Source organism: Microbacterium sp. NPDC076895, from assembly GCF_040687115.1.
Lineage (GTDB): Bacteria > Actinomycetota > Actinomycetes > Actinomycetales > Microbacteriaceae > Microbacterium.
The window spans coordinates 1-113,476 of sequence record NZ_JBFBMQ010000006.1 but is presented as its reverse complement, the minus strand read 5'-3'; the positions used below and the strand labels follow the sequence as shown (position 1 = coordinate 113,476).

Below are 113,476 nucleotides of genomic sequence, written 5' to 3'. Positions count from 1 at the left end.
TCGGAGGTTCGGCCTACGGCGAAGGCAACCCCGAGATATCGCACCTATCGGAGGTCATCGGCATCGTCGTCGCCCTGCTGGTGCTGTTCGTGACGTTCGGCTCATTCCTCGCGGCCGGGATGCCAATCCTCGCCGCCATCGCGGGGGTCGGCGCGACGATCAGCATCCTGGCTCTCGCGTCACACGTCGCGGACATCTCGACGGCGACCCCGTCGTTCTCGACGATGCTGGGGCTCGCGGTTGCGATCGACTACTCCCTGTTCATCCTGTCCAGGCATCGGCAAGAGCTGGCTGCCGGCCTCGAGCCGCGCGAGGCGATGTCGCGCGCGCTGGGGACCGCGGGCGGTGCCGTGGTGTTCGCGGGACTCACGGTGATCGTCTCGCTCCTGGGGCTCTCGGTGGTCGGGATCCCTGTGCTCACCGTTATGGCCTTCGGCGGATCGCTCGCGGTAGCAACAGCCGTGCTCGTCGCCCTGACGCTGCTACCGGCACTCGCGCTGCTCGCCGGCACTCGACTCACACCCCGCCCTCGGCGCGCTCGCCGGCGTTCGGCCTCCCCGGCACCGAGCGGGCGCACCGGGTTCTCGAGCCGATGGGTGCGGATCGTGACTCGGGTTCCCGCGCTGACCATCGTGCTCGTCGTTGTCGGCGTCGGCGCGCTTGCCCTGCCCGCGACGCAGATGGCGCTCGCGCTGCCGGATGCCAGCACCAAGCCGGTCGGTACGGACAGCCGCGATCACTTCGATGCTGTGGCCGAGACCTTCGGCCCCGGCTGGAACGCCCCCCTGCTCGTGACCGTCGACATCCTCGAGTCCACCAACCCCGTCGAGACGATGGATGATCTGTCAGCAGCGATCGCGCAGATCCCTGGGGTATCGGCGGTCCCGGTCGCATCGCCGAATGCCGGCGCCGACACGGGACTGCTGCGCGTCATTCCCGAGGGTGGGCAGAACGATCCGGCCACGACGGATCTGGTCCATGAGCTGCGCGAGCGAGCACCGGGCCTCGAGGAGCAGTACGGGGTCAGCGACATTCGGGTGACCGGAACCACCGCCATCAACATCGACACCTCCGAGCGTCTGGCCGCAGCCCTGCTGCCGTTCGCCCTCACCGTTGCGGGGCTGTCGATCGTGCTGCTGATGATCGTCTTCCGTTCGATCTGGGTGCCCATCAAGGCCACCGTCGGGTTCCTCCTGTCGGTCGGCGCAGCGTTCGGGGCGATCGTCGCGGTCTTCCAGTGGGGCTGGTTCCCCGCCATCCTCGGCGACTCTCTTCCGGGGCCGCTCGTGAGCTTCCTGCCGATCCTGGTGATGGGCGTCCTGTTCGGCCTCGCGATGGACTACGAGATGTTCCTCGTGAGCCGGATGCGCGAGGACTACAGCCACACACGTGATGCCCGCGGAGCCGTCATGAGCGGGTTCAGACACTCCGCCCCCGTGGTCACGGCAGCGGCGCTGATCATGATCGCGGTGTTCGTGGCGTTCATCCCTGCGGGAAGCGCGACGATCAAACCCATCGCGTTCGGCCTGGCGGTCGGCGTGTTCGTCGACGCCTTCCTGGTCCGGATGACGCTGGTACCCGCCGTCATGACGTTGCTCGGCGATCGCGCCTGGTGGCTGCCCGCCTGGCTGGAGCGCATCCTCCCCGCCGTCGACATCGAGGGGGACGCCCTCGCGCGTCAGGTGGCGCTGGATGAGAGCGGCCGCAGCGCACTGGCGATCAGCGCGCATGACCTCGTCGTCGATCCCGGCGCGGCTCCCCTCACCCTCGCGATCGGCACCGACGAGATAGCGAGAATCCCCGTTCCTGGCGGCGTCGATGAGATGACCCTCGCGCACGTCCTCGCCGGCAGAACCCGACCGGTCTCGGGAACACTCGCGGTGAACGGTCAGGTTCTTCCCGAGCGGGCGGAGACGGTTCGCCGCGCGACGGCTATCGTCACGGCCGATGACGTGAGCCCCCGCGATGGGACGGTTGCCGATTACATCGCCGCGACGCTCGACACCGTCGGGGGACGACGGCAAGACCGCGCTGCGCGCCTGGCGCGTGCCACGAACCTGGCGCCTGCCACAGACATCCCGATCGCGCAGCTCGAGTTGTCGGCTCGGCGAGAGCTCGCGGCCGCCGTCGCTCTGGCCTGCGGAGCGCAGATCGTCTTCCTTCCCGGATGCGATGACCGAGGCCTCGCCGAGAAGCTTCGCAGCGCCGGCGCCACGGTCGTCATGTTCACCGTCGCACCCGCAGCCCTGACAGCATCCGCCCCTCTCGCCTCGATCGGAGCCCCCGCATGAGCGCGTCACGCCCCCGCGCCCTCACCCTGTTTCTCATCGCCGCACTGGTCATTCCGCTCGGAGCTGCAGCGCTCCTGAGCTGGAGTGTCACCGACCGCGCGGGTCGCGTGGGAGATGTCCCGGTGGCGATCGTCAACGACGACGAGATCGTCACCGGTGACACCCCGATGGCCGCCGGGCGGGCCCTGTCCAGCGCGCTCGTCCACCCGGAGGATGACACGTTCGGACTCGGCTGGACGCTCACCAGCGCCGAGGATGCCGCCGACGGCCTTGCCGCGGGCGAGTACTACGCGGTCCTGACCATTCCCGAGGACTTCTCGCAGTCGGTCCTGTCGGTAGGCACCGACGCGCCGGTCAGCGCCGAGGTGACTCTCGAGACCAATCCGGCGGCATCGGCGGTCGGAGCGCTGGCGGCGCAAGCCGTCACGGAAGCCGCGACCCAGGCGCTGGGAGCACAGGTCACTGACGCCTTCGTCACCCAGACCATCACCGGGATGAACAGCGTCGCGCAGTCGCTGACCGATGCCGCAGACGGCGCCGAGCAACTCGCCTCCGGGGCGGGGCAGCTTGCCGACGGCACCGCGACCCTCGCCGATTCGAGCGCGCAACTGGCTGGCGGTCTCTCGCAGGCTGCCACGGGCACCCAGGGACTTGCCACCGGAACAGAGCAGATCGCCTCGGCATCCTCGACTCTCGCGTCCTCGGCCGGTCAACTGGCGGGTGGCGCGTCTCAGCTAGCGTCGGGCTCGAGCAGCGTCAGCGCAGCGGCATCGGGAGTCGCCGGGGGCACTCAGCAGCTCTCATCGAGCCTGACGACTCTTGCCGCGACCTGCCCAGCCGTGTCGAGCTCTGCGCAGTTCTGCGCGTCGCTGTCGGCGAGCGCGCAGGCAGCCGCGACCCTCGCGAGTTCTGCCGCGCAGACCGCGAGCGGGGCTGCGGGCACCGCGAGCGCGGCGGCATCCCTCGCGTCGGGAGCCTCGCAGCTTGGCACGGGAGCGACCCAGCTCGCCGATGGCGCAGCCCAGGTCGCGGACGGGGCGACCCAGGCGGCGGGCGGCGTCTCGTCCGCCGCGTCGGGAGCAACCCAGCTGGCCGCCGGGGCCGACGCTCTGGCGGGCGCCGCGACAGAGCTAGCAGGCGGCACCGAGAGCCTGGCCGATGGTCTCGCCGAGGGCGCAGCCCAGGTTCCGGTGACCTCCGACGAGGATGCCGACACCTTGGCCGAGGTCGTCACAACGCCCGTCGAGGTCACAACTGATGCAACCAGCTCGGCTGACGGATGGCTCCCTGCGACCGTTGCTGCGCTCGTGCTGTGGCTTGGGTCGCTTGCCACGCTCGTTGCCGGGCGCCGCGTGTACTCGCGCGCATCCCTGGACTCCCCGGCCTCCACCGGCCGCTTGTCGTGGCTGCTGCTTCGCCCCCGGCTGGCGATTGCAGGCGTCCAGGCTCTCGTGACCGTGGGCGTGATCGGCATGTTCGGGCTTCCGCTGAACGCCGCCGTGAGCTTCGTCGGCGTCGCGCTTCTGGCAGCGGTGTGCTTCACCCTGCTGCTGTCGGCGCTCGAAGCTGCCTGGGGGCGCTGGGGACTCGTCGGATTCGGCATCCTCACCGCCGCCCAGGCTGCGAGTTCAGCCGTGCTTCCGCTGCAGACGGCTCCCCCGGTGTTCAGCACGCTCAACCAGCTGCTTCCCGGCACCGCGTTCACGTCCCTGGCGGCAAGCCTCGCCGGCGATCCCGATGGGTCTTCTGCGCTCGGTGTCATCACGGTGCTGGTGGTGTGGAGCCTCATCGGTGTCGTCGGGGTGAGGTGGGGCATCCGTCGCCGACGTGCCCTGACGGGCGGACGTCGGAACGCCATCACGGTCGCCGGCGGGGCTGCCCTGGCGCAGCCCGTGGCAGGATGACGGCATGAGCGCCCGCATCCTCGTGGTCGATGACGACGACGAGATCCGCGCGATGTTGGACTCGACGCTGCGATTCAGTGGCTTCGAGGTCATTCAAGCGTCCTCCGGGGCTGATGCGATTGCGGCTCTCGCGGCGACACCACCCGATGTCGTCGTTCTGGATGTCATGATGCCGGGGGTCGACGGATTCGAAGTCGTGCAGCTGATCCGTCGCCGTGACGCCACGCTCCCTGTTCTCTTCCTCTCGGCTCGCGATGCCGTCGAGGACCGTGTCCGCGGGCTTCGGCTGGGCGGCGATGACTACGTCACCAAGCCTTTCAGCGCCGTCGAGGTCATCGCCCGCATTGAGACGCTCCTGCGCCGTTCCGCGCCCACAGAGGAACCCGGTGAGGACGCCGCCATCCGTGTCGCGGACCTCATGCTTGACGAGCAGCGTCACCTGGTCGAGCGTGGCGGGACACGCATCGACCTCTCGCCGACGGAGTTCCGGCTGCTGCAGATGCTCATGGCCAATCCCGACCAGGTCCTGTCCAAGAGCCAGATCCTGAGAGAAGTGTGGCTCTACGACTTCGGCGGCGAGGCTAACGTCGTCGAGCGCTTCATCTCGAGCCTGCGGCGCAAGCTCGACGCGCATGGAGATCCGCTGATCGAAACGGTGCGCGGCTTCGGTTACGTCCTACGCACGGATGCCGGTCGCTGACGTGCGATCGATCAGGGCACGGCTGACGGTGACCCTCGCTGTCGTGATGGTGGCTGTGGTGCTCGGCGGCGCGGTCATCGCCTCCTTCGCGATCTTTCCACTGCTGAGCCAACGCGACCTCACCCAGCTCGAGAACACGGCGCAGCGGATGACCGCGGGGCTGGATGCGACCGGGGGCGCGGTCATCTCGAGCGAGACCGTGCAGCGCATCGCGGCTGACTCGCTCGGCATCATCCTTCTGGGCGATGATGGCGTGCTGACGGCCGCCGGCATCCCAGAAGCCGACGTTCCCACGATCGTGGCTCGCGCGGCTCACGAGCCGACCGATATCGATGGCCGGTACCTCGCCGAGACGATCGACACGACGGGGCTCGCCCTCTCGTTCAGCGAGAACGCGAGCGACGTTCCGGTGACCTCGGCAGTCCTCGTCGTGCGCACGACCGATCGCGAGGCCAATGGCGTTCTCCTGATCTCGGCGCTCTCGGTGACAGCGGTCGTGACGACCATCATTCTGATCATCGCCGCAGCGATCGTCGTGGGTCGTGGTCTTCGCCCCCTCACGGCGATGGCCGAGCATGCCGAACGCATCGCGGAGGGCGACCGCACGCTGCGGCTTCCGGTCGAGACCAGCGGGGACCCGGCGATCGCGCGAATGGCGAGCACCGTGAACCTCGCCTTCGACGTGCAAGAGGATGCCGAGAACCGCATGCGCTCGTTCGTCGCCGACGCCTCGCACGAGTTGCGTACGCCGCTGACCACGGCGAGCGGCTGGGTCGAGCTGTACCTGCGCGGTGGCCTGACCGACCCCGATGCCCTCGCAGAGGCGATGGCGCGCGTGGAGCGACAACTGGGGCGCATGAGGCTCCTCACCGATGAACTGTCTCTGCTGGCGCGCACCGATTCCGGGCGTCCCCTCGAGAACACCCCGGTCGATCTCGCCGCGGTCGCGGCGGAGGTGGCCTCGGATGCCCGCGTGCTGCATCCTGAGCGCCGGCTCACTGTCGACACCGATCGTCCGGCGTGGGTCCTCGGCGACGAACCCCGCCTGACCCAGGTGGCGCGCAACCTTGTGGGTAATGCGCTGCAGCACACTCCCGCGGATGCCGAGGTCACCATCAGCACCCGCGTAACCGCCGATCGCGTCATCCTGCGCGTGCACGACACCGGGCCGGGGATCCCGGTCGAGCAACTCCCCCACGTGTTCGAGCGGTTCTGGCGGGGCGATTCCTCCCGCCACGCCGCGGGCTCGGGCCTTGGCCTTGCTATCGCCCATGCCCTCGTGAGCGCGCACGGCGGCATCCTGCGCGTGGCGAGTGCACCGGGCCAGGGCTCAACATTCGAAGCGAGCCTTCCGGCGCTCGACGTTCAGCCGGCCTGATCGGACTTCCGGGCACCGGCCTCCAGCACATCGCCGGTGGGGAGTTCGTGGTGGCCACCGAACTGCAGGCGCATCGCCGACAGCAGCTGGTTGGCGTAGTGATCCTCGTCACGAGACGCGAACCGCTCGAACAGCGCTGCCGAGAGCACCGGAGCGGGAACCCCGGTGTCGACGGCAGCCTTGACGGTCCAGCGGCCTTCACCGGAGTCGGAGACCCGGCCTGCAAGTCCATCGAGCGTGGGGTTCTCTTCGAGAGCCGCGGCGGTGAGATCCAGCAGCCACGACGAGATCACCGATCCGCGGCGCCACAGCTCGGCAACCTTCGGGGTATCGATCGTGAACTGGTAGAACTCGGGCTCTTCCAGCGGGGCGATCTCGGCCGAGTGCTCAGCTTCACGGACTCCCGCATCAGCATTCTTGAGAATGTTCATGCCCTCGGCGAGCGCGGCCATGATCCCGTACTCGATACCGTTGTGGACCATCTTCACGAAGTGGCCCGCACCCGAGGGACCGCAGTGCAAGTAGCCGAGCTCTTCGGGGGCATAGTCGCCGGTGCGCCCCGGTGTGCGCTCGATGTCGCCCTTACCGGGAGCGATGGTCTTGAGGATCGGCTCGATCCGATCGAACGCTTCGTCTGGGCCGCCGACCATGAGGCAGTACCCGCGCTCGAGACCGAACACGCCGCCGCTGGTGCCGGCATCCACGTAATGGATGCCCTTGGGCTTGAGCTTCGCAGCCCGGCGCACATCGTCGCGGTAGTTGGAGTTGCCGCCGTCAATGATGATGTCGCCCGGCTCGAGCACCTCGGCTACCTGGTCGACGACGTCGCCCGTGAGACCCGCGGGGATCATGAGCCAGATCGCGCGCGGCGCCTCAAGCTTGCTTGCCATGTCGGCAAACGACTCCGCGCCTGTCGCGCCCTCGCCCGCGAGCGCGGTAACGGCATCCGCTTTCACGTCGTAAACGACGCACTCGTGCCCATCATTCATGAGGCGGCGCACGATGTTCGCGCCCATTCGTCCGAGTCCGACCATTCCCAGTTGCATTGCGGTTCCTTACGTTGTCGATGTCGACTGGCGCGGCTACCCGATCCGGAAGCTCATTCGCAGTCTAGAGAGCCCGCTGGTGTAAATCGTCAGCGGATCGCGTACTCAGCTTCGGTCTGTACCCGCACCGTTACGCCCACGAACTCAGGAAGGCCATCGAGCGCTGCCGTGAGGTCGTCAGTGGCCGGGATCTCACCGTCATCCGTGACCACATCGATCGTTGCGTTCAGCCCGACCCAGTGGACATCCGAGATGGATGCCGTGGGATCGGCGCTGATCCACTCCTGGGAGGCATTGCGAATCGTGAGGCCCCACGACGTCAACAACAACGACGCGACGGTGTTCAGCGCCAGCGGGATGACGACGATGACTGCCGCGATTCCGACGATGGCGTAGGCCCGCCTCCGGCGAGCTGTCGGGAGCGAGCTGGGCTCGCGGGCATATCCGGCGAGCGTGAAGACGACGCTCCCCGCGATGATCAGCGCGACGACGTTCGAGAGGAACAGCCACAGGGCACCGACCGCAGCATCCCACTCCCCGACCCCCGCACAGACGCCTACGACGCCGAGCGGGGGCACGAGCGAGATGGCGATCGCGACGCCGGGCAGCACGGCGCTGAGGTCGCGTCGAGACATCGCGAAGGCTCCGGCAGTTCCTGTCGCAAGGGCGGCTGCCAAGTCGAGCAACCCCGGCGAGGTACGCCCGGTGATCTGCGAGTTGCTCTGCAGCTCCGAGGGGTCGGCGACGAACACAGCGAACATCGCGCCGATCGTGATTACGAGAACCACACCGAGCAGCACCCACAGCAGTGAACTGACAACAAGACGCAGCTGCCCGACGACGATCCCGAGCGCGATGCCGAGGATCGGAGTGGCAAGCGGCGCGATGATCATGGCGCCGATGACCGTAGCCGTCGAGTCGCCCAGCACTCCTGCCGCGGCGATGATCGCCGAGAGCACGAGCATGATGAGGAAGGCGGAGCGCTTGCGCCCGACCTCCCCCGCGCCGAGGTTCAGCGTTTCGTGCAGTTCATCGGCCGACAAACGTTGCGACGGCGGAATGAGCGCCTCGGTGATCCGGGACACGGTACCTCTAGCGGAAGAAGCTGTTGGCGCGGGATGTGAACAGCAGCAACAGGCCGATCAGCGGCAGCACCGCCGACCCCACAGCCGACCACAGCTGGGCAGGCTCGGTGATCATGAGATACACCGAGCCGGCGATGTTCAGCACGAAGACAGCGGCGGTGAGGATGCGGGCTCCATTGCTCCCGCCAAACAGCCCCAGGCTCACGAGAACCGTGACGAAGCCGATGAGCATCGCGACGATACCGAGCGTGATCTCGCCGCGGATCATCAGCAGCACTCCCGCGATGATCTGCAGTGCACCAGTGAGCCAGGCGATGATCGCCACCAGGGTGACTCCGAAAGGTCGCCTACCCGCCATGTTCCCCTCCCAGCGGGGCGCCCGCCCAGCGCGGCATCCGTCCCGTGGGCATCACTGTAGCGGGAGCGGCGCTACGCGAGGAGGGTCTCCCCGACGAACCCGCCCTCCGCGCACCCGGGCGGCACGGCGAACACCGCCGAGCCGATCGGGATCGTCCACTCGTTGAGCAGGTCCAGATCCGCGAGGCGCTGCTGCATCGGCACGAACTGCGCGTCGATGTCGGCCTGGAACGACGCGAAGATCAGCCCCGAGTCCGAGAGCGCACCCCCTGTCGGAGCATCGTCGTAGTTGTACGGACGGCGCAGGATGCGTTCCCGAGGATTGTCGCTGCGAGCGCGCCGCATGTGCGAGAACTCCGGGATCACGGGGAAGCCGAGCGCGTTGCGTGCCTCGAAGTCCGGATCGTCGGTTTCGGCGGTCCCGGTCAGCGGCGCCCCGGTGTCGAGGGTGCGACCGATGGACTGTTCTCGTCCCGACCGATCGAGCTTGTCCCACGTGTCGAGCGTCATCCGGATGCGGCGAACGACCATCCCGGTGCCGCCTGCCAGCCATCCGTCCGAGCTCCAGACGACTTCGTCGAAGTCCGCCGTCCCCGCCTCGGGGTTGACGGTGCCGTCCACCTGCCCGAAGAGATTCCGCATGCTGCGTTCGGGGTAGGCACCGGCCGAGCGCCGGAAGCCCTGCTGCACCCACCGCACGGTGGTGAACGAGCGCGAGTCCTTCAGCAGCATCCGCGTCGCGTGGGCAACGACGAGCGGATCATCGGCAGCGACCTGGATGAGCAGGTCTCCGCCCGTGTAGGCCGGCTCGAGCCTGTCGATCGAGAAGGCGGGGAGGGGCTTCAGCCACGACGGCCCGGAGCCTCCCGCCCGCGCGACGAACTCGGGGCCGAACCCGAACGTGACAGTCAGCCGGGCCCGCGCGATCGCCAGCTCGGGCTCCGAGTCGGCAAGAGCCGGCTCGCCCCGGGTCAGGCGCGCGGCGTCGTCGGTGAGCACCTTCATCATCCGGCGCTGTGCATCGCGCTGGACTTCGGGCAGCAGGTCGAGCGCCACGAAGGTGCCATAGGTCTGGGCAGCGGTGTCGATCCCCGCCTGGTGCGCACCGTAGAACGGAACGATGTCCGCTCCATCCTGCGGTGTGGACCCGGATGCCACAGGCGCAGCAGCCTTGCCTGACGTCAAGGCGAGGTCGATGCCGATCGCAGCCGCCGCGCCGACGCCGGCGACAGCTCCTCCTACGAGGAACTGTCGCCGGGTCGACCCGGTGCGATCGGAGCGATTCCGATCAGTGGTCATTACTGGTCGTCGCCGCCCATGTCCATGCCGGAGTGGTCGTCTCCCATGTCCATGTCGCCGCCGTTGTAGTTCTCGTTGGCGCCGGTGAAGTCCTTCACGGGCGCGACGAACTCCATCGTCGAGCCGTCTTCGAACGTGACGGTGAATGTCGCTTCCTCGCCCGCCACGAGCGGAGCAGTGAGGTCCATGAGCATGAAGTGGTAACCGCCGGGCTCGAGTGTCAGGCTGCCGCCGGCAGGAACGACGAAGCCGCCGTCCTTTTCTTGCATGACCATGCTGCCGCTGCCGTCATCGACGACCTCGTGCAGCTCCATCATCGAGGACGCGTCGGAGCTGACCGAGACGATCGTGGCGTCGGTTTCGCCGGAGTTCTCAAGGACTCCGAAGGCCGCCGACATGCCGCTGTCGGCAGCCTTGACCCAGGCATCCGTGATGGTGACGGAGTCGGCCTCGGTCGTAGCCGGGGTGCTGGTGCTGCCGGAAGCGCAGCCGGCGAGTCCTAGTGCTGCTGCGACCAGAAGGATGCCGAATCGAGCGGAAATACGGGTGTTCACAGGTTTCCCTTTCAGGGCTTCGGGGGCTCCTCATCGGAGCCCCGGCGGGCGCGCCTGGCGCGGCCGCGAAGGAAGAAGAGAACCAGCCCGAACAGGGCGAGCGCGGATGCCGCCCCGATCGCGCCGATCAGGACGACGCGCGGAATGCCGCCGTCCTCTGCCGCGGAGTCCAGCGGCACGGTGGTCGCGTCATCGGAAGGACCACCGGTGGCCTGATCTGCTGTCGGCGTGGGTGAACTCACGGGGGTCGGCGTAGCCGTCGGCGCCGGGGAGGCCGCCGCCGGGTCATCCACCGTGAAGGGGATGAGACCGGAAATCGGATGCCCGTCCGACGAGACGACCCGCCAGCGCACTTCATATGCCCCGTTCGGCATCCCCTCGTCGAGGGCCACCGTCAGGGTGTCGAAGTCGATCTGGATGTCGCCGGCGACCCAGTCGTTCTCCTGAGCATCCGCGACGATCACGGCTGCTCCCATCTGCATGATCTCGGCTGAGAACGTCAGTTCCACGCTGGTCGGGGCCACCGTGAGCTGCTCGCCCTGCTGAGGAGAACTCGCGACGAGTTCGTCGTGCGCCCAGGCTGGTGCGGCACCGAGAGACAGCGCGACGGTGGCCGCCACGACCGAAGCCGCGAAGGCCCCGGCGCGCGCGCGAAGAGACAACGACATAAGAAACGCCTTTCGTGAGTGAACGTCGATGCGCCTCCCCCGGCGCCGAGCCGGCAGCCGCGGGAGTCGAAACAGAGAGTCAGACCACGAAAGACAGAGGCGGACCGCGTCGGCGCACGAGCGAGACAACGCGCGCCGAACGCAGGGGCTCCGCAGTAAGGCGGACGAGCCCCGGCTTCTCGGCGACAACAGGAAGCACGATGTCGCCGGAGAGGATGCGGCGGCGGAGCCACGCGAGCAGCTCGCGTGCCAGATCGCCAAGACGGATCACGAGTCGCTCGCCGCGGTAGAGCGCTGCGACCGTGAGTACGGCGGCGGCCAGGTGAGCAAGCCACATCGACACGTCGGCGGTGACGACAGGGGACGCCGCCGCAAGGTCGAGGGTGGGGAGGCCATGAACGTGACCGGTGGCGGCCCCATCCGTCGCAGCTCCACTGTCGGCACCGAGAACGAAAAGCAGGTGGAACAGTAGTTGGCTGAGCACGACCGCGACGCTCAGCCGCGGCAGCGAGAGAGCGCGGCCAACCAACACCGTGCACACAGCCAGCGAAAGCACCCATGGCACGGCGATTCCGAGCCAGTGAGGCATCGTCCCACCGGCTGCCACGTGCGAGAACAGTGCGACGAAAGTCGCGATCGACGCGGCGACTGAGGCGCGGATGACGCGCGTCGCTCGCGATCGGGACATGAACCCATTGTCGCAAAGATCGACCCGGTTCCCGCCCACGGGACCTTATTCCCGGTTGGCCGGCCCGATTCCCGACCCATAATCCTGCTATGCCCCGCGTCACCTACAGTGCGATCTCCAGCTTCTCCCGCGTCCGCATCCTGTTCCTGCTGCAGGAGCGACCCGAACGGACCGTGACCGAACTCTGCGAAGCAACCGGCCTGCACGCCAACACCGTGCGCGAACACCTCCAGCGCCTCGTCGACGGCGGCTACGTGGTAGCCGAGACCGAGCACCGCACGACACGCGGCCGTCCCCGCGTGCTGTACTCAGCAGCGACGGGACAGGATCGCGACTCGACCAGCGCCGTCGCACGCCACAAGGCCCGGGCCGCCGCCCAACGCGGCGATCTCATGCGTCGGGTCATGCCGTGGACCGATGTCGATGACCTGCCGACGGATGCCGTCCATCAGCTCGACGCGCTGGTGGAAGATCTCGGGGATGCCGGTTTCGAGCCGATCGTCGACGAGTCGGCCCTCACCGTCGACCTCTCCCCATGCCCGCACGCCTCCGCGAGCGCGCGCGACCGGGAGACGCTGTGCGCGGTTCACCTGGGCCTGATGGACAGCGTGCTTTCCCAGGCAGGAGGCCCGCTGCGCGTCGACTGCATGACGGCGTCTGTGCACCCGGAGCGGTGCGTGGTGAGGCTTCTCGCCGCGCAGGCCTCGCGCCATGCGGAACTCGTCGCGAGCTGAGCGGACCAAGGTCCTCCTCTGCGCCACGACCATCGCGGTACCGTGATGACGTCAGACGCGGGCCGCGCTTTATTTACGGCCGTGACTTTCACCCCGACTGATGGAGCGGGGAGTAGCGTGACCACCAGTAGACAACCTCGATGTGGGGGGAAATGATCATGGATCTGCTCGATCCGCTGCTGCTAGCCCGATGGCAGTTCGGTCTCACGACGCTGTACCACTTCCTGTTCGTGCCGCTGACGCTGGGCATGTCGGTCACCGTCGCGATCTTCCAGACCGCGTGGTATCGCACCGGAAACCTGAAGTGGCTGCACCTGACCCGGTTCTTCGGGAAGATCTTCCTGATCAACTTCGCGATGGGCGTCGTGACCGGCATCGTGCAGGAATTCCAGTTCGGGATGAACTGGTCCTCCTACTCGCGATTCGTCGGTGACGTCTTCGGCGCACCGCTGGCCTTCGAAGGACTCATGGCCTTCTTCTTCGAGGCGACCTTCATCGGCCTGTGGATCTTCGGGTGGGACAAGCTCCCGAAGGGACTGCACCTGGCATCCATCTGGATCGCCTCGATCGGCGCGCTCCTGTCGGCGTACATCATCATCGCGGCCAACGCGTTCATGCAGAACCCGGTCGGCTACCAGATGGCCGAAGACGGCAGCCGCGCGGAGATGAACAACTTCCTCGAGGTCGTCTTCAACCCGATCGCTCTGGCGGCGTTCCCCCACACGATCTTCGCCGCGTTCATGTTCTCGTCGGGTGTCGTGATCGCCGCGGCCGCCTGGCACCTGGCTCGCGGTCGCAACATCGAGATGATGCGACCGGCACTGAAGTTCGGCCTGTGGGGCATGATCGTCGCCTTCGCGGGGACGTTCCTGGCCGGTGATCAGCTCGGACTCGTGATGGTCTCCACCCAGCCGATGAAGATGGCAGCCGCCGAAGCGCTTTTCAACTCGGCGTGCGGCGCTGACGCATCCTTCTCGATCTTCTCGATCGGAACGCCCGATGGGACTGGCGAGATCTGGTCCATCCGGGTGCCCTACCTGCTGTCGCTGCTGTCGACCCACACCCTCGACGGATGCGTCGAAGGCATCAACGATCTGAACGCGCAGTACGCCGCGCAGTGGCCGGACCTTGCCGCGCAGGTGGACGGCGTCTTCAACCCGGTCCTGTGGATCACGTACTGGTCGTTCCGCTGGATGATGGGCCTCGGCTTCCTCGCGACCTTCATCGCGATCGTGGGCCTGTGGCTGACCCGCAAGAACGCCAAGCGCGAGGTGCCCCGGTGGGCGTGGAGCGTCGCGATCTGGACGGCTCCCATCGCGCTGGTGGCCTCGCTCGTCGGCTGGGTCTTCACCGAAATGGGGCGTCAGCCGTGGATCGTGTTCAGCCTGATGCTGACCGAAGACGGCGTCTCACCGAGTGTCCCCGGCTGGTCGGTACTGATTTCGCTGGTCGCTTTCACCGCGATCTACGCATCGCTTGCGGTGGTCGAGTTCGGCCTGATCCTCAAGACGGTGCACAAGGGACCGGATCCGCTCCCCGAGCCGGGCAGCGCGGATGCCGAACCGACCTCCCGCGAAGATACCCCGACGACGGTCTACTAGGAGCTGATCATCATGGATCTCGCATACCTCTGGTTCTGGATCGTCGGAGTTCTATTCGTCGGCTACTTCGTGCTCGACGGCTTCGACTTCGGCGTGGGAATGTCGCTCCCCTTCCTCGGCAAGGACGAGGTCGGCAAGCGTCAGATCATCAACACGATCGGTCCCGTCTGGGACTTCAACGAAACCTGGCTCATCGTCGCCGGCGCCTGCCTGTTCGCGGCCTACCCCGAGTGGTACGCGTCGCTGTTCAGCGGGTTCTACCTGGCGCTGCTGTTGATCCTGCTCGCCCTCATCCTGCGCGGTGTCTCGTTCGAGTACCGGCACCAGCGCGAGGGCCTGCGGTGGAAGAAGGGCTTCGACACGATGATCGTCATCGGGTCGGTGCTCCCGGCGCTGCTGTGGGGGGTCGCTGTCGCCAACCTCGTGCAAGGTGTTCCGCTGGATGAGAACCACGAGTACACCGGGTCGCTGCTGACGCTCCTGAACCCGTACGGACTGCTCGGTGGGATCACCCTCGTGCTGGTGCTCTTCCTGCACGGCCTGTACTTCATCGGCCTCAAGACCGACGGTCAGGTGCACCAGGACGCCAAGCGCCTCGCGACCCGGGTCGGGTTCATCACCGTTGTGGTCGCTGCAGCGTTCCTCATCTGGACGATCTTCATCGCTGCAGCCCACGAAGCGCCGCTCCTGCCGCTTGTGATCGCAGCTGCGGCCCTGGCAGCAGTCGCCCTGCTGCTGTCGATGTTCTTCCACACGAAAGAGCGCGAAGGATGGGCGTTCACGGCGGGGATCTTCACCGTCGCGTTCGCCGTGCTGACACTGTGGATGTCGATGTTCCCGAACGTCATGCGTTCGTCGACGGATGTCGCGTTCAGCCTGACGATCGAGAACGCCTCGAGCACCGACTACACCCTCACGATCATGTCGTGGGCGGCGCTCATCTTCCTGCCCCTTGTCCTTGCCTACCAGGGCTGGACCTACTGGGTGTTCCGCAAGCGCGTGACGCGCTCGCGGATCGAGAAGGCCGAACTCGTCGACCACTGAGCCCGCCGAACACCGAGCCGGTCGAACACTGAGCTTGTCGAGGACCGCCTGGCGCTACGCCAGGCGGTCCTCGCTTTCAGTCCTCGTCGCCGATGCGCCCAGCGATGCGCACGTGGCGTGAGAGGGCCTGGGCAAACGGCGTCGCAGGATGCCGCAACACCTCCCGAACCGCCCCGTGCTGCGTCACCCTCCCCCGCTCGATCACGACGAGTCGATCGGCGATGGCCAGGGCATCGACCGGGTCATGGGTGATGACCACCGCCGTGCTGCGCAACTGGTCTGCCAGCAGCATCCGGATCTCTGACGCCGTTTGAATATCGAGCGAGGTGAGGGGCTCATCGAGCAGCACGAGCCGCGGTTCCACCGCAAGTGCGCGGGCCACAGCCACCCGCTGCTGCTGGCCGCCCGAGAGCTGGGCTGGCATCCGGTCGCCGAGACCGGCAAGACCGACGCAGCCCAGCCACTCATCGGCGGCGCGCCCAGCCTCGACGCGTGAGTGACCCCGGGCGAGAGGTCCGAACGCGACGTTCTGACGGGCGCTGAGGTGCGGGAAGAGGCGGGCGTCTTGACCGAGGAGCACGACCCCGCGATCCATCGGAGCGATGTGTATGCCGCGGCGAGCCGTGCTGCCGCGTACGGAAGCGTCGGCGATCACCTCCCCGTCGAGTTCGATGCGACCGGCATCCAGGCGGACGAAGCCGGCGAGCGCAGCCACCAACGTCGACTTGCCCGCGCCACTCGGGCCCATCACCGCAACCCGCTCGCCCGGTGCGAGCTCGAGTTCCAGGTCCAGCTCGAAGTTCGATGAACGGATGACCCGCATCCGCACCGAAACCGGTGCCGTCATCCGGGAACTCCCCGTCTCGGCGTCTCGCCCCGCCACCCGCGGACGAGCAAGAGCACGGCCAGCGCCGCCACCAGCAGGAGCAGCGAGAGCGCCACGGCAGTTCCTCGCGTGACACCGGCCCCGTTGAAAGCCGTATAGATCGCCAGCGGCATCGTCTGGGTCACCCCGGGCGCATTACCGGCGAACAGCGCCGTCGCACCGAACTCACCGATAGCACGCGCGAAGCTCAGCACCACGCCGGCGATCAGCCCGGGTGCTGCAAGGGGAAGAGTCACGCGGCGCAGGATCATCCACCGCCGAGCGCCGAGCCCGGCGGCAACCTGTTCGAGATCCGTTCCCGTGGCGCGAAGCGACCCTTCCACCGCCAGGACCAGGAACGGGAGCGCCACGAAGGTCTGGGCCATGACGACGGCTGTCGTAGTGAAGGGCAGCGCGATGCCGGCCTCGGCGAGCAGACCTCCCACCCAGCCGCGCCTTCCGTACAGAAAGAGCAGTGCCACTCCCCCGACCATCGGCGGAAGCACCAGGGGCACCGTTACGAGCGCTCGAAGCACCGCGGCGATGCGCGGCGAGGACCGCGCGATCAGCAGCGCCAGGGGAACGCCCAGCAGCACACACAGCCCCGTTGCGGCAAGGCCGGTTCCGAGAGAGAGCCCGAGCGCCTGGGCGGCTTCGGGCGAGGTGATGTCACCCCAGAAGGTCTCCCACTGCACCCGGGCGATGAGGGCAATGAGCGGCACGACCAGGAACGCGAGCCCGAGTAGCGCCGGAACGATCAGCGAGCGCGGCAGAAGCGTTCCGGTACCAGGCCTCACGGCGCGCCGAATCCGAACGAAGCAAGGACGCTCTGGCCGTCGGGACCGAGCACATAGGCGATGAACGCTGCGGCGGCGTCGGGCGAGGCAGCGGAATCGAGCGGCACGATGGGATAGAGGTTGACCACGGCCTCGGCGCCGTCCGGAACGATCGACTCGACATCGGTGCGACCAGAGACATCCGTTCGGTACACGAGGCCCGCATCAGCCTCGCCGGCAGCGACTTTCGTGAGAACGGCAGTGACGTTCTGCTCAAGGCTTGCGGGCGCCACTGCCACGTCGGCACCAGCAAGGAGCTTCTGCGACGCAGACCCGCACGGCACTTCCGGGGCACACAGCACGACTGACAGGGCCGGATCGGCGAGGTCGGCGAGCTCCGAGACGTCGGCCGGGTTACCCGCCGGGACGACGATCACGAGAGTGTTCGAGGCGAACAGCTCCGGAGACTCGGCAAGCCCGGCATCGACGACCGTCGCCATGGTCGATTCGTTTGCGGCCGCGAAGACGTCAGCGGGGGCACCCTCGACGATCTGTGTGGCCAAGGTCGACGAGCCATCGTAGGTGATCGGGCGGATGTCAACGTCGGGGTAGGCGGCTTCGAATCCCTCCGCGATCTCGTCGAAGGCCCCCTGGAGCGAAGCAGCGGCGAAGATCGTCACCTCGCCAGAAGCGCCGGGCGTCGAGGCCGTCGGTGACGGGTCGGGGGCTGCCGCCGAGCATCCGGCGAGGATGAGTACGGACGTGGCGACAAGGGCAGCACGGGGGATGACGCGGAAAGCCACTGATCAGTCCTTCGGGGTCTCGACGATGACGTTCGTCGCTTTCACGACCGCGGCGGCAAGGGATCCGACCTGCAGCTCGAGCTCACGGACGGCCTCTGCCGACATGAGAGAGACGACCCGGTGGGGGCCGGACTGGATGTCGACCTGCGCCATGACACCGTCGACCTGCACGCGCGTCACCAGACCCACGAACCGATTGCGTGCGCTCGAAAGCACGTCGGAACTGTCGGCTGCCTGCTGCGAACGCTCCATCGCACGCTGGGCGAGCGCATCACCGGGGATCTCTACCGGACTTGCTCCGGTCGTGGCGAGACTGCCTGCATCGATCCACCGCCGGACGGTGTCATCACTGACGCCCAGCAGCCGGGCAGCGTCGGCAATGCGATATGTGCGCATGGAGGCACCCTAGCATCCGCGCGTGCGGGCATTTGATCCCCTGCACTCCGATTCAGCGGATGATTGCCTGCGTTCTTACCGCTACTGCGACAGCGCCCGACTCCCCCCGAAGCGGGACCTTTGGCACGGTCGACCTGGGCGCCGGCCCGAGGAAATGAGGCAGACTCGATTCATGCCCGCCGAGCAGGACCGACCCACGCGTCGGGGACCTGTCGACCCGCGGCTCCTGCGCTACGCGCGGAGCTCCCGCGGCTTCTTCGCCCTGATCGCGGCTATCGGCCTGGCCCAGACCCTGACGATCGTCGCCTTCGCCTGGTTCCTCACGACGGCGATTGTCGACGCGATCGGCGGGGTACCGCTGACCGAGCTCGCGCCGACGCTAACACTGCTCGGCGCGACAATCGCGGTGCGCGCAGTCTTGATCTGGGCACGTGAAGCCGCCTCATCGCGAGCCGCTGCTCGCGTGGAGAGCGAACTGCGAGAACATCTCGTCGGCGCCGTCAGCACGCTCGGCCCGGAGTGGCTCGCGAACCGGAACACCGCGCAGCTGGCAGTGACCGCGGGCCGGGGCCTCGAAGCGCTGGATGCCTACTTCGGCCGCTACCTGCCGCAACTGGTGCTCACCGCGATCGCCACCCCGATCCTCCTGGGGGTCATGTGGTGGCAGGACTGGCTGAGCGGCCTGATCGTGCTGCTGACCCTCCCCCTCATTCCGATCTTCATGGTGCTGATCGGACTCGCCACCCGCGCCGTTCAGCAGCGCCAATGGCGAACCCTCGGCCAACTCGCCGCGCGCTTCAGCGACACCGTGCAGGGACTGTCGACCCTGAAGGTCTTCGGCCGTCAGCACCGGGCAGCCGACTCGATCGAGAGTGTCACAACGCGGTACCGGCGCGAGACGATGAAGGTCCTGCGGGTCTCGTTCCTGTCGGGCTTCATGCTCGAGTTTCTCGCCTCGATCGCCGTCGCGATCGTCGCCGTGACGATCGGCTTCCGCCTCCTCGACGGTTCGCTAGCTCTCACGGTCGGCCTGTTCGTGCTCCTGCTCGCACCCGAGGCCTATCTGCCCCTGCGCCAGGTCGGCGTTCAGTTCCATGCGGCGGCGGAGGGCGTTGCCGCAACCGACGACATCTTCGCGGTGCTGGATGCCGCGGCATCCGCGCCCGCGAGAGCGCACCTGGCCCCGGTATCACCGGGCATAGCGCCAACAGGTTCCGTCGGCGTACTCACAGTGACGGAGCTACGCGTGCGCCGCGGCGACCGTGTCTTGCAGCCGGTGTCCTTCGATATCGCGCCGGGGCGGGTCGTGCTCCTGGAAGGACCCAGCGGCGCGGGCAAGTCCAGCATCCTGGCGGCACTTCGCGGGGCCGCACTCTTCGACGGTTCGGCGACCATCGACGGCGCCGACGTGCGGGCTGTCGCATCGACCAACTGGCTGGCGTGGGCGGGACAGAGCGCGGGCCTCATCTCGGGAACGGTTGCCGACAACGTCGCTCTGGGCGATGAGACCCCGGATGCGGCACTCATCGACACCTCCCTCCACCTGGCGTGCGCCGACGAGATCTCTCCGAGCCGCGAGCTGGGAACGCAGGGAGCAGGACTCTCCGGCGGCCAGGCTCAGCGCGTCGCAGTAGCGCGGGCGTTCTATCGCCACCTTCGCGGAAAGGCAACGATCATCGCCCTCGACGAACCGAGCGCCGCGCTGGATGCCGAAACCGAAGCGCGGCTGTGGGCATCGGTGCGCCAGCTTGCCGACCGGGGCGCCGGCGTCATCCTGGTCTCCCATCGTGAGAGCGCCCGGCAGATCGCCGATGAGGTCATCGGTGTGCGAGCGAGCGAGGTGATGGCATGACCACGGCGCGTGACGTCCTGCGCGGCGCGATGCCACCCGTTCGCCGCTTCTGGCCGGGCGCGGCATCCGCGTTCATCTCCGAGGCATCAGCCGTCGGGCTGTTGGCGACCAGCGCCTGGCTGATCGTTCGCTCCAGCGAGATGGTGCCGGTGCTCTATATCTCCGTCGCGGTCGTCGGCGTGCGTTTCTTCGCGCTGACCCGGTCGGTCTTCCGGTATCTCGACCGGCTCGCCGGCCACGACGCTGCCCTGCGGCAGCTCGCCGCGACCCGCACCGATATGGTGCGCCGGCTCATCCCCCTCGCCCCCGACGGACTCACCCGGACGAAGCGGGGATCTGTCCTCGGCGCACTGGTGGACGACGTCGACGATCTGCAGAACCTGCCCCTGCGGGTGGTTCAGCCCCTCCTCGCATCCGCGACGGTCGCACTGGCTGCCGTCGTGCTCGTGACGATCATCTCGTGGCCCGCAGGACTGACCCTCCTCGCCTGCCTCACGGTGGCCGGACTCGTGGCAGTCGGTTGGGGATGGGCGGCCGGCGCGCGGGCGGAACGAGCGATCGCGCCGCTGCGTTCCCGTCTCGCGGATGCCCTGCTCGACCACCTCGGCGGTCTCGATGTGCTTCTCGCCTACGGCGCAGAGCAGGCCAGCCGCACCCGCATCCATGAGGCCGACCGCAAGCTTCGACGCGCCATCATTCGCCGCGCGGGGGCACAGGCGGGAGCCGCAGGGATCATCTCGCTGCTTGCCGGCGCAGCCTCGCTCGCCGCAATCCTGGTGGCGATGCCCGCCGTTGCAGCCGGAACCCTCACCGGCCCGGATCTCGCGGTGGCCGTCCTCGTGCCGATGGCGGTCTTCGAAGTCTTCGCCGCGGTCCCGCTCGCCGCCGCAGCGTGGCGCCAGGTGCACGCGTCTGCCGAACGCATCGCTGCCGCGATTCCGGCCGAGCCGCCCGCGGGGATCGTTCGCGACGAACCCGTCGCGAACGGAGTCGCCCCCGCGCTCGGCGACGGTGTTGTTCTGCGCAACCTCTCGGCGACCTGGCCGCACGCCGACGCCACGGCCCTGCACGGCGTCGACCTCGAGATCCGCCCCGGTCAGAGGCTGTTGGTCGTCGGGTCCTCCGGTGCGGGCAAGTCGACCCTCGCGCACGTGCTCGTGCGCTTCCTCGACAGCACCGGCGAGTATCGCATCGGCGACACCGACGCGCACGCGGTCGCCTCGGACGACCTGCGCAGGACCGTCGGGCTGTGCGAGCAAAATCCCATGCTGTTCGATGAAGACATCCGGCAGAACCTGCTCTTTGCGCGCGAGAACGCGACGGATGCCGACCTCGAGGCGGTTCTCGAGCGCGTCGGGCTCGGCCCGTGGCTGCGCGAGCGTGGTGGGCTCGATGCCCGGGTCGGCGAGCGGGGCCAGCTGGTTTCGGGGGGCCAGGCACAGCGGATCGCCCTAGCCCGCGCCCTCCTGCATGGATTCCCCGTCCTCGTTCTTGACGAGCCGACAGCGGGCGTCGATCCCGCGGCATCCGATGCCCTGCTCACCGACCTGCTTTCTGCCGTCGAGCCGCACCAGTGTGTCGTGCTGATCTCGCACGTCACCGTGCCGGAGGGTCTGGTCGATCGCGTGGTGCGCCTCGAGCGCGGCGCTCTGGTCTAGGCCTCGACAGCCTCGGGATCGCTCACGAACGTCTCGGCGGTCGCCGCGATCCGGTTGGCCATCCCACTGAAGATGAACCCGTGGAAGGGCAGCACGGCGAACCAGTACAGACGCCCGGCGAGGCCATGTGGGAAGAACACGGCGCGCTGCTCATAGCGCGACCCGGTATCGGTTGGGACCGCCCGCAGCTCGAGCCACGCCAAACCCGGAACCTTCATCTCGGCACGAAGCCGCAAAAAACTCCCGTGCTCGATAGCTTCGACGCGCCAGAAGTCCAGGGCATCACCAGCCGAAAGCCGGCCCTTGCTCCGGCGCCCGCGCTGCAATCCCACGCCGCCGACGAGTCGGTCCATCCATCCGCGCGCCGCCCACAGCAGCGGCGAGGAGTACCAGCCGTTCTGCCCACCGATGCCCTCGATCACCCGCCACAGCGCGGATGCCGGTGCGGGAGTCGTCGCGGAACGCTCATCGACGAACACGACCTGACCGGCCCAGTCTGGGTCACTCGGCAACGGGCTGGAGGGCACATCCAAGAGCTCCGCATCGGCCCAGCTCGTCTCGACGGTGTCCTCCTTCTCGCGGCTAAGAGCCAGAGCCACGGCATCCCGGTACCGCATGAGCCCGTCGCCTGGCCGAGGGATGAGATCATCGACAGCCCAGGAGCGCACGACACAGTCAACCTGCAGCGACTCGACCAGCGGGCGAGCGATAGCGGCGGGGATCGGCGTGACGAGGTTGACCCACAGCGAGGCGAGACGCGGGGTGAGCACGGGGAGTGCGGCAATCGCGCGCTGCGGGAGGCCCGCGACGACCGCGTACCCGTTCATCATCTGCCCGTACCGCAACACGTCGGGGCCGCCGATGTCGACGGCCGTGTTCACCTCAGCGGGAACGTGCGCCGCACCGAGCAGGTAGTGCAACACGTCGCGCACCGCGATCGGCTGGATGCGGTTGCGCACCCACTTGGGCGCTGGCATGTAGGGAAGAACATCGGTCAGGTGCCGCACCATCTCGAACGACGCCGACCCCGACCCGATGACGACACCCGCCTGCAGCACGAGCGTCGGCACTCCCGAGGCGAGCAGGATCTCGCCGACCTCGACGCGACTGCGCAAGTGAGGCGAGAGCGGCGCGTCGTCCGGGTGCAGCCCGCCGAGATAGATGATGCGGGCCACGGATGCCGCAGCTGCGGCATCCGCCACGGTGGTGGCAACGTCTCGGTCGGTCTGCTCGAATGAGCGACCCGACATCATGGAGTGGATGAGGTAGTAGAGAACGTCAACGTCGCGCACGGCGTCGGCAACGGCATCCGGGTCCTTCGCGTCGCCAGCCACGACCTCGACGCGATCCCCCCACGAGAAGGCGGCGACGCGCTCCGGATGGCGGGCAAGCACCCGCACGCGATATCCGGCGTTCAGAAGCCGCGGAACAAGTCGTCCGCCGAGATATCCGGTGGCACCGAGCACGAGCGCGCGCGGCTTCTCGCCGTCGGCACGGGCTGAAGCTGCGAGAGCAGGCTCGCGGCCGGTCGGGGCGGTGAGGTCTTCCACACCGGCAGGCTAACGCGGACCCGACCCCTCGGGGCCGCCCAGCGACATTCCAAACGCTTGAACTCCCTCGTGCGAGGCGAGCCTTGCGAACCCGAGACGGTCGTAGAAGGCGAGAGCTGACGTGTTGGCCGCATCGGCGACCAGGTGCACGCCCGAGACTCCGCGCTCACGGAGGGTCTCGATGAGCGCGTCGATCAACCGTCGCCCCCATCCCTGGCCCTGCGCCTGTGGCAGCAGGTCGATGTGCAGGTGAGCGGGATAGGTGTCCCCGTAGGGTTCTGCTCCCGCGCGTCTGTCGGCGGCATAGCGAAGGATGCCGGCGGTGCGCTCCGCGCACGGGCCACCGGCCTCGGCATCCGGAGCCCACCGCGCCCCGCGCTCAGGCCACCACGACACCCTGAACCAGTCCTCAAAAGACCTCGTATCGGGTGCGCAGACGAGATACCCGACGGCCTCGCCGTCATCGTCGACCACGAGCGCATGATCCGGATGGCGCGCAAGGTACGGGCGGAGGAACACCTCGGGCCAGATCTCGTCGTCGGTCAGGATGCCTCTCGCATCGGCTCCGGCATCCGCGGTCCGAATGCACACCGACGAGAGCGCCGCCTCGTCCTCGGGGCGAAACGGTCGAATGCTGGCCACGCCCCGATCGTACGCGGGTGTGGTACTGCCGCGACGAGGCTGTGAGGATGGCGGGATGAGGACGAACGCGTGGGTGTGAGCAGTGGTTCCCTGTCCGAGATCGCGCAGCGCATCGCCCGGCCACTGCGCCGCCTGCTGCGCTTGCTTCTGGCGCCTCTGACCAGAACCCGACTCTTCCGCGCCGCGGGTCCCCGCCTCCTCCCCCCGGTCGAGCGGGTCTTCGCCGCCCTCAGCGGCGGTCGAGTGCAGCTGAGTGCCGTGCTGGTTCCTTCGCTCGTTCTCCACACCACCGGGGCCAAGAGTGGTCTCACCCGGGATGTTCCGCTGATGTACACCCCCGACGGGCAGGGCCGGGCGATCGTCGCGGGAACCAACTTCGCCGGCGAACGCCACCCCGCATGGACGACGAATCTGCTGGTGAATCCGGATGCTGCCATCACCGTGCGCGGCCGGCGGATGCTCGTGCACGCCACCCTCATCCCGGACGAGGATCGGGATGCAGCCTGGGCGCGTATCGAGGGTCAGTGGCCCGGCTACCGCGCCTACGAGCGAGAATCTCACCGCACGGTGCGGCTATTCCGACTCCAGCCCGTGCTGACCCACGCCGCGGGCGCAGCCGCTACGGAGTGAGGGCCTGCACCGTTCGGGGCCGCACGATCGTCCACAGTGCGATGACCGCGATCGCACCGCATCCGACCATCACCGACGCCATCGTGGTGGCGGTGATGCCAGCGCTGGCGGAGAGCCAGCCGACGAGCGGCGAGATGGCGCCGGCAACGCCGAAGTTCACAGCGCCGAGGATGGATGCCGCGGTGCCTGCTGCCTTGCCGTGGCGGTCGAGGGCGAGCACCTGGACGCACGGGAAGCCGAACCCGACCGAGGTGATGAACAGGAACAGAGGCACCATCGTTCCCCAGAGGCCGAGCCCCAGGCTGTCGGCGAGGATGATCGCCGCACCGAACACCACAGTGCCCGCCGTCGAGTAGGCCAGCACCCACTGGGGGCCGAAGCGCGCTGCCAGACGCGAGGCCATCTGCACGCCGAAGACGATCCCCAGGGAGTTAACGGCGAACAGCAGACCATAGGCCTGCGGATCGAATCCATACCCCTCTTGGAACAGGAAGGGCGAGGCTGACAGGTACGAGAACAGGCCGCTGAAGTTCATCCCGCCGATGACGAGAACGCCAAGGAATACGCGGTCACTCAGAACCGACCGATAGCGCTGCCAGGTCGTGGTGCTGCCCTTATCGTGGCGGCGCGCGGGCGGCAGGGTCTCGGGGATGAGGAAGATCGTGCTGACGAGCATCACGACGCCGTACACCGCGAGAACGACGAAGATCCCCTGCCACGGCATGACGATCAGAAGCGCCGAGCCAATGAGGGGCGCAATGACCGGGGCCACACCGCTCACGAGCGCGAGCCGACTGAGCATCACGACCAAGCGTTTCCCGCCGAACAGGTCGCGCACGATCGCCATCGCCACGACGCCTCCCGCGGCGGCGCCGACTCCCATGAAGAACCGCGCTGCGCCGAGGGTGATGAGGGTCGGCGAGAGCGCCGCAGCCGCGCTGGCCAGTACGTGCAACACCGTCACAGCGATGAGCGGCATCCGTCGCCCGACCTTGTCACTGAGCGGGCCCACGACGAGCTGACCGACAGCGAATCCGATCATGGTGCCCGTGAGCGTCAGCTGAATCGCGGCTGACGTGGTCTGGAAATCGTCCTCCAGTACCGGAAAGGCCGGGAGGTACAGATCGATCGTGAAGGGACCGAGTGCTGTCAGCGCGCCGAGCAAGATGATGTACAGCACGCGGCGACGCGCGGGGATGGCATCGCCCGGGTGGAGCATGACCGGCGCCGTGGCTGGGTTGGCTCCGAGGGTGCGGATCGCGCCGGTGGCCGAGTGCAGCCGCACCGATCCCGTCGGGGTCACGTGCGACCGGTCAGCGGCAGGCTCGGCCGCTGGTGTCACGGGCGTGGAGGCAGTGTCGAGCACGGTTTCCGTTCAGAGGGTTTAGGCGACTGTCGGGGATCGGCGCCCCCGATCGGCATCGAATCGATTCGACTCCATGATAACGGATGCTCAACCAGACGGCATGCGCGAACGAAGGGGCGCCCCTCCCGGGACGCCCCTTCGCACTCGTGCTGGTGCGATCAGCCCTTCGTCGATCCTGCGAGCAGGCCCCGCACGAAGTACCGCTGAAGCGAGAAGAACACGATGAGCGGAACGATGATGGCCACGAAGGCACCGGCAGTCAGCAGCTGCCACTCGTTTCCACGCGTTCCCGTGATCTCGGCGAGCAGTTTCGTGATCGGCGCAACCTTCCCGTCGGCGAAGATCAACGCCACGAGCAGGTCGTTCCAGACCCAGAGGAACTGGAAGATCGCGAACGACGCGAGCGCCGGCATCGTCAGGGGCAGGATGATCCGGAAGAAGATCTGGCCGCGTGATGCCCCATCCACCCGTGCCGCCTCGATGATGTCGGCCGGGATCTGCGACATGAAGTTGTGCAGCAGGTAGATCGCCAACGGCAACGCGAACATCGAGTGCGCGATCCAGACCTGCGCATAGCCACCCGAGACTCCGAGGGGTCCGGTGATCTGCAAACCGAAGATGTTCAGGCCTCGCGAGAACGAGCTCAGCAGCGGGATCAGCGCCATCTGGATCGGCACGATCTGCAGCGCGAACACGAAGATGAACAGCCAGTCGCGACCCTTGAAGTCGATCCACGAGAACGCATAGGCCGCAAAGGCCGCGATCGTCAACGGCACGATGGTCGCTGGGATCGTGATGGCGATCGAGTTGATGAACGCCTCGGCCATCGTGAGCTGCGTGTTTCCAGCCTGCAGCACCTGGATGTAGTTCTCCAGGGTCACCTGCGGGTCGGCGAAGAACGTCCACCATCCGGTCGTTTTGATCTGCTGCTCGGGACGGAACGACGAGATGAACAGACCGAAGGTCGGGATCGTCCACGCCACCGCGATGATGATCGACGCGACGGTTGCCCACGGCTTGGACAGCACTTTGCGCGCACGTCGCGCGGGGCCCTCGGACCTCGCCATACCGCGGGTGAGCTCCTTCTCGGTCTCCTTGTCGATCGGGAGATCGATCGGCATGACCTCACTCACTGGATCCCCCCTTCGGGAGATCTACGGGCATGAGCTCACTCATCGGATCTCCTTCTGCTTGCGGATCTGCCGCGCGTTGTAGATCACGATCGGCAGCACCAGGAGGAACAGGACGACCGCGAACGCGGCGCTCCGCCCCGCCTCGAACTTCGTGAACTGGGTGTACATCTCGTTCGCGATCACCGAGGTACCGAAGTTGCCGCCCGTCATCGTGCGAACGATGTCGAAGACCTTCAGCGAAGCGATCGAGATCGTCGTGAGGACCACGATGATCGCGGGGCTGATCGCGGGAACCGTGACATTGATGAAACGCTGCCACGCGTTGGTTCCGTCCAATTGCGCCGCCTCGAGTTGTTCGGTCGGAACGCCCTTGATCGCCGCAGAGAGGATGACCATCGCGAAACCGGTCTGCACCCAGATCAGCACGACGATCAGGAACAGCGTGTTCCACGGCTCGTTCAGCAGCCACTGCACGGGGTCTCCCCCGAACCAGACCACGATCTGGTTGAGAAGACCGATCTGGGTGAACTCCGGGCCGCGGTAGGCGTACACGAAGTTCCAGATGATGCTCGCGCCGACGAACGAGATAGCCATCGGCATGAACACCAGAACCTTGTAGACCTTCTCACCGCGGGTCTTGTCAATGAACACCGCGTAGGCAAGTCCCACGATCGTGGACACGGTCGGGGCGATCAGCACCCAGACGATCGTGTTGACCACAGTCCTGATGCCCTCGGGCTGCGTGAAGATCCAGACGAAGTTGTCGATTCCGACGAACTTGTTGCCCGCCGCGTTCATGAACGATGCGACGAAGGTCTGGATCGACGGGAGGATCAGACCGATCAGCAGCAACAGCGCTGCCGGGGTCATGATAACTGCGGTTGGGAGCGCTCCTTTGGCCTATTGAGATAGGGATTGACGACACCACGTTCGAATGGAACCGTTTCCCTTTTTCGCCCTTCGTCGTTTAGCCTGTCCCTACAAGAGATCGACGATCGATCGCAGGTGCGGTGTCGGGAACCGCAGAGAACTGCCGGAAGGTACAACGACGTGAGCGGCATCGAGGACGTGGCCCGCGCTGCGGGAGTCTCGAAGGCAACGGCAAGTCGCGCTCTCACCGGACACGGATACGTCGCTGCTGCCACACGGGAGCGGGTGGCCCGAGTCGCCCACGAGATGGGCTATGTCCCCTCCTCGAGCGCTGCGAGCCTGGCGACGGGACGCACGCGCAACATCGGTGTCGTCATGCCGTACCTCAACCGATGGTTCTTTGCCGAGGTGCTCGAGGGCATCCAGGAGGTGCTTCTCGAATCTGGCTACGACCTCACCCTCTACGACGCCAAGCCGGGAACGGAGGGGCGCAGACGCGTCTTCGACGATTTCCTCGCCAGGAAGCGATTCGACGGGCTGATCGCGGTGGGCCTCGAGCCAGACGACCACGAGCTCGAAAGACTGGTCGCGATCGGCCGTCCCGTCGTGAGCGTGGTGGCAATCGGCGATAACGCGGGCGTCGTGCGACTGGATGACGAGTACGCGGCGCGGCGCGCCACAACGCACCTCATTGAACTCGGACACACGAAGATCACCTTCCTCGGCGGCGTCTCGGTGTCGAGCGGTCCGCACGTCGATCGCGCGCGCCTGTCCGGGTACCAGCGCACGATGACGGAGGCCGGTCTGACCGTGACGCACGTGCGGTCGGAAGTCAGCCTGCCCGGCGGATATGCTGCTGCCGTCGACCTGCTCGGAGACCCCGCACGACGTCCCACGGCGCTTCTAGCTACCTGCGATGAGGTTGCGATCGGCGCCATCATCGCTGCGCGTCGGCTCGGCATCCCGGTGCCATCAGCGCTGAGCGTCGTCGGTATCGACAATCACGAGTTCGCCGAGATGTTCTCTCTCACGACGCTCGAACAGTCGCCACGCAGTCAAGGCATGCATGCCACACAGATGCTGTTGGGACAGCTCGAGGATCCCACGCAGGTTCCGCAGGATGTCAGCATCCAAGCCCGCCTGATCGTGCGCAACTCGACGGCCCCGCCCCCGGGTACCGCCTCCGTGACTGTCGGCGTCGGCGTCACTTCCTGACACGCGCCCCCTTGGGCCAGACACCCCCGGCCCCCTGAGACACCCTGCGGCGCGCGGTGGCTCACCCGAATTGCGGGGTCTCGTGCGGCAGACGCCTGCCGCTACAGTGGTGCCGTGAACGACACGGTGGCCGAAGGCGGCACGGCTAACGCAACTCCGGATGCCGCGCGTCGCCCGGTGATCGTGTCGGTGGCAGTCGCTTTCGTCTACCTCACGGGACTGCTGAGCATCCTTCTCGGCATCCTGGTGCTGCTCAGCCGCTACGACCAGTCCAGCTCCGGAGACGTGCTCGGCGTGTCGCTCATCGGGGCCGCCATCATCCTCATCGGACTGTTGATCATCGGGATCGCGTCCGGCGTCGCGCGCGGCAGCCGGCTGTCGCGGATCACCCTCACCGTGTACCTGGCGATCCAAGTGCCGCTTCACGCCCTGGCCATCGCCGCCTCGGACTTCGACTGGATCGCCGTCGCGCAGCTGGTACTCGAGCTGTTCACTCTCGTGGTGTTGTGGCTTCCGCCGACGAACCGCTTCTTCCGCGCCGCCGCTGACGCCCGGCGCTGACAGTCTTCGCGCCCGCCGCCCTGGCAGCCGTGTCGCGCGCCACGAACCGGCGGTGAATGAACCGCACGATCTCGATTCCGCCGATCGTCGCCACGATCACTACCGTGAGCAGGTATGCGGCATCCTCCCCCGGGTCCGTGAGCTGGAAGAACTCGGTAGCGAGGGGATCGAGAAGATCAGCACCAGTCCGATGAACATCGCACCGATCACGAGCCCCTTGTAGCGGTTGATCGGCCGGGACAGCACGGTAAGGATCCAGATCCCGACGATGGCGAGCAGGATCGTCGCACCCGTTCGCATCTGCTGCTCGTCGACGCCGAGCGACTGCGCGCCGAGCGTGTAGAGGGTGAGGCCTGCCCCGACGACCACACCGGCGGGGATCGCGAAACTCAGCGACCGCCGCAGGAACCCGGGAATATAGCGCTGCCGGTTGGGCATGAGGGCCAAGAAGAATGCCGGGATACCGATGGTGAGCCCGTCGGTGATGGAGAGCTGCCTGGGCAGGAACGGGAATTGCAGCACCAGGATGCCGAACACGATCGACAGCACGAAGATGTAGGCGGTCTTGGTGAGGAACAGCATCGACACACGTTCGATGTTGGCGATCACCTGGCGCCCCTCCGCGACGACGTCGGGCAGGTGCGAGAACTGGCCATCAAGCAGCACGAGACGCGCCACCGCCTTCGTGGCAGCGGCGCCCGAGTTCATCGCGATGCCGATGTCGGCGGTCTTGATCGCGAGCGCGTCGTTGACGCCGTCGCCGGTCATCGCCACGGTGTGGCCACGCGACTGCAGGGCAGTGACCATGCGCTTCTTCTGCTCGGGGGTGACGCGACCGAACACGTGGTACGTCTCGAGCACGTCAGCGAGCGCCTCGTCGTCGTCGGGCAGCTGGCGGGCATCGAACCCCTCAGGCACGTCCACTCCGACCTCACGTGCGATGGCAGCGACAGTGCGAGGGTTGTCGCCGGAGATGACACGGATGCCGACCCCCTGCTCTCGGAAATACGACAGCGTTTGCGCGGCATCCGGCCTCACCTGTTCGCGGAAGGTGAGCACAACGATCGGGACGAGGTCCTCGGGGATGCGCTCGGCCTCGGCCTGCTCGTCAGAGATCGGATGCGGCGAGTGGCCGAGCACAAGGGTGCGCCGCCCCGTCGCGGCAAGCTCGGCAACCAGGGACCCGAGTTCGGTGCCGGCCCCGGTCTCCTCCGGAAAGACCATTTCGGGAGCGCCGAGCACCCATGCACCGGACGGACCGTCGCTGAACGACACGGCGCTCCATTTGCGTGCCGACGAGAACGGGATGACCGACCCTGCTGTGACGGGAGCCGAAACCGGGTAGGGGTCTCGCAGGCACCGCGCTGTCGCATTGGCAGCCGGGTCAGCCCCGTACCAAGCCAGTGCCTCATCCCATCCGGGCGCCGCGGCGCCGCCCACGGGATGAACCGCATCGAACTCGATCTCACCCGCGGTGAGCGTGCCGGTCTTGTCGAGACACACCACATCCACGCGCGCCAGCCCTTCGACGGCGGGGAGTTCGTTGACGAGCACCTGGCGGGAGGCGAGCTTTGCCGCACCGACAGCGAAGGCGATGCTGGTCATGAGCACGAGCCCGAGCGGGATCATCGCGGTGACCGCGGCGATGGTGTTCACAGCCGCCTGAACCCAGTCGCCGCTCTCCCAGGCGGCGACCCATCCGCCGAAAACCATCATCTGGGCGTTCAGGACCAGAAGCGCCATGGGCCCGATCGCCCAGCCCACGACGCGCAGCACGAGGTTGATCGAGGAGCGCAGCTCGCTCGAGACGAGCGAGAACCGCTTGGCTTCGGCAGCGAATCGGTTGGCGTAGGAATCGGCACCGACACGGATGACGCGCGCCATCCCCTCTCCCGCGACGACAATCGACCCCGAGAGCGCCTCGTCAGCGGGACGCTTGTCAACGGCATCCGACTCCCCCGTGAGCATCGACTCGTCGACCTGCAGACCGCGCGCGAGAATGACCTCCGCATCGGCGGCGATCTGATCGCCGGCGCGGAGCACCAGGATGTCGTCGATCACGACCGCGGTCGGGTGGATCTCGGCCTCGACGCCATCACGCAGCACACGCGCGGTCGGCGCATTGAGCAGGGCCAGGCGGTCGAGCGCTGCCTTCGCACGGAACTCCTGCCATACACCGATGATCGTGTTGGCCAGGGCGCTGAGCCCGAAGATCGCGTCCTGCCAACGCCCGAGGAGCAGGAGCACGGCGAAGCACGACCCGACGATCGCGTTGAAGATCGTGAAGACGTTGGCGCGGATGATGCTGCCGATGCTCCGGCTCGAGTCGGCCTGATAGGCGTTGGTTCGGCCGTCGGCCTCACGCTCGGCTACCTCGGCAGCCGTGAGTCCGGTGATCTCGTCATCCCCGGCCGGCTCGGGCCCTGGCTGCGTTGCCACGTCGGTACCGCTGGTCATGCGTTCACCCTAGCGGCCACGCCCGGCCCGGCAGCGTGCCGGTTCGGGTGCCGGAAATGCACGAAGGTCTCGGATGCCGAAGCATCCGAGACCTTCGCGAGAAAGTCGCGGGGACTTACTTGAGGGTGACCGTGGCGCCTGCCTCTTCGAGAGCAGCCTTCGCCTTGTCTGCGGTCTCCTTGTTGGCGCCCTCGAGGACAGCCTTGGGAGCACCGTCGACGACGGCCTTGGCCTCGCCGAGGCCGAGCGAGGTGAGCTCGCGGACGACCTTGATGACCTGGATCTTCTTGTCGCCAGCGGCCTCGAGGATGACGTCGAACGCGTCCTTCTCCTCGACCTCTTCGGCGGGGGCACCACCGGCGGGGGCGCCGGCAGCGGCAACCGCGACGGGTGCGGCGGCGGTGACGTCGAAGGTCTCCTCGAACGCCTTGACGAACTCGGAGAGCTCGATGAGGGTGAGCTCCTTGAACGCGTCGAGCAGCTCTTCAGTGCTGAGCTTTGCCATGATGATTCTCCTTGATGGGTGTGGTTATCGCCGGGGCCCGTCTCAGGCCGCGGACTCCTGCTTCTCACGCAGCGCGTCGACCGTGCGAACGGCCTTGGACGGCAGTGCGTTGAAGACGAATGCTGCCTTGGTCATCGAGGCCTTCATCGCGCCGGCGAGCTTCGCCAGCAGGACTTCACGGCTCTCGAGGTCGGCGAGCTTGCCTACCTCTTCCGCGCTCAGGGGGGAACCGTCGAAGTATCCGCCCTTGATCACGAGAAGAGGGTGTGCCTTGGCGAAGGCGCGCAGTCCCTTCGCGACGGCGACCGGGTCACCGTGCACGAACGCGATGGCCGAGGGACCCACGAGGTCCTCGTCCAGTGCCGTGATCCCCGCGTTGTTCGCGGCGATCTTGGACAGCGTGTTCTTCACCACGGCGTACTCGGCGTCCTGACGAATCGCGCTGCGGAGCTCCTTGAGCTCAGCAACCGTCAGACCGCGGTACTCGGTGAGCAGAACGGCGGTCGAGTCCTCGAAATGCTTCGTGAGCTCGGCAACCGTCGCTTCCTTCTGCGCCATGGCCACTCCTTGTGTCTTGTCCCCGTCTCGCGGTGGCGGGACGGGAGCCTCGAACCCCCGGAAAATAAGAAAAGCTCCGGCGCAAGCGCACGGAGCTTCGGCCCGGATGGGCGTTGATCGTGACACCTGCGCAGGCCCTTGGAGATTCCCCTGACGGGCAACTTCCAATGCTTCGATCGACGTTCGCTTACGCGCACGCCGATGACCGGCGGTCTTCGGCTCCGATAAGTGTACGCGGCATCCGGTCACCCCGACAAATCAGTGTCGAAGGCCTCCGCTTCCTCGCGTGTACGGGCCGCCGAGGTCGCCACCCGCACGTAGGGTCGAGGGGTGACTCCCGAACTCCAAGCGCGCATCGTCGCCGACTCACGAGACCGGGTCGCGTGGGTGCGGGCGCGCTCGCGCGGGATCACGGCGACGGATGTCGCGACGCTCACTTCCGAGCGGGCCATCGCGCGCGCGGCCGACGCCAAGCTCATGGGCTCGGGCTTTTCCGGCAACGCGTACACGAACCACGGTCGGCTACGGGAACCTGAAATCGCGCAGTGGGTGGCCGCAACGCACGGCATCCAACCCTCGTCGGCGCTCTTTCACGCCGAGGTCGAGAAGCGCCACCTCGCCACCCCCGACGGCGTCGTGGTCGACGCGCAGGGGCGCATCATCCTCGCTGAGATCAAGACCACCAACAAGGAGTGGCGCAGCATCCCCCGCTCTTACCTCCGCCAGGTCTGGTGGCAACAGCACGTCCTCGGCGCCGAGCGCACGCTCGTGGCCTGGGAGCAGCACGACGGTTTCGTCCCCGTCGGCGACGAGCCGCGGTGCGCATGGGTTGACCGCGACGAGACAGAGATCGCGCGGCTGGTCAGCCTGGCGACGGCTCTCATCGATGAGTTGTACATGCGCACCCAGCGCACCCGAACGCTGACGGTTGCCCCGGTCACGGCACGCGAGCCCTATCGCGCCCTCGCATTGTCCGACTGATCAGCCACACCCGGCCGCTCGCCTCGCCTCATCTGGAACCAGACGGCTCTGCCATGACGCGTGTCGACCAAGTAATTGACTCCTGTCAACCAAATACTCTATAGTTGACATTTGTCAATGACTGCGCGATGACGAACGCAGCCACCTCCTCGTCGTCCAGAAGGCAACCCATGGCATCCGCTTCTTCTCCAGCTCCCACCGTCACCGAATCCGGGATGACCCGCCGCCAGGTTCTCGAGGCTCTCTCGGGACTGCTCCTGGGCATGTTCGTCTCGATGCTCGCCTCGACAGTCGTCTCCACCTCGTTGCCGGTGATCATCCACGATCTCGGCGGCGATCAGGCCGCGTTCACGTGGGTCGTGACAGCAACGCTCCTGACGACGGCGATCTCGACGCCCGTCTGGGGCAAGCTCGCCGACCTGGTAAACCGCAAGCTCCTCTTCCAACTCGCGATCGGCGTCTTCGTGATCGCAACAGCCGCGGCGGGATTCGCTCCGAACACCGAGTGGCTGATCGCCATGCGTGCCGTGCAGGGCATCGGCGCCGGAGGCCTTGCGGCGCTCAGCCAGGTGATCATGGCCGACATCATCAGTCCCCGCGAGCGCGGCCGCTACATGGGTCTGTTCGGCGCCGTCATGGCACTTGCGACGATCGGCGGGCCTCTGGTGGGCGGTGTCATCACCGACGGGATCGGCTGGCGCTGGAACTTCTACGTCGCCCTCCCCTTCGCCGTAGCCGCCCTCATCATCGTGCAGCGCACCCTGCATCTGAAGCCGCTGGCAGCACGGAAGGTCTCGATCGACTACCTCGGCATTGTTCTGCTCTCGGCTGCCGTCTCGCTTCTGCTGATCTGGGTGACCCTCGCCGGCGACTCCTTCGACTGGTGGAGCGTTACGACCGTGCTCATGGTGGGCGGCGCCATCCTCGCGGCGATTCTGTTCATCCTGGTCGAGCTGCGCTCGCGCGAACCGCTCGTCCCGCTCTCGATGTTCCGGAGCCGCACGTTCACGCTCGCGGTGCTCGCCTCGATCGCCACCGGCATCGCGATGTTCGGAGCCTCGGTGTTCCTCAGCCAGTACATGCAGCTGGCCCGGGGTGCCACGCCGACCGAGGCCGGGCTGATGACGATTCCGATGATCGGCGGCCTGCTGGTGGCATCCGTCGGCGTCGGCCAGCTGATCACACGCTTCGGGCACTGGAAGCCCTACCTCATCGCCGGGAGCATCTCGCTGATCGCCGGGTCCGCCCTGCTGACGACGATCCACTACGACACGAACTTCGCTCTCGTCTCGCTGTACATGTTCCTCCTCGGCGCCGGCATCGGGATGACGATGCAGAACCTCGTGCTCGTCGTCCAGAACACGACCGAGCCCACAAAGATCGGCGTTGCAAGCTCCGGCGTCACCTTCTTCCGAAGCCTCGGTGGCAGCGTCGGCGTCGCCGTCATGGGCGCCGCCCTGGCCAGCAGCGTCACCGACCTGCTGGGAGGACGCAAGGATGACATCACCGCCGCGCTCGGGGCCCTCGGCGACCAAGCATCGACCTGGGCCTCTCAGCTGCAGTCGGGATCCCTCCCGCAGGTGTCTGCGATGCCCGAAGGTCTGCGGGTCATCTTCGAAGACGTCTATGCTCAAGGCATCTCACAGTCCTTCCTGATCCTGGTCCCGTTCGCGATCGTGAGCCTCATCGCCATCGCGTTCTTGCCGAACGTCCCCCTGACACGGATGACGAACCGCGAGCGGCTGGAAGCGAGCGAAGCCGACCTCGCCACCGTGTCGGTCGCGGAGGGCATGGAAACTCTCACCGCCACTGGGGACTTCCCGACGGATGCCAACGGTTCCCGCAGCGGCGAGACTGCTCGCGCGGCATCCAACTCGAGGTCGCCGCGATGAGCGAATCCGAAGCTCCCGATGAGCTCGACCCGGCGGCGCGCGAGCACCGCGCAGCAGTCGACCGACTCGAGGGGGCGATCTCCGAGCTCATCTCACGCATCCGAAAGTTCTACGCGCAGATCGCCGACGAGGTGAGCCCGGGAATGCTCCCCGGGACGTTCAAGCTCCTGGCCACGATCGGCCGCATCGGTCCCACAACATCGTCAACTCTCGCCCATCGCCTGACCGCCGACAAGGGAATGATCAGCCGGCAGATCAGTGAACTCGAAGGCCTCGGCTTCATCGAGCGGACCGCTGATCCGGATGACCGCCGGTCGCGGCTGATCTCCCTCACCGCGGAGGGAAGAAAGCGACTGGATGCCGCGCGTGCACCGTACGAGCGGATGCTTTCCCGCACCCTCGCGGAGTGGCCCACCGAGTCGATCGACGATCTCACCGATCTGCTCACCGCTTTTGCATCCGGCGACATCCCGAAACGCTGACTGACGCGTCTTATCGGCTCGGTGACACCGACGTAACACGAGCGAGACAATCGCGCGGTTGACTGAGATCACCTCGCGGAGGGCGGGGTTCCACTGGTCGTCCAGTGTCACGTCGGCGCCGATGTGCACGACCCTGAGACGACGTATTCGCGGAAGGAGCGACCGATGCGATTCCGGCCGCTACGCCAATCCCACGAAACCCAGGCATTCTCGACCGAACCCACAGAGGTGCCGGAGGTGATGCGGGCGGTCACTGTCGCCCAGTGGGGCGCTCCCCGCGTCCTGACCGAGGCCACCGTCCCCGTGCCACGCCCCGTTCTGAGCGAGGTGCTCGTGCGTGTGGTTGCTGCAGGCGTGAACCCGATCGATGCCAAGACCCGCGCGGGCAAGGGGCTCGCCCCTGCCGTCTCCGAGCTACCCGGCATCCTCGGGTTCGATTTCAGCGGCGTCGTCGTCGAGTCGCCGTTCGAGACGCATCCGTTCCCTGTCGGCACCGAGGTCTTCGGCATGGCAGGGTTTCCTCGCACGCCCGGAAGCTACGCGGAGTATGTCGTCGCACCGACGCTGTCGCTCGCGCGAAAGCCTGCCTCCCTCTCGCACGTCGAGGCAGCAGGAGTTCCGGTGGCGGCCCTCACGGCATGGGGCCTGGTGGTCGAGACCGCTCACGCCCACGAGGGTCAGCGCATCCTCATCCACGCGGGAAGCGGAGGCGTGGGGCATTTCGCCGTGCAGTTCGCTGCCTACTTCGGCGCTCATGTGACAGCCACGGCATCGGGCGCCAATGCCCCCTGGCTGCGCGACCTCGGCGCGTCAGTCGTCATCGACCACACCTCGACGCGCTTCGAGGAGGTCGTGCACGATATGGATGTCGTCATCGACCTCGTCGGCAACGTCACCGACTCGATCGGCACACGCTCCCTCTCGGTCCTGCGTCCCGGTGGGATCTACATTCTCGTGCCCACCGGATCATGGCCGGAGTATCGCGAAGCAGCGGCAACGGCAGGCGTCCGCGCAACCAGCTACAAGGTCATTCCGGAAGGTGCGACACTCGCGACCATCGCCCGCTTGCTGGACTCCCGGTCGATCCAGGTCTACATCGACCACGTCCTCGACCTCGCCGACGCGGCGAAGGCACACACCGACATCGAGGGCGGACACACGCGCGGCAAGATCGTGCTGCGCGTCAGCGACGATTGAGGCTGGGCGCAGGTCGAAGCACCCGTCGCCCCTCCTCGACGATCTCGGCGGCCACGGCATCCAGGAGCGGCGACCGCAGGTTCCACTGCTGCCAGTGCAGGGGAACGTCAATCGGCGGACCTCCCAAGCGCACGAGCGCGCCGCTCTCGAGCCCGGCATCGGACTGAAAGCCCGGGAGCAGCCCCCACCCGAATCCGAGCCCGACTGCCTGGGCAAAATCATGCGATGCCGGGACATAGTGCCTCGGAGCATCCGCACCCGAGATCCCCTGCTCCCGCATCCAGGAGTCTTGCAGGTCGTCGCGACGGTCGAACTGCACGAGCGGAGCTGCAGCCAGCGCACGGCTGTCGCTCCGTGAGGCGTCGAGGTAGCGCGCCACGAAATCGGGGGTGGCAACGGCCTCGTAGCGCATGACCCCCAACGCGGTCACGCGACACCCTGCTACCGGCTCGGCACGAGACGTCACGGCGCCCATCACAGTGCCGCCCTCGAGGAGTGCGGCGGTGAAGTCCTGATCGTCGCGGTGAAGATCGAACACGATCGGATGCCGCGCGCTCAGGCGTGCCAGCGGTGTGAGGAACCAGGTGGCGAGCGAGTCAGCATTGACCGCCAGCGGCACCGAAACTGGCCCCTCGTCGGCCCCGTCCTCTGCGCGGAGCCCACCGATGCCGGCGAGAGCATCGTGCTCGAGCACGCGCGCCTGACGAGCAAGCCGGATGACAGCATCTCCGGCATCCGTCGGGCGAACGGGCTTCGAGCGCACCAGCAACACCCGCCCGAGCTGATCTTCGATCGCCCGCAGGCGCTGGCTGACCGCGCTCGGCGTCATCCGCATCCGTCGCGCCGCAGCCTCGAGCGTTCCCTCCTCGGCGATGATCGCCACCGTCTCGGCCAGGTCGAAGTCGATCTTCATATGAAGCGATACTAATGCTTCGTGAGAATCTTTAGCTGGAGCTGATTCGGACTCGCCGTTAGCGTCGAGGGGTGCTCACTCCCCTCCTCGCCGGTCTCGGGCTCGGCCTGTCTCTGATCGTCGCCATCGGCGCCCAGAACCTCTTCGTGCTGCGCCAAGGCATCCGTCGGGAACACGTGCTCGCGGTGGTCGTCGTGTGCGCCGCATCTGATGCAATCCTCATCGTGCTGGGCGTCTCCGGTGTCGGACTCGCACTGGCGGCACTGCCGTGGCTGGTGACCGCTGTGCGATGGGCGGGCGCGGCCTTCCTCGTGGGGTACGGCCTCCTCGCCGCCAGGCGCGCGTGGCGCCCCTCCGGAGTACTCACTGTCGACCCGTCGACCGAAGCCGCCGGAGACTCTGCCGCCGAGCCGTCGTCGGCGATCCACGCGGTGACCACAGAGACGCGGCTGTCGACGACCGTGCTCACGGTCCTCGCGCTCACCTGGCTGAACCCGCACGTCTATCTCGACACGGTGTTTCTGCTCGGCAGCGTCGCCACCACCCACGGGGATGATCGCTGGGTCTTCGCGCTCGGCGCCGTGGCCGCGAGTGTCCTCTGGTTCAGCGCACTCGGGTTCGGAGCCCGGTATCTCGGGCGGTGGCTCGCCACGCCGCGTGCCTGGCGCATCCTCGATGCCATCATCGCCGTCGTCATGATCACCCTCGGCGTCAGTCTCGTCCTGGGCGGATAAATGACAACGGCCCCCGCCGCAGCGGAGGCCGTTGTCGTTTCAGAGCGTTGCTCAGGCGATGCTGTTGACATCCAGCGGGATGCCGGGGCCGAACGTGGTCGACACTGCACCCTTCTGGATGTAGCGGCCCTTCGAGCTCGAGGGCTTGAGGCGGACGATCTCGTCGAGCGCAGCCTTCAGGTTCTCATCGAGCTGCTCGGCCGAGAACGACGCCTTGCCGACAACGAAGTGCACGTTGGCGTGCTTGTCGACACGGAACTCGATCTTTCCGCCCTTGATCTCCTCGACCGCCTTGGCGGGGTTGGGGGTCACGGTGCCGGTCTTGGGGTTGGGCATGAGGCCTCGGGGACCGAGGACCTTACCCAGACGCCCGACCTGGCCCATCAGCTCCGGGGTCGACACTGCAGCGTCGAACGCGGTGTAGCCGCCGGCGACCTTTTCGATGAGCTCGGCGCCGCCGACCTCGTCAGCACCTGCAGCGATCGCCGCTTCGGCAGCCGGACCGGTTGCGAACACGATGACGCGCGCGGTCTTGCCGGTGCCGTGGGGCAGGATGACGGTGCCGCGCACCATCTGGTCTGCCTTACGCGGGTCGACCGAGAGCTTGAGGGCGACCTCGACGGTGGAGTCGAACTTCTTCGATCCCGTCTCCTTCGCCAGGTTCACTGCCTCGCTCGGCGAGTAGAACTTGCCTGCCTCGATCTTCGAAGCTGCTTCGTTGTAAGCCTTGGACTTGGTAGCCATTGTCGTTATCCCCCTCAGTCCTCGACCGTGATGCCCATGGAACGGGCGGTGCCGGCGATGATCAACGAGGCTGCCTCGATGTCGTTCGCGTTCAGGTCGGGCATCTTGGTCTCGGCGATCTGACGGACCTGCTCCTTGGTGAGCTTCGCGACCTTGACGGTGTGCGGGGTCTTGGAACCCTTCTGCACGCCCGCGGCCTTCTTGATCAGCTCGGCTGCCGGCGGGGTCTTGAGGATGAACGTGAAGCTGCGGTCCTCGTAGACGGTGATTTCCACGGGGATGACGTTGCCACGCTGCGACTCGGTCGCGGCGTTGTACGCCTTGCAGAACTCCATGATGTTGACGCCATGCTGACCGAGCGCGGGCCCGATCGGCGGCGCCGGGTTGGCTGCACCGGCGTTGATCTGAAGCTTGATCAGGCCGGTCACCTTCTTCTTCGGTGCCATTCTTCTTTCCTTTCATCGAGCGGATGCCTGCGGCATCCTCTCTCCCGCAGCCCGGCGGTTCCGGGAGCGGTGGTCTGTGTGGTGACTCTGGCTAGAGCTTGGTCGCTCTAGAGCTTGGTCACCTGGTCGAACGACAGCTCGACCGGAGTCTCGCGTTCGAACAGCGAAACGAGCACCGTGAGCTTGCCGCTTTCGGGCTTGATCTCGCTGATCGTGCCGGGAAGACCCGCGAACGAGCCTTCCTTGATCGTGATGGTCTCGCCGACCTCGAAGTCGACTTCCGCCGGAATCGCGCGAGCGACCGGCTGACCCTTCTTGGCGGCGCCACCCTTGGCCGGAGCGGTCTCCTTGACCTCGACGAGAGACTTCAGCATCGTGAAGGCCTCTTCGAAACGCAGCGGCGTCGGGTTGTGCGCGTTGCCGACGAATCCGGTGACACCGGGAGTGTGGCGAACGACCGACCAGGTGTCTTCGTTGAGCTCCATGCGCACCAGCACGTAGCCGGGGATGCGCACGCGGGTGACCATCTTGCGCTGGCCGTTCTTGATCTCGACAACATCTTCCATCGGAACTTCGATCTGGTAGATGTCTTCTTCGACCTCGAGCGTCGACTTACGCTGCTCGATGTTGGCCTTCACCTTGCGCTCGAAGCCGGCGTAGGAGTGGATGACGTACCACTTGCCCGGCAGCGACCGCAGTTCGGCACGGAACGCCTCGTACGGGTCTTCCTCGGTCTCGTCCTCGTCGGCGTCGTCGTCACCGAGCTCGGGGCCATCGTACGGTGTGACCTCTTCGGCGGCGTGTGCCGCGCGCTCGGCTTCTTCCTCGGCGAGGTCGTCGGCCAGGACCTCGGCAGCGGCTTCTGCCTCCGCCGCCTCGTCGATCTCGAGTGCATCGTTCACGATCGCATCAGCCTCCGGGTCGCTCACCTCGACGTCGTCGTCGTCCGAGTAGTCCACGTCGTCGTCCTCATCCTCGATGTGGATGGCGACGTGCTCGGCCGCATCGCTCTGGTGCTCTTCGCGCGCGAGCTCGTTGCCCTCCTGGGCCTCGTCCTCCTCAGAGGACTGCTCGGCCGAGGGCGCCCAGTCGGCGTCGTCGAGAAATCGTTCAGACACGTGTTTCGTTCACTTCCATTTGATCGGGCGCGACACAGCATCCTGCCCGCACCGTGAGGACGAGCAGATCAGGCGGGAACGCCGAAGACCTGTGTCGTCACCCAGAGGAACACGAAGTCCATTCCGTACACGAGCGCCATCATGATGACGACGAACCCGAGCACGACTGCCGTGTACTTCAGGAGCTCCTGGCGCGTCGGGGTGACGACCTTACGAAGCTCCGCAAAGACCTGACGGATGAACAGGGCGATCCGCGCGAAGACGTTCAGCTTCTTCTCGCGAGGAGCGCTGCCGCTGGCAACGATCTCGCCCTTGGCGTCATCCTGGACCATGTATCCCACCTGGTTGCTTCTGTTGTGCCAGCTTGCGCTGGCGCGCAGGGCGGACAGGAATCGAACCTGCAACCTGCGGTTTTGGAGACCGCTGCTCTGCCAATTGAGCTACCGCCCTAAAGACCCGAGGGCCTTAGGTACCTGCAGTCTTCTGCCGCGACGTGAAAGAAGGGGGTCGCCCGATCGCGGGCACGGCGAAAGAATGCAGATTTCTACTGCAGGTCCAGTGTACGGCATGCCCTCCCGACGGGCGAACTGCCCCCGAGTCTTACGGGGCGTCTAGGCACGGCGTGAAGACGGCGATCACCAGAATCGGTGAGTCGTAGCTGACGGTTGCGACGATGCCGCTCTCGTCGACCCACGCGCCATCCTTTCCCGCGATCCCGTCGGCGTCGATCGGCGTCCACTCCTCGGGATCGATCTCTTCCGTGACGGCATCGACGAGCGCATCCTCGGCCGCATAATCCGCGCCCACCGAAACGGAGCCGACCGCGGTGAAAACCCGTTGCACGCCGCGATCCTGCTCACCGCAGGGTTGTTCCTCGGGGCTCGCGACCTCGAGGGTTCGAAGGATTCCCTCTTCGGTCGCCCCCGCCACACCCACCAGGGCGTCGAAGGCGGATTCGGCATCCGACTCGAGCTCAGCGATATCCGGCCCAGCGCACGCCGCGAGCAGCACGGATGCCGACAGCAGACCGACCGCGAACGTCGCTGCTTGCCGTACCCGCGGCGCACGCTGACCCCCCGTCATGGGCGAACCACCGCTCTGACTTCAAACTCCTCGGGCGTCGGAGCGCTCGTTCGCACCCCGAGCCCGACGAGCTGATCGACGAACCAGCCGTCGTGCCAGTCGCCGATATCGCACGGCGACGATGAACCCTCGAAGGCGGATCGGTCGACGCCGTGCTCATACACCGCGCGGCAGCTCGCATCGGTCTCGAGCGCCCACTCATAGTCGTCGTGAGTGATTCCGGCACGCTCGGCCGCCAGCAGGTACGGAAAGTAGTTCTGGTACTGGTACCAGTGCATAGCCTCGTGCACGAAGATCGGCCAGGCCAGGTGCTCGACTCCCGGCTCCCACGCGACGAAGAGCCAGTCGGGGTAGCCGGTTTGATAGCAGCCGCCGACAACGAGATATCCCGGGCCGTCCTCCTGCCCGGCGTAACCGCAATTTTCCGGACCGGAATCGAAGATCACCGTGACGTCAGCAGCTCCGATCGCGTCCAGGAACGCACGGCCCTGCGGGTCGTCGCCCGGAAAGGCCTGCCCACCCGGGTTGGGGGCAGCGGGTTGCGGCGCCGCATCCTGTTCCAGCCACTGCGCGATCCACGCTGCGTCGGCCTCCCATGCTGCTGCAGCCTCGACGTACCGCCCGCGGGCGCCGCGGATGTCGGCGGCGAAGGCCCTGCTCTCGGCGAATACGTCAGCGATGGCATCCGCCTGAGATGCGGTGACCGTGGTGGGCCTGCGGTCGGCTGTCAGCCATTCCAGGCCGATGACCGCTGAGATTCCGAGCGCGACGGTGACGGTTCCGGCGAGCACCGGAATCCACAAGCGCGCGGGGTTCACCTCACCATGATCGGGCATGAAGCAGCCCGGATGCCGAGCGCCGGGCTCAATAGTCGGCGATGCCGTAGCGGTCTGGCTCGGGCCCGCGGCGGAAGCTGCGACCCGACATCGTCTCGGCACTCACGCGGACGTAGTGATACTTCAACGTCGGCAGCCAAGGTCGAAGCGCAAGCTCATCAGCAGCTTCGACCTCTTCCTCGGTCGCAAGGCGCTGCGCCCGACCGCGGATGATGACGCTCCACGCCGCGGCATCGGTGTAGTGATCGACTTCGAAGAGCACTTCATCGTTGACGGTGAGCTCGACGAGCTTGCTGCCCGCGGCGGTGCGGAACACGACAGTGTCCCGGTCGACGACGTAGTTGACGGGGAAGATGTCCAAGACATCTCCCACCCGGGTGACCAGGCGCCCCAGCTCTTCGCCTGCCAGAAGCTGCCAGCACTCGGCATCGCTGAGAGTGGCGACGACATCGTCCATCATCTCTTCCATGCCCTCATTGTGGGCGCGCGTTGCGGGCGCCGCTAGGGACCCTTGGCCCTGGCGGCGCCCGCAACGAAGGGTTCAGGCGACGCGGATGAGTTTCTTGTTGACGAACTCGTCTGCCGCGAGCAAGCCCATCTCACGCGAGGTACCAGAGCGCTTCACGCCACCGAAGGGAAGCTCGGGGCTGTCGGCGAGCACGATGTTGACATAGACCATGCCAGCCTCGATGGCGTCGGCCATCCGCTCAGCCTGCTCGGGGTCGGTCGTGAACACGTAGGAGCCGAGTCCGTAACTTGTCGCGTTCGCCACGGCGACCGCCTCGGCTTCGTCGGCGACGCGGTAGACCACTCCCGCTGGGCCGAACAGTTCCTCACGATAGATGTCGTTGTCGGCCGTGACGCCGGTGAGAACGGTCGCGGGGTAGAACGCCCCGTCCCGCTCCCCGCCGAGCTCGACCGTGGCGCCCTGCGCGACGGCGCGGTTCACCTGCTCTTCGAGCCGCTCGGCAGCAGCCAGCGACGAGAGCGGACCGATCACCGTGTCATCGGCGAAGGGGTCACCGAGGGGAGCCGCAGCCATGGCCGCCACGAACTTCTCGAGGAACGCGTCGTAGAGCTCGTCGATGATGATGAAACGCTTGGGGGCGTTGCAGGACTGGCCGTTGTTGTCGAGCCGCGCCTCGACCGCCATCTCCACCGTGGCGTCGAGATCGTCGGTCGAGAGCACGATGAACGGATCGGAGCCGCCGAGCTCGAGTGCAACCTTCTTCAGGTTGCGACCGGCGATCTCGGCGACGGCGGCACCCGCGCGCTCCGAACCGGTGACCGAGACACCCTGAACACGAGGATCAGCAATCACTGTCGCGGCCTGCTCGTTGGTCAGCCGCACATCGACGTAGGCACCCTCCGGGAACCCGGCATCCCGATAGATCGCCGCAATCGCCGCTGCCGACTCGGGGCACTGGGGTGCGTGCTTGAGCAGGATGGTGTTGCCGATGACCAGGTTCGGGGCGGCGAAACGTGCGACCTGGTAGTACGGGAAGTTCCACGGCATGATGCCCAGCAGCACGCCTAGCGGCGAACGGCGGATGACGGCAGTTCCCTCGGCGAGGATGTCGAGAGGGGTGTCACCGGTGATCTTCTCGTAGTTGTCGGCGTAGTACTCGGTGATGTCGGCAGCGAAGTCGACCTCACCGAGAGCCGCGGACAGCGGCTTACCCATCTCGCGCACGACGATCTGGGCCAGCTCCTCTCGCCTCTCGCGGTGCAGCTGCGCCGCGCGCCGCACGAGCTCAGCGCGCTCGGCAGGAGTCGAGGCGCGACCCCACGTGCGGTATGCATCATCGGCTGCCGCAATCGCAGCGACGGTCTCGGCATCCGTCATGGTCGGGTAGGTGGCAAGCGTCTCCCCGGTAGCGGGATTGACGACGGCGTAGGTACTCATGGGTCCTCCTCGGTCGGCAGCGAACGGTGGTCGGTTGGTCACGACGATGACAGGACGTGCGCCAACACGTCCAGAGCATCATCGAGCAGGTCATCACCAATGACCAGGGGTGGCAGGAAACGGATCACATTGCCGTAGGTCCCGCAGGTGAGCATGAGCACGCCCTCATCGAGTGCCGCACGCACCACGCGCGAGGTCAGTGCGGCATCCGGGTCGCCCGTGGCAGGGTCCACGAACTCGACCGCGATCATGGCCCCCTTCCCCCGGATATCACCCAGACGCGGGTCGGATGCCTGAATCTCTCGCAACCGGTGTTCGAGAACGTCACCGATGTGCCGGGCACGGGCCGACAGGTCCTCGGTCTCGTAGACCTCGATGGCCGCGAGGGCGGCGGCGCAGGCGACGGGGTTGCCGCCGTAGGTTCCGCCGAGGCCACCCGTGTGCGAGGCATCCATGATCTCGGCGCGTCCAGTGACGGCAGCAAGCGGCAGTCCACCGGCGATGCCCTTGGCCGTCGTGATGAGGTCGGGGACGATGCCGAACAGGTCGCTCGCGAACATCGCGCCGGTGCGGGCGAATCCGGTCTGGATCTCGTCGGCGATCAGGACGACCCCGTTGGCGTTCGCCCACTCCTGCAGAGCAGGAAGGAAACCGTCGGCGGGAACGATGAACCCGCCCTCACCCTGGATCGGCTCGATGATGATCGCCGCGACATCCGTCACTCCGACGTGCTTCTCGATGACACCGATCGCCCGCTTGGCCGCCGCGGCACCGTCGAGCCCATCTCGGTACGGGTACGACATCGGTGCACGGTAGATCTCCGGAGCGAACGGGCCGAATCCTGCCTTGTAGGGCATGTGCTTGGCGGTAAGGGCCATGGTGAGGTTGGTGCGGCCGTGGTAGCCGTGGTCGAAGGCGACGACAGCCTGCCGTCCCGTGTGCTTGCGGGCGATCTTGACCGCGTTCTCGACAGCCTCAGCACCCGAGTTGAACAGTGCGGTCTTCTTCTCGTGATCGCCAGGAGTGATGCGGTTGAGCGCCTCGGCGACCGCCACGTAAGGCTCGTAGGGCGCCACCATGAAACACGTGTGAGTGAACTGGGCGACCTGCTGCTGCACAGCCGCGACCACGGCGGGGTGCGCGTTACCGATGGAGGTGACGGCGATGCCGGAGCCGAGGTCCACGATCGAGTTCCCGTCGGCGTCCAGCAGGATGCCGCCGCCTGCCGCCACGATCGACAGCGGAGCCGTGTGCCCCACGCCCGCCGACACGGCAGCGGCCTTGCGGGCCATGAGTTCCTGCGAACGCGGTCCCGGGATGGGGGTTACGAGGCGTCGCTCCTGCGGGAGCGTGGGGCCGCCGAGCGGGACCGTGAGACTATCGAGTTGGCTCATGTCGTGAGGATAGCTGCACGATCGATCGCGCGCGACCCGTGCAACTCGAACGTCGGAATCCGTCGTCCATCATCACTTACGCGACGGCTCCCGTCGTGGGAGAATCATCGCGTGATCAATGGCGGCGTGTCGTGGTGGTGGCGAGACATCGGCGGCACTCCCGCCCCGCGCGCACCGCTTCCCGGTGACCTTGCGCTCGACGTCTGCATCGTCGGCGCCGGGTACACCGGACTATGGGCGGCGTACTACCTCAAGCGGGCGCAACCCGACCTGCGCGTGGGCGTGATCGAGCAGAGCTTCGCCGGCTTTGGAGCGTCGGGGCGCAACGGTGGCTGGCTGACGAACTCAGTCACGGGAGGGCGTGAGCAATACGTCGCCCGCCACGGACGGGATGCCGCGATCGCGCAGCAGCGAGCGCTCAACGACACCGTGCGTGAGGTGATCGAGGTCGCACGCAGCGAGGGCATTGACGCCGACATCGTCAGGGGCGGCGAACTCGAGATCGCCCGCACCCCCGCGCAGCTCGCCCGGCTTCGGAAAACGGCTGCCGAAGACCTGGCATGGCCGCACACTGATGTGCAAGAACTGGATGCCGCGGCCACGCGATCCCGTATCGACGTCGCCGGCGCGGTGGGAGGGATCTGGCATCCGCACTGCGCACGCATCCACCCCGCGAAGCTCGCGGCGGGCCTGGCTATGGCCGTGGAAAGGGCGGGCGTGAGCATCTTCGAGCAGACGACAGCTCGATCGATCGAACCCGGATGCGTCGACACGGATCGGGGCATGGTGCGCGCGGATGCCGTCATCCGAGCCACCGAAGGCTTCACCGCGAACCTCCGTCAGGAGCACCGCACGTGGCTGCCGATGAATTCGTCGATGATCATCACCGAGCCCCTGCCTGCCGGGGCGTGGGACGCGATCGGCTGGTCGGGGCGAGAGACCCTCGGCGATTTCGCCCACGTCTACATGTACGCGCAGCGAACTGCTGACGATCGCATCGCCTTCGGGGGTCGAGGCGTCCCATACCGGTACGGGTCTCGCGTCGACACGAACGGACGGACGCAGGAGCGCACGATCCGCTCCCTCACGGGCCTCCTGCACGACTTCTTCCCAGCCACCCGCGGTGTGCCCCTCGCTCATGCGTGGGCCGGTGTGCTCGGGGTGCCGCGCGACTGGTCGGCTACTGTCGGCTTCGACCTGCAGACGGGCATCGGCTGGGCAGGCGGCTACGTCGGAACGGGAGTGACCGCAACCAATCTCGCCGGACGCACCCTCGCCGATCTGGTGTTGCGTCGAGGCACCGATCTCACCCGCCTGCCCTGGGTGGATCATCGCGCGAAGCGGTGGGAGATCGAACCACTGCGGTGGACCGCCGTGAACGCGATCTACGCCGCCTACCGCGGCGCTGACCGGCTCGAAGCGCGCGGCGGGGCACGAACGTCGGCACTGGCGCGAGTCGCCGACCTCATCGCCGGGCGCTGAGGCTCGGCCAGCTCAGTCGGGTGCGTGAGCCTCGAGGAACTCGTAGACATCCGTCGTGTCCACCCCGGGGAAGGCCCCGGTTGGCAAAGTAGCGAGCAGCGTGCGCGGGGTCCGCACGTTCGGCCACGAGTGACCACGCCAGGATGACTCGAGTTCTGCCGGCGCACGGCGACAGCACACCTCCACCGAATGCCGCGAGACCCCGCGGTTGGTCGTCTCGCGCCCGATGAACCACTTGGTGTCGTCGAATCGCACTCCCACACTGATCGAATGGAGGCCCTCGGAGGAGGGCTCGACGCGGGCCGTGCACCAGTAGGTGCCGTTCCCGGTATCGGTGTACTGGAAGTACGGGTTGAAGCGGTCGGGGATGTCGAACACGACGCGGCTCGTCCACTTGCGGCAGCACATCTGCCCCTCGATGGAACCGAACCGGTCGGTCGGGAAGTTCACGTCATCGTTCTCGTAGGCCTTGGTGATCGTGCCCGACTCATGGACCTTCAGAAAGTGAACGGGTAGGTCAAGGTGGACCGTCGCGAGATTGGTGAAGCGGTGAGCGGCAGTCTCGTACGAGACCGAATACGCGTCCCGCAGGTCTTCGATAGAGAGGGCGCGGTGAGACTTTGCCTCCTGCAGGAAAGGCACGACGTCGGCCTCCGGCATCAGGAGCGCCCCCGTCAGATAGTTGATCTCCACGCGCTGGCGAAGGAAGTCACCGTAGCTCGCGGGCTCGTCGTGCCCCAGGATGCGGCTCGCCAGCGACTGCAGCACGGCGGTGCGGGCATCCCGCTTGCTCGCGATCGTGCTCGAGAGGTAGAGCCGCCCGTGCTTGAGATCCAGAACGCTGCGGGTAGTGAGGGGCACATCGGAGACGTAGTGAATCGTGAACCCGAGGTGGGCGGCAATGTCGGATGCCGTGCGCTGCGTGAGCGGGCCTCCGGTGTGCCCGACGGCGGCCAACAGGTCGCGCGCGTGAGCCTCGAGGTCGGCGAAGTAGTTCTGCTGACTGGTCATGAGCCGGCGCAGGGACAGGTTCGCGCGGCGCGCCACTTCCGGTGTGGCTGCCCGTTCGTCTCGCAGCCGCTCGATCTCGCCCTGCAACGCAAGCATCGCCGCGAGCACCTCATCGGGGAGTGAGCGACCGATGCGAAACGGGGAGATTCCGAGCGCCTGGAAGGTTGGCCCCCGCATCGCCCGCTCGAGGGAAACCTCCATCGTGGCGCGCTCATCCAGCGTCTCCGATTCCAGCAGCGCGTCCAGATTCGTCCCGAGAGCACGCGCGATGGTGCGCAGCAGTGTGAGCTTGGGTTCCCGCTTTCCGTTCTCGATCATCGACAGCTGGCTCGGGGCACGGTCGACCGCAGCCGCGAGGTCATCGAGGGTCATCCCCCGCTCGGTGCGCAACTGGCGGATGCGCCTGCCGATGGTGAGTGTGTCGATGACGTCGTCGTCATCCGTTGTGATCGTCGGGAGGGACTCTTCCGGCGCTGTGAGGCTCGTCATGCCGCCGATTCTGTCACAGAAACGGAATTTCGCGCGATCTTCACAACTGATCCGGCCAGGTTGGCAGCAAAACTTCACGGAGAGTAGGTGCACGACGACAAACCAGGCGTCGATCCACCGGATGACGAAGACGGCGGATGAGAGACCAGACAGGACGGATGCGCCATGACTGCAACCACGACCCCGATGCCCGCCCGGACGGCTCCCGTGCCGACCTCGAGCGCCGCGGCGGTGCTCGATGTCGTCGGGCCGATCCGCGATCGATACGACGAGATCCTCACGCCTGACGCGCTCGCGTTTCTGACCGAGCTGCACTCCCGATTCTCGGCTCGCCGTCACGACCGTCTGGCCGACCGGATGCGCCGCCGCTTCGAGATCGGCAACGGCCACGACCCGCAGTTCCGCGACGACACCGCGCACATCCGTCACGACGACGAGTGGCGGGTCGCCGGCGCAGGCCCCGGCCTCGAGGACCGTCGGGTCGAGATCACCGGCCCCACCGACCCGAAGATGACGATCAATGCCCTCAACTCCGGAGCGAAGGTGTGGCTCGCCGACCAGGAGGATGCCACCAGCCCCACCTGGAAGAACGTGATCGAGGGACAGCTGAGCCTGTACGACGCGATCCGCGGCCAGCTGTCGTTCACGAGCCCCGAAGGCAAGAGCTACGAGGTCACCGCCGAGCAGACCCCCACGATCGTGATGCGCCCGCGCGGCTGGCACCTGGTCGAGAAGCACCTGCGGTACACCGACCGAACCGGACGCGCAATGGATGCCTCGGGTTCGCTCGTGGACTTCGGCCTGTACTTCTTCCACAACGCGAAGCAGCTGATCGAGAACGGCGTCGGACCGTACTTCTACATCGCCAAGCTCGAGTCAGCAGAAGAAGCCAAGCTCTGGGACGACGTTTTCACGTTCAGTGAGCGCTACCTCGGCATCGAGCACGGCACGATCCGAGCCACCGTGCTGATCGAGACTCTGCCCGCCGCCTTCGAGATGGAGGAGATCCTCTTCGAGATGCGCGACCACGTCGCCGGCCTGAACGCCGGCCGCTGGGACTACATCTTCTCGATCATCAAGAACTACCGCGGTCGCGGCGCGCGGTTCGTCCTCCCGGACCGCAGCGAGGTGACCATGACGGTGCCCTTCATGCGCGCCTACACCGAGCTGCTCGTGAAGACCTGCCACAAGCGGGGAGCGTTCGCGATCGGAGGCATGAGCGCGTTCATCCCCAACCGCCGCGACCCGGAGGTCACCGAGCGTGCCTTCGAGAAGGTGGCCGCCGACAAGAAGCGCGAGGCCGGCGACGGGTTCGATGGCACGTGGGTGGCCCACCCCGACCTCATCCCCGTCGCGCGGGCCGAGTTCGACGCCGTGCTCGGCGACCGACCCAACCAGCTCGACCGGCAGCGCCCCGAGGTGTCGGTGCGTGCCGCTGACCTCATCGACGTGCACATCGGTCGCCCGATCACGGCATCCGGTGTCTACGGCAACGTGTCGGTGGCGATCCGATACATCGAGGCGTGGTTGCGGGGCCTCGGCGCCGTCGCGATCGACAACCTCATGGAGGACGCCGCGACAGCGGAGATCAGCCGCTCGCAGATCTGGCAGTGGATCCACCAGGACCGCACCACCGACGACGGCACGCCCATCACGCGCGAGTACGTCGAGGGCCTCATCACACAGGTGCTGGGTGAGGTGACTCGCTTCGAGGGCGACCGGTTCGACGACGCGGCAGCGATCTTCCGCGAGGTGGCACTCGGGAGCGACTTCCCCGCCTTCCTCACCCTCCCCGCCTATTCGCGCTACCTGGTCGAGACCGACTGACTGCGCACGAGACCGACGACGAAGGACACGACATGACCACCTACCAGGACGACATCGCCGCCATCCGGGAACTCAAGCACCAGCACGGTTCCAGCTGGGATGCCATCAACCCCGAGTCCGTGGCACGGATGCGGGCACAGAACCGGTTCCGCACGGGACTGGAGATCGCCCAGTACACCGCCGACATCATGCGCCGCGACATGGCCGAGTACGACGCCGACTCGTCGCTGTACACGCAGTCACTCGGCGTCTGGCACGGCTTCATCGGCCAGCAGAAGCTGATCTCGATCAAGAAGCACCTCAAGAGCACGAATAAGCGCTACCTCTACCTGTCGGGGTGGATGGTCGCGGCGCTCCGCTCCGAGTTCGGGCCGCTGCCTGACCAGTCGATGCACGAGAAGACCGCGGTCCCTGCGCTCATCGAAGAGCTCTACACGTTCCTCCGTCAGGCCGACGCTCGCGAGCTGGATCTGCTGTTCACGAAGCTGGATGCCGCACGCGCCGCCGGCGACGAGACGGCAGCGGAGTTCATCCAGAGCCAGATCGATAACTACGAGACCCACGTGGTGCCGATCATCGCTGACATCGACGCCGGCTTCGGAAACCCCGAGGCCACGTACCTGCTGGCCAAGAAGATGATCGAGGCTGGCGCTTGCGCCATCCAGATCGAGAACCAGGTCTCGGATGAGAAGCAGTGCGGTCACCAGGACGGCAAGGTGACGGTGCCCCACGAGGACTTCATCGCCAAGCTCACCGCGGTGCGCTATGCCTTCCTGGAGCTAGGCATCGACAACGGCATCATCGTGGCGCGCACCGACTCGCTCGGCGCGGGGCTCACACAGAAGCTCGCGGTCACCCACTCCCCCGGCGACCTCGGCGACCAGTACAACTCCTTCCTCGACGTCGAGGAGATCTCGGATGCCGAGCTCGGCAACGGGGATGTCGTCATCAAGCGGGGCGGCAAGCTCCTGCGTCCCAAGCGCCTGGCGAGCAACCTCTACCAGTTCCGCCCCGGGACGGGTGAGGCCCGCTGCGTGCTGGACTGCATCACGTCGCTGCGAAACGGCGCCGACCTGCTGTGGATCGAAACCGAGAAGCCGCACGTCGAGCAGATCGCGGGGATGGTGGATGCCATCCGCGAGGAGATCCCGAACGCGAAGCTGGTCTACAACAACAGCCCCTCGTTCAACTGGACGCTGAACTTCCGTCAGCAGGCCTACGACACCCTCGCCGCGGAAGGGAAGGATGTCTCGGCGTACGATCGGGCGGAGCTCATGAGCGTCGAGTACGACGACACCGAGCTCGGCCGGCTGGCCGACGAGAAGATCCGCACGTTCCAGCGCGATGGGTCGGCCCGGGCCGGAATCTTCCATCACCTCATCACCCTGCCGACCTACCACACGGCGGCCCTGTCGACCGACGACCTCTCGAAGGGATACTTCGGCGATGAGGGGATGCTCGCCTACGTGCGGGGCGTGCAGCGCCGCGAGATCCGCGAGGGCATCGCGACCGTCAAACACCAGAACATGGCGGGAAGCGACATCGGCGACAACCACAAGGAGTACTTCGCCGGCGACGCTGCCCTCAAGGCTGGCGGGCAGCACAACACGATGAACCAGTTCAGCTGATCATCGAGAAGACACGGATGCCTCGGACGACGCCGTCCGAGGCATCCGTCGTTCGCGGGGCGCGGTCCCGGTCAGGAGGCGCCGCGAGCGCAGTCAGCGCAGGTGCCCACGAGCGAGCTCTGCGCGGGCTCGAGCGCGAAGCCGTTCGCGCTCCGGGCCGATCGGGCGGCCGAGGCAAGCAGATCGGCTGGCAGCGCGACGACGACCCCGCACGAGCGGCAGACCCCGTGAAGGTGCGCGTGCCGGTCTTCCCCCGTGGCGAGGTGATAGCCGGTCGACCCCTGCCCGACGGGACGCGTCGTGACCACCCCGAGGCCGTCGAGCATCTCGAGCGTGCGGTAGACGGTAGCCCGATGGATGCCGAGGTCAGCGACAGCACCCGCGATCTGCTCCGCCGTGCGGTGCTCATGCTCCGCCGCGAGCACCCCGATGACGGCGCGACGCGCTGCCGTGATGCGCTCGCCACGCTCGGAAAGCTGCGCCAGCGCAGAGTCGGCAAGGCTCACGGGGGCCTCCGCGTGGAGGTGCTCGTGGTCGTGTGGCGCACCCATGCGGCAATCGTGGCACACGCCCCTCCGAAAGGCGGCACGGCGGCGATTTCGACTCTTGTGTGATGCGACTGAGTCGCAATAGTGTGAGCGCAATCCCAGACCGCATGGTCACCCGAGGAGGACCGATGCACGTACCCGACGGATTCCTCAGCGTGCCGGTCTCGATTGCTACGGGGGTCGTGGCGGCCGGAGCTATCGGCCTCGCGATCAAGAACTCGCGTGCCGAGATGGCAGATGACCGCAAGGCCCCGATGGTGGGAATCGTCGCCACGGTGATCTTCGCCACGCAGATGATCAATTTCCCCGTCGGCGCGGGAACCAGCGGCCACCTGCTGGGCGGTGCACTCGCGGCTGTGCTGCTGGGTCCGTGGACAGCGGTGCTCGCTGTGAGCGCCGTTTTCATCGTCCAGGCCCTGCTGTTCGCCGACGGCGGGCTGACGGCCCTCGGTACCAACATCACGCTGATGGGTCTGGTGACGATCGGCGTCGGTTGGTGGGTGTTCCGGGGCCTCGTCCGCGTGCTTCCCGCACGCCGATGGGCCATCGCGGTAGCCGCGGGCATCGGTGGCCTGCTTTCGGTGCCCGCAGCTGCGATCGCGTTCGTCGGGTTGTTCGCCATCGGTGGCCAGGTGGCAGTTCCGATCGACGCAGTCTTTGTTGCGATGGTCGGCTGGCATACTCTCATCGGGATCGGCGAGGCGATCATCACCGGACTCATCGTCGCCGCCGTACTCACCGCCCGTCCGGACCTTGTCTACGGAGCGCGCTTCCAGCGATCCGGAGCCATCGAGACCCGAGAGGCGGCATTGGCATGAGTGCCACGCCCACCCCCGCGGCGCGCCGGATCTCCACGCGCGCCTTCACTTTCTGGGCCCTGGGCATCGCACTGGTGATCGCGACTGTCGTCAGCGTGTGGGCCTCTTCGAACCCCGACGGGCTGGAGTTCGTCGCGGAGGCCGTTGGCTTCGGCGCCGCCGCGCAAGACAGCGCAACGGCAGGCTCACCCTTGGCCGACTACACGGTGGCAGGACTCGACGGGAATTGGCTGTCGATCCTCATCGTCGGTGTCGTCGGATGCGGCATCACCTTCGCTCTGGCGTGGCTTCTCGGGCGTCTGGCACGGCGCGGCTGACGCCGTGCGTCGGATAAGGGCGATGCGGTGAGCACGCTGGACTGGGGTCATCGAGAGGGAACTTCCCTCCTGCACCGCGCCCCCGCACGGACGAAGCTGATCGCGACGGTGGCCTTCGCCACTGTCGTGGTCGCCACTCCCCGCGAGTGGTTCCCCGCCTTCGCGGTCTATGCGCTGGTGGTGGTCTCAGCGCTGGTCATCGCGCGCGTGCCACCCCGGGTCGTGGCACGGCGGATGACGATCGAGTTGCCCTTCGTCGTGTTCGCGCTCCTGCTCCCCCTCATCGCGACAGGGCCGACGATCGAAGTTGGTCCGTTCGCGCTCGCTGTTGAGGGGCTCTGGGGCGCATGGGCGCTCGTGGCCAAGGCGACCCTCGCTGTGGGCGCCGCGACCGTGCTCATCTCGACCACCGAGCCGCGGCGGATGGTGCAGGCGCTGGGTCAGCTCCGCCTCCCCGCGGTTCTGACCTCGATCATCGGCTTCATGATCCGTTATCTGGATCTCATCGTGGAGGAGACCCGGCGGATGCGCATCGCTCGCGAATCGCGGGGGTTCCGCGCTCGGGGCCTCGCCTCCTGGCGGATCATCGCGCAGGCTGCTGGTGCAGTCATCGTGCGCTCCCATGCCCGCGGCGAGCGCGTCCACCTCGCGGTGCTTTCGCGGGGCGGAGCCGGATGAGTTCGGCATCCGTAGCGGTGCGGGGGGTCGGTTTCGCCTACCCTTCCGGCACCGCCGTGCTGCACGGCGTCGACCTCGAGATCGCCGCCGGCGAGCGAGTCGCGGTGCTCGGGCCGAACGGAGCGGGCAAGACGACGCTCATGCTCCATCTGAACGGCATCCACCTTCCCGACCGCGGAGTCGTGGAGATCGGCGGCACGCCGGTGAGCCGAGGGGCGCTGCCCGAGATCCGCCGCCGGGTGGGCGTCGTCTTCCAAGACCCCGACGACCAGCTCTTCCTCCCGACGATCGGGGAGGATGTCGCATTCGGCCCCGGAAACTACGGCGTGCGCGGGCCGGAGCTGGAGTCGCGGGTGACCGAGGCGCTGACACGTGTCGGGCTCGGGCAGCATCGGGACACGGCACCGGGCAGGCTCTCGCTCGGTCAACGACGCCGCGCGGCTATTGCGACGATCCTGTCGATGGATGTCGAGGTCATCGTGCTCGACGAGCCGACCTCCAACCTCGACCCCGCCGCCCGTCGAGATTTGTCCGCGACCCTCGGTGCACTCGACGCCACGATCATCGTGGTCACCCACGACCTCCCCTACGCCCTCGAACTCTGCCCTCGGTCGGTGATCCTCGACGAGGGCCGAATCGTCGCCGACGGCTCGACAGTCGACATCCTCTCCGACGCCGACCTGCTGAGCGCGCATGGCCTCGAGCTGCCGTGGGGGTTCGATCCGCGAGCGCCCCGTCCACCCCGTACCGGCGCGACCGGCCACGGCTCGGCGCCAGATCAGGTCAGGATGCCGCGAGCCGAGCGTTGACCCGCGCGAGCTGGGCACTCACGCGAGCCTCGAGTCCCCCGGCGGTCTCGCCGTCGAGGACCTCGGCTACCGCGCCCCAATGGATGGCAACCTTCTCGCCGGCCGTCGCGGTGTCGCCGAAGGGGACTGTGACGTCCCGCTCGGCGTTCGCATCGTCGGAGTCATCGAGCGCGAGAATGCCCTCGCGGTAGACCAGTCGCAGTCCGCGCACGCGCCAGTGCGTGGCATCCGCGTGGACCACCGTGGCAGGCAGGATCGCGCAGGACTCCAACACCTCGACGGGCTCGGGCCGACCGGTGCTGAGCAACCGCGTCCAGGGGTACACCCCGAAGACGTGAAAGGCGTGATGGGGAGCCGCTTCGGCGGCCAGAGACTCGTCAAGGTATGCCCAGTACGACCCGGCGCGCGGACCGATGATCGCCAGCAACTCACGCCAGAAGACGGCGGGATCGATGGCGTCGCCCTCGACAGAACCTGTCCAGTACGCCCGCACCGCCCGCTCATCGAGCGGATCGCACGCGAGAAGGCGCCCGATGACCGTCAGATACGGCCACGCGCCCGAGAAGCGGGTAGCCGCCCCCCGGACGTCCACCCCAGCGCCCTCACCGCGCGCCACCTCCGCGAGCAGGGGTGCGCCATCGGGGCCGCAGTAGCCCTTCTCGTTCGGGTGGTACGCGTACCGCGCGAACAGTCGCTCCCCGTGCGGTCTCGAGTCGGCGCTCACACGCGGGCCACGGCCTGGGCCGCCTCCCGGTGGAGCCGACCGAAGTTGTAGTACGCGGCGCATGCGCCTTCGGGCGAGACCATGCACGTGCCGATCGGGGTCTCGGGGGTGCACGCGGTGCCGAACACCTTGCACTCCCACGGCTTGATCACACCCCGCAGCACACTGCCGCACTCGCACGCCGGCGGGTCCTCGACCCGAACACCTGGGAGGGCGAACTTCTTCTCGGCGTCGAATCGTTCGTAGTCGGGGTGGATTCCGTACCCAGACCGTGGGATGTAGCCGAGGCCCCGCCACTCGAACGTGTCGCGCACCGCGAAGACCTGCTGCATGAGCGCCAGCGCGGCAGGGTTCCCTTCGCGCCGCACCACCCGCGCGTACTGGTTCTCCACCTCGCAGCGGCCGTCCTCGAATTGCGCCAGCAGCATCTCGACAGACTGCAGGATGTCGAGCGGCTCGAACCCGGTCACCACGATGGGAAGTCCATACTCGGCGGGGATGAAGTCGTAGACCGTCGTCCCGACCACCGTCGAGACGTGTCCGGGACCGATGAAACCGTCGAGGTCGAGGTCGTCGGCATCCAGGATCGCGCGCAGCGGCGGTTCGATCAGGACGTGATTGCAGAAGATCGAGAAGTTCTTGATCTCGAGCGCTGCAGCACGAGCGATCGTCACCGCCGTCGACGGTGCGGTTGTCTCGAAACCGACCGCGAAGAACACGACTTCCTTGTCGGGGTTGTCGATGGCGATCTTCAGGGCATCCAGCGGCGAGTAGACGAAGCGGACGTCCGCACCCGCTGCCTGCGCCTGCAGGAGGCTGCCCTCGGTGCCGGGAACGCGCATCATGTCGCCGAAGGTCGTGAAGATCACTCCGGGCCGATGCGCGAGCCACACCGCGTCGTCGACGCGTCCCATCGGGATGACGCACACCGGGCATCCGGGACCGTGCACGAGTTGCACGGCCTCGGGAAGAAGGTGCTCGAGCCCGTGCCGATAGATCGTATGGGTGTGACCGCCGCACACCTCCATGAACGACAGCGTGCGACCGAGGCGCTGCGTCTGCGCCTCGATGACACCGAGCAGCGAGCGGGCCGCAGCGGGGTCGCGGAACTCATCGACGAAACGCATCAGACGATCTCCGTTTCCATGAAGGCCTCGAGTTCTTCGTCGTATGTTCGCCCGAGCTTTCGGATCTGGTCGAGGGTGACATCCGCCTCGCGCTCGTCGATCTTGCTCATCGCGAAACCGACGTGAACTAGCACCCAGTCCCCGACTCCGACATGCTCGTCGGCAAGCAACCGCGTGGAGATGACGCGGCGAACACCACTGACCTCGACCGACGCGAGGTGTTCGTCGGCATCGACGACCTCGACGATCTCACCGGGGATTCCGAGACACATGACTGACCTCTCTTTCAGCAGATCCGGGGAAGGGGGTCGCCCACGAGCATGTCGACGATGCGGGTGCCACCGAAGGCGTTGCGCACCGCCACGATGTCGGAGGGACTCGCGACAACTTCGCCGATGATCGCGGCACTTTCGCCCCCGGGCAGGGTCCGCAAGGCAGCGAGCCCGGCATCCGCGACCTCAGCGGAAACCACCGCGGCGAACATCCCCTCGTTGGCGACGTAGAGGGGATCGATCCCGAGCATGTCGCACGCGCCGCGAACCACCGGCGCCACCGGCACCGCTTCGTCGTCGACGATCACTCCGCACCCGGATGCCTGTACGAGCTCGTTGAGCACGGTGCCAAGGCCCCCACGGGTGGCGTCTCTCATCCAACGGGTCTGCGGCGCGGCATCCAGCAGAGCCTCGACGAGTCCATTTACCGCACGGGAATCGGACGCGATTTCGGCGTCGATCGCGAGGTCGCCCCGCGCGAGCATGACGGCCATTCCGTGGGCGCCGATGGCACCTGACACGAGGATGCGATCGCCCGGTTCGACGAGGTCGGCTCCGAGTCGGCGACCTTCGGGGAGCACCCCCACCCCGGCCGTCGTGATGAAGAGCTTGTCGGCAGCGCCCCGGGGGACGACCTTGGTGTCGCCCGCGACGATCGCCACGCCCGCCGCGTCGGCTGCAGCCCGCATGTCGGCGGCGATCTCGCGGAGTGTCTGGACGGAAAGCCCCTCTTCGATGACGAAAGCCGCGGTGAGTGCGGTGGGCACCGCACCGCTGACGGCGAGGTCGTTGACGGTGCCGTTGACGGCAAGGTCGCCGATGCTCCCGCCGGGGAAGCGGATCGGGTTGACGACGTAGGAGTCGGTGGTCATCGCGATGCGTCCCGCCGGCCGGTCCAGGACCGCAGCGTCGCCCGGGTCGCCCGGCGTGGGAGAGCCGAATGCTTCGAAGAAGACGGCGTCCACGAGCGCCGCAGAGGCCTTCCCCCCTGCTCCGTGCGCCAGGGTGATCACCTCGTCGATCAGCCGCGGGCGGCGCCGGCGGAATGCTTCGATGCGGGCGAGGACCTCGTCCTCCGACTCATTGAGCCGGTTCTTTCCGCGCCGGACAGTGTCGGCTGCGGCGGAATCGGTGGTCATGACATCACCTCCGCGGCGATCGGGACGGGCACCTCGGGCGGCAGCGGCACCGAAGCGATCGCCATCCCGGCGTGGATGAGCACGAGGTCGCCCGGCCTGACGTGTCCGAGGATCGTGACATCGACATCCTCCTCGCCGTCCGCAGTACGTACGCGCGCCGGAGCAAACAGGACGGGTGGAGCCGCGAGGACCTCTCCGAGTCGACCTTCGTCGCTGCAAGTAATACAGACCTCGTCGGTGCACTCCACGATGGCCGGCTGCAGCGCGGCGGGGTCTGCTCGCAGGTCGTCGGCGAGGGTGAGGATGCCGGGCACGACGACCTCAGGGTCGCCGGCGACACACACGGTGGCCACGCCATCGGCAGGACGCTGCGCATCCCCTACCCAGATCCCCGCGACTCCCCATGCTGGAAGTCGGGCCAAGAGCTGGTCCCGGTCGGCGAAGGCGCCCACGATGATCGCGGCGTCACCCGATCGCGCGGTGGCTCGCAGAATCTCGACCGCGTCGGCCTGCCCCACCTCCCGGACAGCGGAGAGCGCTGAAGAGTCCACGCCGATGACGTGCACAGCGCCACCGAGCACCTGGGCGCGGGCCACCTGGACGGCGGCGATCCGCAGGTCGCTTGCAGGCGCGGCGCTCACAGCCCGATCCTCGCGTCGTGGGCGATCGCACCGTCGGCATCGACGACACCGGCATCCTGCATCGCGCTCATCACCTGGGTGACCTGATCGGCCGGAACGCGGGTGAGCGCAAAGCCGGCGTGCACGATGACGTAGTCGCCGACCTGGAGGTCCGGGAGGAAGTTGAGCTTGGCCGTTTTGGTCTCGCCGGCGAAGTCGATCTCGGCGACGATCGCGCCGTCGGGCTCGACCCAGCGGTCGATGATCCTGCCCGGAATCGCAAGGCACATCGGGCTCACTCCCCTCTGCCGGACGAGCCGGCAAGCATCAGGTGTCCGGCAAGGGCCTGCCCGAGGCTCAGGCCGCCGTCCCCGGCGGGAACCCGACGGTGGAGCATCATCGGGACCCCGTCGCGGGACAGTCTAGATCCGACCTCGTTCAGCAGCACGCGGTTCTGTGCGACGCCGCCGGTGATGCCCGCAACGTCGGCGCGGCCAGAGCGGACGAGGTCGGTGAGCGCGGTGGCGATCCAGGCAGCGACGCCGTCGTGGAACCGCCGCGCCAGACACGCGACCGGTCGTCCCGCGCGCATCCGCTCAACGACGTCGGCGACCAGCCCGGGCAGATCGGCTGCCGCATCCGGGTGCCCGCCGTGCTCGCAGGCGCCCGCAGCTGCCTCGAGCTCCATCGCCGCCTGGGCTTCGTAGGTGATGCGCTGACGGATGCCGAGAATCGCCGCGACGGCGTCGAAGACCCGCCCGAGACTTGAGGTCGCGATCACGCCGACGGGCTCCGCGGAATCCAGCTGTGCATGCACGAGAGCCAGTTCCGCGGGTGGAGCATCGGCGGCGACGGGGATGCCGGTGTCATCGATGCCCCAGTCGCGCAGCAGCCCGACTGCGACGCGCCAGGGTCTGCGGGCAGCGGTGTCCCCACCGACCAACCGGAAGCGTGGGACGTGCGCGACGCGCTCGTATTCGAGCGGGTCGGCCCCGACGAGCAGGATCTCGCCACCCCAAATGGTGGAGTCCTCACCCCACCCGGTGCCGTCGACGGCGGCCACCGCGACCCGGGTGCCGACCGCGCCGTGTTCGGCGACAAGACTCAGGGCGTGCGCGTGGTGGTGCTGGACCTGCACGAGAGAGATCCCGGTCCGATCCGCATGCCGCTGCGCCCACCGCGTTGTCGCGTAATCGGGGTGCAGATCGGCGACCAGAAGAGCCGGCGAACTGCGGTGCAGCGCCTCGAACTGCGCAACGCCTCGCTCGAAAGCATCCTGGCACGCGAGCGAACCCATGTCTCCGACGTGGGGCGACAGGAACGCCCGGTCATCGCGCACGATCGCGAACGTGTTCTTGAGTTCGCCTCCGACAGCGAGGACCACGCCACCGCCGGACGAGGGTGAGAGACGGATCGGTAGCGGCGCGTACCCGCGACTGCGCCGGAGCGGAATCAGGTCGCCGTCTGCGCCACCGGCGAGCAGGACGGAGTCTTCAACGGGAACGTGGATGCCGCGGTCATTCGTCACGAAGAGGTCGGCGACGGCGCCGAGCAGCTCGAAAGCGTCGTCCTCGCGGAAGCACAGCGGGTCACCTGACACGTTGCCGCTCGTTGCCACCACGACGTCTGTCGGATTCAGCAGGATCTCATGCACAGCGGCGGAGGGGAGCATGACGCCCACCCGCGACAGCCCGGGAGCCACGGACGGCGCGAGATCGGCACCCGTCGCTGTATCGGCGATGACAATGGGACGGGCCGGCCCTGTCATCTCGCGGGCAGCGGCTGCGTCGAGGTGCGCGATGCGCGATGCCTCCTCGATCGAACCGGCCATCACCGCGAAGGGCTTGTCGGGACGGCGCTTACGCTCCCGCAACCGGCGGACGGCAGCGTCGCTGCGGGCATCACACATCAAGGTGTAGCCGCCGAGGCCTTTGACCGCCACGATGCGCCCGTCCCCGAGAGCACGTCGCACGGAGGCGAGCGCCTCCGCTCCGGTGCACAGGGGACCTCCGGTGGCGTCCGTCAGCGTGAGGGTCGGCCCGCAGTCGAAGCAGCTGATCGGTTGGGCGTGGTAGCGCCGATCGAGGGGATCCTCATACTCGGCGCGGCAGGCTGCGCACATCGGAAAGACCGACATGGTCGTCAGCGGCCTGTCGTAGGGGAGGTCACGGATGATGCTCAGCCGTGGTCCGCAGTTCGTGCAGGTGATGAAGGGGTAGCCGAAGCGCCTGTCATCCGGGTCTCGAAGCTCGCGGCGGCAGTCGTCACAGCATCCGACATCGGGCGGGATGAGGGTGCGCACGCCGTCCGCGCGGCGGCTCTCGACGATCCGGAAGTCGCTCTCCCCCGGAATGGTGTCGCGATCCGCGGTGGTCATCTCGTCGATGACAGCGAGGACTGGCGCATGCTCACGCACCTCGCGCAGAAAGTTCGCGACGGCGGCGGCAGTCCCCTGCGCCTCGATGAAGACGCTCTCGTCGTCGTTGCCGCACCATCCGGTCACGCCGTGCGCGGCAGCGATTCGCGCAACGTGCGGGCGAAACCCGACACCCTGCACGACACCGCGCACCGTCGCGGCTATGCGGACGCTGGGCACGACGACAGCGCGCAGGCGCGCCGTGTCAGTGCCCGCCGCAGCCACAGCCCTCGGGGCCGCATGCGCCGGCCCCGGTCCCGCAGGCACCCGTCGGGGCGGCGCTCGGCCCGCGCAACAGCGATTCGAGACTCACGAACGCTACGGGACGAGCGCTCGCCGTCGGCGCCGGCGCCGTCGCCTCGGCGGTGGCTGCGGGGTCCGGCATCCGGATGATTCCGTGCATGCCCAGCAGCATCCGCACTGCCGGATCGTCGACGAGGTCAAAGAGGAGCTCCTTGCCACGTGGGTCTTCCCGCAGAGCCCGCACGATCGTGGTGAGCGCCTCCTTTGAGAGAGCGTCAAGGGCCAGCGCGAACTCTTCAGCCACGGCACGACTGTCGGGATCGAGCCGGCTGATGGCAGCGACAGCCGCATCCAGTCTCGAGGCAGTCGTTTCGAGGGTTGCAGCCTCTGGAGTGTCAGTGTCTCGCGTGTGAGTGTCGAGCATCGTCATCGGATACCTCCCCATTCGTTCCGGCGTGCGGGCGTCATGCCGGGCTCCCCGCCGCCACCAGTTGGTCACGGAGGTCACGCACGATCGCGGCCGAGTTCTCATCGCCCTTCGAAGCGAACAGGAACTCCGCCTCATCGAACCGCCCCCGTGCATCGTCAAGGAGTCCGAGATGGGCAAGCGCATTCCCCTGGTTCGAGAGCACCCGGGCGCGCCCGAGAGCGTCCTTCTTCGGCGATCGGGTGCGTAGCACCACTTCGTAGAGGTCCACAGCTTCCATGAGGTTGTCACGCTGGCGCGCAGACGGCGCATAGACCAACGCATTGGCGAGATTCAGACGAGCGCTGGCCCATTCCTCGGCGTCGTCTTTCTCATCGAGCAGTCGGGCCGCCGTGCGCAGGGACTGGATCGCGATCCCCACACGCAGCATGTCGGCATCCGACATGACGGGCGCCGCCAGGTACGCAGTGCCGAGGTTGAGATGTACGCGGGCGAACAGGGGCCGGTTCTCGCCCTCATCAAGGTGCCGGAGCGCCTCGGTGTAGCCCTGGATCGCTTCGGTGAGAGAGCGCCGCCCCTCGATCGCCATCCCGTGGACAAGGCCCGCGCGGTGGTACAGGGCTTCGGCGTACGCGGCGCGGAGGTCGGTGCCCTTCAGCAGCGCGACTGCCTCGTCGGCATCGGCAAGATTGTGTCCACGACCGGCGAGTTCGCTGAGGATGACGCCCGCGAACGCGGGAGCGACGCCGCGGACGTGGTCGGCGGCGTCGCGTAGACATTCGACAGCCTCGTTCTCGTCGCCGTCATCGAGCGCATGGGCTGCCTGCGCGGTGAGGATCAGTGCGGCAACCTCGCCGGTGGAGCTGCCGACCTCGGGCGGGATGCTGGTCTGCCCGAGCGTGAAGGCGACATGGTCGACGAGCGGCCGCCACTGGTCCCCGAGCGCGGCAGTGACATCGGTTCGCGCAATGCTGTCGGGGTCGACGACGAAGAGGTTGTAGCGGTCGACGGGACGGTCGGATGCCGCGAAGACCGCGGCAGCATCCTCGACTCGTCCCTCGTAAGCCAGACGCACCCCTTCGAGCGCGGCGGGCCAGCTCTCGGGCAGGTGACCGGCAAGCAGCGACTGCCGCGCGGCATCCGTGTCATCGCCGGCGATCAGCAGCAGACCGGCCGGCAGGGCGAACGCCCCGAGGGGCTGTGGGCGGTCGATCTCGGTCATCGGGAACCCTCTTCGGTGATGGTCAGACGGCGACGCTTTCGCGACCATTGTGCTCCCACGAAACCCACCGGGTAGTCATCGGCGAGCGCTTCGCGCAGGAGGACACTGCGATCGCCCGCGACATTGCGCTGCTTGAGCATCAGTCCACCGGATGCGGCCACACCGACCGGCATCACCACGATCTCGCCGGTGGGTGCACGAAGGGCGGCGATCCGGTCATCCGGAAAGTTGGCGCGGGCGAAGTCCGCGGGAAGGCGCAGGTGCCCCTCGGGAGTGAACTCGACGGTGACCTGCTCGACGTCCTCACTCATCGGTCTGCTCCTCGAGCGCGGCGATGCGCTCACGCACGATCCCGAGCGCCCGTTCGATTGCCGCGTCCACGGCGGGGCTCAGGGGTGCACCGAAGGCGAAGGAACCGCCCTCGATGAGCAGAACATCGATGTCGTCCGGCATGAGCGGCCCCAAGAGCCACCGACCGAACGCGATCGCGTGATCCCACCGGAAGTCATGGCTTCCCATCGCACCGGCGGGAGGGAGTTCCGCGACGACGTCTCCGGGAACGGCGAACAGGGTCCCGGGCTCGGCGCCGGTACTGGACGCATCGATGATGAGGACCCGGTCGGCGTGACGCATCTCGAACGCGACGCCCATCCCGCTGGTGCCCCCGTCGGCAATCCGAACCGTCTCCGGCACAGGCCCGGCCTCCCACAGCCGTCTGATCAGGACTGGACCTGCCGCGTCGTCCCCACGCAGGATGTTCCCGCATCCGATGATCAACAGCTCGACGCGCGAACTCTCGTCACCGTCGTCGATCAACCGCCACGGCTCGACCGCCTCGTCGGTATGAACGGCCGCGCCCGCCTTCACCTCTTGTCCCTCGCTCAACACATGTTGTTGATGACGAACGACGACATCTCTCGCCCCGTCTTGCCGTCGTACGCGTGCACCGTGCACACGAGGCATGCGTCGAAGCTACGGGTGACATGGCCGAGCTCGACAGGGTCTTCCAGGTCGTAGACGGGAGCCCCGATCAGCGCCTTCTCGATCGGTCCGACGACGGCATCCTTATCGCGCGGCCCGATGTTCCACGCGCTCGGAGTGATGACGTTGTAGTTCGCGATCTTGCCGTCCTCGATGACGATCCAGTCCTGCAGCGCGCCGCGGGCAGCCTCCGTGCCGCCGTAACCGCGCGCCGACACCGGGTCGGTGGGCTCGGCGAAGAACGAGCCGTGCAGATCGATCTGGTTCAGCCAGTTCTTCACGAGCTTGTAGTACTTCGCGGCCTCGTGCATGCGCGCGAGCTGCCGCACCAGGACCGAGGGTCCCTTCTTGGCCATGACGTCAGTGAACAGCGGGTCGTAGTCCTGGAAGTCCTTCGTCTGGGGCTTGCCTGCCACGACCTGCCGCGCGAGCGGTCCGGCTTCCAGCGGCAGCCGGCCGACCCCGGGCACGTCATAGCGCGGAGCCTTGGCGAACGAGTACTTGTCTTGCTTGGCACCGAGCTCGGGGTCGATCGCGTTCTGCTCGCCGTCGAAGGGATGCACGACGTCATCCCCGCGATAGAAGGAGTGCGCGACATCCTCACTCACCCGCGCCTGGTCGTACTCGTGGTGCGCGCCGTTCGCGTACACACCCGACCGCACGACGAGTGCATCGTTACGTCCCTCGATCGTGGGGTGATCGTAGGATGCAGGGTCGAAGTACGTGCCGGCGGCGATGTAGTTGCCCCAACCCTGTCCGTACAGGTCGAGCCCGATGTCCAAGGCGTAGCGGATGAAGAACCCGCAGTCAGAGTCGCGGTGGGCGTCGCTCTCGTCGACCCAGGCCAGGATGTCTTCCCACGTCTTGTTCTCGAGCCACCGGTCGACGGTGCAGCCGAGCCACTGCTTCTCGAGCCACGCGTTCTTCCAGTTGTCAAGGATCGCGTGCGAGCGGGTCACGTCACTGAGGGTCGGAGCGCCCATGATGCCGCCGGGAACCATGAAGGACGAGTGCGGCCACTGGCCGCCGAAGATCGCGTAGATTTCGACGGGCTTCTGGCTGAGCACGACGCCCGGCTGGTAGCTCGTGCCGACGTAGGCCGAGAACCTCCGGCAGGCCTCGTCGTAGAGGGGCGAGTTCTTGTACTTCTCGTGCGTGAGGTCGATCGCGAAGATCGCGTAGAAGTAGCGCGGAATCGACTGCAGGGTCTCGACCGCCTGCCCGATGTTGCGAACGAGCGTCGCGTTGTGGGGGACGAACGTCTGGAACGCGGTATCCAACGCGTAGCACGCCTTGTAGAGGTGGCTGCCGCCGCAGATCCCGCAGATGCGGGGCGTCATGATCAGGCCCGCGCGCATGTCCTTGCCCCGCAGGATCGTTTCGAACCCGCGGAACATCATGGCCTGCGTCCAGGCATCCGTCACGACACCGTCTTCGATGGTGACGCGCACGTCCAGGTCGCCCTCGACGCGGCCGAGGGGGCTGACGTGCAGATCGACGGTAGAACTCATGTGCTGGGCCTTTCGGGCTAGACGACGAACATGTCTTCTTTGGACCACTTGGGGGCGGAGATCCGCGCCGCGGCAGCCATGGCCATGTAGGTGACGTGGTCCTCTCCGGGCGGGAGATCCTTCGGGATGGCGCCGGCGATCAGCTGCGTCTTGAAGACGGAGCCCGGCATGAGGTCTGCGAACGGGAACTCGGGCTCCGTGCACCCGAGGCACGGCATGCCCGCGCGGGTCTTGGAGGACTGGCGGTTCCACAGGATGCGGTTGCACGGCGCGTGGGTCATCGGCCCGCGGCATCCGAATTCGTAGAACAGACATCCGGTGCGCGTGCCCTCACCGAAGCTCATCGTGGACTGCTTGAACTCGAAGAAGGTGTTGCGGGTGCAGCCGTTGTGCACGAACTGGGTGAAGAAGGTCTGGGGCCTGTTCAGGTCATCCAGTGCGATGTCTCCGACGCGGCCCGTGGCCAGCGCAACGATGATCTGCGTGATCCAGTCGGGGTGGGCGGGGCAGCCGGGGATGTTGATGACGGGAAGTCCCGACTTGCTGCGCCAGTCGGCACCGAGGAATCCACCCTTGGCCTTGCGGTGGAACTGCAGTCCTGTCGAGTCGCTCGGGTTGGGTGCGACGGCGGGAAGCCCACCGAAGCACGCGCAGTCGCCGATGGCCACGACGATGGATGCCGCCTCGGCGAGCTCGGTCACCCAGTCCTTCATGGGGCGGTCGGCGAACATGTCGAAGCGGCCCGTGCCGTCGGGGCCTTCGATCACGGTCCCTTCGAACACGAAGATGTCGAGCGGCCGCTTGCCCTCGGCGCAGTCTTTGAAGATCTTCTGGGCCTTGACGCCCATCTCGAGGCCGAGGGTGGGGTGCCAAAGCACCTCGAGCCCGAAGTCGACGATGAGATCGACAACGCTCGGCTCATCCGCGTTGAGGAACGACATCGTGTTCCCCGAACACGCCCCGCCCTGCAACCACAGCACGCTGGTCATGCCTGCTCTCCTTCCGTTGCGGTGGCCTCTCCCTCTTCACGGAGGGAGCGCCCGAGTTCCTTGACGATCCGCAGCGCGAAGGCAAGCCCTCGCCTGACGTCCGGATCGCGGGTCATGCCGCTGATCGCGATGATGCTCGGCGGCTTCTGCTCAGCCTCGGCCTGCGCCTGCTCGGTGGCGCGACTCACGCCGCCGGCCAGCCGCGTCAGCAGATCAAGCAGTGCTGGGTCAAGCAGGCCCGAGGACCCGATCTTCTCGACGAGGTCGGCATCAGCGACGTGCTCGAGAACCGGAATCGCCTGGTCGGCGACCTTCAGGAGGGCGGGGCCCGCCGCAACGGCGCGCTTTCCGACCGGACTCTCGGTGACCATCGCCACGGCTTCGTGGTAGCTGGTCGCGACGTTCTCGACGATGTTGTCGGAGTGCGCGAAGAAGCCGCCCACGACATCGAGGAGCCCCGCGACGAGTTCCGCATTGTCGAGGAGGTGATTGAGGGCGGCAACCGTTTCGGGATCGCCGAGCCGTTGGCGAAGGCGCTCTGCCTCGATGTCGGCACCGGTGATCATCTTCGCGTCGTCCGGCGAGAGCACAGTGCTCATACGGCGTCCTCCGATCGGGACACTCCGCGACGAGGTGCCCTGGCACGAATGTAGACCCGGCCCGTGTTGCGTAGCATCCGGAAAGCGCAGGGTTTATCCTCAGAGCGATCCTCTGGAGGCCACATGGTTCGTCCCCTCCGCACGCCGCCAGCGCTGGCAAGTGCCCCGTCGGTGCGTACTGACGATCCGCGGCGTCTGGCCGCAGAACTCGGGGAACTCCTGGGCGAGGGCACCGTCGCCGTCCACGACAACCGCGCGAGCCTGGACGGTGCACTGTTCACGCGAAGCTTCGACACGATCTCGCTGGGGTACCTGGATATCGGCACTCCGACCACCATCGACATCCCCGTCGCCACCGACGCCGTCACGGTCTGCATGAACCAGGGCGGAGCGCTCACGGCGCGCGTGGACGGGGTCACGGTGCACACGACGACGGTTCAGGCGATCGTGCTCTCACCGCGCGCCGCGGTGCGGCTGGAGATGACGCCCGATTCCCCGCAGCTCCTCGTCCGCCTCGAGCGGCACGCCGTGGAAGCCGCCGTGGCTCGCACCCTCGGCCGACGTGTCAGCGAACCACTGCGATTCGAGCCGTTGTTCGATCTGAGCTCTCCCGAAAGCATCAGATGGAGCATCGCGGTGCAGCTGCTGAGCACCGAGTCCATGACCGATTCGTCGCTGCTGTCCCTGCCGCTCGGTCGACAGAGCATCGCCGACCTCCTGGTCGCGTCCCTGCTCCTCCTGCAGCCCTCGAACTACTCCACCTCGCTGAGGCGGCAGGCAACCCCGGGACTCATGGTCGATGCGATGGCTTACATCGAACAGCACCTGGCCGAGCCGTTCTCGCTGGCAGCTCTTGCCCAGGCGGTGCATGTCTCCCCGCGCCATCTGCAGCAGACCTTCCGTGACCGCCTGGGCACAACGCCGTCAGGCTACGTTCGCGACCAGCGACTGCAGCGGGTGCGCATCGATCTGACGGATGCCGACCCGAGGCGTGGCGCGACAGTGGCGGGGATCGCCCAACGGTGGGGGTTTACCCACGCCGGCCGGTTCGCGAATGAGTACCGCGACCGCTTCGGAGAATCGCCCTCGCGCACCCTTCGCGGCGCCTGAGCACGCGGGTGCGTTCCGCGGGAGCGCCGATTGGATCTAGGGTGAGGGCATCCCCACCGGTGGGGTCGGAGGGCCGGATGCACGAGCTGTCGTTGTGCCGATCGATCGCGGCGATCGCTGAGCGGTCGAGCGCGGGCCGCCCCGTGCTCTCGATCCAGCTCGATGTCGGTCAGCTGCGCCAAGTGGTGCCCGAGACACTCGTGTACTGCTGGGGCATTGTGTGCGAGAACTCGTCGTCGCTGGCTGGATCTCGGCTCGAGGTGACCTCGATCCCGGCCATCGTCACGTGCCGCGAGTGCACCACAGACTCGACGATCGAGGGAGTGCCGATCCTCGTCTGCGCGTCATGCGGAAGTGGATCGGTGGTCGTACGATCTGGGGAGGAATTCCTCGTCCGGTCAATGGAGGTCGGCGAAAAGGAAGGGAAGACCGATGGGTCGCTTTCACCGCCACGATGACGGCACCGTGCACGCTCACGATCACCACCATGATGGGCATTCGCACACGCATGACGACCACGACCACCCGCATGATCACGAGCACGACGACCACATCGGTGATCACTCCGGCTACGAGACGGGCGCCGAACGCATCGACGTGTTGGAGCGGATCTTCAGCGAGAACGATGCTGCGGCTGATCGCAACCGCAGCGCTCTGGATGCCGCATCCGTCGTCTCGATCAACCTGATGTCCTCTCCCGGCGCCGGCAAGACCACCCTCCTGGAGCGGACGCTCGCCGAGTTGGAGGGACGCGTGCGCGTCGGGATCGTGGAGGGCGACATCGAGACCGCCCTCGACGCCGATCGACTCGACGGCTACGGGGCACAGATCTCGCTGCTGAACACCGGAAACGGGTTCGGCGGCGAGTGCCACCTTGACGCACCGATGGTCGACCGGGCTCTGCGGGGACTCGAGCTCGAGAACCTGGACCTCGTCGTGATCGAGAACGTCGGCAACCTCGTCTGCCCCGCAGAGTTCGACACCGGGGCTCACCATCGCGCCATGGTCGCCTCCGTCACCGAGGGCGAGGACAAGCCCCTGAAGTACCCGGTGATGTTCCGGTCGGTGGACGTGGTCGTCGTCAACAAGACCGACCTCCTGCCCTACCTCGACTTCGACCTCGACCTGTTCCTCGCGAACGTCCGTGCCGTGAACCCGACAGCCCGGATCATCCTCACGAGCGCGAAGGCAGGCGACGGCCTCGCCGACTGGTTCTCCTGGATCTCGGAGATCACCACGTCGGCCACCGCTCCCGCCCGGGGCTGAACCCGGCGCGGGAGGCCTCAGGCGATCTCGCCGGCGGCGACGACCTCGGCAAGGCCCGCGACGCGTGACAGGTGGTAGACCCCGTAGGCGTCGGCTTCACGGATGCGGCGCGCATCGGCATCCGTCTGCGCGTCGTGCGCGAGGGTTGCCGCGACCATCCGCGCGTGCATCAGTCCACCGGCAACGAAACCCAGGAGCATGAGGTACGGGACGCTGACGGCATAGGCGTCGCGCGTCATCCCGAACGCGATCAGCTGTGCCGTCGCCTCCGCAGCGGATGCACGGGCCCGCTCGAGTCGCCCCGCGACGCGCGCCGCCACCGGGTGATCGAACGCCTGGAGGGCGGCGATCGCCTCCGAGACCTCGTCCAGAACCCGAGCCACGGTCGTGCCACCGTCTCGGATGACCTTGCGGCCGATCAGGTCGTTGGACTGGATGGCTGTGGTGCCCTCGTAGATCGGCATGATCCGGGCATCGCGGTAGTGCTGGGGCGCGCCGGACTCCTCGATGAAGCCCATGCCGCCGTGCACCTGAATCGCGTCAGACGTGATTCGCAGGGCCTCTTCGGTGGTCCACCCCTTGAAGATCGGGACGAACAGTTCGGCCAGGCGCAGGCTGTCGGCATCCGTCGCCCGGTCGAACAGCTCGCCCACGTAGACGCCGAGGGCGCGCATCGCACTGATCTCGCTCGCCATCGACAGCAGGAGGCGACGGACGTCGGGGTGCTCGGCGATCGGGGTGCCTGCCGGGCGATCCAGCACGGGCCCCTGGAGGCGCTCCTGCGCGTACGCGTACGCGCGCTGATAGGCGCGGTCGCTGATTCCCGTCGCCTGGAGCCCCATGCCGACACGTGCCGAGTTCATCATGACGAACATGCCGGCAAGACCACCGTGCAGTTCGCCGACGAGGAAGCCGGTAGCTCCCTCGTACTCGAGGACGCAGGTCGGGCTGCCGTGGATGCCGAGCTTGTGCTCGACCGAGACGGTCGTGATCGCGTTGCGTTCCCCCGGGTTGCCTGACGCGTCGGGGAGGAACTTCGGGGCGACGAACAACGAAATCCCCTTCGAGCCCGCGGGGGCATCCGGCGTACGAGCGAGCACGAGGTGGACGATGTTCTCGGCGACGTCGTGGTCGCCCCACGTGATGAAGATCTTCTGACCCTTGATCGACCACGTGCCGTCGTCGTTCGGCGTCGCCATGGTGCGGATCGCGCCGAGGTCGGTCCCGGCCTGCGGCTCCGTGAGGTTCATCGTGCCGGTCCACTCGCCGCTGACGAGCCGCGTGAGGTATTGCTCACGCAGGTCGTCGGAGGCATAGGCATCCAGGGCGTGGATCGCGCCGGTGTTGAGAGCGCTACACAGCGCAAACGCGGTGTTAGCCGCGTTCCACATCTCGCCGAGTCCCGCCTGCACGAGCGCAGGCAGCCCATCGCCGCCGGCAGACTCGGGCGCTTCGGCGGTGATCCAGCCCGCCTCGACCATCGCACGATAGGCCTCGCGGAACCCGGCTGGCGTCTTCGCCTGACCGTCGATGACCGTGACTCCCTCGCGGTCGCCGGATGCGTTCAGCGGCGCCAGCACCTCGGATGCGAGCTCCCCCGCCGCGGAGAGCGCGTCAACGGCATCCTCTGCCGAGAGGGCACCCTCCGTGGCGCGCGCCACGAGATCGGTGCCGAATGCCTCAGCGAACAGGAACGCGTAGTCATCGACGGGAGGAACGTATGCGGAGGTGTCAGCCATGACGAGCTCGCTTTCAAACGTGGGACTGCGACTCATCATAGATGACACTGCGTCTCATCGCGCGTGCGGCATCCGTCCCGCCCTGCTAAAGGATGCCGCGCTCCATGGCTACCGTCACGGCGTGGGTTCGGTCGGCAACCTCGAGCTTGTCGAAGATCTTCAGCAGATGGGTCTTAACAGTCGACTCACCAATGCCAAGGTCTGTGCCGATGAGCTTGTTACTGCGACCGCGAGCGACGAGCCGCAAGACATCGACCTCGCGCCGCGTGAGGGTGACGGATGCCGCGGGCTCACGCATCCGTGACACCAGGCGCGCCGCCACGGCCGGGGACAACGCGGTCTGCCCCGTCGCGACCAGGCGGATGCCCGCGACGATCTCGTCTTGCGGAGCGGCTTTGAGGAGGTAGCCAGCGGCGCCTGCCTCGATCGCCGCCAGGATCTGATCGTCACTCTCATACGTCGTGAGGATGAGCACGCGCGGCGCATCCGAGCCCGCGGCGACGATGCTCGCGGTCGCCGAAACACCGTCGAGCACCGGCATCCGCAGATCCATGAGCACGACATCCGGCTTCTCGCGTGCTGCCAGCTCGACCGCCTGGGCGCCGTCGGCCGCCTGACCGACGACCTCGAATCCCTCCTCATCGGCAAAGAGGCCGGCAAGGCCCGCGCGCACGACGGGATGGTCATCGGCGATCAGGAGTCGGATCATGCCGCGACTCCGGCCGGTGGGAGCAGGATGGTCAGCGTCGCGCCGCGTCCGGGTGCCGATTCAACCTCGACGTCCCCTCCCGCGAGTGTCGCGCGGTCGCTGATGCCATCCAGACCGAATCCGGTGCGAGCGGCTGACGGGTCGAAGCCGACTCCATCGTCGCGGACGGTCATGCGCATCCCGTCACCGTCGGGGGCGACAGTCACCGATACCACGGTCGCCCGCGCGTGCTTGCGAACATTCGCGAGAGCTTCTTGCAGACAGCGCAGCAGCACGACCTGCTGCTCGCGATCGAGATCCACGCCGGCTGCGACCTCGACGTCGATCGCGAGGCCGACCTCTGCCCGGAAGCGCGCGGCCAAACGCTCAATCGCTGCCGCCAGAGCGTCATCGGCGGGAACGGCGGCCATCCGCGCCACGAGCGCGCGGGACTCGGCGAGCGCCTCGCGTGCAGCCTGCTCGATCGTCGCGATCGTTTCGGTCGCAGCATCCGTTCGCCCGTCCCGCGCCTGCCTGCCCGCACGCTCGCTCAACAGGACGAGACCGGCGAGAGTCTGAGCGAGCGTGTCGTGGATGTCGCGAGCGATCCGTTCCCGCTCCTCCGCCGCACCCCGATCACGGCTGAGCGCCTCGACCTGAGACTGAGCCTCAGTCAGCTCCGTCACCAGGCGCGCCCGCTCCTGTCCGTACTCGGCGATGCTCGAAATCCACAGGCCGAGAGCGGTCGCAAAGACGACGGCCAGCCCCCCGGAGAGGATGCCCTCCCAGAACGACTCCATCGTGAAACCGCCGTGAGCCACGAATCCGATGAAGACACCGAAACCGATCGCGATGGATCCGAGAACGCCCCCTCGTCGGGTGTCGACCGAGACCCATACGAGGGGATACGCGAGAGTCTGCAGCATCGCCATGAACGGGGCGGCGGTAACGCCGACTCCGATGGAAATGGTCAGGAGGATGACGAACACGACGGCCAGCGGCGTGCTGCTGCGCTGCCGGAGCCGCCGACCGAAGCCGAAGTAGGCGATGACCAGAAGCGCTGCGGACGCCGCGACCAGCATCCGATCGAGACCGTCGAGTTCCGACAGGATCAGGATGGGCGCGACGATCGCGGCTGCCACGATCGGGACGACGACATCCCACCATCGCGATTCACTCATCACCGCCCCCTCTCCGGCGTCACGCGTAACCGCCCCAGGCTACGCGTCGCGTCGGATCCATCGGAAGGTGAGGCGGCTGATGATGAGGCCCACGACGAGCCAGATCAGCAGAGCGATCGCGACACCGCCGAGGTCCCACGCACCGCTCTGCTCGAGGGTCGCGTACTCCGGTGGCAGGAAGACCGCCCGCATGCCCTTGGCCATCCACGCCAGCGGGAAGAGGTTCGCGACGTTTTGCAGCCACTCGGGCAGCAGCCAGAAGAACATGTAGACGCCCGAGATGAACTGCAGGACGAGGGCCACGGGGATGACGACGGCCGAGGCACTCCGGGCGCTGCGGGGGATGGCCGAGATGGCGATTCCGAGGAACGCCGAGGTCGCCAGGCCCAGGACGAACACCCACGCGAAGGTGAGCCAAGACTCGACGTCGGACGGCAGCGGCACGCCCAGCACGAGCCCCGCGAACGCGAGCAAGACGGCTGCCTGCACCGTGCCGGTCACCAGCACCTGACCGATCTTGCCGATGAAGTAGCTCACCGGCGACAGCGGCGTCCCGCCGAGTCGCTTCAGGGTGCCGTCGTGCCGCTCGAGAGCGATGTCGATCGCGAGGTTCTGCAGGCCCGACAGCAGCACACCGGCCGCGAGCATGCCCGGAAGGTACATCTGTGCTGCCGAGAGGGCTGGCAGTCCCTGCCCGTAGCTCTGATCGCCGTCGCCGCCGAAGACGGTGCTGAAGAGGGCGAGCATCAGGATCGGGAAGAGGAACGTGAAGAAGATCGTCTCGGGCGAGCGGGTGTAGCCGCGGATCTCGAACCCGATACGACGGATGCCGTGGCGTACCGCGTGCATCGGGCTGAGCCGGGCCGGAGCGAGGGTGAGAGCGGTCATGACAGTGTCTCCGGAATCTCAGAGGTGGGTGAGGAGGATGCCGGGGCGACCGCCTCGTCCGGGGTGGCCGCGGCGTCAGGGTCCACCATGCCGAGGTAGATGTCTTCCAGGGTGGGACGGCGGATCTCGAGCTCGTCGGGCTCGCCGCCGAGGCGTTCGGCAAGTGACCGGGCAAAAGCCCAGGGCGCGGGGGTGCTCTCGGTGTGCAGCGTCCCGCCTTCGCGCCACGTGACGCGCGGCATCCGGGCGTCCTCGCCGCCGAACGTCGCGATCGGCCCGATCGCTTGGAGGGTTCCCCGATCAATCACCGCGACCCGATCGGCCAACTGCGCCGCCTCATCGAGGTAGTGCGTCGTGAGCAGGATCGTGGTGCCCTCGTCCTGGAGCCTGCGGATGAGACTCCAGAACTCCCGGCGAGCCTGCGGGTCGAATCCGGTGGTGGGCTCGTCGAGAAAGAGGAGTTCGGGGTTTCCGATGATCCCGAGCGCGACATCCACACGCCGTTGCTGCCCGCCGGAGAGCTTCGAGATGCGCGTGTTCGCCTTCTCTTCGAGTCCTACTGCCGCAATCACCTCTTCGACGTCCCGCGGCCGCGGGTAGTAGCCCGCGAACTGCCGCAACTGCTCGCGCACCGTGAAGGCTCCTGCCTGGCCGGTCGTCTGCAGCACAATGCCCAGCCGCGCCTTCCACGCCAAGCCCGCGTGCCCGGGATCATCCCCCAGCACCGTCACGTCGCCGCTCGTGCGACGGCGGTATCCCTCGAGGATCTCAACGGTGGTGGACTTGCCGGCACCGTTGGGGCCGAGCAGGGCGAAGGTCTCACCGCGGATGATGTCGAACGACACGTCGTCGACGGCAGCCCGCGATCCGTAGGTCTTGCGCAGGTTCCGCACCCGCACGGCAGCGTTTTCCATGCCTCCAGCCTGCCGCCGGCGCGGCGGCGGCAACAGGGGCCGATGGTTCGGTGCGGCATCCCCCATTCGGTGGATGCCGCGCCCCCTCCGCCCGGCTGGCGAGGCATCCGGATGCCGCTCATCTGCCCCGACTACGATGTGTTTCTGTGACCGAACGTGCTCCCCTGTCTCGCAAACTGTCCGCTATCGCCGAGTCCGCGACCCTGAAGGTCGACGCGAAGGCAAAGGCGCTCCAGGCTGCGGGTCGGCCGGTCATCAGCTACGCGGCGGGAGAACCGGATTTCGCGACACCGCAGTTCATCGTGGATGCCGCGGCCGAGGCGCTACGCGACCCCAAGAACTTCCGCTACACGCCGGCGGCTGGGCTCCCCGATCTGCGGCAGGCGATCGCCGAGAAGACCCGCAGCGACTCGGGAATCGAGGTCTCGCCCGCCCAGGTGATCGTGACCAACGGCGGCAAGCAGGCCGTCTACCAGGCCTTCCAAGCAGTCGTGAACCCGGGCGACGAGGTGCTCCTGCCCGCGCCGTACTGGACCACGTACCCCGAAGCGATCCAGCTTGCTGACGGCATCCCGGTCGAGGTGTTCGCCGGCGCCGACCAGGACTACAAGGTGACTGTCGAGCAGCTGGAGGCGGCGCGCACGGAGCGCACGACGACGCTCGTATTCGTCTCGCCATCCAACCCCACCGGATCGGTGTACACCGAGGAGGAGACCCGCGCGATCGGCGAGTGGGCCCTGGCGCACGGCATCTGGGTCATCACCGACGAGATCTATCAGCACCTGGTCTACGACGGCGCTACGGCGGTCTCGATCGTGCAGGCTGTGCCGGAGCTCGCGGGGCAGACGATCCTGGTCAACGGTGTCGCGAAGACGTATGCGATGACGGGATGGCGGGTGGGCTGGATGGTCGGTCCCGCCGACGCGATGAAGCTCGCGGCCAACCTGCAGTCGCATCTCTCCAGCAACGTCAACAACATCGCCCAGCGAGCAGCGATCGCAGCGCTCACCGGCCCCCAGGACGAGGCCGAGCAGATGCGACAGGCCTTCGACCGCCGTCGTCGGGTCATCGTCGAGGAGCTGGCGAAGATTCCCGGGGTCACGGTTCCGACTCCCCTCGGCGCGTTCTACGCCTACCCCGACGTCCAGGGTCTGCTGGGGCGCGAGTGGCGCGGCAAGCGCGTCGAGACCTCGTTGGAGCTTGCCGACCTCATCCTCGATGAGATCGAGGTGGCAGTCGTTCCGGGCGAGGCCTTCGGACCGAGCGGGTACCTCCGGATGTCGTACGCGCTCGGCGATGACGCGCTACTCGAGGGCGTGCGACGGATGCAGGGGCTGTTCTCCTAGCGAGTTCACTAGCCCTGCGGGTCATCCCCGCCCCTGCGGCGTGGTCGCAACGGCGCATCCCTTTCCCGACACCCCGGGCGCAAGCACGACACACCGGGGTGTCGGCGAATCCCTGCGCCGTTGCGACCGGACCGACGGACCGATGAGCCGCCCCGGCTGCCGGAACCTGGGGTCCTACAGGTCGACGCCGACGAGGACCGGCTCGGGCTGCAGGATCAGTCCGAACTCGGCCTGCACCCGCCCCTGGATGAAGCGGGCGAGCTCGGCGATCTCGGCGGCTGTCGCGCCCGCGTGGTTGGTCAGCGCCAGCGCGTGCTTGCTCGAGAGGGCCGCGCGCGAACGCGGCAGGTGAAAACCCTTGCGGATGCCGGAATGCTCGATGAGCCACGCGGCACTGACCTTGACATCCGGGTCGTCGACCTCAGCCGGGGGGATGTACCCGTCGAACGTGTCGAGTGGGATGATCCGCACCGGCTCCGAGGTCGCATCGGCGCCGTCGGGACGAACCGGCCACCGCGGGCACTCGGGCGGCAGCGTTCGTGCGAAGGATGCCGACACGACGGCATTCTGGAAGAAGGAGCCGGCACTGTACGTGTCGGGATCGGCGTCATCGAGCACCATGCCCTTGCGGGCGCGCGTTGCCAGAACGTGATCGCGCACCCACTGCAGGGTGACGGCGTCATCCTCTTCCAGGCCCAGGGCCTGCCGGAGCTGCGCGCCGCGCAGCCGTCGCGGCGCCGGGCCGACCTCGAGCAGATCGAGCGTGACCGACAGGATGACGGCACGCCGAAGCGGCTCGGAGCCGTGGTGATGTTTGAGGACCGACGTGCGGAAGCCAAGCCCCAGTTCTGCGGCGGGAACTGTCGACACCTCGCCCGTGCTCTCGTCGATCAACTCGACCTCAACGAGGGTCTGCACGATCTCTTGACCGTAGGCGCCGACGTTCTGCACGGGAGCCGCACCGACAGTGCCCGGGATGCCTGACATCGCGGCGATCCCCGACAGCCCCTCGGCCACCGTGTACGCAACGAGATCATCCCAGTCGTGGCCGGCCTGGATGCGTAGCCGTGCCACCTGCGGCGCCGGCGCGGGCAACCGCTCGATGCCGCGGGTCAGGATGCGGATCACGGTGCCCTCGAAGGGTTCATCGCCGACGAACAGGTTCGATCCGCCGCCGAGGACGAACCACGGCTCCCCCGTCGCCCAGGTGTCTCGCAGCGCCGCGATCAGCTCATCCCGATCGTGGGCTTCCCACATCCGGGCGGGCTCGCCCCCGGTGCGCAGCGTGGTCAGGCTCGACAGCGGCCTGGGTGCGATCTCGGGCATCAGCCTCGGCGAGCGCGCAGGCGCGCCTTGCCCAGCACGGCGGTGTCGGCGGCGGTCACGCTCAGCTCGATGGTCACGGAATCCTCGTCGAGCGCGAAGACCTTGCCCTGAACCGCGACGTCGGCTCCGGCATCCGGGTCGACGACGACGGGCCGGGTGAAGCGGACGCCGTACTCGAGGATGCGGCCGGCATCGCCGAGCCAGGGCACGACGGTTTCGGCGGCCAGCCCCATCGTCAGCATCCCGTGGGCGAGCACGCCAGGAAGACCGACGGATGCCGCGACGTCATCGCGGTAGTGAATCGGATTGAAGTCGCCGGATGCTCCCGCATAGCGCACGAGGGACTCGCGGGTGAGGTGCACCGTGCGCTCGGCCACAATGTCACCGACAGCGAGGTCGGAAGAGTCGATCGTGTGCGCGCTCATTCGTCGTCCCCTCCCACCAGCAGCACAGAGGTGGCCGTGACGACGTGTGCGTCATCGGCATCCGTGATGGTGGCTTCGCTCGTGACCATCGCGCCCTTACCGAACGGACGCACCTGCGTGACGGCGAGGGTGGCAACCAGCTCGTCACCGGCGACGATCGGACGCGTGTAGGCGAAACGCTGCTCGGCGTGGATGAGGCGGTGCAGCTCGATTCCGGAGTCCGGCTCCGCGAGCAGCTGCTGCAGCGTGAGGTCTTGAATGACCATCGCAAAGGTCGGCGGGGCAACGACATCGGCGTATCCGAGCGCCTGGGCAGCGTCGGGGTCGGTGTGCTGCGGGTCGTCAGCGAACACAGCTCTCGCGAACTCCCGGACCTTCTCTCGTCCCACCAGATACGGGGCGGTCGGCGGGAAGTCCCGCCCGACCAGTTCAGGGTTCACAGGCACCAGCCCATCCTACCGAGCGAGGGCGAAGCGTCCTGGGGCGGCGGTCGACGGGTCAATTCCGGGCGGATGCCGCGACGCGGTCCCACCACTGCCGGGATGCCGCGCGCAGCCGTGGCAGGCGAGCGGCCGCCTCATCACGAATGGCGGCGGTGTCGGCGACAAGCGTCTCGAGCCGGCGCGGCGCGTCCGGCAGCTCGTCGAGATCGAGCACGCCGGTCTGACCCCAGTGTCCGAGTGCTCCCCCGAGTTTGATGCGCGTGTACTGGTCGGCAGACAACGCGAGCACGGGCGTGCCGGCCGGCGCTGCGAAGACAGCGGGGTGATAGCGGCCCGTGATGAGCAGGTCGGCACCGTGCACGAGCGCTGCCGCCTCACGGGACGTTCCGGTGGGGATGACGGTCGAGGGCTCCGACATCCGCTGCCTGATCCTCTCGTGCAGCGCTGCGTCGCCCCGTGCGGGCGCGGCGGGATCGAGCGGCCCGAAGTGTGCGTGGAACAAGACACGCCCGACGGTTCGTGCTGCAGCATCCGCGAGCTCGGCAATGTGCTGCTCGACCTGGTCGGCTGGTCGCCCCGCGAACCAGCCCGACAGACTCACGACGACTCCCCCGCGCGGCGCTGACTCACCGGCCTCCCCCTCTGTGCCGAGGCCGGGGCCGAGGAAGGATGCGTCGTCGACATTCAGGGTCGCGCTCAGTCCCCAGGAGTCGACGAGAGCGGCAGTGTCAGGCTCTCGCACGCCGACGAGAACCGCCTCGCGCAGCATCCGTGCCACCACTGCGTCATCGGGTGCGTCGAGGTCGGGGCCGAGGGTCTGCCCCGTGACCACGACCGGCACTCCCTGTGCACGAGCCAGGCGTGCCAGGGTGGTGCGTTCGAACACGTGGCTATGCCAGCGGGTCGCGAGATTCCCGCCGCCCGCATTGACGAGCAACCGCGCCGCCTCGAGCGCCTTGAAGACCTCGACTGCCGGGTCGTCCGGCGAGAGCTCAGCCGAGCCCGCGGCTACCGCGAGAAGGTGGTCGGCGCGCCGCGCGGCGTCGGCACGGTCGAGCCCCGCGAACCCGAGCCGCGGAAGTGCCGGGATGCCGTAGCGTGCCGCCGTTTCGGGGGGATTCGAGCTCACCCCGATGGGCGAGAGACCGCGCTCAGAGAGCTCACCCACGGCGACCTCGAACATCGCCTCGTCGCCGATATGGAACATGCCATCGAGCACGCCGACGTCACCGATGATGAGAACAGACACGGGCTTCTCCAGCATTGCCAGGACGAGGGAAGACGCCACAGATCGGTGGCGTTGTCAACCCTAAGGGGATGTGGCACAGCGTTCGCGTTCGGGCAGTACGATCACCCTGTCCGGGTGGCGGCGCCGGGACGCGCGAGGAAAGGACCGCCATGGGGATTCAGGCAGCGATGGACCGGGTGACCGGCGCCGCAACCGTCGTCGAGGCGTTGCGTGCTGCCGACGATCTGGCGTTCGAGGCAGGCCGCGATCCGGGCGTGCGTACGCTCCGGGTGCTCTCGGCAGCCCTGGCCGGAACCGACGACATCGCCGCGATTGCCGCGGTGCACGCCCTGTCGGAGATGTTCGACGAGCAGGCAGCGGCGCGCCTGGTCTCGCTGCTCGATGACCCCCGCCCCTTCATCCACGAACACGCAGCCTGGGCGCTCGGCCAGGGGCTGCCGCGGTTCTCGGCGATCGCACGCCTGATCGCGCTGGTCGGGCGCGGTGGGTTCACCGGGATGCTCGCGCAGCGCACGCTCGAGAAGTGGTCGGTCGCCGCGGGAGACGTGCTGGCGGTCGCGCTGGAGTCGGTGCTGGCCGTATCGACTGAGGCGACGGCTGCCGCGGGCCGGGCCCGCCTGGTCGAGACCCTCGGACTCGTACGCCAGTCGTCCGCGACGCGCACGCTGCTGACCATTGCCCGCACCGACACAGAAGCCGTGGAGGTGCGCGAAGCCGCCGTCGCGGCGCTGGGTCAGCGCTCGGGCGAACCCGGGGTGCGGCGTGCGCTCGAGGACCTTGTCACTGCCGATGGACCCCTGTCTGACCACGCACGGTTGGCCGTCATCGACCTCGAGCCGGCTCTCGCTCACCCCACCCGCGACACCTCGAGCGGACTCACCGTCGCCCAGCTCTTCCTGCACGCCGATATCGACCCGTCGCTGAGCGCCGCGGGGGCCGGGGATAACGGCGGGATTGCCACCCTCCTGGTGCGCCTGGGCGACGCCCTCACTCACGAGCCCGGCGCCGTCGAGCGCGTGCTGACACTCTCGCGCGGCTCGATCTCGCAGGCGACAGCTGACCTCCTCGATGTCGCCTCCCAGAGCAGGGGGCACGTCTACGGCCATGTTCCGCTCGCGGCGCGCCCCACGCCGTCGGCTGCAGCATGGCCTCTGCGTGTGCGGGCACGGCGCGGCATCCGTCGTCTCCTGCGCGCGGCGGGCCACATCGACGTGCTGCACCTGCGGATGGCCGACGTCGGGTCGCTCGCCGCCGCCGACGTCGCGCGCGAACTCGGCATCCCGACGGTCTTCACCCTCGCACCCGACCCCCACGCGGTCATCCAGTCACTCGACCGGGCGGGAACCCTCACGCGCGAGAACTTCGGCGACACCGACCTCGCCGAGCACTTCTGGTTCCGCACGAGTCTGGTGCGTTCGCTTGCCGGCTCCGCCTCGCACAGCGTGCTGTTCCCGCGCCAGAACCTTGCCGACGACATCCGATCACTGGTCGGCGTCGACATCGACAGCGTCCCCGAAAGGCACACGATCGTCGCCGAGGGTGTCGACCTTGAGGTCGTCGATCGATCCGTCGCCCTCGTGTCGGGAGGGGCGACGGATGCCGATCCCGCGCTGCGCGAGCTTGCCGACCTGGTCGGGGCTTTGCCGCCGGATCGGCGTGATCTGCCGCTGATCGTCAGCGTCGGCCGCATGCACCGCGTGAAGGGAATGGCGACGCTCGCCGAGACGTGGGCCGGCAGCGCGCTGTCCGAGCGCGCGAATCTGCTCATCATCGGCGGTGACCTCGAGAACCCCTCGCTGGATGAGCGCGAGCAGCTCGACCGCATCGAGGTCGCGGTTCCCTCCGCCGAGCGCGCGGCACGCGGCCTCATCCTCGCCGGACACCGCCCCAACGATGTCGCAGCCCGCTGGGTGGCTGCAGCCCGGCTTGGGATCCCCGGCAGAGTGGCCGGGCGCGGGGTGTACGTGTGCGCGAGCATCAAAGAAGAGTTCGGCATCGCCCTGCTGGAGGCCCTCGCGACGGGACTTGTTGTCGTCGCCCCCGACGGTGGCGGACCCGCGACCTATGTGGCCGACCAGGACACCGGGTTTCTCACCGCGACCTGGGATGTCCACGCGCTGGCGGAGGCGACCCACCGCGCGCTGGACCGCGCGGCCCTGGCCGACCCCGCGATCGCCGAGCGAGCTCGAGCGATGGTCGCCGAGAGGTTCACGATCCAGGCCATGGCGGCAGCGCTCGCTCCGGTGTATCGGCAGGTCGCCGAGCAGGAGGCCGAGCTCGTGCGGGCGGCGGGCGTCGCATGACGCTGCTGGTCGTCAGTCCCGATTACGCCTCGCACCTGCTTCCCCTCGCAACACTCGCGACTGCGTGGCAGCAGCGCGGCGAAGAGGTCGTCGTCGCGACCGGCCCCGCGACCGATCCCATCGTGAAGCGCTTCGGCTATCGGCGGGTCGATCTGCCGCTTGGTCGCGGCGCCAACGCGGGAATCATCCGCACGGCGCAGCAGCAGGCTGACGAGGCGGCGTCTCTGGAGGGGTTCTTCGCCGCCACACGTCGCGGGATGATCCCCACGCTCCTTTATCAAGCCCGGGAGCGCCTCACCGACCTCATGTGGCAGCCCGAGGATAGTGCCCGGGCAACCCTCGCGGTGATCGAGGATGTCGCACCCGACGCGATCCTCGTCGATCACCTTGCGTTCAGCGCTCGCCTCGCGCTCCATACGGCAGGCATCCCCTACGGCGACGTGGTGCTCGGCCATCCGAGCGCCCTGCCGGTTGCCGGTGAGGTCTATGGCTTCCCTCCGGCGTGGCCGGCATCCTTCTCTCCTGACCCCGACGAGCTGCGTACGCTCCGGGACGTCTGCGTGGAAGTCTCGGCGCGGTTCACGGCGCAGTGGAACGAGGTAGCACAGCGACTGGATGCCGGATCGCGCGGCGTCGACGATGCATTCGCTACCCACGGCGAGCGCGTGCTCTACAACTATCCCGGTGAGCTTGCCCGCACCGATGGGAGGGCGCTGCCCCCGCACGTCTTTCTCGGTTCGACTCGGCGGACCGAGCCCGAGGATGACGCGGTGGCAGCATGGCTCGCCGTCGATGAACCGTTCGTCTACGTCAGCTTCGGCAGCTTCCTATCCGTTCGCGGCGACGTGCTCGCGCGCGTCGCCGAGGCACTGCGCCGCGTCGGCGTCCGCGCAGCGATCTCGACGGGGGCCACTGACCCGGCCGAGCTCGGCACGATCCCGGAAGGCTGGCTCGTGCGCGAGTACCTGCCGCAGGTGCGCCTACTCGATCACGCCACAGCTGCCGTCACCCACGGCGGCAACAACTCCGTCACCGAAGCGGTCGGAGCTGGCGTGCCGCTCCTGGTGCTCCCGTTTTCGACCGACCAGTTCGCGGGGGCGGCGGCGATCGAGCGCGAGGATGTCGGACGCAGCCTCGACCCGAATGCGGCAAGCGCCGAGGATCTCGCGTCGGCTCTCGTGGCCATCCTGGATCCGGACTGGGCGGGTCGAAGGACTCTCACCGCGATCCGTGCCGATCAACTCGCCGGTCCGGGCCCCGAGCGGGCCTACCGGGCGCTCGCCGACGCGACGTCAGCCGAGCGATAGGCTCTCGTCCGCGAGGCCTACGAGCGCTGCCATCGCGGCTCGGTCGCCCGCGGCATCCCGGTACTGCTGCATCCGCGCGGCATTGGCCTCGTAGCCCGCGCCGGCACGGACCTCGCCGACGTGGTGAAGCGCGTACACCCGACCCTCGTGGCGGCGCGGCGGTTCACCGAGCAGGGTGTGATGGGCGAGGTTCCAGGCGGCATCCTCGAATCCCCACCCGCGGAACCCGGCATCCTGTCCCCCGTGGCGGGCCCACGTGCGCGGTGTCGCGATGTACACGCCCGAGCAGGCACCCGACACGAACTGCTCGACGGTGCACTCGGGTAGCGGCACGCCCCGCGCATAGTCGGCGGAGCCCGTCGCGCCGAGCCACCGGTACTCCGTATACGGAAGGTGCACGACGCCACTGGTCGCCGCTGCGCGGATCGCCTCGCGCAGCGGCTGAACCTCGGGGATCGTGTCGGCATCACCGATCACGACGACCTCGTCGGGGTCGGCATCCGCCATCGCCTGGTTTCGACAGGCTGCCAGGACGAACGGAACGTCACCGGTGTCGACGGTCGTCAGCGGCACCTCGGGGAGATTCTCCCGATACCAGGCGACCACACGCTCGAACGCATCGATGCGCGACGGCGCCGGGCGCCACGGCAAGACGATTCGGGCAGGCGGCAGAACATCGTCGGGGGTGAGAGAATCCACTCCACCATCATGGGGCCGCCAAGGAGACGCCATGCCCGAACTGTTCAACTACTTCGACCACGTCGAACTGCCGACTCCGACCCTCGGCGTCGACGAGGTCGAAAGGCTCTGCACGCTGGCCTTTGGCATCGACGTCGTCGCGATTCCTCTCGGGAGCCAGCAGGACCAGAACTTCCGCCTGTTCCCGCGAGACTCCGACGTGCCGTTCGGCGTCCTCAAGCTCAGCAATCCGGTGTTCAGCGAGACCGAAATCCGGATGCAGGATGAGGCGACGAATGCTGTCGCGATGGTCGAGCCTTCCCTACGGGTTCCTCGCGTCCTCTCGGGACCTCGGGGGGCTCTCTGGGCCTGGTGGGACAGCTCGCAGGGGCGCATTCACGCTCGCGTGCTGGAGAACATCTCCGGTCACACCCTGACCGGGTCGCGCTACCTTCCCCCCACTGTCATCGAACGCCTCGGAGACCTTGCGGGGCGGGTCAGCGCCGCACTCGGAAGCTTCGAGCATCCCGCGAGCAGCCGCACCCTGCAGTGGGATCTGCGTCATGCACGCAGGGTCATCGACGCCCTGCTGCCTGATGAGCCGGATGCCGAGGTTCGCGCCGCGATAGATCAGGCGGTGAGCGAGGCCAGCGCGGCGCTCGATCGGGTCGAATCCCGCCTTCCTCTGCAGGTAGGGCACTTCGACATCACTGACGACAACGTGCTGCGCGGCGAGGGCGAGCTCCTCCCCGACGCCGTGATCGACTTCGGCGACGTGATGCGCTCGTGGCGCGTCGCCGAAATTGCGGTCACGGCATCCTGCGTACTGCACCACGATGGCGCAGAACCGATGTCGGTCATTCCCGCGATTCGTGCCTTCCACGCACGGTGCCCCCTCACCGACGACGAGATCACGGCGCTGTGGCCACTCATCATCGTGCGCGGAGCGACTCTCGTGCTGAGCGGGCGCGCCCAGGTGCGCCTCGACGACGCGAACGACTACGCGGCTGACGCGCTCGATCGTGAGCGCCGGATCTTCGATGTGGCAACCTCGGTGCCGGCATCCGTCATGACTGCGGCGATACGTAGGGCGCTGGATCCCGACAGCTCCGCGCCGACCCGGGCATGGGAGGGCGCTCCCGTGGTCACGCTCCCGGCTGAGGCTGTCGTTCTCGATGCCGGCACCGTCTCACCCGTGAACGATCGGGGCGTCTGGCTCGACCCGGAGGCGCTCGACCGGGCGGCGCTGAGCACGCTGGATGCCGGCGCCGGCGCGGTCGTCGTTCCTGCGTGGCATTCGATGCTGAGCGGGGCGCCGCTTCGAACCCCGACGGCGCCGGCGACAATCCCCACCGGCACGACGCTCTGGCTGGCCGAGCCGCTCGCGCTCGGTCGAGACGATGGCGAGTGGACAGGCGGCGCCGGGACGCTCACCTGGCGTTGCGGCGACGAGGTCGTCACGATCACCGGCGTTCCCGACGGCTCGGATGCTGCGCTTCCGGCACGCACGCGCCTGTTCGTGCAACGCCACGCGGCGGGGGACGAACTCCCACCTCCGCGGGTATCCGCGGCCCTCGCCGAGGCCTGGCGCGACGTGACCGGCGATATTTCCAACGCGCTCGGGATGGCGCCGGCGCTCCCGCGCGGGGACGATATTCTCGCTCGTCGCCACGGAGTCCTGGCAGAGGTTCAGGAGCACTATTACGACACGCCACCGAGGATCGAGCGCGGATGGCGGGAGTATCTGATCGACGTCGACGGTCGGGTCTACCTCGACATGGTCAACAACGTCGCTTCGGTGGGACATGCGCATCCCCGCGTCGCGGATGCGGCAACCCGACAGCTCAACCTGCTCAACACGAACTCTCGCTTCCACTACGGCGTGATCACCGAGTACGCCGAGCGCATCGCTCAGACGCTGCCCGCGGAGCTCGACACAGTCTTCTTCGTCAACTCGGGCTCGGAGGCAGCGGATCTCGCTCTTCGACTGGCGATGGCATCCACGGGCCGCACCGACATCGTCGCGATGCGCGAGGCCTACCACGGGTGGACCTTCGCGAGCGATGCCGTGTCGACGTCGATCGCCGACAACCCGAACGCGCTGGCCACGCGCCCGGAGTGGGTGCATACCGTGGCCGCCGCCAATCCCTACCGCGGCACGTATCGCGGCGACGAGGCCGAGCGGTACGGACCGGAAGCCGTTGCGGTGATCGATCACCTCGCCGCATCCGGACGCGCTCCCGCCGGGCTCATCTGCGAGACCTTCTTCGGAAACGCCGGGGGTGTCGCGCTACCGCCGGGGTATCTCGCGCAGGTCTACGAAGCTATTCGCCGACACGGTGGCCTCGCCATCGCCGACGAGGTGCAGGTGGGCTTCGGCCGGCTCGGCGAATGGTTCTGGGGGTTCGAGCAGCAGCGGGTCGTGCCCGATATCGTTGCGGTCGCGAAGTCGATCGGCGCAGGCCACCCCATCGGCGCCGTCATCACCCGCCGGGAGATCGCCGATCGGTACCGCACCCAGGGGTACTTCTTCTCATCGACCGGCGGCTCACCGGTCTCGGCGGCGATCGGCCTGGCTGTTCTCGATGTCATCGAGCAGGAGGGTCTGCAACAGAACGCGCGGGTCGTCGGAGCGCATCTGAAGCGACGTCTGGAACGCCTGGCTGAGTCCCACCCGATCGTGGGAGCAGTGCACGGCGCGGGCCTGTATCTCGGCGTCGAGTTCGTGCGTGACCGCATCACCCTGGAGCCGGCGACCGACGAGACCGCGGCAATCTGCGACAGACTGCTCACGCTCGGGGTGATCATGCAGCCCACCGGTGACTACCTGAACGTGCTGAAGATCAAACCCCCACTGTGCGTGTCACTCGAGTCGGTTGACTATTTCGTCGATTCGCTCGACCGGGTTCTCACCACGGGCTGGTGACGCTCGGCATCCGGCCGCTCAGGAACTGGAGCGCTGAGCGCGAATCGCCCGCAGCGCCATCTGCACCGCGATGAAGGCGATGAAGATCGAGAACAGCACGTTGCCGACGAACGGATCGACCAGCGTCGCGATCCAGGCGCCGAGCGCGGTCGTCGTGCACGCTGCGACACCGATGGCAATGGCCGCGGGCAGGTCGACGTTCTTGCGCCGGATGTTTCCGACGGTTCCAGAAATGGCCGTGGGGATCATCATCAGCAGAGAGGTGCCCTTGGCTTCGAGGTCGCTCGCCCCGAACAGGATCATGAGCACGGGAACGACCACAATGCCCCCGCCGACACCGAGAAGGCCCGCCAGGATGCCGGTGACCAGGCCCAGCACGATGAGGCCGATGACCGAGAGGATCGTGTACTCGATCTCTGCGTCCCGCGAGGGGATCACGAGGTACAGGCTGATGATCACGAGCACGAGGAACCCGACAAAGCCCCAGCGCAGCACCGGAAGAGGAAGTCGGTGCAGCAGCCACGTGCCGATCTGAGCACCGATGATCGCCCCAGCGGCGAGGATGATCGCGGCGATCCACGCCACAGAGCCGGTCATCGCATAGGAGACCACACCGACCGTTGCCGTCGGAACGATCGCCGCGAGCGAAGTGCCGGCAGCGAGTCGCTGATCGAACCCCAGAAAGAAGACCAGTGCGGGCACGATGACCGTGCCGCCACCGACGCCGAACAGACCCGACAACAGGCCCGCAGCCAAACCCACCAGAATCGCGACGATGTAGAAGCGCGCGGTGCGCGGCTGGGGTGTGGTGGTCATGTGCTCGCTCTCGTCGGCGCCGGAACGCCGGCCGTGCCAGCCTACTGGTCTGTGCTAGCTACTGGTCTGGGGCAGCCGCCCCGACGCGACGGGTTCGGGGCTACTCTACGCTCACGAGGTCGTAGATTGCCCAGCCGTCGTCATCCGGAACCACCGTGTATTCGTACTCGACGACTTCCCGTACACCCGGTTCGATCGGGTTGCCGTCCTGGTCGAAGTGCGCGATGTAGCTCTCTTGGGTTGCGACGGTGTACTCGTATTCCGGGCCACGGATGTCGGTCACGACGATCTCGTAGTCCGAGTACCACTCGGTGAAGGCGTCGGACTGACCCGTGAAGGTCGCGCAGTCCTTGATCTGCACGATCTCGCGCAGGCGCTCGGTCGTGACCCCGAGGAAGAGATCGCAGTCGGCGGTCTGCCAGGCCTCGTCGAACTCGTACACAGCCTCGACGGCGCCGCGTTCATCATCGTTCGTCGGTTCGACCGTGGCCGGCGCGCTCACCCGTCCAAAACCGAGGATCGCAAGCGGGATGAGCACCGCCGCGAGAACTACCGCAACGAGCATCGCGACACCGACGATCACCCAGATGATCCAGGTCCGGCTGCGCTGAGGGGCGGTGGCTGCCACGAAGATCCCCGATGGGGAGCCCTGGTCTGCCGGACCGCCGTCGGATGGAGCCGCGTCGCCTGCCGCCTCCGGCGATTGCAGAGAAAGCTCTGGCGTCGGCACCGTGCGCGGGCGCTGCCACGGGTCGGGCATTCCCTGCGGGTGCGGCTGCACATGCTCGGTCCACTGCTGGCCGTCCCACCATCGCAGGGCACCGTGGCCGTCGTCATACCAGCCGGGGGCAATCGCCGACATCCGCTCTCGTTCCTCGTCGCTCAGTGGTCGCCTTCACTCTATGCGCGCGGACCTCGGGGTCAGAAGCTCGCGACATAGTCTCCAGTGCTGAAGCCACCGGTGATCAGCCACAGCGGCACCAGAACCGTGATCAGGGAGAGAACCAGCGACACGATCGACCACGCGAGCACACGACGTGCGCGGATGTCCAGAATCAGCGCGATGACGGCAAGGACGAGGGCTATGGCCCCCACGATGATCGAGAACGGCATTGTCACGATCAGCAGCCACCAGATCGTCGCCATCTCGGGGAGGAACCCGGTGAGCAAGATCGCAAGCGAAGGCGCAAGGGCGATGAAGGCGACGACGAACGCGATGATTCCAAGGATGGGGATGCGGCGGGCAGTGGGTGCGGGCGGCGATGCCGGCGGAACGGATGCTGTCACGAGCGCAGTCTAGGGCGCGAGCGTCCGCCGCCACGATCACCCAACGCCCGAGTATGCGCAGCTGAGCCTGCGGAGAGCTCCCACCCCGCGAGTGCGACGGCTACCACCCGGCGGCGCGGCTGACAAGGGGCGCGCGGCGGCGAAGGAGGATGACTACAGTGACGTTCGACGCAACGTCGAAAGGAACACCGATGGCAACGCAGTCCGATACCACGACCAAGACGAAGAGTTCGGCATCCGCAAGCCCGCGCAACGCCCGCAAGGCAGCGAAGGGCGGCGCTGGAGCCAAGCTCACGAACGAGCAGAACGCCGAGAGTGGCTTCCAGGCGTCGAAGCAGCTGAGCGTCAACCTGCAGCGCGTGCTCGTGGACCTTCTCGAGCTCTCGCTCCAGGGCAAGCAAGCGCACTGGAACGTCGTCGGACGCAACTTCCGCGACACGCACCTGCAGCTCGACGAGATCATCGACGCCGCTCGTAGCCTCTCGGATGTCGTCGCCGAACGGATGCGTGCGCTTCACGCTCTTCCGGATGGGCGCAGCGACACCATCGCCGAGACGACCTCGCTCCCCGAGTTCCCGCACGGCGAGATCGACACCGACGAGGTCGTCGACCTGATCACAGAGCGCCTCGAAGCGGTGGTTACGACCTGCCGAGAGGTGCATGACGACGTCGACGACGAGGATCCCACGAGTGCCGACATCCTGCACGAGGTCCTCGGGCAGATGGAGCAGTTCGCCTGGATGGTCAGCGCCGAGCGCCGCACACCCCAGGGCCGCTGACTCGCGCACCCGCGGAACGACGACAGAGGCCCGCGAGGGGCCTCTGTCGTCGTAGCAGGAGCGGGGCTTGTCCCCACCGCCACTCCACACGCCGCCGCGCGGCGCGCGGAGCCTCCGGCGGCGTGGGCCCACCCGCGGGTGACGGCTGCAACTACCCGCCCCGAAACGACGAAAGAGGCCCTCGGAAGGGCCTCTTTCGTCGTAGCAGGAGCGGGGCTTGAACCCGCGACCTCACGATTATGAGTCGTGCGCTCTCACCAACTGAGCTACCCTGCCGCACGGCATCCGTCGGTCACGAGATGGATGCTGCGAGCCCCGAGTCAGGATTGAACTGACGACCCCTTCCTTACCATGGAAGTGCTCTGCCACTGAGCTATCGGGGCGAAGCCCGGCGCGCGGGCAACTAGAAGAGAATATCAGAGCGCTGTCGTCGGAGAGAATCCGCTCCTGTGGTGATTACTGGTTGACGACAGCGGGGGCATCGGGCACGGTCACGACCGTCGATGCCACGTTGTGCGCCGCCAGCCAGGCCATCGGCTCTGTCGGGGTCTTGCCGTTCAGTAGAACTTCGAAGTGCAGGTGCGGACCCGTCGAGCGACCCGTGGTACCCACGGTTCCGACGACGTCGCCGAGCCTGATGACCTGACCCGGCTGAACGCGGAGCGAGCCGTACTGCATGTGCGCATAGTTCGTGGAAATAAGCTCGCCGTCCACGATGCTGTCGATGACGACGCGGGCGCCGTAGGCACCTCCGGCCTCGGTAGCGATACGGACGATACCGTCGGCGACAGCGTGGATCTCAGCGCCCTGCCCACCGGGCGCGAAGTCGACTCCCTCGTGCATCCGGCCCCACCGCATGCCGTACGGAGAGCTGATCGGAACTCCGACCGTGAAGGGGTACTGCACGGCAGCCGCGGCGTTGTTTACGTACGTCGACGCGATCTCTCGCACGCCAGCCTCGACCGCGAGCTCAGCCATGGACACAGCCGAATAGCCTTCCTCACGGCTGAGAGCAGTGGTGGATGCTTCGGCTGGCGCAACGTACGCCTGAATGTCCTCTTCGGGCGTCGCGGTCGGTTCGACGTCGGCCAGCGCGACGATAGAGGCTGTGGGGCCTTCGCCGCCGCCGGCAGCTGCGACAGCCTCAACAGGCGTGGTCATGCCGACGGCGAGCAGTCCGACGATGCCCATGACGCCGACCGAGAACGATGTGGTTGCGAGCTTGCGCACGGATCCGACGCGGAGACGGCGGCGAGCGATGTGCACGGATTCGGGCGACTCTTCATCCGCGGCCGAAGACTCCTCCGTCGTCGAGACACGCGGCGCGACCGTGGGGGTCTCGCCTGTGGCACCGAAAGTGCGCACGACCTCGTCGAAGAAGTCACCCGCGCCGTCGCTTGCTGACATGCGGGATTCATCGGCGACCGAAGCGTGCTCCGCACCGGGCTGGTCGGGCGCATCTGCAACCGGTTCGTCTTCCGCAGCGGGCGAAGCGGTGTCGGTCTCGGCAGGGGCGGGCGAAGCAGTGTCGGTGTCGACAGGGTCGGGCGCAACGTCTTCGGCGGCGTCGTCGAACGAGACGACCTCGATCTCCTGGTCGGACACGACCGGCTCGGAGACCGAAGAGCTGGGAGCGACACCGGCACGGCGGGCGCGCCGAGACAGCGGCGCGGTCGGGGCAGCGACCTCTTCAGCAGCGGCCTGCTCAGCGGGGCGGGGACAATCGAGTCCCGCACCCGAGAGGGCGCCTGCTTCGGCATCCGTCAGCGGAACGTTGTGCAGCCGTGACCGCAGGCCTGCCGGCCTCGGGGCGAGCTCGTCAGCGCTCGAGTACCCAGCCTCGCTTGCGGGCACGTCGACGCGGCGTCCTCGGCGCAGATCCGCGCGAGAAGAGCCCGATATCTCCGCCGCCGACGAAGGCGCGGGAGATGTGCGACTGGAGCGGCGCGTTGGCGCTGCGTCAGGCGCAGGAGTATCGGGGGTCACGGTCTCGCTCTCGGTCGTTCGGGTACGACACGGGTGTTTCGGATGCTTCTCACCCTGCTCCGCGCTGGTTTCCCGGATGCGCAGGGAAGGTAACGATACGGTAAACGCTACCTGCTCCCACCTGAGAAAGCCATGGACGGGCCCCATTCTGCGGATTCCACAGGGGTATCCGCAGATCCGTTGTCAGGGTTGCGCGAGCGTGGACAGTCGCTCGAAGATCCCGGGGATCGCGGCGACCACGAGGACGCGGCCGGTCTCGTCTGCCGGGAAGAGCTCGAAACGTCCCCCCGCTTCGGTCACGATGAGGCCCGCGGCGGCGTGGTCCCAGGGCTTGAGCCCCCGCTCGAAGTACCCATCGACCCGGCCTGCCGCTACCGAACAAAGATCGATGGATGCCGCACCCATTCGGCGGATGTCTCGAGCGATCGGCATCACCCGGGAGACACGGCCCAGATCACCCGCGTGGGTCGCGGGGTCGTACCCGAAGCCTGTCGCCAGCAAAGCGCCGGCGGCCGAAGCATCAGCTTCGACCTGCAGCCGCCGCTCGTCGAGCCACGCGCCCGCACCCTGCGCCGCACGGAACATCTCATCCAGAGATGGCACATACACGGCGCCGGCGAGAGGAGTCCAGGACTCAGGGTCGGCGCCCCCGCGTACTGCCGCGATGCTCACGGCATAGAACGGGATGCCATACGCATAGTTGACGGTGCCATCGATCGGGTCGACGACCCACGTGATGCCGCTGGTGCCAGGGTCGGCATCCGACTCTTCGCCGAGAAAGCCATCGGTGGGTCGGAGTTCGCGCAGCCTCGAGCGGATGAGCGCCTCGACCTCGCGATCGGCTTCGGTGACGATGTCCGCCAGGGCTGACTTGGTCGCGGCGATCGAGACGCCCTCGCTGCGTCGCTGTCGCGCCAGAGCGCCTGCCTCGCGGGCGAGGTCTACAGCGATGCTCTCGAGTTCGCGCGGATCTGTGTCGGTCACCCTTTCACGCTAGCGCGCGATCAGGACTGCCGCGGCGGCTCCGTGGGCTCGGCGGGAGCCTCCGGGGCCGACTCCGCGACAGCACCGGCACTCGCGTCCGAATCGACCGGCACTGAAGACTCGGATGCAGCATCATCGGCCGTCGGCGCGGATGGTTCGGCTTCGGGAGTCGGTGCAGGAGCGCTTGGCGCGGGCGGGGCTGACACCGGAGCGAAGATCTGCGCGCCGGGCGTGGGATGCCCCGTGTAATAGGCGTTCCAGTCGGGTGAGCCGTCGGGCAACATCGGCAGCGGTGTCACACCGTCGATGTACATCGGCCAAGGGAGCAACTCGCGCTCCGTGTGCGCTGCCGCGGGAGCGGGCGTGGGAGCGGGAGCGACGGGCGCGACCGAAGCAGTCCCTTCGGGCCGAGGCGCGAAAAGAAGATTGAGCAGGGGCACAAGGGCTGTTCCGACCGCGGCGAGGATCACGACCGCCACGACCACCCGCCAGTAGAACTCCGTGAAGTAGATCCAGTCGCTGAAGATCAGCGGCATGAGAAGAAGCAGCGCAAGCACCGCGACCAGCCCGACCGTGACGGGAGCAAGAATGCGATTCACGGCCGTCACGTGCCGGAGGGCAGCGCGGAGAAAGAACCGGGCATGCAGGAGGGCAAGCTGCAGCACGAGCACGACGAGGAGGAAGCGGAGGAACCGTTCGGGTCCAACGAAGCCCCACCCGTAGAACGACCACGGCTCGGGCATCCAGATCAGGATGATTCCCGCGAGCAGTGCGACGACCCAGGTAGCAATGCTTGCGATGGCGAACCATGCTGGGCGGCGCGGCGCGAGCCGCGCTTCCATGATGGCGATGCCCGCGAAGCCGGCGAAGAGCAGAACGGTGAGGAACGCGCGAACGATGGAACCGGCCTGCGGACCAACCAGGACCCAGACCACGCAGATGAGTGCTGCCGCGACGAGTGCGCCGACGGCAACCCAGATCGCAGCACGGGCGTAGGGGGACCGTGCCGCGAAGGACTGCTCGGGGGTTCCGGCCGCTGGAGGCGGCGAGGGGACATGTGGCGCTTGGGCGTCAGGCTGCGGCGTGGTCATGAATCCTCCCGAGGATCGATGTCGCTGTCATCCTCGCACGCGAACCTCAGATCGAGACCCCCGATTCGCGTCAGTTGTGGAGACCCTGACTGCCGCCGACAGTTGGCGAGGGACACGATTTCTGGGAGCCCGTCACTCGCTGTAATATTGCTAGTCGCGCCTCCGGTCGACTGTACAAGCTGGGCGGGTGCGCACTTGGCAGGTTACCCAAGCGGCCAAAGGGATCTGACTGTAAATCAGCCGGCATAGCCTTCGGGGGTTCGAATCCCTCACCTGCCACAAATTGTTCAAGGGCTCTCGCGAAGCGGGGGCCCTTGAACAATTCTGGGGACTGCGGGTTCGAACCCTCGGGTGGGCCCACGCCGCCAGAGGCTCCGCGCGCTGCGCAGCAGCGTGTGGAGGGGCGGTGGGGACGAATCCCTCACCTGCCACAAATTGTTCAAGGGCTCTCGCGAAGCGGGGGCCCTTGAACAGTTCTGGGGACTGCGGGTTCGAAACCTCGAGCTCAGGTGCCGATGCGGTTCACGTCATCGCCGGCGAGCGCTTCCGGGGTGCGCAGGAGCGCGCCGGGAAAGCGGCAGGTCGCTGCGGCAATGTCCATCGCGTCCGCGAGCACGTCGGTCCACTCATCCGCGCTTGTGGGGTCTTGCTGCACGATCCCGGCGACCAGGGCTGCCAGGGATGCATCCCCGGCGCCCATCGTGTCGACGACCGCGCCCGGAAGCGTCGAGACCGGCTTGCTTACCGTTGCCTCGTCGGTGACCAAGGTGGCCCCGGCGGCGCCCCGGGTAGCAAGAACGGTCGGCACGCCAAGCTCTCGCATCCGAGCTACCGCGGCATCCAGGTCTGTCTCGTACAGAAGCGTCGCGTCATCGTCACCGATCTTCACGACACCGGCCCCGTCGGCGAGCGCTTCGAAGCCGCGGCGGAACTCGTCAAGGTCCTTCATCATGCCGGTGCGAGGGTTCGGGTCGATCACGAGGCGATCGGATGCCGCGCCTACCGCGTCGATGAGCGACGCCGTCTGTTCGGCATCGTCGAACGGATAGCAGCTGACAACGACGCGATCGGCATCCGCGATCGCCGCTCGCTGGGCGTCATCGAACGTGAGATGACGGGCCTGGGCCGCATCGTTGAATGCGTACGTCGGTTCGCCCTTGACACGCACGCTCACGGCTCGCGAGCTTCCGAGCGGTGAGGCGGACGCGAGCAGGTCGACGCCGTAGTCGGCAAGGTAGGCGCGGATCTTCGCACCGGCCTCGTCGTCGCCGACCATGGCGATCAGCGTGGTCGGAACGCCCAGGCGCGATAGCCCCACAGCCACGTTCAGGGCTGCTCCGCCGACGAACTCCTTCACGCCGGTGTCATCACGCAACTCGTCGATCAGCGCGTCGCCGATCACCACGACCGAACTCATGCCGGGGCCTCTCCGTTCTCGAGCACACGCGCGACGAACGCCTCGGTGCGGCGCCGTGTGCCATCAATCTTCAGATCGACGCTACCGCGCATCTCACTGGGCGCGAGCGGTGCGGCCAGGCGCACGTTGTCGTGGCAGGAGAGATCGGTGCAGATATAGGTGCCGACGCTGTCACCGTGAGCACCGGCATCCCCGGCGCGCCGTGCCGTGAACAGCGAGACCTGGTTGCCGGGCTGCATCGTGTGGCACAGGTTGCACATCGCCGCGCGCGAGAGTGCCGAGCTCTCGGATGCTCGAAGCACGACACCCCGCGGCTGTCCATCAACCTCGGCAACGAGGTATCCACGGCCCCGGAACTCGGGGTCGCGCCAGGCGAGAAAGTCGAAGTGATACCAGTCGGTCGTGCGGGCACTCAGCGGAACCTCGATCACGCGAAGCTCATCGGGTGCAGCGTTGACGAACGACGCGCGAAGTTCCTCTTCGGTAAGCGGACGCATGCCACCTCCTCCCCCGACATCCTACGAAGGGGCGACCCCGCTGTCTCCCGGCTCCGGCACATCGACACCCGGGAGGACCCAGGCTGCGAAGGTGGCGCCTGTGGCTCGGATGCCGGCGCTGCCGTCCGCTCCGGTCTTCAAAGCCGCGTCACCGAAGAGTGCCTCCGCACGGTCGGCGCCGAGCAGCGCTGCTGCGGGAAGCGTGATGTCGGCATCCGTCGTGGATGCCAGCACGAGGATCGATTCCTCAGCGCTCTCGCGCACGAACACGACTGCGCTCTGGTTGACGTGCACCCAGCGCAGTCCGCCGGTCGCAAGCGCGGGGTGCTCACGCCGAAGCGCAATCAGCTGCCGGTAGAGGTCGAGCCTCGCGGCAGCTGCGGGCTGTGATTCCGTTCCCCACGGCATCGGGGTGCGGCTCGCTTCACCGTCGGCGCCGACGAGACCGAACTCGTCGCCGGCGAACAGCACCGGCATCCCCGGCAGTGTCATCGACAGGCCGACAGCCAGCGGGATGACCTCCGCCGGTGCGTTGGTCGCGAAGCGGGCGGTGTCGTGGCTGTCGAGGGTCTGCATGTTGCCCAGTCGCACGCGCCACGGAATGCCCGCCGTGAACCGTGTGACCGCGCCGACGAACTGTCTCGCGTCATAGCGCGGGATGCCGCCGACCGGCTGACCGAAGAACCACGGCTCGGTACGCTCCTGCCCTTCGCCGGTCAGGTACGGCTCGCCTGTCGGTTCGCAGAGCCATGCCCACAGCGGACGCGCGAACGAGGGGTAGGTCATCGCGCCATGCCACCCGTCCCCGGTGAGATCACCCGAGGCGTCATTGGTGATCTCGGCGATGAGGATCGTGTCGGGGTTGGTTTCGATCATCGTCTGGCGGGTGAGCTGACGCACCTCGGCGTTCAGGTCGACATCTCCGAGCCGCCCCGTCATGTTGGCGACATCGATCCGCCAGCCATCGAGCGAGAACGGGGGCTTGAGCCACTGCGCGACGACCGAATCCGGCCCTTCGATGAATCGGCGACGCAGCTCGGGCGAAGCCCAGTTGAACTTCGGCAGGGTGGGGGTGCCCAGCCACGACTCGTAACGGGTGTGCGCTGCATCCGTGAAGTAGTAGAACTCGCCCTCGGGCGCTTCGGGATTCCCGAGCGCCGCCTGGAACCACTCGTGCCGGTCGCCGGAGTGGTTCGTGGTGAGGTCGCCGATGACACGGATGCCGCGCTCATGCGCCGCCTCGACGAGACGGATCAGCGCTTCGTCTCCGCCGAGCAGCGGGTCGACGCTCGTGAAGCTCGACGCGTCGTAGCGGTGATTCGAGGCTGCCGGAAAGAATGGCGTCAGATAGAGCAGGTTCACGCCGAGGTCGGCGAGGTGGTCGAGGTGCTCACGGATGCCGTCGAGGTCACCGCCGTAGAACTGCTGCGAGCGCCCGGGCATGACCGGGTCGACCGGCTCGTCCCACGTCGCCGGGATCGCCCAGTCGGGGGTCGGATGCTGATCCGCCGCCGCCGAGCGGGCGAACCGGTCGGGGAAGACCTGGTACATGACGGCGTCGTACATCCACTCTGGCGGGGCGGGGTGAGCGACCAGGGCGAAGTCATCGGCGTCACGGGTCTCGAGGTCCGACAGACCGGCCTGGTTGAGCCACTCGACACGGCCGGATTCGTGGACGAGCAGCCAACGGTAGCCGTGCCGGCGGTTGCGCACGACGATCGGCGCCTCCCACCAGGTCCAGCCGTTGACGGTGCCAAGCTCCGTCGCCTCGGTCCACGCAGGTTCGTGGTCGGGATTGGAGAGAGTGCGAACCGCTCGCAGCGCGGGATAGTCGACGGGAACCCGCAGGCGAACGCGCACGAGCTCGCCGAGAGCTGGCGTTCGGGTCGACACGTGGAGCGGGGATCCGTCGTGGTGGGGAACAAGGGCGGGCGTGGTCATGATCGGTCCGTTTCGAGATGTCGGCGCGGTGCACCGTCGGTCGGGGAATCGTGGTTGCACGGCCGCGGCCATGACAGAGCCCTCAGGTTGTTGTTCAGTTGTGGGTTCGGGTCATGCAGGGTCAGCGCCTCGAGCCGAGATGGATGGCGGCAGCAGCGCCCGGGTCGAGGTCGAACGAGGCGATGCCACCGGACACGGTGTACTCAGCTCCGGCGCATCCACCGTCGCCGGCGGCGTCAGCTCCCCCCGTGATGACATCACAGTAGGTACCGCCTGGCATCGTGGTCGGGACCTCGATGCGCTGGATGTCGTCACCGACGTTCACGGCGACGACGCCGCGGCCCTCGCGCTCGAAACCGTAGGCATCGCCGGAGTCGACTCCCGGCATCCGGGGCGCCTCCCCCACCATCGCGCGGAACTCGAGCATCCCGCGGATCGCCGGCCAGCTCTGCACGCACGTGCGCTCACCGTCGGAGAGGTCGGCGGTGGGACCGGTGGTGTCAGCACAGCTGGCGTCGAGCACGCGGCCGTCCGAGTCCGTCGGCGCTCCGGCATCCCGGTCGGTGAAGGCGTACCCCGAATAGAGGACGGGGGTGCCGTAGTCGTCGGCGAGCATGAGTGCGTTCGCGATGACATAGAGCTGCGGATCGCGCGCTGTGACGTTCGCCTCGCCCCGCTCGGTGTCGTGATTGTCGACGAACACGATCGCCGCCTCCGAGGAAACCTGTTGCGGGCGGTCATCGGAGAGTACGGGATCGGTGAAGACCCCGTTCTCGAGGGGTGGCGTGAGCTCGCGGGCGTAGGTGAACTCGAAGACCTCGCCGAAGGTCACGTACTCGTCGGGGGTGATCGGTTCGCCGGCTCCTCGGATGACCTCGCTCATGATGCGGGTACCCTGCGGCAGCTGCGAGACGATGGCCTCGACATCCGTGGCTGGAATGTGTTTGGCAGCGTCAATGCGGAAGCCGGATACCCCGAGCGAGAGCAGATCCTCGAGGTAGGTGACGATCGTCGCCCGTACCGTTGCGCTCGCGGTGTCGAGATCGGCGAGGTTCACCAGTTCGCAGTTCTGCACCTGCTCGCGGTTCTTGTAGAGCTGGATGTCGTCGTTCGCCGTCAGTCCGCAGTGGTGGAAGTCGGACTGCGTGTACAGGCCTGGGTAGTCATAGTGCGCGTACGCTGTGCCGGCGTATCCGGCGCCGGGTTCGTCCTGGCCGGTCATGTGGTTGATGACGGCATCGGCGATCACCTCGACCCCGGCGGCGTTGCAGCGCTGCACCATGTCGGCGAACTCGTCCCGGGTACCCAGGCGCGACTCGAGCTGGTAGCTCACCGGCTGGTACGAGGCCCACCATTCGTCTGCCGCGATGTGCTCCTGAGCTGGAGAGAGCAGCACCCACGCGATTCCGGCGGGCGCGAGCGTCGTCTCACACTCCTGGGCAACAGACGTCCACGGCAACTGGAAGAGCTCGATGCCGACATCCGGTGCGGCCGGTTCGGGAACCTCGATCGAGGCCTGCGTGCAGCCGGCGAGCAGAAGCACCGCAGCCGAGACGGCGGCGACCACCGCCCCGGCGCGGGCGCGAAGGCCCGGCATCCGTTACTTCACACTTCCCGCGGTCAGGCCGCCAACGATGTAACGCTGCAGCGCGAGGAACAGGGCGACGGGCAGGATGGCGGCGAGCACCGCGCCGGCGGCGAACACCGACCAGTTCTTCGAGAACTCGTCCGAGATGAACTTGTACAGGCCGACGGCGAGCGTCTGCTTATCGGGATCGATCAGGATGACACTCGCGAGCACGAACTCGCTCGAGGTCCCGATGAACGACAGCAGCCCGACCACCGCAAGGATCGGAGCGACCAGGCGCAGGATGATCGTGAAGAAGATCCGCGCGTGTCCCGCACCGTCGATCTTCGCGGCCTCGTCGATCGACGACGGGATCGTGTTGAAGAACCCGTACATGAGGTAGGTGTTCACCCCGAGCGCGCCGCCGAGGTAGACCATGATCAACCCGATCTGGGAGTTCAGTCCGATCGCTGGGAAGATGTCGCCGATCGCCACCATCAGGAGGAAGATCGCGACCACCGCGAGCAGCTGCGGGAACATCTGCACGACCAGCAGCGTCGTCAGCCCCACGCGTCGCCCCGTAAACCGCATGCGCGAGAAGGAATACGCCGCGAGCGCGCCGAGGAACACCGTCCCTGCGGCGGTGATCAGCCCGATGACGAGCGTGTTCACGAACCACGCGCCGTAAGGATGCTGGGTGCTCGTGAAGAGCGACACGTAGCTGTCGAGACTCAGGCGCTGGAAGAGACCGTTGGCCGTCAGCAGGGTCCCGTTGGGGTTGAAGGATGCCGAGATGACGTACAGCAGCGGGAAGATCGCGAAGATCCCGACGACGATGCCAATGAGGTGGCGCCATCCGGTCTCGCGGAAGTAGCGGCGGAACGGTCGGCGCGGCGCCGGTGCACCGCCGGGGATGCCGGCTCCCCCGCTGCCGCTGCCGCGGCTCGAGGTGAGCTCGGTGTCTTCGTCGGCGACCTTCTCGAGAAGGCCCTTGGCGGCCGGAGCGCCGGGACGGAAGTCGCTCATGTCAGTTCAACTCCTCGAGTGCCTTGGTCTGTCGGAACGCGATGATCGAGATCGTGCCGACGATGAGGAAGATGATGATCGAGAACGCGCTCGCCAACCCGTAGTCGGCAGTCGAACCGACGAAGGCGACCTTGTAGACCATCGTGATGAGGATGTCGGTGGCGCCGACGTTGACGCCGGCTGTCGCATCCCGGGGCCCACCGCCGGTGAGCATGTAGATGAGGCTGAAGTTGTTGAAGTTGTAGGCGAAGGATGCGATCAACAGCGGCGCCACGGCAACGAGCAGCAGCGGGAACTTGATGCTGCGGAAGACCTGCCACGCGTTGGCCCCGTCGACCCGGGCAGCTTCCTGCAGGTCATCAGGGATTGACTGCAGCGCGCCCGTGCAGATGAGGAACATGTACGGGAATCCGAGCCAGAGATTCACCAGGATGATGCTGAACTTGGCCAGCCACTCGTTTGTGAGCCACGGGATGTCGGCACCGCCGAAGAGCACGACGTTGATGAACCCGAACTCCTGATTCATCATGCCGGCCCAGACGAGCGCCGAGAGGAATCCGGGAAAGGCGTACGGAAGGATCATGAGCACGCGGTAGTACTTCTTGGACTTCATCCGCGGATCGTTGAAGACGATCGCGAGGAAGAGGCCCAGCACGAAGGTCGTGGCCACCGACAGGAACGCGAAGACGAATGTCCACGCGAGCACCGCGAAGAACGGACCGCGGATGGACTCTTCGGTGAAGGCGCGAGCAAAGTTGTCGAAGCCGACGAAGATTTGCCATCCCGGCAGGAGCTCCGTGCCGTCCTCGGCGGTGAAGGCGCCGGTGCCGATGTCGTAGTAGACGGTTCCCGTGCGGGTATCGGTCATCGTGTCGGCCTGCTCGTCATAGACGAGCTTTGACAGGTAGACGTAGGCGCTGGATCCGTCGGGGGTGCGCAGGGATCCGTCGTTCGGATCGTCGCTGAGCGGCACCGCCATGGCGGCGATCTCTTGCTGGTTCGCGACGATCTGCGAGAAGTTCAGGCTGTTGTATCCGTCGAGACCGACGGCCTTGCTGCCATCCATCTCGGCGTTCTCGACCGGCTCGAGCGGGTTGTCATCGTTACCGATCTCGACGACCCCGTCGGGATCGGTGACCAGGAACGAGAGCTCCCCGAGCTGCTCGACGATCGTGAGCTTGTAGGCGGGGGAATCGGGCACCCGCTCCTGCGCCTGGAGGAGGAGCGCGTTGACCGCGGCATCCTTGTCGCTGTTGTGGCCGGTGCCGTAGTTCGTGAAGGCGACGTAGGCGGTGTAGCCGGCCGCGAAGATCTGGAAGACGAAGAGGAAGATGAGCCCGGGGATGAGGTACTTCGCAGGCAGGTTTCCGCGGCTGAAGTAGATGTAGTTCGCGAAGCCCGTGATGAGCAGGATGACGACGATCGGAATCCACTGCTCGCTCTGCATGAGCACGAGCACGGAGTACAGCGCGAGCGCGTCGATGATCGCCATCGCGACGATCTTCAGCAGCAGGACTTTCCAGCCGACGCCGGCGGAGTCCGCTATGCGGCGCGCGCGTGCCGAGTTCTTGCGACGGCGCGGGTCGATCGCGGGGTCGCGATTCTCGGTGGTCGGAGTAGACATCCTCATCCCTCTTCCTGGGCAGGGTATGAGGTGGGGTGGCGCCTGGGCACCACCCCACCTGCGCGGATCGGATTACTCGATCGCTGCCTGAACGTCGGCCGCCATCTGCGTCCACAGCGCCGGCGCGTCGCCGCCGTTGATGATCGCAGCTTCGGTCACGCCCCAGTACTGCCAGACCGAGCCCATCTCGGGGATGCTCGGCATCGGCACGGCGTTGGCGCCAACCTGACCGAATCCGGCGACGACGGGGTCGCTCGCTTCGACCTGGTCGAAGGCGGCGCTCAGCGCGGGTGCACGGCCACCGACCTCGTAGAGGGCCAGCTGAACGTCTTCGCTACCGATGTAGTTGACGAGGAACTCGTTCGCGGCGAGGGTGTTCTCGCTCTCCGAGCTCAGGAAGAAGCCCTGCACACCGGCGAACGGCTGTGCGTCCTGGCCACCTGCCGAGGGGATCATGTCGACCGAGAAGTTGATGCCGGCCTCTTCGATCGCCGGGACGTTCCACGGGCCCGTCAGGAAGAACGGCGACTTGCCCGAGGTGAAGTTCTCGAGAGCCAGGTCGCCGGTGATGTTGGTGTTCAGGATTCCAGCAGCACCCTGCTCGCCCAGCCAATTCGCGAACTCGACGCCGCCCTCGTTGCCGATCTGCAGGTCGTCGGCGTTGTAGCTGCCGTCGGCGTTCTGACCGAACACCGGCGCACCGAACGAGGTCTGGAAGGGGTACAGGTGGTACGGGTCCGCGGCTTCGGGGTCAAGGCCCACGAGGAAGGGGTACTCGGTACCGGCGGCCTGACCCTTGGCGATCATGTCGTTGTAGTCAGTTGCAGCCTCGGACACGAGATCCGTGTTGCGGATGAGCGCAATGTTCTCGATCGCGTAGGGCACGGCGTAGGTCTGGCCGTCGTAGGCCCAAGCGTCGATGGCGACATCCTCGAAATCGCCTGCCTTGTCGCCGAGCTCGACCGGTGCCACGACACCGTTGGTCACGAGGGTGCCCAACCAGTCGTGCGCGCCCACCGCGATGTCGGGGCCTTCACCGGTCGGAACCTGCTGGACGAACTGGTCGCGGATCTCGCCGAACTCCTTCTGGACGAGCGTGACCTCGACGCCGGTCTGCTCGGTGAAGTCGGCAGCCGCCGCTTCGAGCACGCCTGCACGGTCGGCGTCGACCCACACGGTGATGGAGCCGGACATGTCCGGTGCCGTGGTCTCGCCACTGTCTGAGCTGCCCGCGCAACCGGCGAGGGTCAGAGATGAAATCGCAGCGATCGCGCCCAGGGCGACGATGCTCCTCATGTTCACCTTCATTGGTGTGTGCCTCTCTTGAGTGCTGATGGGATCGGCCGTCGCGAGTGTTCCGCGTCGAACCAGTGTGCTCGCGGGTTCTGCAAGCGCTTACATTTGTAACATCCCGGAGCGGATGACGCGAGACTTGTCCCCAGTATCGAGACCAGTTTGTGATCGTCATCCGTATGGAAACGCTTCCATAGAGGAGGCGTCGTTAGAATTCCCCCATGGCTGATTCATCGTTCGACATCGTGAGCAAGGTCGACCACCAGGAGGCCGACAACGCCCTCAACCAGGCGCGCAAAGAGGTCGAGCAGCGCTACGACTTCAAGGGCACTGACGCCTCGATCGAGTGGAGCGGTGAGCAGATCCTCATCAAAGCCAACTCCGAAGAGCGCGCGAAAGCAGTGCTGGATGTGTTCCAGTCGAAGCTCATCAAGCGCGGGATCTCACTGAAGAGCCTTGACTCGGGCGAGCCGACAGCCAGCGGCAAGGAGTACCGCATCGTCTCGAGCCTCAAGGACGGGATCTCGCAGGAGAACGCGAAGAAGATCGGCAAGATCATCCGCGACGAGGGCCCCAAGTCGGTGAAGTCGCAGATCCAGGGCGATGAGCTGCGCGTGCAGTCCAAGAGCCGGGACGACCTGCAAGAAGTCATCCGGATTCTGAAGGCCGCCGATCTCGACGTCGACCTGCAGTTCGTCAACTACCGGTAGAGCGCTCCAAACACCGCTGCGGTGACGGCTAGGCGGATGCCGAGTCGTGGGGCTCGGCCGACTCGTCGAGCTGACGCAGGCGTTCGATGAGGTCGGTGACCTGCGCCTCGGTGAACAGTGCGTCCGGCCCCTCGGAAGCGACTCCCGTGAACGGGTCCTCATAGAGCCGACGCGGGTCGAGGTAACCCGCGATCGTGAGCTGCTCAACGATGAGATCGACGAAGACATGCTGGCGGTGCGTGAAACCGGATGCCGCGACGAAGTCGCCGAGCGCGGCTTCGGCCGCTGACCGATCGAGCCCCACGATCGAACGGATGAGTCGCCCGAGGCCTCGCGCTTCGTCGGCCTCAGCGCGCAGCTGGCCGGCATCCACTCCCCCGACACTGATGAGGATCGCCTCGAGTTCAGCGAGATCGACGGAGGTGAGTTCGCGGCCGGTACGCAGCTTACGCAGCGCGAGGTTGTCGCGATGGGCCTCGAGGAATCCGAGGATCTTCTCGCGGAACGCACGGCGATCCAGCCCGGGCATGACCCGCGCGATGTCGACGTCGCGGCGCTCGGCGATCGTGTCGGCGAAGTCCGTGTAGATCGGATGCTGACCGCGCGAATCGATGAGTCGCACGAGCCCGCGCAGGCCCACGCGAACAGACTCCAGATGGGTGAGGCTCGCAGCATCCCACCACTCCGGATCGCTGATGGCGCCAAGCAGCGCAGCCTGCTGATCGACGGCCGGGATGCCGCGGCGCTGAAGCAACGCGGCAGCGACATCGGCAACCCGTGCGACGATCAGCTGCGGCACCGCATCGCCGCCAGCAACGGCTATCTGCGCCTCGAGCAGCAGCAGGTCGAACCTCTTCGCCGCTTCGTCGGCGTCGGTTTCGGATGCCGTCGGTAGTCCCGCGAGGGCGGCGGCGTCATCCACGTCGGCGGGAGTGAAGTGCTGCCATGCCCGGGCAGAGGCGAACCGGTCGACGGCACGCAGGTGCTTGCGGACGAGGAAGTTCTGGCGGTTCATGCCGCCCACCGCGGCGTGAAGGCGCGTCGCGAGCTGGTCACGCAGCGGCGCAGCATCCGTGTCGTCGCGACCCGCGAGCAGTCCGAGCAGTCGCAGGCGTGCGAGGAACGCGCGCTCAGAGACGGATACCGTTCGATGAACGGAAGCCTCGGGAATGTCGGCGTTGAAGTACTCGATGTTGCCGCACACGTCGAAGATGATGAAGTCAGTCTTCGGCTTGCCGGGCCCGTACAGGTCGGGACGCAGGCGGGTGCCGCGTCCGACCATCTGCCAGTACTTCGTCTGCGAATGCACCGGCTTGAAGAATACGAGGTTGACGACATCCGGGATGTCGATGCCGGTGTCGAGCATGTCGACGGAGATGGCGATGTGCGGCTTCGCGCCCGGGGTCGAGAACCTGTCGATGAGGTCCTGAACGTAGGGCCCGGAGGCGTGCGTGATGATCGCCGCCGTCTGGCCGCGTTGTTCGGGGAAGTTGGCGTCGAAGCGTTCCTGGATGAACTCGGCGTGCTTCTGGTTCTTCGCGAAGATGATCGTCTTGCCGAGCACGTCGCCACCCTGGACGTAGTGTCCCTCATCGACGAGGATCTCGAGGACCTTGTCGACGGTGTCTTCGTTGAACAGCCAGCGGTTCAGAACTGCGGCATCCACCTCGTCGGGGATGTCGCCGTCCTGCCATTCGAGGGCGTCCCACTGCTCGCGCTCGTCGTCGCTGAGGTCGGCGTAGCGGATGCCGCGACTCATGAACCCGAGGTCGATGACGCGAGCTCTCGGCGGCACGAGGAAACCCCCCGCTATCGCGTCGTCGAGCTCGAAAGCGTCAGTGGGCACTCCGTCGTCGAGCTCGAAGAGTCGATACGTGTTGTGGTCGATGTCGGCTCGGGGTGTTGCGGTGAGACCGACGACGAGCGCGTCGAAGTAGTCGAAGACCTCACCGTACCGGTTGTAGATCGATCGGTGTGCCTCGTCGACCACGATGAGATCGAAGTAGCCGGGGCCGAAGCGGCGCAGGTTGTCGTCGCCTGCGTCGATGAGGTTCATCACCGTCGCGTAGGTGGAGACGAAGACACGACCCTCGCTGTCGCGGTCGGTAAGCAGATTCACCGGTGCGCTGTCGGGCAGGTGCGTCTTGAACGCGGCGACTGCCTGATTCACGAGCGCGGTGCGATCGGCGAGGAACAGTACGCGCTTGACCCAGTTCGCGCGCTGCAACACGTCGACCAGCGCGATCACGGTGCGGGTCTTGCCGGTACCGGTGGCCATGACCAGCAGCGCTCGACGCCGCTTGTGCTCGAATGCATCGCTCACTGCCCGAATGGCACGCAGCTGGTACGACCGCTCGACGATTTCTCGATCGACCGCGACGGTCTCCAGTGGTCTGAGCGACGTGCGCCGTTGCACGGTCAGCAACAGTTCGTCTTTCGTGAGGAATCCTGCGACCTTGCGCGGCGGGTAGCGCCGGTCATCCCAATACCAGGTGTCGTACCCGTTCGTGTAGAAGATGAGCGGGCGCTGGCCAGTGTCGCGTTCGAGGGCATCCGCGTAGATCCCGGCTTGCTCACGGCCCTCTTTCGCGCTCTTCGAGGTGCGCTTCGCTTCGACGACGGCGAGCGGCTTTCCGTCGTCACCCCACAGCACGTAGTCGACCTTGCCGGTGCCCGACGGGCTCGGGATGCCGGTCACCGGCCACTCGCGGTCGCGGGCATCATCGAGCGGCCAGCCCGCTTCGTGGAGGAGCAGGTCGATGAGCTGTTCCCGGGTCTGGGACTCGGTCGCGTCGGTCGGATCCGCGATCTTGTGCGTGGTGTTGCGTTGGGCGTTCTCGGCCTTGAGCCGCGCGATGTCTGCGCGTAACTCCTCAATTTCGGCCTGCGCTTTGGCGCCGAGCGCCGCCGCTTCGCTCAATTGCGCGCGGGCGTTGTCGAACTCGGCTTGGATTTTGAGGAGTTCGCTACGTGCTTGGCGCACGACTGACTCGGGTGCCGGCGGCACGCGGTCGAACGCGAATGGTGCCGGCTGCGGTGCTGCCGGGTCGCCATAGCAATGGTGAAGCCAGAGGCACACGCGGTGCAGCTGCTCGAGGGAGCCGCGCGCCCGCGCGAGCGGCATCTCGTCATCCTTGTGGACGGCGTCGTTGCCGACGAGACGGATGATCTTGAGGCTGCCGCAGATCGAGTCGCCGACGGTGTCGCGGAACGCCCTCTGCGCGGTCAGGTTGGCGAAGGTGTCGTCGTAGGGTCGCTCGAGGTTCTCGGCGGAGTAGATCCAGGCGGTGAAGAGTTCGGCAGCGCGTCGAGCGTAAGTGGCGGATGCCCGCGGGTCGGCGCGTAGATAGGCTTCGGCGCGCGCAGCGGCGTCACCGACCTGCGGCCACTCCTGCGCGACGAAGTCGAAGTTCCCCACCGAACGGCTCCTCTGTCAGGAGTCGCCGGCCGACCCCTTGAGCCGATGCTACTGGGACCGTCAAGCCGCGTTGGGGTAGAAGGTGGGGAGGTGTCGTTCCGGTTTCACGACATACCGGCGCCCGTGCGGGGATACCCATTCGAGCGACCCGTCGTCGAGGTGGGTGATCTGCCACCCACCGTGATGTCTCACGGTGTGGTGGCCTTGGCATAACGGTGCCGTGTTGGTCACGGATGTCTCCCCGCCGTCAGCCCACGCAACGTTATGGTCGATCTGACACTGCGACGCCGGTTTCCCGCATCCTGGGCTCATGCACCGGTCAGCCCGCCACTTCACCAGTTTCGCCAGCTCCGGGGGTGGCCGATACCGTGTGCGCCCGACGCTGATGACGGCCCCGGTTTCGGGGTGGGTGAGCACCCGCATCCACCCCGACGCGTTACCGGCGAGTTCCCGGGCCCGTTCGATGGGGATCGGACCGACGCCTTCGACTTCCGCAGGATCAGTAACCCCCTCCGTACCGAGGAGGGCCAGGGCGGGGACGGTCACCACCACGGTCGCGCGGATGCCCCGCGCCTGCTCCGGGTGTTGGGGAACGGTTCCGTCGATGAGGAGGTCGCAGAACACGTCAGCGCGGATCTCATCCAACGACCGTTCCGACCCATCCCCCGACTGCCCGCCGCGGGTGGTGCCGCGGTCGTGGTCACGGATCACCACAGCCTTCTGGGTGACCCGCCCGTAAATCACGTGAGCTTCCACCGACGGAACCAGAGCGTGCACCCACGACATCGAATCCCCCGCCGGCTCCACCAGGATCCGACGACCCCGCACCGCGACCTGGTGACGCTCCGTCAGGCTCGGCGCGGTTTCCCGGTCAATCAGGCGCCGTAACGCCCGCCGGAACGACCCCACCGGCAACGACTCCGCGAGCCCCAACGCCCGACCCACCAACCGTCCCGCAACCTCCCGGTCCAGGACATCCAGATCATCGACAAGGATCTCGGCGTGCCGGACCGTCACCCCCGCACGCGAGAGGGACTCCAACACCGTCGGGTAGGAGTGGACGAGTGATTCGGCGCGGGCAAGCATCATCCCCGCCGCGTTTTCCGTGACCCGCAGAGCAGACGCAAGCTCCAGCCGCAGGGAGCGCATCACCAGCTCCCGCGACCCACCCCCATACCGGGACACATCATCGAGAGCCTCCAGGCGGAGGTCATCAACCCGCGCGAACCGTTGCGCCGCGAACACCGCCTCCAAATCGGCAGCCTCCAACACAAGAGCGACAGCGTCCGGACGCGGCGGAACCCACCCCGCCACCTCGGCATCCCACTCCCGCACATCACCCTCATACAGGAACGCGTCAGCATCCTGAGCCTCGGGCCGCTGCCCCGACTCACCCATGCCAACCTCATCCATACCCCGACACTACGAGGGGGTTCCGACATTGATCCGGCCGGTGTCGCTGCGCGCAATGTCGGAGGGGTGGTGTGTCCTGTTCGACTGGCCAACGGCCGGTGACGTGCGCTGGGGGCGCGCGCCCAACCCGTACCGAAAGGCAATCTCATGTCTGAGACCAGCAACACCACACCATCGTCCACTCCGGCAGGCTGGTACCCGCATCCAGGCGCCGAGGCCGCGCCCGGCTCCGAAATGTACTGGGATGGAACCACCTGGCGCACCGACCTCGTGCGCCAGCCCGGCGCAACGGACGCCGCCGTCCCCGCGCACGCCACGGTCCCCGCTCCCTCGAAGCGGCCGTGGTACACGCGCAAGGCGGTCATCATCCCGGCCGCAGCCGTCGTCGGCCTGATCGTCATCGGCGGGATCGGCAGCGCGCTGGGAGGCGGGCGATCGACTTCGGATGCCGCACCTGCCGCACCGGTGCGCACGACCGAGCAGGCGGTCGTCACCGCCGAGGCCGAGCCCGACCCGGTGCTGATCATCGTGCCGAACGTCGTCGGCATGGATGGCGCGACGGCCCGCACTGTTCTCGAAGCCCTCGGCATCCGGGTCTCTGCCGATGGCGACGAGTCGATGCCGGTGATCGCGCAGGATGTCGCGGAGGGCGCTCAGATCGAGGAGGGCGCGACCGTCATCCTGACCCTGGAGGAGAAGCCGCAGCTGACGCTCGGTCAGCAGAATGCGATCAGGTCTGCGCGGTCGTACCTGGACTTCACCGCCTTCTCACGCGCGGGCCTGTTCGAGCAGCTCACGAGTGAATACGGTGAGGGATTCGAGGCTGCGGATGCCGAGTTCGCCATCGCCCATCTCGAGCAGAACGGACTCGTGGACTGGAACGCCGAGGCTGCCGAGTCCGCGCAGTCATACCTGGACTTCACGTCGTTCTCACGGCAGGGCCTGTACGACCAGCTGACGAGTGAGTACGGCGAGCAGTTCACTCCCGAGCAGGCCGAGTACGCCCTGACGGCCGTCGGCTACTGAGCGCTGTCTGAGGCACGAGCGGGAGGGGGGCTGTGGATGCTGCCAATCGCGGCATCTGCAGCCTCCCGAGGTCTGGGCGGGGCGTGCCCGTGTGTCATCATGGCTACACACCACCCAGTTCTCTCCCTCCGGGGAGGGGCTGGGTCTTTTCGTGCAGGGCACCGTTACTGCTCTGACGTGTATCGGTCAACCGAGCGCCCTCGCGCCGAGGAGCACCGTCACTGCGCGTCCGTGAGGGGGTCGGCGTCACGGTCTGCCGCGAGTTCACGACGCTCCTCATCGGCGTCCGCCGGATCGAAGAGCGCGTTGAGCACGCGGAACCGCTCGCTGACGAGCGCTCGCGGCTCCTCCGGGTATGAATCGGACATCTCAGTTCTACTCCTGCGGGAGAGCGATTATCGCGCGCTCGTGCCCGAGGATCAAGAGACCCCGCGGGACTCCCACGCACCAAAAGTGCCTTCGCTGGAAACCCACTCAACCCGGCCGTTGCACGCGCGGCCGACGCAGATGGCACCGGCGGTGGAGGGCGAGGGGAAAGGAACGTCGCGAGAGAACGTCGCCGTGGCGCCCTCCACGACGATCGCACCGTCGGACACAAGCTTCTCGTGCAGGGCGCGATACGACGAATATGCCTTGATCGTGCTCTCCGCGGTCCCTTTGCCACGCCACTGGGGAACAACCGCTGATCCGGCTAGCACGGTGAACTCGCCGTCGATCTGCTGCGCCGATGCGTCCACCCCTGCGCGCTGATTCACGAGACGGAACACCGGCGAGGCAAGAGCCGACGAGACCTGTCCGGTCCCTTCAACCCGCCGTGATCGCACCACATTGATGTTGAGGACGGGCAGGACGATATGAAGCTGCTGAAGGAAGTAATCCATGTCGGACTGGTCAGCCTCGGGAAGCGGAGGAACGGCGGGCGCAGTGCCGTTCTCGAGGGTTGACCGCCCGGCCTGATGCGCCAGCGAGATGAGCCGCGATTCGAGGTAACGCACGTGCGACTTGGTCAAGTTGGTGTCTTTGGATGTCACCACCGCAACACGATCCCAGAAGTCCTTGTCGCGAAGGTGGTAGCGGAGGCGATCACCGATCACATCCGCCTCCCCGACGTAGCAGCGCACGCCGCCGATCGATGACTCATCATCGCCCAGCAACAGATACACACCGGTTCGCGACGCCTCAGGTCTGCGCAGCAACTCCCCGACATCCGAACGTGGTGCCGTCAGCACGTGGCCCGTCCAGTTCGTGATCTCGGCAGTCGAGAGACCGCCGGGCGTTCCATCGACGAGGAACAGCTTGATCTGCTTGCCACTCATAGCTCTCCTCGAAACGCTCGGTGCTGGAGGGATGCGAAGAGAGAATCTAGGGCCTCAGCCTGGCGACTCACGTAGTGCTCTGCTTCTCTCGCGGCTTGGACAAGTCGCGAGAACTCTTGCTGCTGAGCCATCGGAGGAATCTTCAGCTCCAAGCCGCGGATGTCACTTTGAGACAAGTTCGGCTGGGCTCCGCCCACGGCCCTCTGTTTGAGCAAGGTCTTCATCGTTCTGAGTGACTCAAGCAAGAAATCGCGATCAAGATCGCGCCCAGGGGTTATGCAGCATACGGCTTGGTTCGTCGCCGCCTCAACCCCTAGCGTGCCAACTTCACCGGCCGTAGCGCCGTACATCGCGACGAGAACCGTGCCGGGGGGCATGAGTCTTGCCGAGCTGGTCGCAAGGCCGAGCTGGCTAATCGTCTCGTCCGTCTGCGTAATGAGACCCTGCGAAACCTCACCGGACTTCACCCAAGGGATACCGCCACCGAAGTTTCTGGGATCCGACCTTGAAGGGGTGCCCCCGCTTGCCGTTGATGCTACTTCCATGAGCAGGGCGCTTCGCCCATCGGCACTGCCGAACATGTCTTGGTATATCGCATCGATCAGGCCCTGACCTGACTCGTGCCACTTGAGCGCTGATTCGGCGGTCGTTGGTCGTTCTGCCCTGATTTTCCGGGGTTCGGGGTCGGCGGGTTACGCACTAACGGC

106 protein-coding genes, 4 tRNA genes and 1 pseudogene (1 of these 111 cut by a window edge) are annotated in these 113,476 nt (G+C 67.1%); 35 read left to right on the top strand and 76 right to left on the bottom strand.

What is annotated here, in order from left to right; translation table 11 throughout:
- The 4 genes in view from AB0O89_RS07130 to AB0O89_RS07115 are tightly spaced (at most 4 nt apart) and all read left to right on the top strand, a layout consistent with a single transcriptional unit that may run on beyond the window.
- A protein-coding gene (locus tag AB0O89_RS07130) for an MMPL family transporter (RefSeq protein WP_363495610.1) crosses the window boundary here: on the top strand, positions 1–2,291 show its 3' portion. 469 nt of this gene lie to the left of the window's left edge; 2,291 of the gene's 2,760 nt are visible here — the last part of the coding sequence; its start codon lies beyond the left edge, outside the window; it ends in the stop codon at positions 2,289–2,291.
- Positions 2,288–4,195, top strand: coding sequence for a YhgE/Pip family protein (locus tag AB0O89_RS07125; protein WP_363495607.1), 1,908 nt, complete (start codon positions 2,288–2,290; stop codon positions 4,193–4,195). The genes AB0O89_RS07130 and AB0O89_RS07125 overlap by 4 nt, the downstream gene beginning before the upstream one ends.
- Positions 4,196–4,199: 4 nt before the next feature.
- The gene (locus AB0O89_RS07120) at positions 4,200–4,895 is read left to right on the top strand and encodes a response regulator transcription factor (RefSeq protein ID WP_363495604.1); all 696 of its coding nucleotides are present in this window, start codon (positions 4,200–4,202) and stop codon (positions 4,893–4,895) included.
- Positions 4,882–6,273 carry an ATP-binding protein gene (locus AB0O89_RS07115; protein WP_363495601.1) on the top strand — a complete coding sequence of 464 codons (1,392 nt, stop codon included), beginning with the start codon at positions 4,882–4,884 and terminating at the stop codon, positions 6,271–6,273. Before AB0O89_RS07120 ends, AB0O89_RS07115 begins: the two co-directional genes overlap by 14 nt.
- Here AB0O89_RS07115 and gnd read toward each other — a convergent pair.
- From gnd to AB0O89_RS07080, 7 genes are all read right to left on the bottom strand, one after another.
- Entirely contained in the window at positions 6,261–7,319 is a 1,059-nt protein-coding gene (gene gnd / locus AB0O89_RS07110; RefSeq protein WP_363495598.1) for a phosphogluconate dehydrogenase (NAD(+)-dependent, decarboxylating), read from the bottom strand. The two genes, AB0O89_RS07115 and gnd, sit on opposite strands and share 13 nt — an antisense overlap.
- 89 nt (positions 7,320–7,408) lie before the next feature.
- The gene (locus AB0O89_RS07105) at positions 7,409–8,404 is read right to left on the bottom strand and encodes a TIGR00341 family protein (RefSeq protein ID WP_331791767.1); all 996 of its coding nucleotides are present in this window, start codon (positions 8,402–8,404) and stop codon (positions 7,409–7,411) included.
- A gap of 7 nt (positions 8,405–8,411) precedes the next feature.
- On the bottom strand, positions 8,412–8,762 hold the full coding sequence (locus AB0O89_RS07100) for a hypothetical protein (RefSeq protein ID WP_363495595.1): 351 nt from the start codon (positions 8,760–8,762) through the stop codon (positions 8,412–8,414).
- Between the two features lie 71 nt (positions 8,763–8,833).
- The gene (locus tag AB0O89_RS07095) at positions 8,834–10,060 is read right to left on the bottom strand and encodes a Dyp-type peroxidase (RefSeq protein WP_363495592.1); all 1,227 of its coding nucleotides are present in this window, start codon (positions 10,058–10,060) and stop codon (positions 8,834–8,836) included.
- On the bottom strand, positions 10,060–10,614 hold the full coding sequence (locus AB0O89_RS07090) for a copper chaperone PCu(A)C (protein WP_363495589.1): 555 nt from the start codon (positions 10,612–10,614) through the stop codon (positions 10,060–10,062). The genes AB0O89_RS07095 and AB0O89_RS07090 overlap by 1 nt, the downstream gene beginning before the upstream one ends.
- A gap of 11 nt (positions 10,615–10,625) precedes the next feature.
- Positions 10,626–11,234, bottom strand: coding sequence for a copper resistance CopC family protein (locus AB0O89_RS07085; RefSeq protein WP_300591863.1), 609 nt, complete (start codon positions 11,232–11,234; stop codon positions 10,626–10,628).
- Positions 11,235–11,361: 127 nt separating this feature from the next.
- Positions 11,362–11,970 carry a hypothetical protein gene (locus tag AB0O89_RS07080; RefSeq protein ID WP_331791771.1) on the bottom strand — a complete coding sequence of 203 codons (609 nt, stop codon included), beginning with the start codon at positions 11,968–11,970 and terminating at the stop codon, positions 11,362–11,364.
- A gap of 89 nt (positions 11,971–12,059) precedes the next feature.
- Between AB0O89_RS07080 and AB0O89_RS07075 the strand changes: the two genes are divergently transcribed.
- The 3 genes from AB0O89_RS07075 (at position 12,060) to cydB (ending at position 15,349) form a co-directional block, all read left to right on the top strand.
- Positions 12,060–12,704 (top strand): ArsR family transcriptional regulator, encoded by a 645-nt coding sequence (locus AB0O89_RS07075; RefSeq protein WP_300591867.1) that lies wholly within the window; start codon positions 12,060–12,062, stop codon positions 12,702–12,704.
- 158 nt (positions 12,705–12,862) lie between these two features.
- Positions 12,863–14,305, top strand: a complete 1,443-nt coding sequence (locus AB0O89_RS07070) for a cytochrome ubiquinol oxidase subunit I (protein ID WP_363495805.1) — start codon at positions 12,863–12,865, stop codon at positions 14,303–14,305.
- 12 nt (positions 14,306–14,317) lie between these two features.
- Positions 14,318–15,349: a cytochrome d ubiquinol oxidase subunit II gene (gene cydB / locus AB0O89_RS07065; protein WP_363495584.1), complete on the top strand. Its 1,032-nt coding sequence runs from the start codon at positions 14,318–14,320 to the stop codon at positions 15,347–15,349.
- Positions 15,350–15,425: 76 nt separating this feature from the next.
- Here the strand turns inward: cydB and AB0O89_RS07060 are convergent, their stop codons facing one another.
- From AB0O89_RS07060 to AB0O89_RS07045, 4 genes are read right to left on the bottom strand one after another with little or no spacing between them, the layout of a single operon-like run.
- Positions 15,426–16,196: an ATP-binding cassette domain-containing protein gene (locus AB0O89_RS07060; RefSeq protein ID WP_331791774.1), complete on the bottom strand. Its 771-nt coding sequence runs from the start codon at positions 16,194–16,196 to the stop codon at positions 15,426–15,428.
- Positions 16,193–17,011: an ABC transporter permease gene (locus AB0O89_RS07055; RefSeq protein ID WP_331791775.1), complete on the bottom strand. Its 819-nt coding sequence runs from the start codon at positions 17,009–17,011 to the stop codon at positions 16,193–16,195. The genes AB0O89_RS07060 and AB0O89_RS07055 overlap by 4 nt, the downstream gene beginning before the upstream one ends.
- Positions 17,008–17,793: a molybdate ABC transporter substrate-binding protein gene (gene modA, locus AB0O89_RS07050; protein WP_331791776.1), complete on the bottom strand. Its 786-nt coding sequence runs from the start codon at positions 17,791–17,793 to the stop codon at positions 17,008–17,010. Before modA ends, AB0O89_RS07055 begins: the two co-directional genes overlap by 4 nt.
- 3 nt (positions 17,794–17,796) lie before the next feature.
- Complete coding sequence (locus tag AB0O89_RS07045; RefSeq protein ID WP_331791777.1) at positions 17,797–18,189, bottom strand: TOBE domain-containing protein; 393 nt, start codon at positions 18,187–18,189, stop codon at positions 17,797–17,799.
- Between the two features lie 172 nt (positions 18,190–18,361).
- On the opposite strand from AB0O89_RS07045, the gene cydD reads away from it, so the two are divergent.
- Both cydD and cydC read left to right on the top strand, forming a co-directional pair.
- A complete protein-coding gene (gene cydD / locus AB0O89_RS07040; RefSeq protein WP_331791778.1) occupies positions 18,362–20,041 on the top strand; it encodes a thiol reductant ABC exporter subunit CydD in 1,680 nt (559 codons plus the stop codon).
- Entirely contained in the window at positions 20,038–21,699 is a 1,662-nt protein-coding gene (gene cydC / locus AB0O89_RS07035; RefSeq protein ID WP_363495578.1) for a thiol reductant ABC exporter subunit CydC, read from the top strand. The genes cydD and cydC overlap by 4 nt, the downstream gene beginning before the upstream one ends.
- Here cydC and AB0O89_RS07030 read toward each other — a convergent pair.
- Complete coding sequence (locus tag AB0O89_RS07030) at positions 21,696–23,249, bottom strand: SDR family oxidoreductase (RefSeq protein ID WP_363495575.1); 1,554 nt, start codon at positions 23,247–23,249, stop codon at positions 21,696–21,698. The genes cydC and AB0O89_RS07030 overlap by 4 nt on opposite strands.
- A 9-nt stretch (positions 23,250–23,258) precedes the next feature.
- Positions 23,259–23,891 (bottom strand): GNAT family N-acetyltransferase, encoded by a 633-nt coding sequence (locus tag AB0O89_RS07025; protein WP_363495572.1) that lies wholly within the window; start codon positions 23,889–23,891, stop codon positions 23,259–23,261.
- A gap of 75 nt (positions 23,892–23,966) precedes the next feature.
- On the opposite strand from AB0O89_RS07025, the gene AB0O89_RS07020 reads away from it, so the two are divergent.
- Entirely contained in the window at positions 23,967–24,521 is a 555-nt protein-coding gene (locus AB0O89_RS07020) for a nitroreductase family deazaflavin-dependent oxidoreductase (RefSeq protein WP_363495569.1), read from the top strand.
- On the opposite strand, the gene AB0O89_RS07015 is transcribed toward AB0O89_RS07020, so the two are convergent.
- From AB0O89_RS07015 to AB0O89_RS07005, 3 genes are all read right to left on the bottom strand, one after another.
- Entirely contained in the window at positions 24,511–25,740 is a 1,230-nt protein-coding gene (locus AB0O89_RS07015; protein ID WP_363495802.1) for a multidrug effflux MFS transporter, read from the bottom strand. The two genes, AB0O89_RS07020 and AB0O89_RS07015, sit on opposite strands and share 11 nt — an antisense overlap.
- Before the next feature lie 305 nt (positions 25,741–26,045).
- The gene (locus AB0O89_RS07010) at positions 26,046–26,954 is read right to left on the bottom strand and encodes a carbohydrate ABC transporter permease (RefSeq protein ID WP_300591574.1); all 909 of its coding nucleotides are present in this window, start codon (positions 26,952–26,954) and stop codon (positions 26,046–26,048) included.
- A 105-nt stretch (positions 26,955–27,059) separates the two neighbouring features.
- The gene (locus AB0O89_RS07005; protein ID WP_363495566.1) at positions 27,060–27,890 is read right to left on the bottom strand and encodes a sugar ABC transporter permease; all 831 of its coding nucleotides are present in this window, start codon (positions 27,888–27,890) and stop codon (positions 27,060–27,062) included.
- A 180-nt stretch (positions 27,891–28,070) separates the two neighbouring features.
- On the opposite strand from AB0O89_RS07005, the gene AB0O89_RS07000 reads away from it, so the two are divergent.
- Positions 28,071–29,105, top strand: a complete 1,035-nt coding sequence (locus AB0O89_RS07000) for a LacI family DNA-binding transcriptional regulator (protein ID WP_363495563.1) — start codon at positions 28,071–28,073, stop codon at positions 29,103–29,105.
- Between the two features lie 114 nt (positions 29,106–29,219).
- On the top strand, positions 29,220–29,666 hold the full coding sequence (locus AB0O89_RS06995) for a hypothetical protein (RefSeq protein WP_363495560.1): 447 nt from the start codon (positions 29,220–29,222) through the stop codon (positions 29,664–29,666).
- Here AB0O89_RS06995 and AB0O89_RS06990 read toward each other — a convergent pair.
- The 3 genes and pseudogenes from AB0O89_RS06990 to rplJ form a co-directional block, all read right to left on the bottom strand.
- Positions 29,596–32,123: pseudogene (locus AB0O89_RS06990) on the bottom strand (HAD-IC family P-type ATPase). The gene AB0O89_RS06995 and the pseudogene AB0O89_RS06990 overlap by 71 nt on opposite strands.
- A 115-nt stretch (positions 32,124–32,238) precedes the next feature.
- Complete coding sequence (gene rplL / locus AB0O89_RS06985) at positions 32,239–32,628, bottom strand: 50S ribosomal protein L7/L12 (protein WP_363495557.1); 390 nt, start codon at positions 32,626–32,628, stop codon at positions 32,239–32,241.
- A 42-nt stretch (positions 32,629–32,670) separates the two neighbouring features.
- Entirely contained in the window at positions 32,671–33,186 is a 516-nt protein-coding gene (gene rplJ / locus AB0O89_RS06980) for a 50S ribosomal protein L10 (protein ID WP_363495554.1), read from the bottom strand.
- Between the two features lie 330 nt (positions 33,187–33,516).
- On the opposite strand from rplJ, the gene AB0O89_RS06975 reads away from it, so the two are divergent.
- The 4 genes from AB0O89_RS06975 (at position 33,517) to AB0O89_RS06960 (ending at position 37,738) form a co-directional block, all read left to right on the top strand.
- A complete protein-coding gene (locus tag AB0O89_RS06975) occupies positions 33,517–34,167 on the top strand; it encodes a YqaJ viral recombinase family protein (protein ID WP_363495551.1) in 651 nt (216 codons plus the stop codon).
- A 170-nt stretch (positions 34,168–34,337) separates the two neighbouring features.
- Entirely contained in the window at positions 34,338–36,059 is a 1,722-nt protein-coding gene (locus AB0O89_RS06970) for an MDR family MFS transporter (RefSeq protein ID WP_363495548.1), read from the top strand.
- A complete protein-coding gene (locus AB0O89_RS06965) occupies positions 36,056–36,541 on the top strand; it encodes a MarR family transcriptional regulator (RefSeq protein ID WP_363495545.1) in 486 nt (161 codons plus the stop codon). Before AB0O89_RS06970 ends, AB0O89_RS06965 begins: the two co-directional genes overlap by 4 nt.
- A gap of 165 nt (positions 36,542–36,706) precedes the next feature.
- Complete coding sequence (locus AB0O89_RS06960) at positions 36,707–37,738, top strand: NADP-dependent oxidoreductase (protein WP_363495542.1); 1,032 nt, start codon at positions 36,707–36,709, stop codon at positions 37,736–37,738.
- Here AB0O89_RS06960 and AB0O89_RS06955 read toward each other — a convergent pair.
- Positions 37,725–38,651, bottom strand: a complete 927-nt coding sequence (locus AB0O89_RS06955) for a LysR family transcriptional regulator ArgP (protein WP_363495539.1) — start codon at positions 38,649–38,651, stop codon at positions 37,725–37,727. The two genes, AB0O89_RS06960 and AB0O89_RS06955, sit on opposite strands and share 14 nt — an antisense overlap.
- A 71-nt stretch (positions 38,652–38,722) precedes the next feature.
- Here AB0O89_RS06955 and AB0O89_RS06950 point away from each other — a divergent pair, with 71 nt between their 5' ends.
- Positions 38,723–39,385: a LysE/ArgO family amino acid transporter gene (locus AB0O89_RS06950; protein ID WP_363495536.1), complete on the top strand. Its 663-nt coding sequence runs from the start codon at positions 38,723–38,725 to the stop codon at positions 39,383–39,385.
- 51 nt (positions 39,386–39,436) lie between these two features.
- Here the strand turns inward: AB0O89_RS06950 and rplA are convergent, their stop codons facing one another.
- The 10 genes from rplA to gabT form a co-directional block, all read right to left on the bottom strand.
- A complete protein-coding gene (gene rplA, locus AB0O89_RS06945) occupies positions 39,437–40,129 on the bottom strand; it encodes a 50S ribosomal protein L1 (RefSeq protein WP_292710068.1) in 693 nt (230 codons plus the stop codon).
- 14 nt (positions 40,130–40,143) lie between these two features.
- Positions 40,144–40,575 carry a 50S ribosomal protein L11 gene (gene rplK, locus AB0O89_RS06940; RefSeq protein WP_018172800.1) on the bottom strand — a complete coding sequence of 144 codons (432 nt, stop codon included), beginning with the start codon at positions 40,573–40,575 and terminating at the stop codon, positions 40,144–40,146.
- A gap of 107 nt (positions 40,576–40,682) precedes the next feature.
- Positions 40,683–41,693 carry a transcription termination/antitermination protein NusG gene (gene nusG, locus AB0O89_RS06935; protein WP_363495531.1) on the bottom strand — a complete coding sequence of 337 codons (1,011 nt, stop codon included), beginning with the start codon at positions 41,691–41,693 and terminating at the stop codon, positions 40,683–40,685.
- 68 nt (positions 41,694–41,761) lie between these two features.
- On the bottom strand, positions 41,762–42,025 hold the full coding sequence (secE, locus tag AB0O89_RS06930; RefSeq protein ID WP_341579906.1) for a preprotein translocase subunit SecE: 264 nt from the start codon (positions 42,023–42,025) through the stop codon (positions 41,762–41,764).
- Positions 42,026–42,070: 45 nt separating this feature from the next.
- Positions 42,071–42,143: transfer RNA gene (locus AB0O89_RS06925), tRNA-Trp, on the bottom strand.
- A 150-nt stretch (positions 42,144–42,293) separates the two neighbouring features.
- Positions 42,294–42,776, bottom strand: coding sequence for a hypothetical protein (locus AB0O89_RS06920; RefSeq protein WP_363495527.1), 483 nt, complete (start codon positions 42,774–42,776; stop codon positions 42,294–42,296).
- Positions 42,773–43,594, bottom strand: a complete 822-nt coding sequence (locus AB0O89_RS06915; RefSeq protein ID WP_363495524.1) for a hypothetical protein — start codon at positions 43,592–43,594, stop codon at positions 42,773–42,775. The genes AB0O89_RS06920 and AB0O89_RS06915 overlap by 4 nt, the downstream gene beginning before the upstream one ends.
- A 46-nt stretch (positions 43,595–43,640) precedes the next feature.
- Complete coding sequence (locus AB0O89_RS06910; protein ID WP_363495521.1) at positions 43,641–44,081, bottom strand: pyridoxamine 5'-phosphate oxidase family protein; 441 nt, start codon at positions 44,079–44,081, stop codon at positions 43,641–43,643.
- A 72-nt stretch (positions 44,082–44,153) separates the two neighbouring features.
- Positions 44,154–45,518, bottom strand: coding sequence for an NAD-dependent succinate-semialdehyde dehydrogenase (locus AB0O89_RS06905; protein ID WP_363495518.1), 1,365 nt, complete (start codon positions 45,516–45,518; stop codon positions 44,154–44,156).
- 38 nt (positions 45,519–45,556) lie between these two features.
- Positions 45,557–46,912: a 4-aminobutyrate--2-oxoglutarate transaminase gene (gabT, locus tag AB0O89_RS06900; protein ID WP_363495515.1), complete on the bottom strand. Its 1,356-nt coding sequence runs from the start codon at positions 46,910–46,912 to the stop codon at positions 45,557–45,559.
- 111 nt (positions 46,913–47,023) lie between these two features.
- Here gabT and AB0O89_RS06895 point away from each other — a divergent pair, with 111 nt between their 5' ends.
- Positions 47,024–48,394, top strand: a complete 1,371-nt coding sequence (locus AB0O89_RS06895) for an FAD-dependent oxidoreductase (RefSeq protein ID WP_363495512.1) — start codon at positions 47,024–47,026, stop codon at positions 48,392–48,394.
- 12 nt (positions 48,395–48,406) lie between these two features.
- Here the strand turns inward: AB0O89_RS06895 and AB0O89_RS06890 are convergent, their stop codons facing one another.
- Entirely contained in the window at positions 48,407–49,894 is a 1,488-nt protein-coding gene (locus AB0O89_RS06890; protein WP_363495509.1) for a helix-turn-helix domain-containing protein, read from the bottom strand.
- A 186-nt stretch (positions 49,895–50,080) separates the two neighbouring features.
- On the opposite strand from AB0O89_RS06890, the gene aceB reads away from it, so the two are divergent.
- Both aceB and AB0O89_RS06880 read left to right on the top strand, forming a co-directional pair.
- Positions 50,081–51,721, top strand: a complete 1,641-nt coding sequence (aceB, locus tag AB0O89_RS06885; protein ID WP_363495799.1) for a malate synthase A — start codon at positions 50,081–50,083, stop codon at positions 51,719–51,721.
- A gap of 32 nt (positions 51,722–51,753) precedes the next feature.
- Positions 51,754–53,349 (top strand): isocitrate lyase, encoded by a 1,596-nt coding sequence (locus tag AB0O89_RS06880; protein WP_363495506.1) that lies wholly within the window; start codon positions 51,754–51,756, stop codon positions 53,347–53,349.
- A 71-nt stretch (positions 53,350–53,420) separates the two neighbouring features.
- Here the strand turns inward: AB0O89_RS06880 and AB0O89_RS06875 are convergent, their stop codons facing one another.
- Positions 53,421–53,900, bottom strand: a complete 480-nt coding sequence (locus tag AB0O89_RS06875; protein ID WP_363495503.1) for a transcriptional repressor — start codon at positions 53,898–53,900, stop codon at positions 53,421–53,423.
- Between the two features lie 125 nt (positions 53,901–54,025).
- Between AB0O89_RS06875 and AB0O89_RS06870 the strand changes: the two genes are divergently transcribed.
- The 4 genes from AB0O89_RS06870 to AB0O89_RS06855 are packed head-to-tail and all read left to right on the top strand — an operon-like array spanning position 54,026 to position 56,519.
- Positions 54,026–54,715: an energy-coupling factor ABC transporter permease gene (locus tag AB0O89_RS06870; protein WP_363495500.1), complete on the top strand. Its 690-nt coding sequence runs from the start codon at positions 54,026–54,028 to the stop codon at positions 54,713–54,715.
- The gene (locus tag AB0O89_RS06865) at positions 54,712–55,032 is read left to right on the top strand and encodes a PDGLE domain-containing protein (RefSeq protein WP_363495497.1); all 321 of its coding nucleotides are present in this window, start codon (positions 54,712–54,714) and stop codon (positions 55,030–55,032) included. Before AB0O89_RS06870 ends, AB0O89_RS06865 begins: the two co-directional genes overlap by 4 nt.
- Positions 55,033–55,059: 27 nt before the next feature.
- Positions 55,060–55,710: a cobalt ECF transporter T component CbiQ gene (gene cbiQ / locus AB0O89_RS06860; protein WP_363495494.1), complete on the top strand. Its 651-nt coding sequence runs from the start codon at positions 55,060–55,062 to the stop codon at positions 55,708–55,710.
- Positions 55,707–56,519: an ABC transporter ATP-binding protein gene (locus tag AB0O89_RS06855; protein ID WP_363495491.1), complete on the top strand. Its 813-nt coding sequence runs from the start codon at positions 55,707–55,709 to the stop codon at positions 56,517–56,519. Before cbiQ ends, AB0O89_RS06855 begins: the two co-directional genes overlap by 4 nt.
- On the opposite strand, the gene AB0O89_RS06850 is transcribed toward AB0O89_RS06855, so the two are convergent.
- From AB0O89_RS06850 to AB0O89_RS06785, 14 genes are read right to left on the bottom strand one after another with little or no spacing between them, the layout of a single operon-like run.
- Positions 56,494–57,243, bottom strand: a complete 750-nt coding sequence (locus AB0O89_RS06850) for a DUF6390 family protein (protein WP_363495488.1) — start codon at positions 57,241–57,243, stop codon at positions 56,494–56,496. The genes AB0O89_RS06855 and AB0O89_RS06850 overlap by 26 nt on opposite strands.
- A complete protein-coding gene (hypD, locus tag AB0O89_RS06845) occupies positions 57,240–58,370 on the bottom strand; it encodes a hydrogenase formation protein HypD (protein WP_363495485.1) in 1,131 nt (376 codons plus the stop codon). Before hypD ends, AB0O89_RS06850 begins: the two co-directional genes overlap by 4 nt.
- Complete coding sequence (locus AB0O89_RS06840; protein WP_341579920.1) at positions 58,370–58,642, bottom strand: HypC/HybG/HupF family hydrogenase formation chaperone; 273 nt, start codon at positions 58,640–58,642, stop codon at positions 58,370–58,372. Before AB0O89_RS06840 ends, hypD begins: the two co-directional genes overlap by 1 nt.
- Before the next feature lie 14 nt (positions 58,643–58,656).
- The gene (gene hypE / locus AB0O89_RS06835; protein ID WP_363495482.1) at positions 58,657–59,781 is read right to left on the bottom strand and encodes a hydrogenase expression/formation protein HypE; all 1,125 of its coding nucleotides are present in this window, start codon (positions 59,779–59,781) and stop codon (positions 58,657–58,659) included.
- Positions 59,778–60,422, bottom strand: coding sequence for a hypothetical protein (locus tag AB0O89_RS06830; protein ID WP_363495479.1), 645 nt, complete (start codon positions 60,420–60,422; stop codon positions 59,778–59,780). Before AB0O89_RS06830 ends, hypE begins: the two co-directional genes overlap by 4 nt.
- Positions 60,419–60,691 carry a HypC/HybG/HupF family hydrogenase formation chaperone gene (locus AB0O89_RS06825; protein ID WP_363495476.1) on the bottom strand — a complete coding sequence of 91 codons (273 nt, stop codon included), beginning with the start codon at positions 60,689–60,691 and terminating at the stop codon, positions 60,419–60,421. Before AB0O89_RS06825 ends, AB0O89_RS06830 begins: the two co-directional genes overlap by 4 nt.
- Positions 60,692–60,696: 5 nt before the next feature.
- Positions 60,697–62,997, bottom strand: coding sequence for a carbamoyltransferase HypF (gene hypF, locus AB0O89_RS06820; protein WP_363495473.1), 2,301 nt, complete (start codon positions 62,995–62,997; stop codon positions 60,697–60,699).
- Between the two features lie 25 nt (positions 62,998–63,022).
- Positions 63,023–63,490, bottom strand: coding sequence for a hypothetical protein (locus AB0O89_RS06815; protein ID WP_341579925.1), 468 nt, complete (start codon positions 63,488–63,490; stop codon positions 63,023–63,025).
- A gap of 34 nt (positions 63,491–63,524) precedes the next feature.
- A complete protein-coding gene (locus AB0O89_RS06810) occupies positions 63,525–64,709 on the bottom strand; it encodes a hypothetical protein (RefSeq protein WP_363495470.1) in 1,185 nt (394 codons plus the stop codon).
- Entirely contained in the window at positions 64,706–65,020 is a 315-nt protein-coding gene (locus AB0O89_RS06805; RefSeq protein WP_363495467.1) for a hypothetical protein, read from the bottom strand. Before AB0O89_RS06805 ends, AB0O89_RS06810 begins: the two co-directional genes overlap by 4 nt.
- The gene (locus AB0O89_RS06800; RefSeq protein WP_363495464.1) at positions 65,013–65,576 is read right to left on the bottom strand and encodes a hydrogenase maturation protease; all 564 of its coding nucleotides are present in this window, start codon (positions 65,574–65,576) and stop codon (positions 65,013–65,015) included. Before AB0O89_RS06800 ends, AB0O89_RS06805 begins: the two co-directional genes overlap by 8 nt.
- 14 nt (positions 65,577–65,590) lie before the next feature.
- Positions 65,591–67,201, bottom strand: a complete 1,611-nt coding sequence (locus AB0O89_RS06795; RefSeq protein WP_341579929.1) for a nickel-dependent hydrogenase large subunit — start codon at positions 67,199–67,201, stop codon at positions 65,591–65,593.
- 17 nt (positions 67,202–67,218) lie between these two features.
- Positions 67,219–68,190 carry a hydrogenase gene (locus tag AB0O89_RS06790; protein WP_363495460.1) on the bottom strand — a complete coding sequence of 324 codons (972 nt, stop codon included), beginning with the start codon at positions 68,188–68,190 and terminating at the stop codon, positions 67,219–67,221.
- Entirely contained in the window at positions 68,187–68,789 is a 603-nt protein-coding gene (locus tag AB0O89_RS06785; protein WP_363495457.1) for a DUF1641 domain-containing protein, read from the bottom strand. Before AB0O89_RS06785 ends, AB0O89_RS06790 begins: the two co-directional genes overlap by 4 nt.
- 123 nt (positions 68,790–68,912) lie before the next feature.
- Between AB0O89_RS06785 and AB0O89_RS06780 the strand changes: the two genes are divergently transcribed.
- From AB0O89_RS06780 to hypB, 3 genes are all read left to right on the top strand, one after another.
- On the top strand, positions 68,913–69,899 hold the full coding sequence (locus tag AB0O89_RS06780) for an AraC family transcriptional regulator (RefSeq protein ID WP_363495454.1): 987 nt from the start codon (positions 68,913–68,915) through the stop codon (positions 69,897–69,899).
- A gap of 77 nt (positions 69,900–69,976) precedes the next feature.
- A complete protein-coding gene (locus AB0O89_RS06775) occupies positions 69,977–70,357 on the top strand; it encodes a hydrogenase maturation nickel metallochaperone HypA (RefSeq protein ID WP_363495451.1) in 381 nt (126 codons plus the stop codon).
- Entirely contained in the window at positions 70,332–71,165 is an 834-nt protein-coding gene (hypB, locus tag AB0O89_RS06770; RefSeq protein WP_363495448.1) for a hydrogenase nickel incorporation protein HypB, read from the top strand. The genes AB0O89_RS06775 and hypB overlap by 26 nt, the downstream gene beginning before the upstream one ends.
- 17 nt (positions 71,166–71,182) lie before the next feature.
- On the opposite strand, the gene AB0O89_RS06765 is transcribed toward hypB, so the two are convergent.
- The 5 genes from AB0O89_RS06765 to AB0O89_RS06745 all read right to left on the bottom strand — a co-directional run bounded on the left by AB0O89_RS06765 (position 71,183) and on the right by AB0O89_RS06745 (position 76,575).
- The gene (locus tag AB0O89_RS06765; protein WP_363495445.1) at positions 71,183–72,904 is read right to left on the bottom strand and encodes an acyl-CoA dehydrogenase; all 1,722 of its coding nucleotides are present in this window, start codon (positions 72,902–72,904) and stop codon (positions 71,183–71,185) included.
- A gap of 85 nt (positions 72,905–72,989) precedes the next feature.
- The gene (locus AB0O89_RS06760; protein WP_363495442.1) at positions 72,990–73,613 is read right to left on the bottom strand and encodes a response regulator transcription factor; all 624 of its coding nucleotides are present in this window, start codon (positions 73,611–73,613) and stop codon (positions 72,990–72,992) included.
- The gene (locus AB0O89_RS06755; RefSeq protein ID WP_363495439.1) at positions 73,610–74,773 is read right to left on the bottom strand and encodes a sensor histidine kinase; all 1,164 of its coding nucleotides are present in this window, start codon (positions 74,771–74,773) and stop codon (positions 73,610–73,612) included. The genes AB0O89_RS06760 and AB0O89_RS06755 overlap by 4 nt, the downstream gene beginning before the upstream one ends.
- Before the next feature lie 39 nt (positions 74,774–74,812).
- Positions 74,813–75,661 (bottom strand): ABC transporter permease, encoded by an 849-nt coding sequence (locus AB0O89_RS06750; protein ID WP_341579938.1) that lies wholly within the window; start codon positions 75,659–75,661, stop codon positions 74,813–74,815.
- A complete protein-coding gene (locus AB0O89_RS06745; RefSeq protein ID WP_363495435.1) occupies positions 75,658–76,575 on the bottom strand; it encodes an ABC transporter ATP-binding protein in 918 nt (305 codons plus the stop codon). Before AB0O89_RS06745 ends, AB0O89_RS06750 begins: the two co-directional genes overlap by 4 nt.
- A gap of 146 nt (positions 76,576–76,721) precedes the next feature.
- On the opposite strand from AB0O89_RS06745, the gene AB0O89_RS06740 reads away from it, so the two are divergent.
- The gene (locus AB0O89_RS06740; RefSeq protein ID WP_363495432.1) at positions 76,722–77,921 is read left to right on the top strand and encodes a pyridoxal phosphate-dependent aminotransferase; all 1,200 of its coding nucleotides are present in this window, start codon (positions 76,722–76,724) and stop codon (positions 77,919–77,921) included.
- A 174-nt stretch (positions 77,922–78,095) separates the two neighbouring features.
- On the opposite strand, the gene AB0O89_RS06735 is transcribed toward AB0O89_RS06740, so the two are convergent.
- Genes AB0O89_RS06735 through AB0O89_RS06720 form a run of 4 tightly spaced genes read right to left on the bottom strand, consistent with a single transcriptional unit; the run spans position 78,096 to position 81,364 of the window.
- Positions 78,096–79,247, bottom strand: coding sequence for a UDP-N-acetylmuramate dehydrogenase (locus AB0O89_RS06735; RefSeq protein ID WP_363495429.1), 1,152 nt, complete (start codon positions 79,245–79,247; stop codon positions 78,096–78,098).
- Positions 79,247–79,672 (bottom strand): MaoC/PaaZ C-terminal domain-containing protein, encoded by a 426-nt coding sequence (locus AB0O89_RS06730; protein ID WP_363495426.1) that lies wholly within the window; start codon positions 79,670–79,672, stop codon positions 79,247–79,249. Before AB0O89_RS06730 ends, AB0O89_RS06735 begins: the two co-directional genes overlap by 1 nt.
- Positions 79,669–80,118 (bottom strand): MaoC family dehydratase N-terminal domain-containing protein, encoded by a 450-nt coding sequence (locus tag AB0O89_RS06725; protein WP_363495423.1) that lies wholly within the window; start codon positions 80,116–80,118, stop codon positions 79,669–79,671. Before AB0O89_RS06725 ends, AB0O89_RS06730 begins: the two co-directional genes overlap by 4 nt.
- Positions 80,119–80,170: 52 nt before the next feature.
- Positions 80,171–81,364, bottom strand: coding sequence for a polysaccharide pyruvyl transferase family protein (locus AB0O89_RS06720; protein ID WP_363495420.1), 1,194 nt, complete (start codon positions 81,362–81,364; stop codon positions 80,171–80,173).
- A 149-nt stretch (positions 81,365–81,513) separates the two neighbouring features.
- Between AB0O89_RS06720 and AB0O89_RS06715 the strand changes: the two genes are divergently transcribed.
- Both AB0O89_RS06715 and AB0O89_RS06710 read left to right on the top strand, forming a co-directional pair.
- Positions 81,514–83,667: a glycosyltransferase gene (locus AB0O89_RS06715; protein WP_363495417.1), complete on the top strand. Its 2,154-nt coding sequence runs from the start codon at positions 81,514–81,516 to the stop codon at positions 83,665–83,667.
- On the top strand, positions 83,664–84,974 hold the full coding sequence (locus tag AB0O89_RS06710) for a glycosyltransferase (RefSeq protein WP_363495414.1): 1,311 nt from the start codon (positions 83,664–83,666) through the stop codon (positions 84,972–84,974). Before AB0O89_RS06715 ends, AB0O89_RS06710 begins: the two co-directional genes overlap by 4 nt.
- Here the strand turns inward: AB0O89_RS06710 and AB0O89_RS06705 are convergent.
- Positions 84,960–85,673, bottom strand: coding sequence for a hypothetical protein (locus AB0O89_RS06705; RefSeq protein WP_300590924.1), 714 nt, complete (start codon positions 85,671–85,673; stop codon positions 84,960–84,962). The genes AB0O89_RS06710 and AB0O89_RS06705 overlap by 15 nt on opposite strands.
- A gap of 31 nt (positions 85,674–85,704) precedes the next feature.
- Here AB0O89_RS06705 and AB0O89_RS06700 point away from each other — a divergent pair, with 31 nt between their 5' ends.
- A complete protein-coding gene (locus tag AB0O89_RS06700) occupies positions 85,705–88,578 on the top strand; it encodes an aminotransferase (protein WP_363495411.1) in 2,874 nt (957 codons plus the stop codon).
- 18 nt (positions 88,579–88,596) lie between these two features.
- On the opposite strand, the gene AB0O89_RS06695 is transcribed toward AB0O89_RS06700, so the two are convergent.
- From AB0O89_RS06695 to AB0O89_RS06685, 3 genes are all read right to left on the bottom strand, one after another.
- Positions 88,597–89,394 carry a sulfite exporter TauE/SafE family protein gene (locus AB0O89_RS06695; RefSeq protein WP_363495408.1) on the bottom strand — a complete coding sequence of 266 codons (798 nt, stop codon included), beginning with the start codon at positions 89,392–89,394 and terminating at the stop codon, positions 88,597–88,599.
- Between the two features lie 100 nt (positions 89,395–89,494).
- Entirely contained in the window at positions 89,495–90,256 is a 762-nt protein-coding gene (locus AB0O89_RS06690) for a DUF2510 domain-containing protein (protein ID WP_292709973.1), read from the bottom strand.
- 59 nt (positions 90,257–90,315) lie between these two features.
- Positions 90,316–90,681, bottom strand: coding sequence for a hypothetical protein (locus AB0O89_RS06685; protein ID WP_331791819.1), 366 nt, complete (start codon positions 90,679–90,681; stop codon positions 90,316–90,318).
- Between the two features lie 191 nt (positions 90,682–90,872).
- Here AB0O89_RS06685 and AB0O89_RS06680 point away from each other — a divergent pair, with 191 nt between their 5' ends.
- Positions 90,873–91,460, top strand: coding sequence for a DNA starvation/stationary phase protection protein (locus AB0O89_RS06680; protein WP_363495403.1), 588 nt, complete (start codon positions 90,873–90,875; stop codon positions 91,458–91,460).
- Between the two features lie 202 nt (positions 91,461–91,662).
- Here AB0O89_RS06680 and AB0O89_RS06675 read toward each other — a convergent pair.
- The 5 genes from AB0O89_RS06675 to AB0O89_RS06655 all read right to left on the bottom strand — a co-directional run bounded on the left by AB0O89_RS06675 (position 91,663) and on the right by AB0O89_RS06655 (position 95,521).
- Positions 91,663–91,736, bottom strand: a tRNA-Met gene (locus tag AB0O89_RS06675).
- Positions 91,737–91,771: 35 nt separating this feature from the next.
- A tRNA-Thr gene (locus AB0O89_RS06670) sits at positions 91,772–91,843 on the bottom strand.
- Between the two features lie 73 nt (positions 91,844–91,916).
- Positions 91,917–93,314 carry a peptidoglycan DD-metalloendopeptidase family protein gene (locus AB0O89_RS06665; RefSeq protein ID WP_363495400.1) on the bottom strand — a complete coding sequence of 466 codons (1,398 nt, stop codon included), beginning with the start codon at positions 93,312–93,314 and terminating at the stop codon, positions 91,917–91,919.
- A gap of 315 nt (positions 93,315–93,629) precedes the next feature.
- Positions 93,630–94,430 (bottom strand): inositol monophosphatase family protein, encoded by an 801-nt coding sequence (locus AB0O89_RS06660; protein ID WP_363495397.1) that lies wholly within the window; start codon positions 94,428–94,430, stop codon positions 93,630–93,632.
- A 20-nt stretch (positions 94,431–94,450) separates the two neighbouring features.
- Positions 94,451–95,521, bottom strand: coding sequence for a hypothetical protein (locus AB0O89_RS06655; RefSeq protein ID WP_363495394.1), 1,071 nt, complete (start codon positions 95,519–95,521; stop codon positions 94,451–94,453).
- A gap of 197 nt (positions 95,522–95,718) precedes the next feature.
- Here AB0O89_RS06655 and AB0O89_RS06650 point away from each other — a divergent pair.
- A tRNA-Tyr gene (locus tag AB0O89_RS06650) sits at positions 95,719–95,800 on the top strand.
- A 226-nt stretch (positions 95,801–96,026) separates the two neighbouring features.
- Here the strand turns inward: AB0O89_RS06650 and AB0O89_RS06645 are convergent.
- From AB0O89_RS06645 to AB0O89_RS06615, 7 genes are all read right to left on the bottom strand, one after another.
- Complete coding sequence (locus AB0O89_RS06645) at positions 96,027–96,938, bottom strand: PfkB family carbohydrate kinase (RefSeq protein ID WP_363495391.1); 912 nt, start codon at positions 96,936–96,938, stop codon at positions 96,027–96,029.
- Positions 96,935–97,435, bottom strand: coding sequence for an FBP domain-containing protein (locus AB0O89_RS06640; protein ID WP_331792276.1), 501 nt, complete (start codon positions 97,433–97,435; stop codon positions 96,935–96,937). Before AB0O89_RS06640 ends, AB0O89_RS06645 begins: the two co-directional genes overlap by 4 nt.
- A 21-nt stretch (positions 97,436–97,456) precedes the next feature.
- Positions 97,457–99,376 carry a glycoside hydrolase family 13 protein gene (locus AB0O89_RS06635; RefSeq protein ID WP_363495388.1) on the bottom strand — a complete coding sequence of 640 codons (1,920 nt, stop codon included), beginning with the start codon at positions 99,374–99,376 and terminating at the stop codon, positions 97,457–97,459.
- A 121-nt stretch (positions 99,377–99,497) separates the two neighbouring features.
- On the bottom strand, positions 99,498–100,973 hold the full coding sequence (locus AB0O89_RS06630) for an alpha-amylase family protein (RefSeq protein WP_363495385.1): 1,476 nt from the start codon (positions 100,971–100,973) through the stop codon (positions 99,498–99,500).
- Positions 100,974–100,976: 3 nt separating this feature from the next.
- Complete coding sequence (locus AB0O89_RS06625) at positions 100,977–101,969, bottom strand: sugar ABC transporter permease (protein ID WP_363495382.1); 993 nt, start codon at positions 101,967–101,969, stop codon at positions 100,977–100,979.
- A 1-nt stretch (position 101,970) separates the two neighbouring features.
- Positions 101,971–103,593, bottom strand: coding sequence for an ABC transporter permease subunit (locus AB0O89_RS06620; protein WP_363495379.1), 1,623 nt, complete (start codon positions 103,591–103,593; stop codon positions 101,971–101,973).
- A gap of 72 nt (positions 103,594–103,665) precedes the next feature.
- On the bottom strand, positions 103,666–104,901 hold the full coding sequence (locus tag AB0O89_RS06615) for a maltose ABC transporter substrate-binding protein (RefSeq protein ID WP_363495376.1): 1,236 nt from the start codon (positions 104,899–104,901) through the stop codon (positions 103,666–103,668).
- Between the two features lie 206 nt (positions 104,902–105,107).
- Between AB0O89_RS06615 and AB0O89_RS06610 the strand changes: the two genes are divergently transcribed.
- On the top strand, positions 105,108–105,596 hold the full coding sequence (locus AB0O89_RS06610; protein ID WP_300595006.1) for a YajQ family cyclic di-GMP-binding protein: 489 nt from the start codon (positions 105,108–105,110) through the stop codon (positions 105,594–105,596).
- 28 nt (positions 105,597–105,624) lie between these two features.
- On the opposite strand, the gene AB0O89_RS06605 is transcribed toward AB0O89_RS06610, so the two are convergent.
- Both AB0O89_RS06605 and AB0O89_RS06600 read right to left on the bottom strand, forming a co-directional pair.
- On the bottom strand, positions 105,625–109,014 hold the full coding sequence (locus AB0O89_RS06605; protein ID WP_363495373.1) for a DEAD/DEAH box helicase family protein: 3,390 nt from the start codon (positions 109,012–109,014) through the stop codon (positions 105,625–105,627).
- A 60-nt stretch (positions 109,015–109,074) separates the two neighbouring features.
- Complete coding sequence (locus AB0O89_RS06600; protein WP_363495370.1) at positions 109,075–110,427, bottom strand: DUF222 domain-containing protein; 1,353 nt, start codon at positions 110,425–110,427, stop codon at positions 109,075–109,077.
- 147 nt (positions 110,428–110,574) lie between these two features.
- Between AB0O89_RS06600 and AB0O89_RS06595 the strand changes: the two genes are divergently transcribed.
- Entirely contained in the window at positions 110,575–111,453 is an 879-nt protein-coding gene (locus tag AB0O89_RS06595) for an Ltp family lipoprotein (protein ID WP_363495367.1), read from the top strand.
- A gap of 218 nt (positions 111,454–111,671) precedes the next feature.
- Here the strand turns inward: AB0O89_RS06595 and AB0O89_RS06590 are convergent, their stop codons facing one another.
- The 3 genes from AB0O89_RS06590 to AB0O89_RS06580 are packed head-to-tail and all read right to left on the bottom strand — an operon-like array spanning position 111,672 to position 113,314.
- A complete protein-coding gene (locus tag AB0O89_RS06590) occupies positions 111,672–111,821 on the bottom strand; it encodes a hypothetical protein (protein ID WP_363495364.1) in 150 nt (49 codons plus the stop codon).
- Positions 111,822–111,872: 51 nt separating this feature from the next.
- Entirely contained in the window at positions 111,873–112,769 is an 897-nt protein-coding gene (locus AB0O89_RS06585; RefSeq protein ID WP_363495361.1) for a GIY-YIG nuclease family protein, read from the bottom strand.
- Positions 112,766–113,314, bottom strand: a complete 549-nt coding sequence (locus tag AB0O89_RS06580; protein ID WP_363495796.1) for a restriction endonuclease subunit S — start codon at positions 113,312–113,314, stop codon at positions 112,766–112,768. The genes AB0O89_RS06585 and AB0O89_RS06580 overlap by 4 nt, the downstream gene beginning before the upstream one ends.
- Positions 113,315–113,476 lie beyond the last annotated feature (162 nt).

What these genes read in the sequence shown, in the direction of transcription:
- AB0O89_RS07125 (WP_363495607.1), top strand. Translation starts at nt 2,288, where the DNA reads ATGAGCGCGTCACGCCCCCGCGCCCTCACCCTGTTTCTCATCGCCGCA.
- AB0O89_RS07120 (WP_363495604.1), top strand. Translation starts at nt 4,200, where the DNA reads ATGAGCGCCCGCATCCTCGTGGTCGATGACGACGACGAGATCCGCGCG.
- AB0O89_RS07115 (WP_363495601.1), top strand. Translation starts at nt 4,882, where the DNA reads ATGCCGGTCGCTGACGTGCGATCGATCAGGGCACGGCTGACGGTGACC.
- gnd (WP_363495598.1), bottom strand. Translation starts at nt 7,319, where the DNA reads ATGCAACTGGGAATGGTCGGACTCGGACGAATGGGCGCGAACATCGTG.
- AB0O89_RS07100 (WP_363495595.1), bottom strand. Translation starts at nt 8,762, where the DNA reads ATGGCGGGTAGGCGACCTTTCGGAGTCACCCTGGTGGCGATCATCGCC.
- AB0O89_RS07095 (WP_363495592.1), bottom strand. Translation starts at nt 10,060, where the DNA reads ATGACCACTGATCGGAATCGCTCCGATCGCACCGGGTCGACCCGGCGA.
- AB0O89_RS07080 (WP_331791771.1), bottom strand. Translation starts at nt 11,970, where the DNA reads ATGTCCCGATCGCGAGCGACGCGCGTCATCCGCGCCTCAGTCGCCGCG.
- AB0O89_RS07075 (WP_300591867.1), top strand. Translation starts at nt 12,060, where the DNA reads ATGCCCCGCGTCACCTACAGTGCGATCTCCAGCTTCTCCCGCGTCCGC.
- AB0O89_RS07070 (WP_363495805.1), top strand. Translation starts at nt 12,863, where the DNA reads ATGGATCTGCTCGATCCGCTGCTGCTAGCCCGATGGCAGTTCGGTCTC.
- cydB (WP_363495584.1), top strand. Translation starts at nt 14,318, where the DNA reads ATGGATCTCGCATACCTCTGGTTCTGGATCGTCGGAGTTCTATTCGTC.
- AB0O89_RS07060 (WP_331791774.1), bottom strand. Translation starts at nt 16,196, where the DNA reads ATGACGGCACCGGTTTCGGTGCGGATGCGGGTCATCCGTTCATCGAAC.
- AB0O89_RS07045 (WP_331791777.1), bottom strand. Translation starts at nt 18,189, where the DNA reads ATGCGCACATATCGCATTGCCGACGCTGCCCGGCTGCTGGGCGTCAGT.
- cydD (WP_331791778.1), top strand. Translation starts at nt 18,362, where the DNA reads ATGCCCGCCGAGCAGGACCGACCCACGCGTCGGGGACCTGTCGACCCG.
- cydC (WP_363495578.1), top strand. Translation starts at nt 20,038, where the DNA reads ATGACCACGGCGCGTGACGTCCTGCGCGGCGCGATGCCACCCGTTCGC.
- AB0O89_RS07015 (WP_363495802.1), bottom strand. Translation starts at nt 25,740, where the DNA reads ATGCTCCACCCGGGCGATGCCATCCCCGCGCGTCGCCGCGTGCTGTAC.
- AB0O89_RS07010 (WP_300591574.1), bottom strand. Translation starts at nt 26,954, where the DNA reads ATGGCGAGGTCCGAGGGCCCCGCGCGACGTGCGCGCAAAGTGCTGTCC.
- AB0O89_RS07005 (WP_363495566.1), bottom strand. Translation starts at nt 27,890, where the DNA reads ATGACCCCGGCAGCGCTGTTGCTGCTGATCGGTCTGATCCTCCCGTCG.
- rplL (WP_363495557.1), bottom strand. Translation starts at nt 32,628, where the DNA reads ATGGCAAAGCTCAGCACTGAAGAGCTGCTCGACGCGTTCAAGGAGCTC.
- rplJ (WP_363495554.1), bottom strand. Translation starts at nt 33,186, where the DNA reads ATGGCGCAGAAGGAAGCGACGGTTGCCGAGCTCACGAAGCATTTCGAG.
- AB0O89_RS06970 (WP_363495548.1), top strand. Translation starts at nt 34,338, where the DNA reads ATGGCATCCGCTTCTTCTCCAGCTCCCACCGTCACCGAATCCGGGATG.
- AB0O89_RS06965 (WP_363495545.1), top strand. Translation starts at nt 36,056, where the DNA reads ATGAGCGAATCCGAAGCTCCCGATGAGCTCGACCCGGCGGCGCGCGAG.
- AB0O89_RS06960 (WP_363495542.1), top strand. Translation starts at nt 36,707, where the DNA reads ATGCGATTCCGGCCGCTACGCCAATCCCACGAAACCCAGGCATTCTCG.
- AB0O89_RS06955 (WP_363495539.1), bottom strand. Translation starts at nt 38,651, where the DNA reads ATGAAGATCGACTTCGACCTGGCCGAGACGGTGGCGATCATCGCCGAG.
- rplA (WP_292710068.1), bottom strand. Translation starts at nt 40,129, where the DNA reads ATGGCTACCAAGTCCAAGGCTTACAACGAAGCAGCTTCGAAGATCGAG.
- rplK (WP_018172800.1), bottom strand. Translation starts at nt 40,575, where the DNA reads ATGGCACCGAAGAAGAAGGTGACCGGCCTGATCAAGCTTCAGATCAAC.
- secE (WP_341579906.1), bottom strand. Translation starts at nt 42,025, where the DNA reads ATGGTCCAGGATGACGCCAAGGGCGAGATCGTTGCCAGCGGCAGCGCT.
- AB0O89_RS06920 (WP_363495527.1), bottom strand. Translation starts at nt 42,776, where the DNA reads ATGACGGGGGGTCAGCGTGCGCCGCGGGTACGGCAAGCAGCGACGTTC.
- AB0O89_RS06910 (WP_363495521.1), bottom strand. Translation starts at nt 44,081, where the DNA reads ATGGAAGAGATGATGGACGATGTCGTCGCCACTCTCAGCGATGCCGAG.
- AB0O89_RS06905 (WP_363495518.1), bottom strand. Translation starts at nt 45,518, where the DNA reads ATGAGTACCTACGCCGTCGTCAATCCCGCTACCGGGGAGACGCTTGCC.
- gabT (WP_363495515.1), bottom strand. Translation starts at nt 46,912, where the DNA reads ATGAGCCAACTCGATAGTCTCACGGTCCCGCTCGGCGGCCCCACGCTC.
- AB0O89_RS06890 (WP_363495509.1), bottom strand. Translation starts at nt 49,894, where the DNA reads ATGACGAGCCTCACAGCGCCGGAAGAGTCCCTCCCGACGATCACAACG.
- aceB (WP_363495799.1), top strand. Translation starts at nt 50,081, where the DNA reads ATGCCCGCCCGGACGGCTCCCGTGCCGACCTCGAGCGCCGCGGCGGTG.
- AB0O89_RS06880 (WP_363495506.1), top strand. Translation starts at nt 51,754, where the DNA reads ATGACCACCTACCAGGACGACATCGCCGCCATCCGGGAACTCAAGCAC.
- AB0O89_RS06875 (WP_363495503.1), bottom strand. Translation starts at nt 53,900, where the DNA reads ATGGGTGCGCCACACGACCACGAGCACCTCCACGCGGAGGCCCCCGTG.
- AB0O89_RS06870 (WP_363495500.1), top strand. Translation starts at nt 54,026, where the DNA reads ATGCACGTACCCGACGGATTCCTCAGCGTGCCGGTCTCGATTGCTACG.
- AB0O89_RS06865 (WP_363495497.1), top strand. Translation starts at nt 54,712, where the DNA reads ATGAGTGCCACGCCCACCCCCGCGGCGCGCCGGATCTCCACGCGCGCC.
- AB0O89_RS06855 (WP_363495491.1), top strand. Translation starts at nt 55,707, where the DNA reads ATGAGTTCGGCATCCGTAGCGGTGCGGGGGGTCGGTTTCGCCTACCCT.
- hypD (WP_363495485.1), bottom strand. Translation starts at nt 58,370, where the DNA reads ATGCGTTTCGTCGATGAGTTCCGCGACCCCGCTGCGGCCCGCTCGCTG.
- AB0O89_RS06840 (WP_341579920.1), bottom strand. Translation starts at nt 58,642, where the DNA reads ATGTGTCTCGGAATCCCCGGTGAGATCGTCGAGGTCGTCGATGCCGAC.
- hypE (WP_363495482.1), bottom strand. Translation starts at nt 59,781, where the DNA reads ATGACCACCGATTCCGCCGCAGCCGACACTGTCCGGCGCGGAAAGAAC.
- AB0O89_RS06825 (WP_363495476.1), bottom strand. Translation starts at nt 60,691, where the DNA reads ATGTGCCTTGCGATTCCGGGCAGGATCATCGACCGCTGGGTCGAGCCC.
- AB0O89_RS06815 (WP_341579925.1), bottom strand. Translation starts at nt 63,490, where the DNA reads ATGACGATGCTCGACACTCACACGCGAGACACTGACACTCCAGAGGCT.
- AB0O89_RS06810 (WP_363495470.1), bottom strand. Translation starts at nt 64,709, where the DNA reads ATGACCGAGATCGACCGCCCACAGCCCCTCGGGGCGTTCGCCCTGCCG.
- AB0O89_RS06805 (WP_363495467.1), bottom strand. Translation starts at nt 65,020, where the DNA reads ATGAGTGAGGACGTCGAGCAGGTCACCGTCGAGTTCACTCCCGAGGGG.
- AB0O89_RS06795 (WP_341579929.1), bottom strand. Translation starts at nt 67,201, where the DNA reads ATGAGTTCTACCGTCGATCTGCACGTCAGCCCCCTCGGCCGCGTCGAG.
- AB0O89_RS06790 (WP_363495460.1), bottom strand. Translation starts at nt 68,190, where the DNA reads ATGACCAGCGTGCTGTGGTTGCAGGGCGGGGCGTGTTCGGGGAACACG.
- AB0O89_RS06785 (WP_363495457.1), bottom strand. Translation starts at nt 68,789, where the DNA reads ATGAGCACTGTGCTCTCGCCGGACGACGCGAAGATGATCACCGGTGCC.
- AB0O89_RS06780 (WP_363495454.1), top strand. Translation starts at nt 68,913, where the DNA reads ATGGTTCGTCCCCTCCGCACGCCGCCAGCGCTGGCAAGTGCCCCGTCG.
- AB0O89_RS06775 (WP_363495451.1), top strand. Translation starts at nt 69,977, where the DNA reads ATGCACGAGCTGTCGTTGTGCCGATCGATCGCGGCGATCGCTGAGCGG.
- hypB (WP_363495448.1), top strand. Translation starts at nt 70,332, where the DNA reads ATGGGTCGCTTTCACCGCCACGATGACGGCACCGTGCACGCTCACGAT.
- AB0O89_RS06765 (WP_363495445.1), bottom strand. Translation starts at nt 72,904, where the DNA reads ATGGCTGACACCTCCGCATACGTTCCTCCCGTCGATGACTACGCGTTC.
- AB0O89_RS06760 (WP_363495442.1), bottom strand. Translation starts at nt 73,613, where the DNA reads ATGATCCGACTCCTGATCGCCGATGACCATCCCGTCGTGCGCGCGGGC.
- AB0O89_RS06755 (WP_363495439.1), bottom strand. Translation starts at nt 74,773, where the DNA reads ATGAGTGAATCGCGATGGTGGGATGTCGTCGTCCCGATCGTGGCAGCC.
- AB0O89_RS06750 (WP_341579938.1), bottom strand. Translation starts at nt 75,661, where the DNA reads ATGACCGCTCTCACCCTCGCTCCGGCCCGGCTCAGCCCGATGCACGCG.
- AB0O89_RS06745 (WP_363495435.1), bottom strand. Translation starts at nt 76,575, where the DNA reads ATGGAAAACGCTGCCGTGCGGGTGCGGAACCTGCGCAAGACCTACGGA.
- AB0O89_RS06735 (WP_363495429.1), bottom strand. Translation starts at nt 79,247, where the DNA reads ATGCCCGAGATCGCACCCAGGCCGCTGTCGAGCCTGACCACGCTGCGC.
- AB0O89_RS06730 (WP_363495426.1), bottom strand. Translation starts at nt 79,672, where the DNA reads ATGAGCGCGCACACGATCGACTCTTCCGACCTCGCTGTCGGTGACATT.
- AB0O89_RS06715 (WP_363495417.1), top strand. Translation starts at nt 81,514, where the DNA reads ATGGGGATTCAGGCAGCGATGGACCGGGTGACCGGCGCCGCAACCGTC.
- AB0O89_RS06710 (WP_363495414.1), top strand. Translation starts at nt 83,664, where the DNA reads ATGACGCTGCTGGTCGTCAGTCCCGATTACGCCTCGCACCTGCTTCCC.
- AB0O89_RS06700 (WP_363495411.1), top strand. Translation starts at nt 85,705, where the DNA reads ATGCCCGAACTGTTCAACTACTTCGACCACGTCGAACTGCCGACTCCG.
- AB0O89_RS06695 (WP_363495408.1), bottom strand. Translation starts at nt 89,394, where the DNA reads ATGACCACCACACCCCAGCCGCGCACCGCGCGCTTCTACATCGTCGCG.
- AB0O89_RS06690 (WP_292709973.1), bottom strand. Translation starts at nt 90,256, where the DNA reads ATGTCGGCGATTGCCCCCGGCTGGTATGACGACGGCCACGGTGCCCTG.
- AB0O89_RS06680 (WP_363495403.1), top strand. Translation starts at nt 90,873, where the DNA reads ATGGCAACGCAGTCCGATACCACGACCAAGACGAAGAGTTCGGCATCC.
- AB0O89_RS06655 (WP_363495394.1), bottom strand. Translation starts at nt 95,521, where the DNA reads ATGACCACGCCGCAGCCTGACGCCCAAGCGCCACATGTCCCCTCGCCG.
- AB0O89_RS06645 (WP_363495391.1), bottom strand. Translation starts at nt 96,938, where the DNA reads ATGAGTTCGGTCGTGGTGATCGGCGACGCGCTGATCGACGAGTTGCGT.
- AB0O89_RS06640 (WP_331792276.1), bottom strand. Translation starts at nt 97,435, where the DNA reads ATGCGTCCGCTTACCGAAGAGGAACTTCGCGCGTCGTTCGTCAACGCT.
- AB0O89_RS06635 (WP_363495388.1), bottom strand. Translation starts at nt 99,376, where the DNA reads ATGACCACGCCCGCCCTTGTTCCCCACCACGACGGATCCCCGCTCCAC.
- AB0O89_RS06630 (WP_363495385.1), bottom strand. Translation starts at nt 100,973, where the DNA reads ATGCCGGGCCTTCGCGCCCGCGCCGGGGCGGTGGTCGCCGCCGTCTCG.
- AB0O89_RS06625 (WP_363495382.1), bottom strand. Translation starts at nt 101,969, where the DNA reads ATGAGCGACTTCCGTCCCGGCGCTCCGGCCGCCAAGGGCCTTCTCGAG.
- AB0O89_RS06620 (WP_363495379.1), bottom strand. Translation starts at nt 103,593, where the DNA reads ATGTCTACTCCGACCACCGAGAATCGCGACCCCGCGATCGACCCGCGC.
- AB0O89_RS06615 (WP_363495376.1), bottom strand. Translation starts at nt 104,901, where the DNA reads ATGAAGGTGAACATGAGGAGCATCGTCGCCCTGGGCGCGATCGCTGCG.
- AB0O89_RS06610 (WP_300595006.1), top strand. Translation starts at nt 105,108, where the DNA reads ATGGCTGATTCATCGTTCGACATCGTGAGCAAGGTCGACCACCAGGAG.
- AB0O89_RS06600 (WP_363495370.1), bottom strand. Translation starts at nt 110,427, where the DNA reads ATGGATGAGGTTGGCATGGGTGAGTCGGGGCAGCGGCCCGAGGCTCAG.
- AB0O89_RS06595 (WP_363495367.1), top strand. Translation starts at nt 110,575, where the DNA reads ATGTCTGAGACCAGCAACACCACACCATCGTCCACTCCGGCAGGCTGG.
- AB0O89_RS06590 (WP_363495364.1), bottom strand. Translation starts at nt 111,821, where the DNA reads ATGTCCGATTCATACCCGGAGGAGCCGCGAGCGCTCGTCAGCGAGCGG.
- AB0O89_RS06585 (WP_363495361.1), bottom strand. Translation starts at nt 112,769, where the DNA reads ATGAGTGGCAAGCAGATCAAGCTGTTCCTCGTCGATGGAACGCCCGGC.
- AB0O89_RS06580 (WP_363495796.1), bottom strand. Translation starts at nt 113,314, where the DNA reads ATGGAAGTAGCATCAACGGCAAGCGGGGGCACCCCTTCAAGGTCGGAT.